This is a genomic window from Acinetobacter sp. YH16031, assembly GCF_013417335.1.
Classification (GTDB): domain Bacteria; phylum Pseudomonadota; class Gammaproteobacteria; order Pseudomonadales; family Moraxellaceae; genus Acinetobacter.
Map to the genome: position 1 here is coordinate 1 of NZ_VPED01000012.1, position 91,372 is coordinate 91,372.

The window sequence follows — 91,372 nt, forward strand, 5'->3', positions numbered from 1 at the left end:
GCCTGTTGCCATTAAAAGCCAAAAGACACTGTAAATTGGATCCTGAATTGAAAATCTATAATCAAGAAATCAATAAAAGAAGAATCGGAATTGAGCATGTATTTGGCAGCCTGAAAACCTTCAAAATTCTTGCTGAGCGTTATCGAAATAGAGGTAAAAGGCTTGGTTTGAGATTCAATTTAATCGCTGGAATCTACAACTTGGAACTGAGCAAAAAATGATTTATGAAAGAGGTCTAATAGAAGCTTTCTGAAAGGTTAAACGCACAATCATCCAACCTATATAAAAGGCGTATAAATGATTATATAACGTTTTTTGATTTTAAAAGTGCTAATGGATAGTTGTAGTAATTCAAGATAGATAAATAGGGTTATGGGGGTATATATTTAAATGAGTATTTATTTTTAAGCAAATAGAATAGTTTTATCTTTAGGTTTATTTTTTAAAATATAAATATAATCAAAAACTTACTATATTAAAAGATTTTATTAAAAATAATTTATATATTTTATAGCCTGATTTATTTTTCAAATATATTTTTAATTTTTTAAACATCCTTATTTTGGGAGGTTTTTATTTTAAATGGTAATATTGAAATTCGATTTAATAATTTTTTAGTCAATAAAATAAAAGCTTAAGTTTAGAGATATAGCTAAATTTAGCTTATTTTTATTTAACTCTTATATTTTATTTTCAAATTTTATAGGTATGCCAATTCTATCATTTTTATAAAAAAGTGGAGAAAGCTTGGAATGACTATATGTCCTCTATGAGGGAGCAACTTATAGACAAGAGAGATTGAATAGTTCAGAAATTGAATTCACTAATCAATAGAAAGAGAAATAAAGAATCTACTAAGGATGAGTGGGGAAATAAGTGAGAAGATAACCACTTTCTTAAATGGGATAAAAAATAAGAATGGTTTTAAGTAATGTGAAGGGATTTAAGGCAGGAATCATTGTCTTGGCTATAGGATTTAGCGTTCAGGCAAATGCAGATGAAACAAAGGGATATTATATTAAGGCTGCTATTGATCAGTCATTCAAGCCGCTCATGCAACAATATGATGTATTGGGAATGGCAGTCGGGGTGATTTATCAGGGAAAAAATCATGAATACTATTATGGCCTGCAATCTCATATCGACCATAAAGCTGTAAATCGGCAAACAATTTTTGAATTAGGTTCTGTAAGTAAAATCTTTACGGGCATTGCAGGGGGCTATGCCAAGAGTCAGGGCAAGCTTTCTTTTAATGATCATCCAGCTAAATATTGGCCTGATTTAAAGAATTCAGAAATCAACAAAGTCAGTTTGCTGGAATTAGCGACTTATACGAGTGGAAACTTACCTTTGCAATTTCCGGATCAGGTTAAGACTGATCAGCAAGTTTTAGAGTATTTCCAAAATTGGCAGGTTAAACATCCGCCTGGCCAATATCGGCAATATTCAAATCCAAGTATTGGCTTATTTGGTGAGTTAAGTGCAAGATCAATGAATGTTCCTTTTAGCGTATTGCTGGAACAGACGATTTTTCCAAAACTCAATTTAAAGAATACCTATCTCAATGTTCCGAAAGCACAAAGGGTTCATTATGCTTTTGGTTATGATCAGAACAATCATCCGGTGCGGGTAAACCCGGGAGCTCTGGATGCTCAGGCTTATGGGGTGAAATCTACACTTCCCGATATGCTGAAATTATTAGATACCAATCTGAATCTGAAAAAGAACAAGCCTGATATTAAACAAGCACTTCTGGAAACTCATCATGGATATTTTAAGCTTGGGAAAATGACCCAAGCACTCGGTTGGGAGACTTTTTCATATCCGACGACGCTCGATATTTTGCTGGAAAGTAATTCTGAAAAAGTCGTGATGCAAGCAAATCCAATAGTCAAAAATACTATTCAGGAAAAATCACAAGTCTTTCATAAAACCGGTTCAACCAATGGCTTTGGCACCTATGTGCTGTTTGTTCCGGAAGAAAATTTTGGACTGGTGATGATGATGAATAAAAAAATTCCCAATGCAGAGCGAATCAAGGCAGCCTATCAAGTCTTTCAGTCCATAAAAAACAGTTAAGTTTATTAAGCCTGAATAGAAGGAAATGTCTCATGATTTTTGAGCTAGGGTGTTTCCTTCTTTTGAAAAGAGGTTGAGTCTTAAACTCTAACTGAAGTAAAAGCCTCCTAATTTCGGAGGTTTTTATTTTGTATCGATAAGAGTGGTAGATTTTATTGGTTGAGAAAAATTCATTCTATAAATTTTAAAATGAAATTTAATAATATTAAAGTTCAAAATAGGGTAAGCTTATTTAATTAAGATTGAATCAGATTAAATAGGTTTCAGGGCATTCATGTTAGAACTTCGTCATTTAAAAACCTTAGTCGCGTTACGAGAACATGGCTCACTGGTTGCAGCAGCAGGAGATCTTTGTCTTACGCCTTCAGCTTTGTCCCATCAGCTTCGTGAATTGGATCAATGGTTCGGAGTCGAAATCGTCAATCGCCGTAGTCGCCCGGTCAGTTTTTCCAATGTCGGGCAGCGCTTACTGAAGCTGGCAGATGATATTTTGCCTCAAGTCCATGTTGCACAGAGTGATATCATTCGCATTGTGCATGGGCAGACAGGACGGATCATTTTTTCTTCCGAATGCCATAGCTGTTTCGACTGGTTGATGCCTTTACTGAATCAATATCGTATTCAATATCCAGATGTAGATTTGGATTTCGCTTCTGGCTTTGAGGCCAATCCGCATGAATTATTACAAACAGGGGAATTCGATCTGCTTATTACCGCCGATCCGATTGAACTGAAGGGTATAGAGTATTTCCCGATTTTTGAGTATGAGTCGCGCTTGGTACTGTCGAATACTCATCCTTTAGTGCGTGCCCAAAGTATTAGCGTCCAAGAATTGGCGGAAGAAACACTGATTACTTATCCAGTGGACAAGCACCGTCTGGACATCATGTCACACCTGTTTATTCCAACGAATATTTTACCTAAACAAATTCGGACCACCGACTTGACTCAAATGCTGATTCAACTGGTTGCCAGTGGTCGGGGAATTGCAGCCTTGCCAGATTGGGTAGTGAATGAATATGAGCAAAAAGGCTGGGTGACTTCACGCCGTTTGAATTGTATAGCCCCGAATGGACTGCGCCGGACTTTATATGCAGGTTATCGAACTGAAGAAAAGCAGAAAGATTATTTCGAAGGATTTTTAAAGCAGCTTGACCGATTCTCTAAAAAGAGAATCACATATTATGATTAAGTGGTGATAAAGGTTTCCTCTCGACTTTTTAAAACTATTCTTTTTGATGACGCTTTCAGCCAATTAGATCAATAAATATACAATTCTAAAACAGGCTTACTCTCGTTTTAGGTGAAAGATGGGAAGAGTAGGACTCAACTAATAGATGAGATATTTAAGAGTTCTTAAGTAGTCTAAAACCTATTCTGAAAGAAGAGGTGAGATCATGAATATCGCAAAGAATACCATCTGTCTTTGGTACGATCATGATGCTGAAGAAGCTGTACGATTTTATGCAGAAACTTTTCCAAATTCATCTGTAGGTGCCGTCGTTCTTGCACCTGGAGATTATCCCTCTGGTAAAGCAGGTGATGTCATCACAGTAGACTTTACCGTACTGGGTATTCCATGTATTGGTTTAAACGGAGGACCTGTATTTCAACATAATGAATCTTTCTCATTTCAAGTCGCCACAGAAGATCAGGAAGAAACTGACCGCTATTGGAATGCGATCGTCAATAATGGTGGTCAGGAAAGTGAATGCGGATGGTGTAAGGATAAATGGGGAGTATCTTGGCAAATCATCCCTAAAGCTTTACTTGAAGCATCATACAGTTCAGACCATGGTGTTGCTAAAAGAGCCTTTGATGCCATGATGACCATGAAGAAAATTGATGTCGCTGCAATTGAAGCTGCCATCCGAGGCTAAGGCATGGTCTTGATATCAGTGATTAATGCCATGTATTTAGTTTAAGCGTTTGGCCTTATTACTTATATAAAGTGAGAGGTCATTGTTAATAATCAGAAGTTCATCCTTTAAGGTATAGCCAGTGAGTTGCTTATGGCGGCCGCTGGCTAAAATTCATTTAAGCTTTCTCTATAAATAATTTTTATTTTTTAAAAATAAGTAAATAAAACTCGAAGATATCTCTGAAAGTGAAGATTCATATTTGAAATATTTAGCTTAAAGTAAGATGATAAAATAGTAAGTGGCTAAAATTTAAAATCTTATTTCATCAGCTAGAAGAACGAGAAAGACATGCCTCATTCCCATCATCATGAAAAACACTATATACAACGTTCTGGCTGGTTGCGTGCCGCAGTGCTTGGTGCCAATGATGGAATTATTTCCGTGACCAGTCTGGTTGTCGGGATGGCAGCCAGTGGTGCTTCGTCACAAACACTTTTAATTGCTTGTGTTGCTGGCCTGATTTCTGGTGCAGCCTCGATGGCAGCTGGGGAATATATCTCGGTCAAGTCGCAACAGGATATTGAAAAAAATGATCTCGCCATGGAAGAGCGGGAATTAAATCTGCATCCCGTACATGAATTAAGAGAGCTAAAAAATATTTATATCAAGCGAGGTTTAGAAGCTGATCTGGCCGAAGAAGTGGCAAAACAGCTTACTGCACATAATGCCTTGGATGCGCATGCGCGTGATGAAATTGGAATTCTGGAACAGACAGCTGCCCGGCCCTTTACGGCGGCATTTTCTTCAGCATCAGCATTTACGGTAGGTTCTTTATTTCCATTGGTATCCATTTTGGTTTTGCCTTCACATTTGCTAGATCAGGGCGTCATGCTGGTGGGAGTGCTTAGTCTGGGAATGATGGGAGCATTAGCCAGTTATGCGGGTGGTGGCAGCATGTGGAAAGGCGCACTGCGTGTCATGATTTGGGGCATCGTTGCCATGCTATTCAGTTTCTGGATTGGCTCTCTATTTAATGTTGCTACCACGTAATCATTTAAAAAATATGGAATAAATTTACATTGTTTTCTATATGTCCAAAATTCAAGTGAAGTACATAATCTTGAATTAAAATTTTTCAAATCTAATTGTATTAGACATATCTAGATTCTTAAGTAGCTAACTCATTTAAAAAATTTAAGATTTAACTACAAGTTTTTCTTTAATTAAAAATATCTAGTTTGATTATGTTCTTCCTTGCACTAAAGCTGTGCCAAAAGGTGCATTGAAGTGGCAATTTTAAAATCCAGATATAAATATGCTGAGAAAAATAAGAGAGAGCTTGGTTCGAAGTCACTATATTTTAGAAAAAATATAAAAGTACCTCTAGATAATTAATATAAATACAAATACTTATTCATAGAATTATTTTATTGGCACGCTTTGTGCTTGATAGAATTTGAGTCAAAGACGACTCTAAAGAAATTTGTAAGACGGCCAATGACGTCCGTTCTGATCGCATCTGGTGTGCAGCAATTCGCATAGTAGATAAGCCTATACGTTCAGTTCTGGAAGGAGATGGTGATGTCTTCAAATTTATATGAAAAGAAAGCAACAAAAATAAGTCTTTTGAATTTCAGCAGCGCAGCAATGAGAGCCTTCCATATGAGTTGGCTCGCGTTTTTTGTCTGTTTCTTTGCCTGGTTCGCCTGCGCACCGCTGATGCCTGTGATCGCAGGTGAATTCAGCTTAACCAAAGATCAAATCGCCAATATCAATATTGCAGCAGTCGCGATCACCATTCTGGTTCGACTGATTGTCGGTCCGCTATGTGACAAATATGGTCCACGGAAAACCTATACCGCATTACTGGTGCTTGGCAGTATCCCGGTCTTTGGTGTTGCCTCTGCGAATAGCTATGAATCCTTTCTGTTTTTCCGCTTACTGATTGGCGCCATTGGTGCCAGTTTCGTCATTACCCAATATCACACCAGCATCATGTTTGCGCCGAATGTAGTGGGTACTGCCAATGCGGCATCTGCAGGTTGGGGAAATGCAGGTGGTGGTGCAACTCAAGCCTTGATGCCCTTACTTCTGGCTGCGCCGGTAATGTTCGGTGTTGAACAGGCGATGGGCTGGAGAATTGCCTTAATTGTTCCGGGCCTGATGATGCTGATCGTCGGTGCATTGTACTGGAAATTCACTCAGGACTGTCCACAAGGCAACTTTAAAGAACTGCGCGCAGCAGGAATTCAGGTAGGTAGCGAGAAAAAAGGTGGCATGGCAATTCTGATGCATGCTGCACGTAACTACCGTGTCTGGATTCTATTTGGCGCTTATGCGGCCTGTTTCGGTATCGAAATCTTCATTCATAACATCGTAGCCATGTACTATGTAGAAAACTTCAGCTTTGATTTAAAAGAAGCAGGTATGACGGCCGGGATCTTCGGTCTGCTAGCACTGTTTGCCCGTGCACTGGGTGGCATTGTTTCAGATAAAGTCGCCATCAAAAAAGGCCTGGACGGACGTACCAAAGTGCTGTTTGCCATGATCTTGATGGAAGGCTTATTCCTGATTTTATTCTCGCAAATGAACAGTGCCATGCTGGCCATCATCACAATGACTGTCTTCGCATTATTTACCCACATGGCATGTGGTGCAACGTATGCGCTGGTGCCATTTATTGACCGGGATGCTTTAGGGGGTGTGGCTGGCATTATCGGTGCAGGCGGTAACGTGGGTGCGGTCGCAGCAGGATTCTTACTTAAAGGCATGCTGGATATTCAAACCTGTCTGATGGCACTTGGCGGCCTGGTCGTGATTGCAGCAAGTTTTGTTCTGATGATTCGCTTCTCGGTTGAGCATAAAGCCAAAGAGCAAAAGCTGTATGAAGAAGCTGTCCTTGAACGAAACAACCTGGCTTAAAACACAAGATACAAGATTTAGAAAATTTAGGAGAAGGAATATGAAACTGGTAATGATTGGCCATGGCATGGTAGGACACAAATTTATTGAATCTGTGCTTGAGCATGCGGGTGATGAGGTTGAAATCACGATTCTGGCAGAAGAGCCGCGTCTGGCTTATGACCGTGTACATTTAACTGAATATTTCAGTGGAAAATCTGCAAAAGATTTAACTTTATGTCGCTCTGACTTTGCAGATGCGTATGGTATTGACCTGCGTTTAGGTACTAAAGCGGTTTCCATCAATCAGGTAACACGTACAGTAACCACCCAGCATGGCGAGGAACTGACCTATGACAAGCTGATTCTGGCAACGGGTTCTTATGCTTTTGTGCCGCCAATTCCGGGTAATGACCGTGAAAATTGCTTTGTTTACCGTACTATTGAAGATCTGGATGCCATTCGTGCAGCGAGCTTAAATGCCAAAACGGGTGTAGTCATTGGTGGCGGCCTGTTAGGTCTGGAAGCGGCAAAAGCGCTGCGTGACCTGAATCTGGAAACGCATGTGGTCGAATTCGCACCACGCCTGATGGCAGTTCAGATTGATGATCTTGGGGGTAAAGTATTACGCAGCAAAATCGAAGATCTAGGCGTTAAAGTCCATACCCAAAAAGCAACCTCGTCTATTGAAGAGGGCGTAAATGCCAAACACGTGATGAAGTTTGGTGATGGTGCCGAGCTAGAAACCGACATCATCCTGTTCTCTGCGGGGATCCGTCCACGTGATGAGCTAGCACGTCAAAGCGGCTTGGCAATCGGTGAGCGCGGCGGGATCATGATCAATGATTATTGCCAAACTTCCAATCCAGACATTTACGCGATTGGTGAATGTGCGCTGTGGAATAACAAGATTTTTGGTCTGGTTGCGCCAGGTTACGACATGGCACGTATTGCTGCGAAACATGTACTGCAAGAAGAATGTGCAGCATTTGCTGGCGCAGACATGAGCACCAAGTTGAAACTGATGGGTGTTGATGTTGCCTCAGTTGGCGATGCACATGCCATGACACCAGGTTCACTGAGCTACTTCTATGCCGATGAAGCGGCACAGATCTACAAGAAAATTGTGGTCAATGCAGAAAAAACCAAACTGCTGGGTGCAGTGTTGGTCGGTTGTGCCAAAGAATATAACGACCTGCTGCAAATGATGCTGAATGGTCTGGAAATCCCGGAAAATCCAGAAAGCCTGATCATGCCAGGCTTTGATCAGGCAGCAGCGAAAACTGGCGGCAGCGGGGTAGACTTACTTCCTGACAGCGCAACTATCTGTTCATGTAACAACGTTTCTAAAGCAGATATCTGTTCTGCGATTGCCGATGGTTCTACTTCGCTTGGCGCACTGAAAAAATGCACCAAAGCCGCAACAGCTTGCGGTGGCTGTGCACCGCTGGTGACGCAAGTTCTGAAATCTGAGTTACAACGTCAAGGCGTTACCGTAAACAATCATCTCTGCGAACACTTTGCTTATTCACGTCAAGAGCTGTATCACTTGGTTCGTGTTAATGAAATCAAGACCTTTGATGACCTGATCCAGCAACATGGTCATGGTCTGGGCTGCGATATCTGTAAGCCAACAGTGGCAAACATCCTGGCATCTTGCTGGAACGACTTTGTCCTGAAACCAAGCCATGCCGGCCTGCAAGACAGTAACGACTACTACCTCGGTAACATTCAAAAAGATGGTACTTACTCTGTCGTTCCTCGTATGGCAGGTGGTGAAGTCACTCCAGATGGTCTGATCGTCATTGGTCAGATTGCTAAAGAATATGGTCTGTATACCAAACTGACTGGGGGCCAGCGTGTCGATATGTTTGGTGCGCAACTCCATCAATTACCAGAAATCTGGGAAAAACTGATCAATGCCGGTTTTGAATCGGGGCATGCTTACGGTAAATCACTACGTACTGTTAAATCTTGTGTTGGCAGCACCTGGTGCCGTTATGGTGTAGACGATTCTGTGGGCTTGGCGATCTATCTGGAAAACCGCTACAAGGGTCTGCGTTCTCCGCACAAGTTGAAAATGGCGGTATCTGGCTGTACTCGTGAATGTGCCGAAGCACAAAGCAAAGACGTCGGTGTGATTGCCACTGAAAAAGGCTGGAACCTGTATGTCTGTGGTAACGGCGGTATGAAACCGCGTCATGCTGAACTACTGGCATCAGATCTGGATACACAAACTTTAGTCCGCTATATCGACCGTTTCTTCATGTTCTATATCCAGACGGCTGATCGTCTGCAACGTACTTCAGTATGGCGCGACAACCTCGAAGGCGGCTTAGATTATCTGAAAGATGTCATCGTCAATGACTCACTGGGTCTGGCAGCAGAACTCGAGCGTCGTATGGAGCATGTAGTGGGCACTTATCAGGATGAATGGCGTACTGCAGTTGAAGATCCTGAAGTCCGTAAACGTTTCAAAACCTTTATTAATGCCAAGGCTGAACAGCAAAACGATCCGCACGTTCAATTTACTGAAGTGCGCGGTCAGATCCGTCCAAAAACTGAAGCTGAACGCAATGCCAGCCGTATTCCGGTAGTCGAAGCCTGATTCAAAGAATAAAGGAGCAAGAATATGACAATTTTAAAAGATATGAATGAACTGAATTGGGTTGAAGTGTGTGCACTGGATGACATTACCCCAAATACTGGCGTAGCGGCATTGGTGGAAGATCAGCAAATTGCGATATTCCGTGTGGGCTCAGAAAAACGTGTTTATGCACTCAGTAACCAAGATCCATTTAGTAAAGCATTTGTGATGTCACGCGGTATCATTGGTGACCTGCAAGGCGAGCGTGTAGTCGCTTCACCAATTTACAAGCAGCATTTTAGTTTGGCGACTGGCCGCTGCCTGGAAGATAAAGATCAAAAACTGCTGGTTTTTCCAAACAAAATTGAAAATGGCAAGGTGTTCATTAGCCCCGTGCCACAAAAAACCTATATCACCAACAACGGTGTTTCACCGGAAAAAATGAAACTGGTACTGGTCGGTAATGGTCTGGCAGGCATGCGTTGTCTGGAAGATCTGCTGGATATGGCACCAGAACGTTATGAAATTACTGTGATTGGTGAAGAGCCTTGGGGCAACTACAACCGCATCATGCTGTCGCCAGTGCTTTCTGGCGAGAAAACCATTGATGACATCATGCTGCATCCACATGCCTGGTATGCCGACAAAGGTATCCGTCTGATTGCTGGTGATCCAGCAGTACGTATTGATCGTCCGCGTAAGCAGGTGTATACCGAAAAAGGCGAAATGATCAGTTATGACCGTTTGATTCTGGCGACGGGTTCCAAGCCATTTGTTCCGCCAATTCCAGGTAGCGACTTAAAGGGCGTACTTAGCTTCCGCGACATTTATGACGTGAACAACATGCTGGACTACTGCAAAACCAAACAAAATGCGGTCGTCATCGGCGGTGGCTTACTGGGCCTGGAAGCTGCTTATGGCCTGAAACAGCAAGGCATGAATGTCACAGTATTGCATCTGATGGATCGCATCATGGACCGTCAGTTGGACAGTAAAGCCAGCCAGATGCTGAAAACTGCGATTGAACAGAAAGGCATCACCATTCTGACTGAAGCGAATACCGAATGCCTGATTGGTGAAGAAGGTCATGTGACCCAAGTGAAACTCAAAGATGGGACTGTAATGGAAGCTGATTTGGTGGTCTTTGCAGTTGGTATTCGTCCAAATATCGCATTGGCGCAAAGTGCTGGTCTGCGTTGTAATCGCGGTGTGCTGGTAAATGACACCATGCAGACTTTTGACCCAAGTATTTATGCGGTGGGTGAATGTATCGAGCACCGTGGTCAAACCTTTGGTCTGGTTGAACCACTTTGGGGCCAGGCGTTCATTTGTGCATCACATCTGGCCGAGCATGGCAGCTTGACCTTTAAAGCGCCGACGGTTCCGACTCAGCTGAAAGTGAGTGGTTGTGATGTGTTCTCTGCAGGTGACTTCGAACCAAAAGATGATTTTGAAGATATCGTACTGAATGACGAGAAACGTCAAATCTATAAACGCATTATTATTCAAAAGGATAAAGTCATTGGTGCGGTGCTGTTTGGTGATACGGAAGACGGTGCCTGGTATGCCGAACTGATTGCAGATCAAACCCCAATTGCAACGATTCGTAACAAGCTGCTTTTTGGTCGGGATTTTGCATTAAAGAAAGCAGGGTAAAAAATCAATTTGTCATGGTGAAACCAAGATCCGCGGAAACGTCATCCGCAACTGTTTGAGCCAAGACAAAATATGAAAATGAATGTTTCTGCGACCTTTTTGATACATGCCAGATGAGGACGAGTTTTGCGGATGACAATGGTTTTGCCTACTTTTCCCGAAAGAAAAGTAGGTCGAACCGAAGGTTGATCCAAATAAATGAGTTGCATTGAAAAGACACCGTTGTAATGAACCTTTTTTGAAAAGAATTAAATTGTGTTTCAACTCCTAAGGAGCATCCATGAACAGTATTCCCGTTGTGGAAATTGAAAGCTCCACAGAATTAAAAACTAAAACCACACAGACCACGTGCCCATATTGTGGCGTGGGTTGTGGTGTGACTGCACATGTAACGCCGACCACATCAGGTCCGAAAGTGACTGTTGAAGGCGATGCCAATCATCCTTCTAATTACGGTAAGCTGTGTATTAAAGGCAGTAATTTGGCCGATACCCTAGGACTTGAAACTCGTTTACTACATCCAATGCTGGGTCGTAAAGATCAGCGTGAAGTCACGAGTTGGGATACTGCAGTTTCGTCCATTGCCAATAAATTCCAGCAATGCATCGACCAGTATGGTCGTGACAGTATTGCCTTTTATGTTTCCGGTCAGCTGCTGACCGAAGACTATTATATAGTGAATAAATTCGTCAAAGGCTATCTCGGTACTGCAAACATCGATACTAATTCACGTCTTTGCATGTCCTCTGCGGTTGCGGCACATAAACGTGCCTTTGGCGAAGATTTGGTTCCAGCCAGTTACGAAGATTTTGAACATACCGATATGGTGGTACTGGTCGGTTCCAATACCGCTTGGTGCCATCCAGTATTGTACCAACGCATTATGAACGCCAAAGAACAGCGCGACCTGTTTGTGATCGTGGTTGATCCACGCTTTACCAGCACCTGTGAAGCAGCAGATTTGCATTTGCCAATTCTGCCGGGTCAGGATGTGGCGCTATTTAATGGTTTATTACAGTACTTGCATCAGCATGGTTACGTTGATCAAGCATTTGTTGCGGCACATACCCAGGGGCTGGAACAGGCTTTAGCGAGCAGTTCTACTGAAGCTTCGATTGAGGATGTGGCTGCACGTACCGGTATTTCAGCAGTTAAACTCACTCAATTCTTTGAAAAGTTTGCCCAGACAGACAAAGTAATAACGTTGTTCTCCATGGGCGTAAACCAGTCATCACGTGGCGTCGATAAAGCCAACAGTATTATTAACTGTCATTTGCTCACCGGTAAAATCGGCAAACTCGGTGCAGCGCCATTTTCCATGACCGGTCAGCCAAATGCGATGGGCGGGCGTGAAGTCGGTGGTCTAGCCAATATGCTGGCTGCACATCTGGATTTAGAAAATCCGGGACATCAGCAGCTGGTACAAAATTTCTGGCAAAGCCCGTATATTGCTAAACAAGCAGGACTGAAAGCAGTCGATTTATTCCAGGCCGTTGAAAGCGGCAAGATCAAGGCGATCTGGATTATGGCCACCAATCCGGTGGTCAGCTTGCCAGATGCCGATCAGGTCAAACGCGCCCTGGACAAATGTGAATTCGTGGTAGTGTCTGATATCTGTCAGGATACGGATACCACACAATATGCTGATGTCTTGTTACCTGCTTTAGGTTGGGGGGAAAAAGATGGCACCGTGACCAATTCAGAACGTCGTATTTCCAGACAGCGTGCTTTTTTAGATGTACCGATGCAAGCCAAAGCTGACTGGTGGGCGATCAGTCAAGTGGCTCAGAAGATGGGTTTCACAGGTTTTGATTTTAATAATAGCCATGACATTTTTCTGGAGCATGCCCAATTATCTGCTGAGCAAAACTCTGATTTAAGTCAGCGATCTGAAACGCCATATTTCCGCTATTTTAATTTAAAAGGCCTAACCGATTTAAGCCTAGCTGAATATGATGAACTGAAACCGGTACAGTGGCCAGTATGGAGAAAAGATCAGGCAGAAGATTCAGTAGCTCGACTCTATAGCGAAGGCCAGTATAGCCATGCAGATGGCAAAGCCAAATTCATTGCAATTTCAGCGGTCAATCCGGTTCATCAAACCTCTAGTGAATATCCTTTAATTTTGAATACTGGCCGGATTCGTGACCAATGGCATACCATGAGCCGTACCGGTTTATCGGCGAATTTGAGTACGCACCGTGCCGAACCTTACTGTGAAATTCACCCGAATGATGCACTAAAATACGGGATTCAGGATGGTGAATTGGTTGAGGTGAAATCGCAGTGGGGCAATTGTGTCTTGCGTGCGACTATTAGTGACAATATCCGCCGTGGACAGGTCTTTGCCCCGATTCACTGGAATGATCAGGTCGCATCCGATGCCCGGATTGGCAAGGTGGTGAATTCGGTAGTGGATGCTATTTCGGGTGAGCCAGAATTCAAGCATACTCCGGTTATCATCCATCCATTTTATAGCCAGTGGCAAGGCGTATTTTATGTGCGTCAAGGCTTTGAAAAAATCGTACAGCCGTCGATTGAAGCTACCGTGTGGTGGACTAAAATCACTACCAGCAAGGCAATACGTTATGAACTGGCAGACCGGAAGAAATTTAGCTATACCACTGAGCATTTAAAAGAATTATTGCCATTTCAGGATGAAAGTTTTGAATGGCTGAATCTTGAAGATCAGACCGCCCATATCAGTCATAGTGTGATACTTCAGGATGGTCATGTGATTGCCAGCCTATATATTGCACCGAAGGCCTTATTGCCGGACCGCGACTGGGTGGCAAGTCTGTTTAAACGTGAACGTTTAAGTGCTATGCACCGTAAGGCTCTACTTGCCGGACAGCCGATGTCGATGGCAAATAATGAAGGTCCACTGGTGTGTAGCTGTTTTAAAGTCGGTAAAAACCGCATCATTGAAACCATTAAAACTAAAAATATTACGGATGAAAAACAGGTGACCGCATGTTTAAAAGCCGGAGGGAATTGTGGTTCGTGTTTACCTGAAATCCGTGGCCTGATTAAAACATGTCAATTGGAGACGGTAGAATGAAAAAAGGAGCCGAGAGAGAAAATAATAAAACAGCCTATCCGCGTACTGATCTGGTGATTCTTGCGGGTGGACAGGCAAGACGCATGAATGGCATCAATAAACTGTTGCAGAAATTCGATGACCAGATTCAGCTGATCAAGATTCACCAACAGCTGAAATCGAATGTTGCACAGGTCTGGATTAACAGCCATCGCGACTATTCCATTTACCAGAAACTTATTCCTAGTGTTCATTATTATCTAGATGATGAGCCAGGATTCCAGGGGCCGTTAATGGGCATGAAAAGTGCCTGGTCGCATGTACAGTCGGATTATGTGCTGTTTGTTCCTTGTGACCTAACTTATATTCCTTCCAGAGTATTGCTCAAGTTGCATCAGGCTCTAGCCAAAAACAGTCTGGCTGAAGTGGCTTATGTGGAAATTAACGGTAAGCCACTTTATCCATTTTGTCTGGTCAAACGCAGCAGTCTGGCAACCCTGAACTTACATCTTGAACAGGAACAGCGCAGTCTTAAACACTGTTTTGCTGATTTGCACGCACAAGTGGCACGTTTTAAAAATCGTGCGCTATTTTTTCACAGTATTAACTCGCTGGATGAACTGCAACAGTATCAACAGCTCAAATTTCTGCACTAAAAACTGAATATTTTGCTTTTGGCACAAAGTTGGAACACTTATTGCAATTCTAATTATTACAAGATTGGGCGATTTGAGTTTCGCGCACCGCATGTGTGCAACAACCCACCCAATGCCTGAAGATGGATGTTCAACATGAATATGATGACACAGCTTAAAAATGATGCCTTGTTTGTCGATCAGTTCGGTCGTGGCAAGCGCAAACTAAGGATTTCAGTGACCGATCGCTGCAATTTCAAATGTGTTTATTGTATGCCTGAACATCCGGAATGGATGAAAAAACACGATCTGCTCAGTTTTGAAGAGCTGTATCAATTTTGCGATTTTATGGTGCGTCATGGCATCCAGTATATCCGCATTACCGGTGGTGAGCCTTTAATGCGTCAGGGCGTGGTGCATTTTGTTGAACAACTGCAAGCGCTGAAAAAGCTGGGACTACAACGCATTTCCATAACCACCAATGCGCATTACTTAAAACGATATGCACAGGCCTTAAAGCAGGCGGGACTGGATGACCTGAATATTAGTTTGGACAGTCTGGATGCTGATCAGTTTAAACAGCTGACTCAAAAAGATTTAGCACCTGTGCTGGAAGGAATTCAGGCAGCACAAGTTGCTGGATTACCGATTAAGATCAATACCGTATTGATGCAGGGTATCAATGATGATCAGATCCTGCCATTGGCGCGCTGGTCAGTTCAGCAAAACATTGTCCTGCGCTTTATCGAATTTATGCCACTTGATGGTGATCACAATTGGTCTACTGAGCATGTAGTCAGTGAACAATACATTTTAGAAACTTTGGCGACTGAATTTACGCTCACTCAAAAAACTAATAATTCTGCCCAATCAGCTTCGGAACCCGCACGCCAGTATCTGATTGATGGCCATCCGATTGGAATTATTTCAACCATTACCAATTCATTTTGTGGCAGCTGCGACCGCTTGCGATTGACTGCACAAGGTGAATTTTATAACTGCCTGTTTGCACCTCAAGGTTTGAATCTTAGAAAGGAAATCAAATCACTAAATGCATCTGTAGCTCTAAGTGAGTTGAATTTGTATGGTGCTTTATCCCGATATATCTGGAACAAAGAACAGGGCTTTCATGCCATAGAGCAGCGTTTAAAAAATCAAAGTATGAATCAAAACAGCCGCAAAATTAGTATGCACATGATAGGAGGCTAAGATGTCACAGATCAGAATCAGAATTGAAGCCTTCGGTGCGGTAGAGCGACAGTTACCGCAAGATCTCGAAATTATCTGCAAATCTCAAAGTACCGTATCTGAAGTTTTGAATCAGGTGGGACAAGATTATCCTGATGCATTTGGCATGATTGAACGCTGTGCCTGTGCCATCGGTGAAGATATCATTTCACGTCAGACACCTCTTCATGCTGACAGTACTTTGGTGCTGTTGTCACCTGTCGCAGGAGGCTGAAATGAGCAAATTCAAACAGATTTCCCGGATCCAAGATACTGCTTTAGATCTGGAAAGTTTTGATCCGATCCAGTCTTTTCCTGAATGTGGTGGAGTCGGCGTATTTATCGGAACGGTACGTAATCACCATGAAGGTAAAGCAGTCAAGGCACTGAAATATACGGCCTATACACCTGTTGCAGAAAAAATGATTCGCCAGATTGAACAGGAAATCCGGGCCAAATACGGCGTGTCCTATGTGCGGGTGATTCATCGAATTGGGGCATTAGATATTGGTGAAAAAGCCATTATCGCGATTGCTTATGCTGCACATCGACGTGAAGCTTTTACCGCTTGTGAGGAAGCAGTGGAGCGGGTTAAACATGAAGTGCCAGTCTGGAAAGAAGAATTTTATATGGATGGCAGCAGTCAATATGTTGAGGGGTGTTGTATCCGTAAAGATGTAGAAACTGCTCACACGCATCGTCATTCAGAACATTCAGATGAGACAAATCAACATTGCCATCATGCCAAAGAGAATACGCCATTCATCTATCAATGGCCGATATAAGTCAGAACAGACACACGTTTTAAGAAGAAATGAACTATAGGAACATGCAATGAAAAATGTCGGGATGAAAGCAGAAAGTTATCGGACTGCAGTGGCTACAGGGATTCTGCATGCACCGCCACATTGCATTGAGTTATTACGGAATGGCAATACGGAAAAGGGTGATGCACTAAAGACAGCTCGCATCGCCGGGATTTTAGGGGCTAAACGAACCGATGAACTGATTCCACTTTGTCATCCCTTACCAATTTATCGTGCAGATGTGGAATATGAACTGTTTGATGCACATGTCGAAATTATTGCCACAGTAGAGACTATTGGTCCAACTGGTGTGGAAATGGAAGCCTTGACTGCCGTTAGTCTGGCTGGATTAACCCTCTATGACATGCTCAAACCACATTGTGAACCGGAAGACTTATGTCTGGATCAATGTAAATTGCAAAAGAAAAAAGGCGGTAAATCGCATTTTACCCGTGTCTTAAAAGAAGCCTTGTCAGCATCCATCATTGTGCTTTCAGATACAGTCGCTGCCGGTAAAAAACCGGATACAGCAGGGCAAAATGTCCTAGAAATATTACAAGAAGCCAATTTTGAAAATATTGCCTATCAGGTAATTCCAGATGATCCTGAACAATTATTGGCCTTGGTTCATCAACAGAAAAATGACTATTCATTGATTTTAACTGTGGGTGGAACAGGCCTAGGCCCTAAAGATTTAACAGTTGAAACTTTACAGCCTTTACTTAAACGGGAAATTCCTGGACTCATGGAAGCTTCACGCAGTTTCGGGCAGAAACGCACGCCGTATGCTGCTTTGAGTCGTGGCGTTGCCGGTTATATTGATAACAGTTTGGTAATGACTTTACCGGGCAGCCGACAGGGCGCCAAAGAATCTTTAATTGCTGTACTACCAGCGTTAGTACATTTATTTGATGTGCAAAAAAATATTCCACATCAAGGTGGTTATCAATAATGTCTGGATGCGGAGCAGAACATGGCCTGATTACAGTAGATCAGGCTTTAGAATTGATTTTGCAGCATACTCAAGTGTTAGTAACTGAACGACTGAAGTTGAATCAGGCCTTAAATCGTTATCTGGCAGAAGATATTTATTCTGGGATTAATCTACCGTTATTTTCGCAAAGTGCCGTAGATGGTTATGCACTGTGTACCCAATCTGCAATTGAACCAGAACGCGAATTCCAACTGATTGGTGAAATTCGGGCGGGACAACAGGGTGAACTGCAACTTCAGGATGGTCAGGCCGTCAGGATTTTTACTGGCGCTAAAATTCCGCTTGGGACTACTACGGTCGCACGTCAGGAAATTGTTCAAGCGATCGATTTATCCAGAATCAAAATTACGGAACAGCTTAAAGTTCATGCCGATATTCGCGATGTGGGCGAAGAAATTTCAGTCGGGCAATTATTGGCCAATAAAGGTCAACAGCTGTCAGTCGGTGCAATTGCCTCTTTAAGCATGGCGGGAATCAATACTGTTGAGGTTTTTCAATATCCTAAAGTGGCTGTGGTCATTACAGGTGATGAAGTTGCTGAAAGTATAGAAGACTTTGAAGCGGGTAAAATCTTTGATGCCAATGGCCCCTTGGTTGAAGCCTGGTTTCAGCAAGCCGGGCAGCAGGTTGAAATTTTTCATGTTGCAGATACTGAGGCCGCAGTACGGGATCTCATTCAAGAATTATCAGCAAGCCATGACCTGATTTTAACCACAGGCGGTGTATCCGTCGGAGATTATGATTTCATTCGGCCTGTAGCACTAAATTTAGGCTTTGAACAGATATTCTGGAAAGTAAAACAGAAGCCGGGCAAGCCGATGTTCTTTGCCCAGTTACAGCGCAATGATAGTTCACATTGTTATCTGCTGGGTTTGCCAGGCAATCCCGCAGCAATGTATGTGGGCATGCAGATCTACACCGCAACTTTATTAAATGCTTTACAAGGACACAAATCTCAGCCGAACTGGTTTAATGCTGTACTCACCCATGATCTGAAAATAGATGCTAGAGAACGTTTTTTAAGAATGTCTGCCAGCTTTGAGCAATCGGTTTTACGAGTTAAAAGTCTGTCCAAACAGCAATCACATATGCTGAGCAATCTCATGCAGGCCAATTGTCTGGTTCGTATTCCGGCAGGAAAAAGCTTGAAAGAAGGGGATCTTGTTCAAGGTTTATTTATTCACTGATGGGGAAGATGCACATGAAAAAAGCTCTGTTTTTATTCATGTGCATGGCCATGATGTTTACTTCAGCCCATGCAGGAACAGTGAGGATCTACGCGGCAGCGAGTCTAAATAATGCTGTGACCGAAATTTCCAGAATTTACCAAGCTCGACATCCGCAAACTAAGATTATTTCCGTATTTGGTGCATCTTCTGCTTTAGCCAAACAGATCGAAGCAGGAGCCAGCAGCGATCTATACTTTTCAGCTGATCAGGACTGGATGAATTATCTGGTACGAAAGAAACTCATAAATTCCAGTTCAGTTCATCCCATCCTGTTAAACCAATTAGTGACGATCAGCCCGAAACATCTGAATATTCATTTTAAACCCCAATCTAATTTTAATTTTGCCCAATCTTTTAAAGGTTATGTATGTACCGGGCAAATGGAGTCAGTGCCTGCCGGGAAATATGCCAAGCAAAGTCTGACCCAACTGAACTGGTTAAATGGCTTGAAAGGACGAATTGTTGGAACGGATGATGTACGCTCGGCTTTGGCTTTCGTCGAACGCGGTGAATGTGAAGTGGGGATTGTCTATAAAACTGATGCCCTGATCAGTCGAAAAGTGAAAATCATCGGTACTTTCCCAGCAAGTTCACATAGTCCGATTGTTTATCCTTTAGCTTTGACACGGCAAGGTGTGCAGAATAAAGAAGCAGTGCAATTTGAACAATTTATACAAAAAAGCGTGCAGGCCAAAGCCATCTTTAAAAAATATGGATTTAGGCTGAACCCCTAATGGCTGGAGAAATAACTGCAAGATGTTAAGTCCAGAAGAACTCAGTGCACTCTACCTGTCTGCCAAAGTGGCTAGCTTTGCAACCTTATTCTGCTTACCTTTTGCAGTAGTATTGGCTTGGGTTTTGGCCAGATATGAATTTCGGCTTAAATTTGTGGTCGAAGCATGTTTGCAATTGCCAATGGTATTACCGCCTGTGGTTTTAGGTTACTTACTTTTGGTGCTGTTTGGTAATCAAGGCATGATTGGCCAATATCTCAATACACTCGGGCTGCAACTGGCATTTAACTGGAAAGGGGCGGTATTGGCCTCGATGATTGTGGCATTTCCGCTGATGGTGCAACCGATCCGTTTGTCATTTCAGCTCATGAATCAGCAACTCGAACATATCGCAGGTTCATTGGGCGCAGCACCGTGGAAAGTGTTTTGGAGTATCAATTTACCTCTGGCGATTCCCGGTATGCTGATTGGCAGCATCTTATGTTTTAGCCGCAGTCTGGGTGAATTTGGCGCCACCATTACTTTTGTGGGAAATATTCCGGATGAAACCCGCACTATTCCCATCGCAATTTATTCCTTACTGCAACAACCGAATGGTGAAGAAATGGCGATGCGTCTGGTGGTTTTATCTATTTTTTTGGCATTTACTGCCTTAATTGCCAATTATTTTATTTTGCAAAACTATCAACGGAAATTGGGAGGCTGAAATGTTGAAATGTGATTTTCAATATCAACAAGCCGATTTCAGATTAAATATTAAACTGGAAATGTCGCAGCAACTGTTAGGGATCGTGGGTGCATCTGGAAGCGGAAAAAGTACTTTACTCAAAAATATTGTTGGACTATTAAAACCTGATCAAGGATATATTCAGTTTAAACATCAGGATTTAGTCAATACAAAAGAGAAAATTAATATTCCAATGCATCAGCGCAAAATTGCATTAGTTTTCCAGAATGCTTTGCTGTTTCCACATATGAATGTGCAGCAGAACCTATGTTATGCAGAAAAACTGGTATCTAGAGCAGATCGAAAATTCCAGTTTGAAGACATCGTAGAATTATTAGAATTAAAGCCTCTAATTTATCGCAAAGCCCATCAGCTATCAGGTGGAGAAGCGCAGCGCGTTTCTATTGGTCGGGCATTATTGTCTTCACCAAATTTGTTGCTACTAGATGAACCTTTAACGGGACTGGATCAACAGTTAAAACAGCAGATTTTACCTTTCCTAAAACGGATTAAAGATGAGCTGAATTTACCGATGATTTATGTGACCCATCATTTAGAAGAGTTAGCTTACTTAGAAGCTGAAACTGTACTGCTCAAACAGGGAACATTAATCAGGAACTGATTAACTCTAGCTGATTGAGCTGGGCAGGTTTTGCATAGTAAAAACCTTGCAGATAATCACAATGATGTGATTTTAAACACTCAGCCTGTTCAGGATTCTCAATTCCTTCCGCAACGACTTCCAGATCCAGCTTATGCGCTAGGGTAATTATGGCTTCAATAATTGCCTCATCTCGTGGATTGCCGGGTAAATGCTGTACAAAGCTACGATCCAGTTTGATCTCATCGATCGGTAAGCTACGTAAATAACTTAAACTCGAATAACCAGTGCCAAAGTCATCCACCGAAACTTTAATCCCCAAAGCCCGGACATTTTTTAAGATCTCAATCGACTTATCACCGCTGGCAATCAGCATACTTTCAGTCACTTCCAGTTTAAGCAGCTCATGCGGGAATTCAATTTCCGACAAGAGTTGCTGCAGATCGCTCAGGAATCCACTTCTTTTAAACTGTAAGGGAGACAGATTGACGGCAACCGAAATTTGAGTCTCATGCTGCATATTCCAGGCTTTGACTTCCTCACAAGCCTGTCTGAGCACCCATTCGCCAATCGAGACAATTTGACCAGTTCTTTCTGCAAAAGGAATAAAATCGACAGGAGAAATAAAGCCTTTTTCTGGGTGTTGCCAGCGAATCAAGGCTTCCAGACATTTGACCTTGCCCGTTTCACTGTCCAGAATTGGCTGATAAAACAGTTTAAACTGCTGTTCATGCAGAGCGACCATCAGTTCATGACGAAGCTGTACATAATCTACCTTCGGTAAAGGCTCTTTCGTGAAATTATACCAGTGCCAGGTATTACCCCCTTCGGCATTGGCGTCACGCATGGCATCCTTGGCTGCATTGATAAACTGCTTAACGCATTTGATGTCGGGATCAGCATCAGCGACACCGATACTTGCACTCAGGTGAATGTCATAACCATCTACGTGAAAAGGCTGAGATAATCCGGCGATGATTTCTTCGGCACGTACAGCAACTTGCTTGAGATCATTCATTTGAGTTAATAAAATTGCAAACTCATCTCCTGAAAATCTGGAAATTACATCTTCCGGCTCCAGGTTTTGGCTCAGACGATTGCCCACTAGTTTTAAAATTTTATCGCCAATATCATGACCGAGGCTTTGATTCAAAGGTTCAAAATCATCCAGATCCAGATATAAAAGCACTAGATTTGCAGAACCACTCTGCGCTAGATGCAGTTTTTCCTGAACCACTTCTTCAAACAGCTTATTGTTGATAAAGCCGGTTAAATGGTCATGTGATTCCTGATAAGCGATTAGTTCTTGCTGGGCAACATGCTGACTCACATCCTGTTGAATGGCAATGAAATGAGTGCACTTATGATTTTCATCAAAGACTGGACCTAGGTTTAGCTTGTTCCAGAACCAGTGTCCATCCTTACGATAATTTTTCAGGACAATCTTGATTTCAGATTTATTCTGAATGGCTTCGCTGATTTGCTGGACGCTTTCCGCGGAAGTATCAGGTCCCTGCAAGATGCGGCAATTTTTTCCTTTGAGTTCTTCCAGGCTATAACCGGTAATCTGCTCAAAGGCCGGATTAACATATTCAATAGGCTGGTCATTTTCTGCCGAAGTTAAAATAATGCCATGCGGATTTGCATCGACACTACGTTTCATTAATCTCAGCATTTCATTGTTTTGATAGCGTTCAGTTATATCGCGTGCCACGCTAAAAATACCGACAATTTCACCATTCATTTTAATTGGCAAAAAAGTTAAATCGAGCCAGTATTTCTGTCCTGCCGAGTTATGTGCCTGAACTTCAAGGTGTCCAGTCAGACCATGCTTGGCCTGCTCAAAGGCTTCTAAGGCAAGAGGGCGATGTTCAGGTTCAATAAAATGGTCAATTTTAGTTCCGATATGCGATTTAACACCAACTTCGTTAAAAAATTTGGTGGCCAGATTGGCATCTACAATATTGCCGTCCAGATTATGCTCAAAAATTGCATCGGGATGAAAAGAGAAAAATGACTGATATTTATCTTTGAGATGATTTCGTTTTTTGCGTTCTTCATACAACTCAAAGGTTAAGGCGATCAGCGAAGCCGCATATTGCAGAAGGTCAATTTCATTTGGAGTAGGGGACTTGATCGAACGATAATAAGTACCAAAAGAGCCAAAAAGTTTGCCACTCCCGTTGGCAATTGGTACCGACCAGCAGGCTCTTAAACCATTTTGTTTAACCAGATGTTTATATGCGACCCAGTTCGGATCATTGAGTAAATCCTCACAGACCACTAAACGACGATGATATGCAGCTGCACCACACGCGCCTACATTCGGGCCGATTTTTAGATCTTTTAAAGCTTCTACATATTCTCTGGAAAAATAGGCTGGTTCTTTTATTAAATTAAGCGTTTGTTCCTGTTCCGAATACAACATGACAGATACCAGTGCATCCGGGATTTTGTCCCCTAACCATAAGGTAATCGCATCTATGATATCCTCTAAGGCAGCAGCTTGACCAATCAGATTAAAAATCTCTTGGCTGGTGCCTCCATTATAAAAAGAAGTCATATTGTATCCTTAAGTATAAACCTCTATATAAACCTAGAAGTATTAGAGAAATTATACTGTTTTTTTGAATAAAAGATCTAAACCCTATAACACAATAACAAAATAATATATTTAAATTATCTACTTAATAACTGTATAAAAATATTATAACTGAGCACTTTTTTCACCTGTCACCACACGATTTCTCCCTAAATGTTTGGCTTGATATAAATTCGTATCTGCTTGTTTTAAAACTTCTTTGATATCAGACGAAGTTAAAGGCCAGTGTGCAATACCGAGTGAAGCAGTGACTATTCCTACTTCAAGTAAATAAGTCGATGCCAGTTTATGTCTTAATCTTTCAGCGATTTTAGTTGCATGTGAAATCTCTTTGACTGGCGCAAGAATAATAAATTCTTCACCACCAACGCGACAGCAAATATCCTGTTCACGAAAACTTTCCCGAATAAATCCGGCAACTTTGGTTAATACCACATCACCCATATCATGCCCATGACGATCATTAATTTTCTTGAAATAGTCAATATCCAAAACCACCACAGCAAAATAAGTTTTATTGCTAATTAAATCATTTAAAAATAGTTCAAAGCCACGACGATTATAAAAGCCGGTTAAAGGATCGGTTAAAGTATCCTGTTTAAGTTCTTCAATCTCCTGATTAAAAACGTTTACACTAGATAATAGGGACTTCTTGAATTTAAAAACTTCAAAATACCAAGGCTTAATATGATTAATCTTTTCAGTGATACCTGGATCATTCAAATGACTTGCCATTTTGGCAAGATCATTTAATGGAGAGGTAATAAATTTCGAAATACGCCAGATGATTAAAAAGATAATAATATAGATAATAAAAATTGTACCAATCACTTTATAGGCAAGAAGACGGGCTTGAGCGAATAAATCTTCTGTAGGCTGCTGAAATACCACAGTCCAGTTAGTCGTAGGAATTTTTGCAAAACCTGCTAGTTCACTAACTCCCATATCATTGTTTAATTTTATTTTTCCTGAGCTATGTGACTCCATATAAGCTAAACCGGTATTGTGTTGGAATGTTTTTCCAATTCTCTCTCTTTCTGGATGATAGATAATTTTATCTTCTTTATCAAAAACATATAAGTAGCTATTTTTATAACCATAATTTTCGCTTAAAAGTGTCTTTAATAAGGATTCTTCATGTAAATAGATAAACCCTGCAATAAAGCCTTGGTATTTATTATTCTGATCAAAGATTGGAAAACTAACCAAGACGACCAGATTACCTTTTAATGAATAATAGGGTGAGGAAATATAAGGCTTCTTTGATTCGAGTGATTTACTAAAGCCCAAAGACCGAATAATCGCAACTTTATCTAATTTCAAGATTTCAGGCGCATATTCGATGACATGGCCATCTGCATCGCTGATCAAAACACTGCTAAAAGAATTAGATTGTTGCATCAATCTATTTAATTCAGATTTCAATAACTGTTCATTATGAAAATCACTTTTAATAATATTGGCACTGAGATTTAAATCATTAAATATATTTTTAAAATATAAATCAGAAATAGAAGCAACTTTAGCTGCATACTCATAATTAGTTGCAAGAGAATTATTAATCAGTTGTTGTCGGTGAATTACATTGCTTACAATCAATGTAATTGAAAAAAGAATCACCAGACTTACAAGTAAAAGGATTAAAATCAATTTACGTAAATTAAGTTTGAGTGAAATGAGTAACTTTTGAACACTCATAACTTAATCCCCTGAATCTTTCAGAAATACAAAATGTATACAATATATTTCAATAATTATATTGTGTGATATAGTTCTCTATTTTAGATGAATAATATTCAGTTTGTAAGCATTTTTGAAGCTTAATCTATTGCTTATTTTGTAAGCAGAAATGGTTTGGTCCATTTGTTGAATATATTTAAAAGATATGGGGAAAGAGACTGAGCTCAAAAACATGATTAAATACTGATTTAGTAAAAATTATATTTTTATAATATAAGAAATTTTTATTTAAAAACCAAATTTTCTGTCTAGCCTAATATAATTAAATAGATAATAAATAAAGGTTTATTTATTAAAAAATAATCTGTTAAAAGGTAAATATTTATTTTTCAAAGCCTTGACTATAGGGTGGAAGGTGAGATAAATAAGTGCTCAAAAGGATATGAATTAAATTTGAGCACTTATTTATTCTAGAAAAATCTAACTTTATGATTTTAAAATTGTTTTCTCACTGAGAAAAATTAATTACTCTAAAGTACTTCTTAACATCCAGGCTGTTTTTTCATGCACATCAAGACGTTGCGTGATTAAATCTGCAGTCGGCTGATCGTTGACTTCATCAACAACTTCAAAAAGATTGCGTGCGGTACGAGCTACCGTTTCATGAGCATTTACTAATAAACGCAGCATTTCTTGGGCATCTGGTACACCTTCCACTTCTTTAATAGCAGTTAGCTTAACAAATTGCTGGTAAGTGCCTGGTGCAGCAAAGCCTAAGGCCCGGATACGTTCTGCAATCAGATCAAGTGCATTCCACTGTTCAGTATATTGGGTCATAAACATGCTGTGCAAGCTATTGAACTGTGGTCCGGTGACATTCCAGTGAAAATTATGGGTCATTAAATAGAGGGTATAGCTGTCTGCCAATAATTTAGATAGACCTTCGACGATTTTGGCACGGTCTTCGTAAGAAATACCAATATCAATTTTCATAGCCTTAGCATTTTTTTCTGAAGAGCCCATGTTTTACTCCTTAACAATTTTGTAGAGAGATATCTTTTAAAAAAGTTTAATAGTCATGGCTGAGAAGATACAAAATCTTGGTAGCATGAACTTTATGAAATAGCTTTTTGTGACTATTTATAGGTGGAAATAATTTAAGTACTTCTGAGTTATATAGTTTATAGGACGGGCAAAGATATAAGTTTAGGCGTTCTGTATAGCCTGGTGACAGGATTGTAACTGTATAAAGAAATTAATTTTGCCTTATAAAACTCAAATGTCTGGATCAGTTTTTTAAAAACTTGTTTTCATTTTTAGATGATTAAGCCTTTATTTCATGATTTTATCTTTTAGTAAAAACTATCAGCTTTAAATTTTTCAAACTTTGTGATAGTTACTCGGTAAAAAAAAACTGTGTAGTTAAGAAAAATAACAGAACTGTGCCTTTATTAAACAAGCCACTACAAAGACTCAGCAATGTATTCGTCAAATCTCGTTATGTTAGGGATACAGACGAAATCAATAAAAAGATTTTCATACTCAGCAACAACTCACCGCATGCAGATAAAAGTGGAACTTTATTTTTCTGTAAAAACGTCAAGATGTTGAATAAAACTCAAGCGAATTTGAGATAGGCAAAAAAAGACTTCACTAAACTCAAGATCAGCAAGGAAAATGTCATGAAAATTAAGGCGAATAGTCCAGCCACAGGTAAAAATGGTTTAGATAAGCAAAATACCAATAAAAAAAGTGAGCAGCTTGATGCATACCGTAGCGACTCAACCGAACAGACACTGACTACCAACCAAGGTGTCAAGATTTCGGATAACCAGAACAGTCTAAAAGCGGGCGTTCGTGGTGCGACTTTAATGGAAGATTTTATTCTCCGTGAAAAGATTACCCATTTTGACCATGAGCGTATTCCAGAGCGAATTGTGCATGCACGCGGTGTTGGAGCACATGGTTTTTTTGAAGCTTATCCAGGCAATGAAAAATGGACTAAAGCCGGGTTTCTAACCAATACCGGTGCCCAGACTCCAGTCTTTGTTCGATTCTCTACAGTACAAGGTCCTCGCGGTTCAGCAGATACGGTACGTGATATTCGTGGTTTTGCGACCAAGTTTTATACGGATGAAGGTAACTTTGACCTGGTGGCCAATGATGCGCCAGTGTTCTTTATTCAGGATGGCATCAAGTTCCCTGATTTTGTCCATGCGCTGAAACCTGAACCACAAACCGAGATTCCATCAGGTGCGTCAGCACATGATACTTTCTGGGACTTTGTCTCTCTTGTACCTGAATCTGCACATGCGGTGATGTGGGCAATGTCGGATCGTGCTATTCCACGTAATTTACGCTCGATTCAAGGTTTTGGGGTGCATACCTTCCGTTTGATCAATGCCGAAAATAAAGCTGTCTTTGTGAAGTTCCACTGGACGCCTAAACAAGGTTTGACACAGCTGGTATGGGATGAAGCGCAAAAACTGGCAGGTAAGGATCCGGATTTCCATCGTCGTGACCTGTATGAAGCGATTGCTTCCGGTAATTACCCGGAATGGGAATTAGGCGTACAGATTGTTCCTGAAGAAGATGAGATGAAATTTGATTTTGACTTGCTGGATGCAACCAAAATCATTCCGGAAGAACTGGTTCCAGTGACTCCAATTGGCCGTATGGTGTTGAACCGTAATGTTGATTATTTCTTCGGTGAAACTGAGCAGGTTGCTTTCTGTCCAGGTCACGTGGTTCCTGGTATTGACTTTACCAACGACCCGCTACTACAGGCACGACTGTTCTCTTATACAGATACTCAACTAAGCCGCTTGGGTGGTCCAAACTTCCATCAGATTCCAATTAATAAGCCGGTGTGCCCATTCCATAACAATCAGCGTGATGGTCTGCATCAACGTCTTATTCACACGGGACAGGCCAACTACGAACCAAACTCGATTGATGATAACTGGCCGGCTGAAGCGCCAGGTGCGACTCAGGCAGGTGGTTTCGAAAGCTATCAGGAACGTATTGACGGTCATAAAATCCGCCAGCGTAGTGAGTCTTTTAATGATCACTTCACTCATGCCCGCTTATTCTATCAAAGCCAGGCACCGCATGAGCAGAAGCATATTATTGATGCCTATGTCTTCGAACTAAGTAAAGTACAGCGCCAAAATATCCGTGAACGTGAAGTTCTCGAAGTGCTGTGCAATATTGACTTGACGCTGGCTCAACAGGTCGCGGATCAATTGGGTATTGAAATCCCAGCTGAGAAAAAAGCCGCAAAACTGCCTGATGTTCTGGTTTCTAAGCGTCTGTCTTTTGAAGCGTTTAAACCTGCCGATATTAAGGCACGTAAAATCGCGATTCTCGCACATGACAAAGCCAATGAAGCCAGTATTAAAGCTGTACAGGCTTGGGCTGAATCAGAGAGTGCTGTGGCTGATGTTTTAACACCTCGTCCAGGACCAGTTCTGAGCCAGCAAGGTACAGTGATCCCATCTGATGGTATGCAGAAAGCTGAACCGTCGATTGCCTATGATGCTGTAGTTATTGTCGATGGCGATAACTATGACATGGTGCTGAAAGATGGTATCGCGACTCACTATCTGCTTGAGGCTTATAAGCATCTGAAACCGATTGTCTTCCTGGGAGATAAAGGTCAGCTAATTGAAGATCTAAAACTGATCAGTGATGAAGGTACTTTAGCAAATTCTCAATTCGATACTGTGCAAGATAGCTTCAAGACCTTGATCATGAATCACCGTGTTTGGGCGCGTGAATTGATCTCAGAAACTATTCCTGCATAAATACCATGAGAATAGAAGCTTCGGCTTCTATTCTCTATTTCAAGGAATAAAACTTTTATGGCGAGACCAGATCCTAAAAAATTACTGGCACAGATGCAAAATGCGCAATGGAGCAGGGAGCAGGATATTTATCTGATCGAACATAACCATCTACCTATGAGTCAACTTAGAGAACAATTGCCTTTTAGTGAAGAAGAAATTATGGCACGCCGTAAGGTACTAGGACTAATGACCCGTTTAAAACAGATGAAAAGACTTTTTCCTTAGCTGGCTTTCATCAAATGACCACAATATCGATATTTTTGAGGAAGCACTTTTATGGACCTCAGTTCAATATTAGAAAGATTTAAAAATTCATCATTAGAACCTAAAGAAAATATTCAAATGACTTTGAAGGAACTGGTGCAACTTTCGGATCAGGTTCCTTTTCCTGCATCAGGGGAAACTTTAAAACGCTGGCAAATTTTAAGCCAGATCTCGGCAACCAATTTAAGTCTGGGTAAAATATTTGAGTCGCATCTGGATGCACTCGCAATTCTGCATGAATTAAATATTCCGGCAAATCCTCATCAGCTCTGGGCAGTCTGGGCAGCAGAAGGAGGGCCTCAACCATTGCAGCTGGATGAAGGCAAGCTGACTGGCATCAAAACCTGGTGTTCCGCTTCGAGCTGGGTAGAGTCAGGTTTACTGACGTATCGGGATGAACAAAATCGCTCTCAATTGCTAATTGTAGATATGCAGCAGCCTGGTATTCAGCATGACCATACTGTCTGGCAAGCTTTGGGAATGCAGCATACGTCCACGGCTCAACTGGAATTTAATCAGGTCCCTGTCAAAAAAGTTGCCGATCCACATGCTTATCTGGATCGGGTGGGATTCTGGCATGGAGCAGCAGGCGTTGCCGCTTGCTGGTATGGTGCGACAGTAGCTCTTGCTGAATATCTGCAGCAGGAACAGTTAAGAAAACCACATATGTATAAAGCCATGTATCTGGGTGAAATCAGCCGTGATCTTTTAGCTACTCAGGCTTTGTTCTATCGGGTTGCAGAATTGATAGACAAGCAACCTAAATTTCCTCATCAACTTCAGATTCAGGCTTTGCGCGCGCAGGTTGAAGCTACTGCATTAAATGTACTCAACCAGGTTGGAAAAGCGCTTGGCGCAGCGCCTTATTGTACCAATTCTTATTTTGCCCAGCTCGCAGCAGATCTGCCGGTATTTATCCGTCAAAGCCATGCTGCTTTTGATCTTGAGCGTATTGGAGAACTAAGCGCACAGGAGGAAGAACTATGGGCACTTTAAAACATGAGGTTGTCGAAGATCGTGTGATCCATGGGGAGGGGACACGGGTGGAAGAATGGCGTAACTGCGAAATACTGCAACAGATGTCAGAATTTGATATTTCCAGTGTAATTCCTGCAGATGCCAGAGTCTGTATTGTGGCACCGCATCCGGATGATGAAATTCTGGGATGTGGCGGAATGATGCAACGTCTGGATAAACTCGGCTATAAGATTGTACTGTTTGCAGTGACTAATGGTACGGCCAGTCATCCCGGTTCGAGTCTGTATACGCCAGAAGAATTGAACCAGATTCGTCCAGCAGAAACGCGTCAGGCTCTGGAAGAATTGTCCCTAGTACAGCCAGTTCTTCGGATTGCTTTGGATATTCAGGATGGGAAAGTGGCTGAGCAGCGAAATTTGCTCAAACAGCAATTGCATTCATATTTACAGCCTAATGATGTATTGGTCACGACTTTTGTTCATGATGGGCATCCAGACCATGAAATAACCGGGCAGGTCGTCCAACAACTCGCGACTGAGTTACAGTTACCTTATATTCAGGTTTTAATCTGGGCGTGGCACTGGGCCACACCAAGAGATACCCGAATTCCGTGGACGGTTGCGCACAAACTCAGTCTGACAGATGAAGAATTAAAATGTAAAGCCCGAGCTGCACGATGTTTCAAAAGTCAGATTGAGAATGACCCGACGACAGAACAGGCACCGATTGTCCCTGAACATGCATTGGAGCGTGTTTTACAGCCATGGGAGGTTTATCTGTATGAACAGTAAATCAACCTATGATCATGCCTATTTTGATGCTCTGTATGCCCTGAACCAGGGAGATCCATGGCATTATGAACAGCGCTGGTATGAACAACGTAAACGTCAAATTTGTAAAGCGCTCTTGACCAAACTGCATTTTGAATCTGCCATAGAAATCGGTTGCAGTAATGGCATGTTAAGTCAGGAACTAGCTCTTCATACCGGAGAACTCATCTGTCTGGATGCCAATACGACAGCGATCCGGCTGGCACAACAACGCCTGCAAGATTATTCTCATGTCAGTTTTGTCCAAGGCGTTGTTCCGGAAGACTTGCCAGAGCGTAAATTCCAGCTAATTGTGCTGAGTGAAGTCTTATATTATCTGGATCAGGCCGCTTTAGAGAAATTGACCCACTGGCTGCAGCACGCCCTTGATGCAGAAGGCTGTATTCTGGCTTGTCACTGGCGAGCACCGATTTCTGGTTTTAGCTTTACTGGTGATGATATTCATGAGTATCTAAATACTCATCTGCCTTATAAAAAATGTTCACAACTTCAGGAACCTGATTTTCTAATTGATGTCTGGATAAATAGCCCACAGTCTGTGGCAGAGCAAGAGGGCCTTAAATGAATAAAATTGGCGTGGTCATTCCTGCCTGTAATGAAGAAGCCTATATAGAACGCTGCCTGCTGGCCTTAAAAAAAGCACAATTTGAATTTTATCAATACCTTGGTTCATCAGGAAATATTCCCGAGATTAAGATTTTAGTTGTCTTAGACAGTTGTACCGATCAAACCGCGATCAAGGCCAGACAATTAGGTATAGAAACCATCAGTTGTAACTTTCGTTCGGTGGGTAAGACTCGTCATTTAGGAATTCAAAAAGTAATTGAACAAGGATGCGACTGGATCTGTTGTACCGATGCAGATTCATGTGTCCAGGAAGACTGGTTCAAGGTCATGTGGCAGCACCAACCCACTGAAGTAATTTGTGGGGTCGTTGATGTCGATGAATGGAAAAATTTAAGTCTGGAAGCCCGACTGAAATATTTAGGCCACTATCAGGATAAAATGGATCATCGACATATTCATGGTGCAAATTTATGTTTTAAAACAAGTATATATAATGATTTTAATGGGTTTCGCCAGCTAGATTGTCATGAAGATGTCGACTTTGTTCGCCGTTTACAACAGGCAGGAGTCGACATTACCTGGTCCAATCAATTGAGGGTAGCGACCAGTAGTCGACTACAATCAAAAGTTGCTGAAGGTTTCGCCTGTTTTTTACAAAATCTTGAGTTACAGGAAGCAATGAAAAAACCGATTAGCGTATACAAATAAAACTATAAAATTATAAATTTTATACAATCAATTACTTGTAAAAAATTTAAAAATTCATTTCTAAAAGCTATTTCATTTAGAAAAATTCTGTTTATAATTCACACAAATTAAGCCCTGCTACTTATATTTTTCAGCTATAAGTTCGCGGGGTTTTTCTATGGATGATCGGTAATGGATGCCTGAGCTCTTTCTTTTGGAATGACAATGTTAAATTCACAGCTAATTTCTCGTCTTCAGTCTCCATCACCGTATCTCTGGCAGAAAATCGCCACTGCACTGTGCTTTTTTAGTCTAGGTTTTAGTACAGCTGCCTGGGCGCCATTAATTCCTTATGCACAGCAGCGCTTATTGCTGAACCATGCTGACTTTGGTTTACTTTTGCTATGTGCTGGAGTTGGCTCAATGCTGGCCATGCCATTGGCAGGTCGTATGGCGAGCAAGTTTGGTTGCCGTACAGTACTGGCTGTTATTTTGGCTGCATTTCTGTTCATCTTGCCAGCACTAGCGATTAGTCCTACCAGCTTGATGATGGCAATTACCTTGTTTTTCTTTGGTGCCAGTGCAGGCGCTTTGGGTGTAACCGTAAATATTCAGGCTGCCCAGATCGAAAAACTTATGGATAAAAGCTTGATGTCTGGTTTCCATGGCGTATGTAGCTTGGGTGGTCTGGTTGGTGTATTGGGCATGACCACGTTAATGGGATTTGGTCTGGCACCTTTAACTGGCGCACTGGTCGTAAGTGTGATGTTGCTTGCGATTGCGATGCTGGCAATTCCATTCTGCTTAGGTAGTCAGTCATCAACTACAGAAGAAACTAATACAGCTACAGCAAAACCTGCGAAAAAAGCGCTACCAACATTCGCAATTTTAGGTATTGGCCTGATCTGTTTTGTATCCTTCTTGTCTGAAGGTGCAGCAATGGACTGGAGCGGTATTTATCTGGCAACCCAGTTTAATGTACCTGCAGCGCATACCGGTTTGGCTTATAGTTTCTTTGCTGGCTTGATGGTACTTGGACGTTTTAGCGGTCATCTCATTATTCAAAGTTTGGGTGAAAAAACCACTATTTTATTAAGTGCTTTACTGGCTGCAGCAGGCTTATTCATGGTGATCTTTGCACCAGTATGGCAAGTCGTTTTAACTGGTTATGCGATCTTGGGTCTAGGTAGTGCCAACATCGTTCCGTTAATGTTTTCTCGTGCAGGCCGCCAAAAATCTATGGCTTCTCATGTAGCATTATCTTATGTATCGGTATTTGCTTATACCGGTTCATTGATCGGACCAGCCCTGGTAGGTTTCGGTAGTGAAATTATTGGCTTACGTTTAGTGTTTACTGTCATCGCAGTTGCTTTAATGAGCATTGTAATCCTGAACCATCTGACTGCCGGTCACAAAGAATCAGAAAAAGCAGAAGGTCTTATTGCTGGCCTAGACCACAAAACACCAGCATAAAGCTGGTGTTTTTTTATGGGCTTTCAGACTTTAAGCATGCATATTGAACTGGGTCGAAATGCCTTTGGCCACTGGTCGATAAATTCGCAGGCTTTGTGATTTTTTCAGGTCACACAGGAACTGATCACGCCAGCGAATGATATCGAAATTCTTCAAGCCTTGTTGTAAATAGCGGTAACGTTCCAAACGTTCCGACTTAGGCATACGCAAGGCTCTTTTCAAGGCTTTGGCCATACTGTCCTGATCATAAGGATCGACTAGTAAGGCTTCTTTCATTTGCTCGGCAGCCCCGGCATATTTAGACAGAATCAGTACGCCTGGATCTAATGGATCTTGCGCAGCAATATATTCCTTAGCCACCAGATTCATCCCGTCACGGATTGAATTCACCCAGCAAATATCTGCCTTACGGTAGAGCTGCATCAGGGCTTCATGCCCCAAAGTGTCATAGCTACAGTCAAAAGGCAGCCAGTTTGCATTGCCATGCTGATGGTTTAAATTCTGCACTGCGGCCTGGAACTGTTCATAGAGTTTTTTATAGCTGTTCACATCTAGTCGACATGGGCAGGCAATCTGTAACTGCTGGAACTGATTTTTAAATTCAGGCTGTTCATCCAGCAACTCCTGGAATGCATGAATTTTCTCCAGCAGCCCTTTACTGTAATCAATCCGGTCAACAGAAATGATGGTCTTATGGGCATGTGCTTTATCCAGATCAAAGGGCAGGTCAGTGACTTGGCTCTCAGCAGCCTGCTTCTGAATCTGCGCCGGGTGTACACCGATTGGATAAGCTTTCACATAAATCCGTTTAGACTGATAACTCAGGATTTCATCATTGCGATGCTGGATATTTAATACCTGTTCCAAGAAGTCAATACAGTTGGCCTGATCGCGTGGAGTTTGCAGACCGATGACATCAAAATCTCCCAGATGTCTGGCCAGTTCCTGATAAGGAGGCAGCGTTTGCCAAAGTTTCAGTTCTGGGAAAGGAATATGCAGGAAGAACCCAATCCGGTTGCGCATACCTAATTTACGACAGTAATGCGCAACACTCAGAAAATGATAATCATGAATCCAGATGATGTCATGCGGTGAAGCCACCTGTTTCAGGTGTTTGGCAAAACGCAAATTGACATCTTTATAGGTTTTAAAATCCTGCGGTTGATATTCGACACGTTGATGCTGGTCATGCATTAACGGCCATAAGGCATTATTAGAAAAGCCGCAATAATAACCCTGGTACTGGGCTTCGCTCAGTGCACTGGTATGATATTCCACATTCTGATGTTTCAGAATCTGAAATTTCTGTTCCTTGTTCTGGTCAACTCTGGAGCCATTCCATCCAACCCAGATACCGCCTATATCTTGCAATGCGTCCTGCAATGCAACAGCCAATCCACCAGCCTTCATACTTTCTGGGTTAGGTAGATTCACACGGTTTGATAACACAATGAGTTTAGACATGTGATTTCTCCAATCGTTGTTGTTCTTGTACTTCAATTACATTTAAAAATTCTTTCAGGAAGGCCTGAACTTGAGAGACATTTTCCAGTCTGTACCGTGCCAGGGTCTGGCCAGGGCCTACTTTGATTGAGCAGCCGTGAAGGGTATTGATGACCTTGAATCCGGCTTCATCGGTCAGGTCATCACCGATAAACATGGGATAATGATCAGTGAGATGGTATTGCTGAATAATCTGTTGAATCGCTGAACCTTTATTGGCACCTTTGGGCACCAGCTCAAAAACATACTTGCCAGCTTTTAACTCAAAGTCTGAAAACTGGTTGAGACACTCCAGCGCAAAGGCATGCACATGATTTTCGAGTTGAGGATGTTCACGAAAATGTAGCGCAACAGAATAATCTTTGACTTCTATCCGAAAATCAGAGATTTGAACTGCCTGTTCCTGAATATATTGTTTTAGGGCTTGTAGCTGTGGCTTATTTAAAGAGATTAATGTCTTTAAATCAGCTTGATAGATTAATTCCAGACCATGTGATCCAGCGATATTCCATTGCAGAGGATGAATAAGTTTTTGAGCTTGTAAAATAGAACGACCAGTAACTAATATCAGCTGAATATATTGTTGTAAATTTTCCAATATATTTATAATTTCAGGTTGAATTATACTTTTATCTGGATCTGGGTGAAATTCAGAGATTGTTCCGTCAATATCAAGAAATAAAACAACCTGGTCTGAGTCCATATTCAGGTTGCAATCATTTAAAATCATCTTTGGCGATATATAAAAAGATGAGCTAGATGAATCTTCTAAATCTTGTTCCCTATGTATGCCTGACATAAATCCACCTAAGTACATGATATAAAATAGATTAAAATTTAGAGTTAAACTGTGTGATTTTTAATCTAATTAGTTTTATAACATATTCTATTTTTTAAAATGGCTTTAGGCGCAGAAAAGAAACACTTTTGACATGTAAAGTTACTTTGTAAAATTTGGAAATATTCAGTAGGAAAGGTTGATATTCTTTGTATATTTGTAAAATAATTTTTCAGTGATTTTTAATATATTAATAATGATATGTAAGGTATTGCATATTAAGTAATTCAGTAAGTTTAATTGCTATAAATAAGATTCTTTTGATTATTTAATGTAAAAAATGGTTTTGATTTATATTTCTAAAAATTAATTTATTTGCTTCCTATTAAATAATAGGCATTAAATTAGAAATATTAAAAAACACATTTAATATAAAATAGAAATATAGCGCAGCCTATTAATTTTTTATTAGGGCCAATTTTGAAAGGAAGGATAAATTATAAAATCTTGGTGCTACAAAGAAGAGAGAGGGTTATATCGTTGAGAGACTAGGTAGACATAACCCTATGAAGAAGAAGGCCGAGTGCTTATAGCTCTCTCCAGACATCGTTCTCATCTTTCAATGGAATAGTAAAGTTAAAGTCATCATCATTACTGACCAAAAGACTGGTAGGGGTTTGCATCACAACTTTTAAAACAGTACCAGCTTCAAAAATAATCGGGTGACAGTTTTCCTTTTCCAAGGTCACTGGCTTAAGTAATTCAATCACTGAACTTTCCATATTTTTATTCCCAAATATTGATACTTCGCTGTTTTTTAATCTTAACATGATTTTTGCAAATTTAACTAATTTTTGAAAAACCGAGACATAAGTCAACAAGTCGGTCAATTTTTCTTAAAAAGCGCTTAAGCCAGTAAATTAAAGGAGTAGAGATTAAGATTTAATTTTCAAACGATTTGTATTTCTTAAACTCGAACATTTTTAATCTATTTACCGACGAAAAGAAGAGAAAGAGACAAACGGCGCCAAATAGTAAATCTAGCGCAATATCTGCTTGTCACTTTTTGACAGGCCAGTCATGATCTTCTCCATTATATTGCGTAAGTTATGCGCTAATATTAAAGCAAGAATCATATAATCTGATATCAATTTGGCTTTAGCGATTTTGTGTTTGTATGTAATTTTTTACATTGAATTGCAAATTTATGCTGCAGTTCGTTGAAAGTCTGAAAATAAGAATAAACTGTGCGTCATTTGGATGACCCGTACATCTATAAGGAGAATTAAGCCCCAATGTTTAAGTCATTTTTTCCACAACCAGTGTGGTTTTTTAGTAGTCTGGTGCTGTGGTTTCTGATCAATCTTGGCCTTTGGCATAGTGGTGGATCAGGCTGGGGTGTCTATTTAGGTATGACTGAAGGTTATCATGATCTTAAAATGCCGATAGGAATCAGCCGTTTCTGGACGCCAAAATTTCTCTGGTTCTATCTCTGGTTTTTTGCGAGTACTACGATATTCGCTACCTTCTGGTATTTCAAAGCGAAACATCCTTGGCAGCGCTGGTCCGTGTGGGGCTCGGCCTTTATCCTGTTCAATATCTGGTTTGGGGTGCAGGTTAATGTCGTCTTAAATGAATGGTATAGCCCGTTCTATGACCAGATCCAGAATATGCTCACCCAAGGGGGCGGAGATGTCAGTCTCTTATATCAAGGTGCATTGACCTTTATTTATATTGCCATGGTCTATGTCACGCTGGCGGTGTTTAACCTGTTCTTTGTTAGTCATTATGTATTTCGCTGGCGTACGGCAATGAATGACTACTATACGGCGCATTGGGAAAAGCTGCGTCATATTGAAGGGGCGTCACAGCGTATTCAGGAAGATACCATGCGCTTTGCCAAGACTACGGAACAGCTCAGTGTTTCGCTCATTGAATCTCTGATGCTATTAATGGCATTCCTGCCAATTCTGTATGAGTTATCGAGTCATGTAAAAGTACTGCCGATTGTCGGTGAAATACCGCATGCATTAATGTGGGCGTCGATCGGATGGGCAGTTCTGGGTACCGTGATTTTAATGATTGTCGGGATGAAACTACCTGGGCTGGAGTTCAATAATCAGAAAGTAGAAGCGGCTTATCGTAAAGAACTGGTTTATGGTGAAGATTATGCCGATCGTGCTCACCCGCTCACCTTGCAAGAACTGTTTAGCCGGGTCCGTAAGAATTATTTCCGCCTATATTTCCACTATGCCTATTTCAATATGGTCCGCATCTGGTATCTGCAATTGGATAATATTTACGGATTATTTATTTTGTTTCCAAGTATTGCCGCGGGTGCGATTACACTGGGTTTAATGATGCAGATCCTGAATGTTTTTGGTAAGGTTCGTGAATCGTTCCAGTACCTGATTTTATCTTGGCCTACAATTATTGAACTGCTCTCTATCTATAAACGTTTGAAAGCATTTGAATCCCATCTCGATTAATTTTTTCTTATATTTATCGACAATTTTAAAAGCCAGACCATCATAGGTCTGGCTTTTTTATTGATTAATTTTTATTCAAAATCAAATTGAAAATTACGATCTGTAGAGGTGCGAAAAAAATAGGATGAGTGGTACCCAAACATCCCAATATTAGGGTATTCAAGCTATTTTTTCTTGTCTAGAATTTTAAAAGCCAGCCAGGGTGGTGTTTAATTTCTAACAATATGGCGTATAAAAACAATTAGTGTACGTAAAGGAAATTATTCAAACTATAATCTCATTCAGTCAGCGATAGAGAGCATAATTGCCGTTATCATCCATGATAATAATATCTCTAATTTTTGTTGAATGAGTAACCGGAGAACTGATCTGTTTCTTCGGTTTTTTTATATCTTTTTTTCTACTGCTCTATCTTCTAATTGGCGAATAATCCAGCGTATTTACTGGCTTGGAGAATGTTAATTCGATCAATTTATCCGGCTATAAGCTAGATGGATTAGGCATTCTATTTCCTATTTTTAGTGATAGGTCTCGCTATATTTTTATATTTATCAATCTGTTGAGATTGTTGTTTTAGCACATTTGCTATATGTTATAGAGGCCTGGGGGAGATAAGCAGTGAAGCTAAAATTAATAATTCCAACAATATGTGTAGCAAGTCTGGCTGGATGTAACAGTATTCAGCAAATGAAATCAGATATGCAGCATCCTTATGCAAGTCCTCAAGAACTGATCGTTAAAAGAAACCTGAATCAGGCTGACGGTTCGGCAAAAGAATATGTTTATTCATGGGAAAAATCCAAGCAGCATTTAGAGCCACAATCCCTCTATCCACGAACCACTTTAAGCCAGTACTGTCATGAACGGGGCGGCAAGTTTTCTCTGTTATACAAAAGCCAGTTGGCTTCAGTAAAAGATTCTGCCCAGAAAAACCGTCTAAGCAAAAACCGTTATGTCACCCAAGGCATTGGTGCTTATCAATGTACGATGCCTCAAGGGCAAAACTGGATTGTTTCTATTGAGCCGATTTCTGAACGTCAGCCAGAAAAAAATAATACTACCCGTGTAGTCCGGATCCTGAGCAAACTTCAAAGCTCGGCTGAAGCGCGTCATTTCTATCAGGGCCATAAGGCTACGGCTAAGTCTAATAAAATTGCTGAAAAGAATGCGGCCAAAACCTCAGTCAAAGATGAGAAAAAGGAGGTAGATAAAAAAGAAGCCGATAAGAAAGAGATAAAAATCCCTGCTGTTGAACCGGCAGTGATTGCTGTTCCCGCTGCTCGTACAAGTAGTATCGAAACGCCACAACAGCAGCAGATGAAACTGTATGTAGCTGCACGCCGTGATATCAATAGCGGTAAGAACCTGAACAATGCCTGTAATAATGCCCAGCGTGCCTATAACTATGGCAAATTACAGGGTACAGAAGGAACACGTGTCTATACTGAATCGGGCATGTTAGTGGCACGCTGTTTAAGCAGTATTCCAGTCTATGCCAACCGTATTCCAAATTCCAAGGTTCAGGCCAAACGAGTACTGCAGAATCTGGCCACCAACTATAACCATACTGGGGCAAAGAATCAGTTGCGGCAGTTAAAATAAGTCTATTGTTTTCACATTCAGTTTGATCATTTATTTGGCAAAGTAGATGCACATGAAAAGTCATCTACTTTAAGTATTGGTGATATTTAAAAAAGTATTTCTTAAGCATAGCAGAACTTAAAAATAATATTTTTCTTTTGAAGATCAATGATAAAAGATAAATAGTTATTCTGTTGATAGGAATAAAAATTAATTATTATTAGGTTGCAAATTGAACCTTATTTCAGAGTGAATCTCCCATCGCCATCTCAGATTTTCTCTTCTATCTCTCTTGTTAAATACAAGCCCATTCAACGGCATATTCTAGAAATTATTGGTATATCTTTTGCTTAAAAATTATCAGTTTTGTGCTTATGGACTGAGCAAGAAAAACTAATTGATTTTTAACATACACAATAATGAGATTTATCGCTTGAGAAAACATATTTTAAGTCATTTGATTCTTGTGGGTGCATTTCTACATTCGTCTGTGAGTTATGCAGTGAGTACAACTTCATTAAAATCGGCAATTGATCTGAATGCGATTGATCGGACGGTTGATCCAAAGCAGGATTTTTATCAATTCGTGAATGGAAACTGGCTGAAAACCGCAAAGATTCCAGAAGATCAGGCATTGTCGGGTGCATTTGCTGAAGTGAGTATGAAATCAACCCAGCAGTTATTTGACATTTTTAATGAGCTGGCTAAAAAACAGTATCCGCAAGGTAGCAATGAACAAAAGGTCGCAGATCTCTATGCCAGTTATATGGATACCGATCGGCTGGAACAACTTGGGCTTGAGGCATTGCAACAAGACCTGCAGCGGATTGAAAGTATCAAGACCAAAAAAGATCTGGCAGAGTTTTTTGCCTATGCGGAAAAAATCAATCTGAATTTGCCATTCTCTACCCGTTTTTATCAGGACCGTAAAGCTTCTTCCAAGGCGATGATGTATGTAGGGCAAGGTGGTTTGGGAATGCCTGATCGTGATTTTTACCTGAGTGAGCAGCCTCGACAACAGGAAATTCGCAATACTTATCTGCTTTATATCGCCAATACCCTGAATTTTGCCGGTCAGCCTAAGCCGATTGAAGATGCTCGCACTATCCTGGCTTTGGAAAAGGCACTGGCAAAAATTAGCTGGTCCGCTGTGGAGCTGCGCAATGATGAGGTGAGAACCTATCTCATTGAAATTAAAAATATTATTAAATATATGCCTTCTTTTGACTGGATGAATTATTTCTCAGAACTGGGTTTAAAAGGTGCAAGAAAAGAGGTTGCGATCTCGCAGATTAATTATTTGCGTCAGCTGGATCAGTTATGGAAGGTTGTTCCAATTGAAACCTGGCAAACCTATTTGAAATTCAACCTGATCAATAGTTATTCGCCATTTTTAACAGAAGTTTTTCAAAATCATCATTTTGAATTTTATGACAAAACACTAGAGGGTGTACAAGCACGTTCTCCACGGAATGAGTCTGCCTTGAAGCTAACTAACGGTATTTTAGGCAATGTGCTTGGCAAGCTCTATGTAGAAAAGCACTTTAATGAAAGCCAGCGCCCAGCGATGCTGGAAATGGTAGAAAACGTCCGTAAAGCCTTTCATCTGAAACTGGATCAGGCAGACTGGATGGGTTCGGATACCAAAAAACAAGTGCGGCATAAACTGGATAGCATCAATATCAAAATAGGCTATCCGAAAACATGGCGAGATTATTCAGCCCTAGAGATTCGTAAGGATGATCTGATTGGGAATATCCAGCGGACCCGGCTGTTCAATTACCAGCGTGAACTGGATAAGGTGGGAGAACCGATCGATCCAGAAGCCTGGCACATGTCGCCACAAACAGCCAATGCTTACTATAACGTCAAGCTGAATGAAATCGTATTACCTGCGGCCATCTGGCAGGCACCATTTTATTATGATGATAGTCATGATCCTGCAGTGAATTATGGTGCCATCGGGGCTGTTATCGCACATGAAATTAGCCACGGTTTTGACGATAGAGGAAGCCGCTTTGATGCCAAAGGCAAGGGTGAAGAAACCTGGAACGAGCGCGACCGAAAGAAGTTCAATGAACGCACCAAAGCCTTAGTCGAGCAATATAAACAATATGAAGCTCTGCCAGGGCATAAGGTGAATGCGGAATTAAATAAAAGTGAAAATATCTCTGACAACCTAGGCTTAGGGATCGCTCATATGGCCTACAAGTTATCACTCAAGGGTCAGCCAGCACCCGTCATTGATGGCTTTAGTGGAGATCAGCGTTTTTATATGGGTTGGGCACAAGTCTGGCGTAGCAAAAGTAATCCTGAATATCTGTTAAATAGCCTAAACCTTGCCAACCATGCACCCGGTCATGTACGTGGCAATGGCGCTGTCCGTAATCAGCAAAGTTTCTATGAAGCTTTTGGGATTAAAGAAGGGGACAAGATGTATTTATCACCTGAAAAACGAATCTCCATCTGGTAACAAGTTTTAAAAAACAGGTCTGTTTATCTGAAAAGAGACAGGCCTATTTTTTTATCTAAACGACCAGCAGGCAGAGCCAAGACCAGTTTAAAAATTGGCATATATGCTGCTTATAAAGATTTAAGTGTTTGATTATCAGGTCAACACGTATTGATAAATTCAACTGCGCAGTGAAGCGCGAGGATAGCAAGCTTTGAAAATTTTTCTAAAAACCGCATTGGTAAGTGCTTTATTAGCCGTTTCCTCTGCAAATTATGCTTCAGATCAAACCGCTATTGCAGCACTTGGCTCGGGGATTCATCTTCAACATTTTGATAAAACAATCGCACCACAACAGGACTTCTATCAGCATGTAAATGGGCACTGGTTAGAGCATGAGGAAATCCCGGCTGATATGCCAAACTGGGGCGCATTCACGATTTTGCGTGAAAACTCGACCCAGCAATTACATGACATTGTAGAAGAGCTGGCGAAAACCAAATCGGATTATGGCAGCAATGAGCAGAAAGTGGGGAGCTTATATGCCAGCTTTATGGATACGGAAACTTTAAATGCAAAAGGTATCCAGCCGCTAAAAGCAGATATCGCCAAAATTGATGCCATGAAAAGCAAAAAAGATTTCACTTTGTTGCTTGCAGACTATGCAAAAAACCGTGTCAGTACACCTTTTGAATTTGGCGTGATTCCTGACTTGAAAAAGTCTGATCAAATGGCGGTGTTTTTGGGTCAAAGTGGTTTAGGTTTACCGGATCGTGACTACTATTTAAAAGACGATGAAAAACTGAAAAGTGCCCGTGAAACTTATGTTAAACATATTGCTAAGCTGTTGACGCTCTCGGGTGAAACAGAAGCAGATGCGGCTGCACATGCACAATCTATCCTGAACTTAGAAACTGAAATTGCCAAAATTCAGTGGGATAATGTGCAGAACCGTAATCTCGAAAAAATGTATAACGTCTATACATTAAAAGACGTCAAAAGCCTGGTGCCAGAATTTGACTGGAAAACCTATTTTAAAGCGACGGGTTTAGATAAAAAAACCAAAACTGTGATTGTGGCGCAAAAAAGTTATTTTGAAGATTTAAACAAGATTTTAAGCAGCACACCCCTCGATGTATGGCAAACCTATTTCAAATTCCATCTGATTGATGGCGCTGCACCTTACTTAAGCCAGGAATTTGCTGATGCAAACTTTGAAATGTACAGCAAAACCTTACGCGGTGTGACCGAGCAACGGGTACGCTGGAAACGTGGGGTTGATATGACTAATGCCGTACTCGGTGAAAGTCTGGCACAAGTCTATGTCGCAAAACATTTCCAGCCTGAACAGAAACAGCGTATGGAAAAACTGGTAGAAAACCTGTTGCTGGCATTTGAACAGAATCTGGAAAAACTGGACTGGATGGGTGCAGAAACCAAAGCACAGGCACACCGTAAGCTGAAAAGCTTTAGAGTAAAAATTGGCTATCCAAATAAATGGCGTGACTATAGCAAGCTGGAAATTAAAGATGGCGACCTGATTGGTAATCTGCGTCGTACCAACAGTTTCAATTATGACATTGCGCTGGATAAGTTGGGGAAACCGGTTGATCGTGAAGAATGGCATATGCTGCCGCAAACGGTAAATGCTTATTACAACCCGATGGGCAATGAAATTGTTTTCCCTGCTGCTATTTTACAGCCGCCATTCTTCGATATGAATGCTGATGATGCCGTGAACTATGGCGCAATCGGGGCAGTGATCGGGCATGAAATCAGTCATGGTTTTGATGATCAGGGTAGCCGCTTTGATGCAGATGGCAACATGAAAAACTGGTGGACCGAAGAAGACGATAAAAAATTCAAGGAAAAAACCAAAGCTCTGGTTGAGCAATATAATGCTTATGAAGCGATACCGGGCTATCACGTCAATGGCGAACTGACCTTAGGTGAAAATATTGCGGATAACTCAGGTCTGGCGATTGCCTATGAGGCTTATAAACTTTCACTGAATGGCAAGTCTGCACCGGTGATTGATGGATATACCGGAGATCAGCGTTTCTATATTGGTTGGACACAGGCATGGCGTGCCAAAGTTCGTCCGGAACTGGCATTGCAGCTGTTAAAAACAGACCCGCATTCACCAGCAGCCATTCGTGGCCGAGCCACTTTACTTAACCAGAAACCTTTCTATGAAGCTTTTAGCGTCAAGCAAGAAGATCCAATGTATCTGGAAGAAGATAAACGGGTAAAAATCTGGTAAGTCTGATTTCCTCATTTGATTCCAAAAATCCTGACTGATGTCGGGACTTTTTTTTATCTCTCAGGTTACAGAGTTCTACAGGTTTTCTAATCTTTTACATGCTACAAAGAAACTGCATTGTTCAAGCAGTTTGAACGGGTGAAAAAGGAAAGGAATATGGGATTCAAAGCTTTATCGGGTCTTCGGGCAGTCTTTATGACTACAGCATTGCTGGGTGCAACTCAAGTTGCGACAGCCGGCCCAACAGTTGATCAGCTCAGTGACTGTTTAATGAAATCCACGACGGCCACCGATAAAGCCACAGTCTTGCAATGGACCTTTGTGGCATTGGGTAATCATCCCGATCTAAAAGCTTTTAGCAATGTTACTGCAACTCAAAAGGAAACACTCGACAGAAATTTAGCGACAGTTTTACAGCGGATTCTGGTTGAGCAATGTCCAACCCAAACCAAAGCGGTGATTCAGGCTGAAGGAGTACAAGCAGTGGGTGAAAGTTTCCAGGAGCTTGGGCAGGTCACAGGTCAGGAAATACTGAAAAATCCGGAAATCAAAAGTCAGCTGAATGGTGTACTCAAATATATCGATATGAGCAAACTGGTCACGACGTTTTTGACCCCTGACGTGTGGAATAAACTAGGCATCACCCGTTAATGGATTGCAGATGCAGCCAAACTTAAACCGCAAAAATGTGGTTTAAGTTTTATAGAGCTTGCCTGGAAACAGTCGGTCCCGAATTTCATCCCAGTTGGTCGACAGCCAGCAAATAAATGAACCTAAGGTAACCATCATCGTACCGATCCAAAAGGTGTGGGATAGACTGGTATTCAGTACCCACATCGAAATGATAGACGAAAAGATCGGGCTAAAATATGATAACGCGACCAGCATCGCGATATTGCCCTGGTTAATCCCGATATTCCAGGCTGCATAACCCAAGCCAGTTACGACCGAAACCAGCAACATATACAGCATAATATTCAAGTCAATATTAAGAAGTTGTGGCAGTTGTTCGTGATCTAACAGCAGCGTCTTGCTCCAGAGAACCACACTTACCATCGCGAAAAAGAACACGATCGGGTTATGTCCTTGGCTGTATTTTTTGGTAAATACACAATACATTGACCATAAACTCGCTCCAATAAATGCCAATATGTAACTGGTTGGATTGGCTTGCATGTTATGAATGACGGTTGCTAAATGAATATCGCCGTTACCCGTCTGGATATAAAAAATACCTGCCAGACTAATACTGAGCCCCACCACCACCAAGCTGTGAAATTTTAGTTCATGAAATAAAATCAGCATGGCGATGGTCATACTCGGCCACAGATAATTCACTAAACTAATTTCAATGGCTTGCTGTGCAGTTTGTGCAAGTGCTACGGCATAGGCAAAGCAGATTTCATACACCAGAAATAATGCAGCTGCACTGAGCAGATAGAACTTGGGTATGGTTTTGAGTTTGGGAACGCCAAAAACAGCCAGTAAGAGCAGGGTGCTTAAGCTATACATCATAAGTACAGCCAGATCAGGTCCAATACTAAAACTGATTTTTTTGAGTAATCCCACGATAGATGACCACTGTAAAATGGCACTTAAGCCAATCAGCGTAGCGAGGTTTTTCGACATGGTAAGGGCGGGATGGGAGAATGTGCAGATTGTATTCCTGTTGAGTGATTTTCAATATGGGACAGACACGATTTTATGATCAAATTCAAAAAAATCGTTAACAACAGCTTTATGATTTGAATATCCCGATCATGAGTTTAATGATCCAGAAAATGGGTGTGAAAATTAGCTCGATACCATCGGAAAGATTGGCAAATTTGCTTTCTCTGGCTGTGAGTGTACGTGATTTGATAGATTTATGTCTTCTTGACTGATATGTGCCAATGATAAACACAAGAATGATCAGGATAATACTAAGCAAAATAATATAATTTGGCATGTTTTTATTTTTCTTCGGTTTGTTTTTGATTTTATAGCATGAATTTAACCTTTCTCTAAGCCTCTCTAGTGCTTCATTTTAGAAATACCTCTCCCTAACCCTCTCCTAAAAGGAGAGGGGATTATTCACTATTAAATTAATGCAGTCATGAAATTATTTGATACTCCCTCTCCCTTAGGGAGAGGGTTGGGGTGAGGGAGAATTACAAAAAATCAGGATAAAACTTCTCAAACTCACTATTCACCGCTTCACCACGTAATAAATAGCCTTTAGGTTGGATATAACTATAAATTTCCCGAGTAGGTTGTTCATGCCAACCGATGTTGAAAGCACATAGTTTTGGGAAAAATTGCAGATGGTTATAGTTCAAATGGTTATGAATCCAATAAGCAAGTTGTTTCCAATTGCTTTGGTCTTTCTCATAAAGTTCTAAAATTGATGGAATGACGATATACGTCGTTGCTCCATAACCTTTTGCATCGGGATAGTCCCAAATATGACTGGCAAAATTTTTCTCATTGCTTGCGCAGTTATGTCCTTTTTCATTTCCAAGTTGATTGACACTCGGTGAGCGATAAGCCGAGCGAATGGTGATCCGTCCGAATTTTTCTTGTAATGGTTCGAGCAGTTGCTCACACAGTTGTGTGCCTGTGTAGATGGCTTTTTCAGGATGGTCTGGAAAGTTGGGGACACCGTACCAGTTGGTGATTTCGCTACACATGAAGTCGCGCATAAAGAAGGACTTTGAAAGTAGAACACGTCCTAAGTCTTCGAGTTTGGCGATGGAGGATAATTTTTTGATGGTCATGTTTTGATATTGCGACTTATTTTAGGAAAAATTTGCTGAGCATTGGTTTGACTAATAAAATTAAAATATCCTTCTTCTTCTTGTGTCATAAAATTTAGATCTAAAGGTGTATGTTGAAAATGTCTTGAAAAGACTTCCTTCAATTTTTTTATATCTTCGTACGTTCTATAAACTATAAGAAAATCAAGGTCAGCCCACTTGCTACTCTTCAAGTAGGAGCCGAATAAATAGATATCACAATCAATCTCTAATATTTGAAGTTCATTAATTAAATTTGAAATTTCGAGCACTTATGACTTTGGATTTGCTAAAAATGAAAAAAGAGCAGCCCACAATCCAATTTTTACTTCTTGACCACGGTAGGTGTAGTCTTTCCAATGGGCGTTTGGATTTGCTGCAAGAACAAAGTCAAATGGTGCATAAAGCTCATAAATTTCATTTATTCTTTCTTGTGTAATAGCATATTCATTAATAAATACAAAGGTAATATCTCGACCATCATGACGTTTAACGGAAACTTTTCGGTTGGAAGTGAGTTGATAGCTTTTAACATTAAAATTTGTTCCTAAATTCTTCATGACGTATTCAGAATCTTTGTTAATGAAATTTGGATAAGCAGTTTCTGTATCATTCAACAACCTAAATAAATCACCACCTGTACCAAAACTAATATTATTTTGTTTTAATAATCGAATAGCCTCCTCATCTAGGAAAAAATTTTTCTTATTGCACAGTAAAAAATCAAACTTATAAGTTTTTAAGAGGGTTTGAAGCATTTTGCCCGTTAATTTCTCATTAAAGTTTGAAAGAGATAAAAGTTCAGGTCGATTATCTTTCGTAGTTATTTTAATGAGATTACCTTCTTTATTAACGGTTTCAACATTATCATGAGCTTTTAAGCTGTCTAACCAATTCATAATTTAATCCTTAAATATTGTGACTATATCTTGGGGGAATCTTCTATTGGGTAAATAACCTGATTCATGACACGATTTAAAATCGGTGACATGATCTTCATATTGATGATATAAGTCACGTTCCTCTTGCGTCATTAGCAATAGATTTTCAGAGCATATATCCCTAATTTTTTGATGATTAGGCAACATTATTTCTTTAACTTTTTTTCGCCATTCTTCTGTTGCATTATCCTCTAAATCATAGAAAGCATCATTGTTTTCATGAGGACCATAATCAATAAAGATCTGATAGTTCCGATCCCAGTAAGGTTTAAGCTTTTTATAAAGGCGGCTTCTTTGGGCACTTTTCCTGTTTTTGAATTTTTTGTAACCCCATCCTAAAATAGAAAGAACAATGAGAATTAAACTAACAGTCCAACCACTAAAACCAACATTTTGAAGATGTTCTGAAGATAATATCTTGTCCATAAAAAAACCCCGCATTAAGCGAGGTTTTTATCTCATGAAAACAACTGATTAGTCAATTCTCAACCAATCAATTTCTTCATCAACTCATTCACTTGTGCTGGGTTAGCTTTACCCTTAGACGCTTTCATCACTTGACCAACTAGACCGTTGAAAGCTTTCTCTTTACCAGATTTATACTCTTCAACCATCTTCTCGTTAGCAGCAAGCACTTCCTTAATAATCGCTTCAATCGCGCCTGTATCAGTTTCCTGTTTCAAGCCTTTTTCCGCAATAATCTCGTCCGCAGTTTTGCCTTCTTCCCACATAAAGCCGAACACTTGTTTCGCGATCTTACCGCTGATGGTATTGTCCACAATACGTGCGATCATGCCACCCAGTTTCTCACTCGACACAGGAGAATCAGCAAGGTCTAGGCCAGCTTTGTTTAGAGCACCTGAGAATTCACCCATTACCCAGTTTGCCGCAATCTTACCTTGTGCAGCACCGCCAGCAGCTTTCACCACATCTTCGTAAAACTCTGACATTTCACGAGTCAGTGTCAGTACGTGAGCATCATACTCAGTCACACCGAAGTCAGCCACGAAACGCGCACGACGTGCCGCAGGTAGCTCAGGCATTTGCGCTTTAATCGCTTCGATTTGCGCATCTGGAATCACCACAGGCAACAGATCTGGATCAGGGAAGTAGCGGTAATCGTTCGCTTCTTCCTTAGAACGCATTGAACGGGTTTCCATCTTCACAGGATCGAACAGACGAGTTTCCTGATCAATGGTGCCGTCCCATTCCAGAATTTCCATTTGACGTTCAATTTCAACATTGATCGCTTGTTCAATGAAACGGAATGAGTTCAGGTTTTTCAATTCACAACGTGTACCAAACGGTTGACCCGGACGACGTAAAGACACGTTACAGTCACAACGGAATGAACCTTCTGCCATGTTACCGTCAGAAATACCTAACCAGCGAACCAGCGTATGAATTGCTTTGATGTAGGCAACCGCTTCTTCAACTGAACGCATATCTGGTTCAGATACAATTTCTAGAAGAGGCGTTCCTGCACGGTTTAAGTCGATGCCTGACATACCTTCAAACTGGTCATGGATTGATTTACCCGCATCTTCTTCAAGGTGCGCACGAGTCACGCCAATGCGTTTAACTGTGCCATCTTCAAGCTGGATGTCGATATGACCTAAGCCCACGATCGGGTTATCCATCTGGCTGATCTGGTAGCCTTTTGGAGAATCCGGGTAGAAGTAGTTTTTACGTGCAAATACAGAAGCCTGATCGATATAAGCATCGATCCCCAAACCAAAGCGAATCGCAAGATCAACCACTTCTTTGTTTAATACTGGCAATACGCCCGGCATGGCCAAATCTACAAGGCTCGCCTGAGTGTTTGGATCATTACCAAATTCAGTTGATGAACCAGAGAAGATTTTAGATTTAGTCGCAAGCTGAGTGTGAATCTCGATACCAATAACGACTTCCCAACCGTCAATCAGGTTAGATTTTGGTTTAGCAGCGTTTTTAGCCATTATGCATTCTCCTCAGCAATTGCAGCGCGTTTAGTATGCCAATCTGTTGCTTGTTGATACTGGTGTACCACAGACAACAATTGAGATTCTGACCAGTAGTTACCAATCAACTGTAAGCCAACTGGTAAGTTGTCTTTGTCAAAACCAACAGGCGCGTTAATCGCAGGAAGACCTGCAAGGTTTACCGCGATGGTGTAGATGTCACCTAAGTACATTTCAACCGGAGACAGGTTTGCACCGATACGATATGCAGTAGTCGGTGCAGAAGGCGCAGCGATGACGTCTACAGATTCAAATGCTTTCAAGAAATCTTGTTGAATTAAACGACGTACTTTTTGTGCTTTCACATAATAAGCATCGTAATAACCAGCAGACAGGGCATAAGTACCAATCAGGATACGACGTTGAACTTCAGCACCAAAGCCTTCTGAACGAGAGCGTTTGTAAAGATCTAAAAGATCTTTTGGCTCTTCACAACGGTAGCCATAACGTACGCCGTCATAACGAGACAGGTTAGAAGATGCTTCAGCCGGTGCGATCAGATAGTAAGTTGGAACATAAGCTTCTGTCATGTTGAGATCAATCTCAACCAGAGTTGCACCCATTTCTTCCAGTTTTTTCAGTGATTCTTCAACACGTGCTTTCACGTCTGCATCCAGACCTTCAACATTGAAGTACTGTTTTGGAATACCAATGCGCAGACCTTTTACAGAAGTCCCGTTCAGGTTGGCAACGTAGTCATCAACGTCTTTGTCCATTGAGGTTGAGTCTTTGGCATCATGACCGGCCATCACATTCATCAGGTAAGCACAGTCTTCAGCTGAACGTGCCATTGGGCCGCCTTGGTCCAAAGATGATGCATACGCGATCATACCGAAACGTGATACACGGCCATAAGTCGGTTTCAGACCAGTCAGACCACAAAAAGATGCAGGCTGACGGATTGAACCACCGGTATCCGTACCGGTTGCAAAAGGTGCTAGATCAGCAGCCACAACCGCAGCAGAACCACCTGAAGAACCGCCTGGAACGTGATCTAGTGCCCAAGGGTTTTTGGTCGCGCCAAAATAAGAAGACTCGGAAGTAGAACCCATGGCGAATTCGTCCATGTTCACTTTACCAAGTGTGACTAAGCCCGCAGCTTTACCTTTCGCTACAACGGTCGCGTCGTAAGGAGAGATAAAATTGTCCAGCATTTTAGAACCGGCAGTGGTTTTAATGCCTTGGGTACAGAAAATATCTTTATGTGCAATGGGCACACCAGTCAGGGCGGTGGCGTTGCCTGCTTTGATTGCAGCATCGGCAGCATCAGCTTGAGCCAATGCCTGTTCAGCAGTCACGGTCACATAAGCCTTGACCTGTGCATCAATTTTTTCGATGCGTTTTAAATAGTGTTGAGTCAATTCGCGGGATGAAAATTGAGCATTTGCCAAACCTTCAGTCAGTTCACGAATGGATAAGCGGTGTAAATCTGTCATGAGAAATAATTCTTTACGTTTAATTTAATAAAAAGAATGAACTGGGTAGTAATTACTCAATCACGCGTGGGACGAGATACAAACCGTCCTGTACAGCAGGTGCAACTGCTTGGTATTCCTCACGATGATTGCTTTCCGACACGACATCTTCACGTAAAGGCTGTGGGTGGTCGAAAGGGCTTTTCAGTGGTTCAACACCGTCAGTATCGATGCCTTTCAGGGTTTCCATCATGCCTAAAATTTTATTTAAACTTTGAGCATATTCAGCAGATTGCGTATCATTAAGAGATAACCTTGCGAGGTTGGCAATAGCTGAAACTGTTTCTGCATTTAAATCTGCAGAAGACTGTGCATCCGATGTAGACATAATATTACCTAATCAGTATTAAAAAAATTCAAATTATCATGCGTTATGATAAGCGATTGACTTGTCCAAATCATCACATTTAGTTAAAGTGGCCACCTTGCGTCCATATAAAGTTTAACTGAGAACGTCCCCGTGATTCTAAAACGACTAATAGGCTTGTTTTCGCCAGATCTCGCTATTGATTTAGGTACTGCAAATACACTTATTTATGCGCCAGGACGAGGCATTATATTAAATGAACCGACGGTTGTAGCCATCCGTCACAGTGGTTCACATAAAATTGTTGCTGCCGTAGGTCTTGACGCGAAACAAATGCTTGGTCGTACCCCAGCAAATATTTCTGCAATCCGTCCGATGAAAGACGGCGTGATTGCGGATTTCGAAGTGACCGAAACCATGTTAAATCAGTTCATTGGTAAGGTACACGAAAAACGTTTATTCCCGCCAGCGCCACGCGTGGTGGTTTGCGTGCCATGTAAATCGACACTGGTTGAACGCCGTGCGATCCGTGAAGCAGTTTATAATGCGGGTGCGCGTGAAGTACGTCTGATTGAAGAGCCGATGGCAGCTGCAATTGGTGCAGGCATGCCGGTTGAGCAGGCGTGTGGTTCGATGGTTGTTGATGTGGGCGGCGGTACAACTGAGATTGCAGTCATTTCATTACAGGGCTGTGTATATGCAGACTCGCTGCGTATTGGCGGTGATGTATTTGATGAACAGATCATCAACTACGTACGTAAGGCACATGGTTGCGTGATCGGTGAAACCACAGCTGAAGTGATCAAAAAAGAAGTTGGCATGGCACTTCCAGATGAAGGTGCAAAACCGCTGGAAATTGAAGTCCGTGGCCGTAACTTGGCTGAAGGTGTGCCTCGCGCGATTGTGGTGAACTCAGATGAAGTCACTCAAGCGATCTCTGATCCACTACAAAACATCGTGTCTGCGGTGAAATCTGCATTGGAACAAACACCGCCTGAACTGTCTTCTGACATCGCTGAACGCGGGATCGTGTTGACAGGTGGTGGTGCATTGCTGCGTAACCTGGACAAGCTGCTTGCAAAAGAAACAGGTCTGCCTGTTGTGGTTGCTGAAGATCCACTGTCTTGCGTGACTCGTGGTGGTGGTAAGGTACTCGAATTCTTCGACAATCCAAATCATGACATGTTATTTGTAGGCTAAGACAAGGATTCGGCGGGTGCAAGCACATCTGTTTTCTCGACAACCGCCATCTTTTCGCTCTTTTATCATTGCACTGATAACATGTCTGGTGGTGCTATTCTTTGACTGGCGCATGCCACATGTTGTTCAACCTGCAAGGGATGTCTTGTACGCGGCCTATAATCCCATTTATGCCGTGGCTAGCTATCCGGTACTGTCGCGAGAATGGCTGAATCAACAAACCAAATCTGAAGCACAACTGCGTCGTGAGAACACCGCGATGCGGGCTGAGCTATTGCAGGCGCAAGTTCGCCTACAAAAAATTGCAGAGCTTTCTGCAGAAAATACCCGTTTGCGCGGTCTTTTAGATACCCCTCTGATTCTTGATGGGCGTATGGAAATTGCTGAGGTCATTGGTACCGATGCTGATCCGCTACGCCATATCATCGTGATCAACCGTGGTTCCAATAACAAGCTGAAAGTCGGTCAGACCGTGCTGGATGATATGGGGATTATGGGGCAGATTATTGATGTCTATCCGCATAGTAGCCGGGTCATGCTGCTCTCTGATAAAGAACACTCCTTGTCGGTACGTCTGGAACATACCGGTATGCGAGCCATTGTCTCGGGAACCGGGGATCTGGGACGCCTGAAAATGGAATATGTACCGACCAGCGCCAATATCAAAGTCGGTGAAAAAGTTTACAGTTCAGGCCTGGGACAGCATTTTCCAGCGGGTTATCTGGTGGGAACAGTCTCTAACGTGAAACGGCATAATTCAGGAGAATTTGCCCAGATTGATGTTACTCCAGCGGCACAGTTAGCCGGTGGTCATCATGTCGTCGTGCTGTTCTCTGACTCATTAGCGATGGAGCAACCGCATGTCAATCGCTAAGATGCGACCTAAAACACATCGTGATCCTTTATTTGCTATTGTCATTTCAGTGATTGTGGCTTCCGTTCTCTCAGTCTATCCACTGTCTTACGAGACTTCGGGATGGCGTCCATTATTTATGTTAATGGTCATGCTGTTCTGGGTATTGTGTCAGCCGACCTGGTGCGGGATCTGGTTTGCATTTGCTACCGGGATCTTCATTGATTTACTGCTTGACGCGCCCTTAGGTCTCAATGCACTCAGCTTTATCATCATTGCTTTTGTGGCACGCTTCCTGACCCGTGAGCGCCGTATTCTGACCTTTGCTAATTTATGGGTCATCACGACAATTGCGATTCTGGCACATTTGATGATTATCTTTTTTGCCCAGATTTCGACCGGCGTACAATTCTCATTTGCACGACATTGGATTCCCATGCTGACTAGTGTCATCATATGGCCAGTGCTTTATTACTTTTTGAGAAAATGGCGCATTTAATCCTCGCTTCCAGTTCCCCTCGACGCCGTGAACTTTTGCAGCAACTCGGGCTGAGCTTTGAGATCTGTAGCCCAGATGTAGACGAATCTGTACTGGAAAATGAATCCATTGCAGCCTATGTCGAACGTCTGGCGCAAGTCAAAGCGGAAGCGGTAGCCAAGCTGTATCCGGATGCTATTATTATTGCTGCGGATACCAGTTTAGGTGTGAATAATGAGATTTTGGGGAAACCTGAATCCAAACAGCATGCCTTTGAAATGTGGGAAAAAATTTCAGGAAGATGGCATGATGTGTATACTGGGGTGTGCGTCCGCACAAAAGAAGAAAAATACAGTATAGTAGTCCGTACACAGGTTGAATTTCAGCCACTAAATAGCCATGATATGGAAAGTTACTGGGCAACAGGTGAGCCGCTTGGGAAAGCAGGTGCCTATGCAATACAGGGAATTGCAGCGCGTTATATTCCAAGAATAGAAGGTAGTTATTCTAATGTAGTGGGATTGCCACTATATGAAACAGTACAGTTATTGCAGACGGTTAAGGCACTAAATTAACTGCTGAAAAAGAATTCTTATAATGTTTTGAGTGTTGTTATGTCTGACGAGTTGTTGATTAACGTCACACCGATGGAATGTCGTGTGGCGTTGATTGAAAACGGCACGGTGAATGAACTGTTTGTCGAGCGTACGGCCAAGCGCGGATTGGTCGGGAATATCTATAAAGGAAAAGTGGTCCGGGTCTTGCCGGGCATGCAGGCCGCTTTTGTCGATATTGGCCTGTCCAGAACGGCATTTTTGCATATCAATGACATGGTCTGGCCACGTAGCCAGCCAACGCCGAATGTATTTGAGCTGTTGCAGCCAGGTCTGATTCTTACCGTTCAGGTGATGAAAGATATGCTTGGCACCAAGGGCGCTCGTCTATCTACTGATCTTTCTATTCCTTCACGTTATTTGGTCCTGATGCCATATGGCAATCATATTGGCGTATCGCAGCGGATTGAATCCGAAGATGAACGCAATCGTTTACGCTCGATCATTGAGCGTATTCAGGCAGAACACAAGTTGCCTGGCTCCGTGATTGTCCGTACTGCTGCGGATGGCATTGAAGAAGAGGCGATTGCCCAAGATATGGCTTACTTAGCCAAACTGTGGGAATACATCCAGCGCAAACAAAAAGTTATTGCAGTGCCTTCATTGATCTTTGAAGAGCTGCCTTTGCCACAGCGTGTCATTCGTGACCTGGCCAATGAAGAAACCGAAAAGATCTATATCGATTCACGCGAAATCCACGGCAAGCTGAAAGAGTTTGTGGATGAGTTCGTGCCGAATATGAAAGACCGTTTACTGCATTATCCGGGCGAGCGACCAATTTTCGATTTGTACAATGTCGAAGAAGATCTGCAAAAGGCTTTACAAACCCGTGTCGCACTAAAGTCTGGCGGTTATCTGATGATTGACCAGACTGAAGCCATGACCACCATTGATGTTAATACCGGTTCTTATGTGGGCGGTCGCTCGCTGGAAGATACGGTGTTTAAAACCAATATGGAAGCCACACAGGTCATTGCACGTCAGCTGCGTCTGCGTAATCTGGGCGGTATTATCATCATTGACTTCATTGACATGCAGGAAGCCCAGCACCGTGAAGAAGTGATGAACCAGTTTGTGAAAATGCTGGAACGTGATCATGCCAAAACCAAGATCACCCAGGTGTCTGAACTGGGGCTGGTGGAGATGACGCGTAAGCGTACCCGTGAGTCTTTGGAACACTTGTTATGCGAGTCCTGTCCGACCTGTCAGGGACGTGGATATGTGAAAACAGCAGAATCAGTGTGTTACGAAATCTTTCGGGAAATCCTGCGCTATGCTCGCGCTTATGAATCACAAAGTGGCTTTACTGTGGTTGCCCATCCGGCAGTGATTGATCGGCTGTTGACTGCAGAAGCCCCGGCTGTGGCGGATCTGGAACACTTTATTAATCGTGTAATTAAATTCCAGGTCGAAAATTTATACACGCAAGAGCAATACGATATCATTCTCAGCTGAAATTGTAACAGAATATCGTTAAACACTTGTTACATCTGAAATTTTACAACTCTACTGATATTTACAATACTAGAAACATCAAATTAGCCAAAGCCTTTCTCCCAGTTCTAGGCTTAGCAAAAGGAGTCTATGATGAGTATGAGTAAAGTTGTAATCAATAAAAGCTTGAAACACGTATTAGAACCAAAGGCTGTGCATGCAGGATATATTGTGGATGAACGCGGGAATGAAGTTCAGATTACAGCTTCTATGATTCGCTCTGTTTGCCATCAGTTATTGAAACAATGTCGTACTATTAAAAGTTAATTAAACCAAAATAGATTGCGGTTGTATGAATTTCATTCAAACTGTAAAAAGAATAAAATCAAGGGGCTTAAATTGCCCCTTTATTTTTTACTAAATAATTGGCAAAAGTGCTCACACACTTTTTGCAGTCCATTGCCAGATTTTATTCGTCCGCGGCTAACTGACCGCTTTCAACTTTGGGACGGGTTCACCATCCACAATTCGTTCGAAACGCTGAATTTCTTCTTCAAGATGAGTCAGCAGGTTCTGCATTTTGGGTAGAGCATTACGGCAAGCGGTAAGACCTACTTCAAGCTTGTCCATATAACTGGTCATGGTGATATTCAGTGCTTGTCCATCCAGTACAATCGAAGCCGGATATAAGGCTTCCAAGCGTGCACCATTCCAGTACAGAGGTTCCTGAGGACCAGGGACATTGGAAATGATCACGTTAAATGCCTGACGTTTTGGCATTAAGCCAGATGCAATATTGAATCCTGCAAGACCGTAGACAAAGGCACTATAGTTCAGAATCTGATTAGCATTCATGCGCTTAAAGCGTTCTTTGGCACTGAGTACACTGCGACGTACCGTTTTTAAGCGCTCCAAAGGATCGTCCTTATGCGTGCCTAGATTTGCCAGAATCATGGTAATACGGTTAGAAACATCGGAGTCATCGCTACGTACAGAAGCGGGCACCATCGCAATCAATGGTTTTTTCGGCAAAGCATTTTGTGTGAGTAAATATTCGCGTAAGGCACCGGAACAGATTGCTAGTACAATATCGTTGATCGTCACGCCCAGCGCTTTAGAAATATGACGAAGACGCGAGAACTCAAAAGATTGGGCTGCGAAACGACGTGAGGCACTAACACGCTGATTTAAAATAGAACTTGGTGCCTGAAAGCTGGACACATAATCCGGGTTACGCCCCATATCTTTTAGTACGGTTTGCGATAATTCATAAGCCACTCGTGGTGTACATTCCAGCTGGCCTTTAATCGCCTGTAACACATTCTTCATGCGGCTGACTTTCGGCGCTTTCAGACGTTTTGCTCGTGGGCCTTCTACACACCAAGGTGGCACAATACTTTTCGCATGTGGATCGTGAGAAAGTGATTTTTCTACCAGACGCATGCCTGCAATACCATCTACCATCGCATGGTGAATCTTGAAGTACATGGCAAAACGGTTGCCTTCAATGCCTTCAATAATATGACAGGTCCATAGAGGTTTAGCGCGGTCAATCAGTGCACTGTGTTCTTGGGAAATATAAGTCAGCAGCTCGCGGATACGCCCAGGTTTCGGTAAGGCAATATGACGAAAATGATGATCTAAATCAAACTCTTCATCTTCATCCCAAAATAAACCGTTTAAATAGTTATTAAATGGAGGAATCGGTGAGGATTTGGAATTACGAATATCAGTCACCAGATCCTGGATAAAAGAGGCTGGTGCATTGTCAGGAATTTGAAACAAAAATAACCCGCCTACATGCATAGGCTGCTGCCGTTTCTCTAAAGACAAAAAAATAAAGTCAATCGGATGTAATGGACGCATAGCGTAGATTGCCTCACTGCATTTTCTTCAGCTGCTCATGTATAAGCAACCTTGTTAGAATTATTGGTATCACATTACAAAGTATAGCGATTTTGTCGCATAAAGGTACTGATTTTTCTGTAGCCGATTGGTTCACAAAAAAACCACCCGACGAACGGATGGTTTTTTAAGATTATTTTTTCAAGTTCCCGGCATGCAAGCCACATTCTTTATGGGTGGCTTCTTCCCACCACCAGCGTCCTTCACGTTCATGCTGATTTGGTAGCACAGGACGGGTACAAGGTTCACAGCCAATGGAAATAAAACCTTTTTCATGCAATGAATTGTATGGAATTTCCATCATACGGATATAATTCCACACATCTGCACTAGACCAGTTAGCAAGGGGATTATATTTAATCAGCTGTTTGCCTGGGCCAGAAAAACCTTCATCAGATTGAACCACTGGAATGTCATTACGTGTTCCCGGACTTTGGTCTTTACGCTGACCGGTAATCCAGCCATCTAAAGTTGCCAGTTTTTTGCGTAAAGGTTGCACCTTGCGGATTCCGCAACATTCCTGATGGCCGTCACGGTAGAAACTGAACAGTCCTTTTTCAGTCGTCAGTTGTTGAATCGCATCTGTTTCTGGGAAACAGATCTCGATATCAATATTATAGTGCTGGCGAACTTTTTCAATAAATTGATAAGTCTCAGCATGCAGACGCCCTGTATCCAGGCTAAATACCCGGAAAGGTTTACCTAAATGCGATGCCATATCAATCAGTACAACATCTTCTGCACCAGAAAATGAAATTGCAATTTCGCCTTCCTGGTCGAGAGCAAGCGCTAAAATTTCACTTGGTGATTTATCTGCATATTCAGATGCGAGCGCATCTACCATAGTAATAGTGGGGATTTTGGTCATATGAGTCCTGGCGACATAGGCTTGGAAATGACGTGGCCTATATGAATTTATTTCAGATTTATTCTATTTTAATAGAAATGCCCAAAGCTACTTATCACTAAAAAATAAATACTTATGAAAAAAACAGATTTAAAAAAGAACAGTGCAAAATCTTTTTCTTCAGCTATGATAGGGCAAAATTTTTTCAATACAACTGAGGGGATGCTTCATGGAAGTCGTATGTCTAGATCTAGAGGGCGTTTTGGTTCCAGAAATCTGGATCAATTTTGCTAAAAAAACAGGTATTAAAGAGCTCGAAGCAACGACACGTGATATTCCTGACTATGATGTGTTGATGACCCAGCGTTTGAATATTTTAAAACAGCATGGTTTGGGTCTAAATGATATCCAGGCTGTGATTGCGGATATGGGGCCATTTGAAGGCGCCAAGGAATTTGTAGAATGGGTAAGTACTCATTTTCAGCTGATTATTCTGTCTGACACTTTCTATGAATTTGCTCATCCTCTAATGAAGCAACTAGGCTGGCCAACGATTTTCTGTCATAAGCTGGAAACTGATGAAGAGGGCATGATCACTGCTTATAAACTTCGCCAGCCAGATCAGAAGCGTCAGGCAGTGAAAGCATTACACGGTCTGAATTTCCGTGTGATTGCAGCCGGTGATTCATATAACGATACCACAATGCTGGGTGAAGCAGATCATGGCTTCCTATTTGATGCGCCTGAAAATGTGATTGCTGAATTCCCGCAATTCCCGCCAATTCGTGGTTATGATGCGTTAAAAGAAGCGATTCGTAATGCATCGGTACGTGATATTCCAGCTTAATATTTAAGTGTATATAATAAAAGAAAGGGCGCTTATAGCGCCCTTTCTTGTTGAATACTAATTTTTTAACGCAATTAGAAACGGTAACCGATTTTCATACCATAGCCGATTGCATGGTTGTCTTCAAAATCACCTACAATAGTACCGCCAGTTTGTGCTTGGGCATCGCCTAACCAGAAATATTTTACGCCAGCCTGAATAAAGTAATTCTCAGCAGGGCTATATTGAGCACCTAAGCCTACATTCCAGTAACCTTCAGTCGGACCTAAAGTCGTTACAGGGTTGCCTGCACCTGAGTCATAACCTACAGAAGCTGAACCTGACCATTTATTATTGAATTTGCGACCTACACCGACTGTTGCTGACCATTGATCATTAGAGTAATCGATCAGATTTTGTGCTTTTCCTTTTGCCAAGGCTGACGCTTGAGCGAGTAAAGATGGTGTCACAGCAAATTGGTCCCAATGAACCCAACGAAGATTTGCAAAAGCAATAGTATTTTGAGCGATACCTGACTGTAGATCAATATTTACCGACTGAGGTGTAACCGCCTCAACAGTGCTTTCTCTTTCACCTAAAGTCGCCAATAATGGTTTTGCTGGACTTAAAGGATGACCTGCATCAGGAAGTTGTTGTCCTAAAAGAGCTAAATCAGACTGTTCAGAAGATTTTGCTTTATGCTTAATTTCTGAACGATAGGTAACAGAAGCTTTTAATGCAATTTCAGGAATTTGATAAGCAAATCCAGCAAGCCATCCAAAGGCTTCTTCTTGTTTAAGCTGAATGTTATAGCCACTTAATAAAGAATAAGCACCCCCCCGTAATTTAATATCAGCCTCAACAGTTTGCCACACTGGACCAGCATAGAAATTCCAGTTTTCTGTAGGTTGATAACCAATGAGGGCAGTTAAATTATGTGTGTCAACATCAACTGATGTACCTTCTACACCATTACCAAAAGAACCAGCAGTTTCAGCGTATGTTGCATCTGCTCCAAAAGGTTGATCATAGATCAAGCCTAAAGAAATTTTGTCTGTTGCTTGAACTTTAATTGCAGCAGAGGGGAAATAGTAATCTTCCCCCATGTCGTTAATTTTTTCACCTTCAAAAGCAGATACTTTAGATGTCCCTTTCACAGTTGGATCAAGAACAGAAATTCCTGCTTCTGCATAGTTACCAGGTTGTAAAAAAGCCTGAATAGACTGGCCTGAACGGTCTAAACCGGCAGCGAACACGAGAGAAGTAGGCAGGCTAGAAAGAAGAATAGCGATAGAGATTGGCTTAAGCTTCATGGCTCATCCTTGACAATGTTGCATAAATATTAATAAAAGTTGTGGAAAAGTAACACAAATTTAAAAAGAGTAAATGCTCCACTTCGTCCAAGAAATGAACTATGGCGGTTATAAAAAATGATTGCTTAGAGTATTTATACTATATTTTTTTGATTAACTTAATGAAAATAAACAAATAATAATTTTTATCAAAATATATTAAAAACAAAATTTAGGCAAAATTTGATTGGTGATAAAAGCATCGAATAGTATACGGGTGTATAAAAATATAAATGAGACAATAAAAACCACCCGAAGGTGGTTTTTATTAACTAACAGGAATTAGAAGCGATAGCCCATTTTTAAGCCATAACCTAAAGCATGGTTATCTTCAAATTGTGCCACAGAGTTTCCTGTACCAAACATTGATGCAGGTTGAGCTTTAGCATCACCTAACCAGAAGTACTTCACACCACCAGCGATAAAGTAGTTTGCAGCAGGTGAGAATTGTAGACCTAGGCCAACGTTCCAGTAACCTTCAGTTGGACCTAAAGTTGAAACAGGGTTGCCTGCACCTGAATCCCAACCTACAGAGACATTACCTGCCCATTTTTCATTAAATTTACGGCCTACACCTACAGTAGCTGACCATTGATCATCTGTATAACCCACTAAGTCAAAACCATTTGGATTATCTGGGGTTAAGCCTGCGGCACCTAAAGCTTCTGAAACTGTACCAAACTGTTCAGGACGAATTGAAAAATCTTCCCAGTTTACCCAGCGCACATTAGCAAAAGCGACTGTGTCAGCCATGATACCAGTTTGGAAATCAAGGTTTACAGATTGTGGAGTTGTAATTTTGGTAGTAGTGTTTTCGTTATATACCGCACCTGGTCCAGGAACTAAACCAGTTAAAATTAAGCTTGTACCATATTCATTCGTTGCTGCTTCGTGATCAATTTCAGAGCGATACGTTAAAGATGCTTTTAATGCGATTTCAGGAATTTGGTAAGCTAAACCTGCAATCCAGCCTACTGCAGAATCTTCCTTCATATCTGCATTATATTGGCCTAATGCAATAGTAGAACCGTATGCGGTACCACGTAGTTGAACATTCCCTTTAACGGTCTGGTATACCGCACCACCATATAGATTCCAGTTTTCAGTTGGTTGGAAACCTAATAGGAACGTTAAATTTTCGGTTGTAACTTCTACTTCAGTTGCTTCTTGGCCATCATGGAATAAGCCCTGTCCAGCAAATAATGCAGCTGGAAGCCCCAAGCCTGCTAATGCTGGGTTTGCTCCAGCATCACCAACTGAATAGGCTGCATCAGCACCAAAAGGTTGATCGTATAAAAGACCCACTGATAATTTATCAGCTACTTGAAACTTTAATGCTGCACTTGGGAAGTAATAATCTTCGCCCATGTCTGATAGAGAGGTATTCTCAAGACCAGCTAAAGCTGCAGGAATAGCAGCGTTAGGTGTATAACCTGCATTAGCTTTACCAGATACAGATGGATCTAAAACAGAAATACCTGCTTCAAAATAGTTACCAGGTTGTAGGAAGGCTGCAATAGATTGGCCTGAACGATCTAGTGCTGCTGCAAATGCGCCTGTCATAGGCACAGTTGCAAGAATCATTGCAGTAGTTAATGTTTTTAATTTCATTTACGTCTTTCCTTGAGGTACAAATTTATATCTAGCGTTGTTGTTTGCACTTATTAAATTCTTGGAGATTTCGGGTATTTATCCGCAATCATTTGTTACTCCATGTGACAAAAATAGCACAATTAAAATAAGAGTAAATGCTCTAGAAAAAACTAATTAGTCTAAAAAAGCACCAAAATAGAGTTTTTGCACCAAAAAATAGCTGTATTTTGAAATAAGTATTTGAAAGTAAAAGAAATAAAATAATGGAGAAAAAATGATTTTTTGTATAAAAAATATTCTAAAAATATGAAGATTAACGCTGATTCTTTGAAGTATAGATCACATTTTGAAAAGATGGTGCGCCCTGCGGGACTCGAACCCACGTCGGTCGCTTAGGAGGCAACTGCTCTATCCAGTTAAGCTAAGGGCGCGAAAAGAAAGCTATTATACTGTAAAAAATGCAAAAAAAAGTTATTGCTGAAGCAATAACTTTAAAAATCATCGATTAAAAGATTTTTTGATTAATTCTTAGGGCGTAGTGCCTTAAACAGAATAAACATGATCACTACCCAGATCGGAAGCATCAGTACTGATTCTTTAAAGCCTTGTGTCCACATGATGTAAAGAATGGTCGCAATGAAAGCTAAAACCAGAATATTACTTGCAGGTGACCACAATGCAGGGAAACTGGTCTTTTGTCCTAACTGCTTCATGCTTTGCATAAACTTCAAGTGGGTCAAGCTAATCATGGCCCAGTTCAGTACCAGTGCACCTACCACCACATAAATCAGGTGACTTAAGGCATCTTCAGGAACAAAGTAGTTTAGGAGTACACAGCCGAAAATCAGCAGGGCAGAGAACAGAACTGCAGGAATTGGCACCCCTTGCTTGTTCACAGTCTTGAAGATTTTAGGGGCATTACCTTGCTGTGCCAGACCATAAAGCATACGGCTATTGGCATACATACCACTGTTATAAACAGAGAGTGCCGCTGTCAGGATGATGAAGTTCAGCAGATGTGCTGCCCAGTCAATCCCCAGCTGGCTGAAGATCATCACAAACGGGCTTTTATCCAGACCGCCAAGCTCTAACTGGTTCCAAGGCACTAAAGACAACAGGATTGTCAATGCACCTACATAGAATACCAGAATACGGAACACGACCTGATTAATCGCTTTTGGAATAGTTTTTTCTGGATTTTCAGCTTCTGCTGCCGCCATCCCGATCAGTTCAATCCCACCGAAGGCAAACATCAGGAAGGCCAGCATATAGAATAAGCCTTCAAAACCATTCGGGAAGAAACCGCCTGCTGTCCAAAGGTTGCTGAAAGAAGCTCCTGAAGATGCATCAGCAGTCAGGATCAGATAGAGACCAAAGACAATCATAGAAACGACCGCAGTCACTTTCACAATAGACAGCCAGAATTCTGATTCACCGTAGAATTTCACATTGCCGAGATTGACCAGCGTAATTACGATGAAGAAAAACAGGACTGAGGTCCAAGCAGGAATATGAGGCCACCAGTAATTAATATATTTTGCAACGGCGGTGAGCTCGGTCATAGCCACCAGGATATATAAGATCCAGTAGTTCCAACCCGCAAGGAAACCAGGGAATTTGCCCCAGTATTTATAAGCAAAATGGCTGAATGAACCTGCTACAGGTTCATGAACAATCATCTCACCCAATTGACGCATGATTAAGAATGCAATTAAGCCACCAATGGCATAGCCAAGAATAATAGAAGGACCCGCAGATTGGATCACCTGTGCGGAACCTAAGAATAAGCCTGTGCCAATTGCACCGCCCATGGCGATCAACTGAATATGACGGTTCTTTAAGCCACGCTGAAGTTGTGAAGACTCGTTATTCAAAGTGTTCAGCCCGACAATGTAAGAAATAGGTATAAAGATTGTAATGGAACAAAGATAAGAAGCCTAGAGCACCCGTCTGGATGAAATATTATTATCGTATTTATAAAAAAAAATTATAAAAATAAATAGAATAAAAGATATGTGAATCAATATATTAATTTTATTGAAAATGTAACTGATGAGTTTGCTGTTTTTTTAACTCGACACAAATGCTGTTTTTTTATACTTAGGTCGGGCAAGGCAGCTACTTGGCTTTAAACCGATTATACTCGTCTCAGAAATATTCAATAATTTTGATCAGAATAAAGACAAGCCAGAGGAAGAAAGTATTCATGAGTTTCGCTGCCCAAATCAAAATCCCGGCCACTTATATGCGCGGAGGCACCAGTAAAGGGGTGTTCTTTAAACTGGACGATTTACCTGCTGCTGCACAACAGGCAGGCCGAATTCGGGACCAGTTATTATTAAGAGTGATCGGCAGCCCGGATCCATATGGTAAGCAGATTGATGGGATGGGCGGTGCCAGTTCAAGTACCAGCAAAACTGTGATTCTGTCTAAAAGTCAGCAAGAAAATCATGATGTGGATTATCTGTTTGGTCAGGTATCGATTGATCGCCCTTTTGTGGACTGGAGTGGTAATTGTGGCAATCTGACTGCAGCAGTTGGGGCATTTGCGATTTCCAATGGCCTGGTCGATCCTGCACGTATTCCTGAAAATGGGCTGTGTACGGTGCGAATCTGGCAGGCGAATATTCAGAAAACCATTATCGCCCATGTACCGATGCAGAATGGTCAGGTTCAGGAATTAGGTGATTTTGAGCTGGATGGCGTAACTTTCCCAGCAGCCGAAGTACAGATTGAATTTCTGGATCCTGCCGATGATGATGCCGAGGGCGGTTCAATGTTTCCGACCGGAAATTTAACCGATACGCTAGAAGTACCGAATATTGGCAGCTTTGAAGTAACGATGATTAATGCCGGGATCCCGACAGTTTTCTTAAAGGCAGAAGATCTGGGCTATAACGGTACCGAGTTACAGGACCATATCAATAATGATGCAGCTGCCTTGGTGAAGTTTGAAACCATCCGAGCCTATGCTGCTCAACAGATGGGTCTGATTCAGGACATTAGTGAAGCTGTTACACGTCAGCATACGCCAAAGATCGCTTTTGTGGCTCCGCCAAAGACTTATACGTCCTCTAGTGGTAAGGAAGTCACTGAAACAGATAGCGATATTCTGGTCCGTGCCTTATCGATGGGTAAGTTGCATCATGCCATGATGGGAACAGCCGCTGTAGCGATTGGAACAGCGGCAGCGATTCCGGGAACCTTGGTTAATCGTGTTGCAGGTGGCGGTGAACGTGAATCAGTCCGCTTTGGTCATCCTTCCGGTACCTTAAGAGTGGGTGCGCAAGCAGTGCAGGAAAATGGAGAATGGAAAGTGAAAAAAGCCATTATGAGCCGTAGTGCTCGTGTGCTAATGGAAGGTTGGGTGCGTGTTCCTGAAGATGCTCTTTCTTAAAATTATTTCTTGAGAAAATTAGCCTAAGTAAAACCATCAGTTCTCTGATGGTTTTTTTATTAAAAAAGATATTTCTGATTTGATTATTTTTAGTCTCAATACAGAATTATGAAACAACATTTGGATTTAAGACTGAAAATTCAAAGCAATTCTAGGTACAATGCCTGATAACAGACAGGCACTTATAAACTGTCATTTTATTATTCTGGCTACGTATTCGAGGCGAATGTGTCATCTATCACTGACGTATCAACCCATGCACTAACTCAAGCACAACAACGGATTCAACACGATTTAATGACTGCTTTGGAAGCCTTTTCCATTCCGGAACCGTTAAAGTCGGCAGTACATCATGCCGTAATGCTAGGAGGAAAGCGGGTACGTCCAGCACTCTGTTATGCCACTGCCGCTTTAAAACCGAATCAGAATAGTGCTGCGGTACGCCGTGCCGCAGTTGCGATCGAGTTTATTCATTGCTATTCACTGGCACATGATGATCTGCCATGTATGGACAATGACTTGTTACGTCGTGGTCAGCCAACCTGTCATGCTGCTTTTGGTGAAGATACGGCTCTTTTGGCGGGTGATATTTTGCAATCTATGGCGTTTGAAATTCTGGGTAGTCGTCTGTTTGATCAGGGGCCTGCAGTAGAACCTGCGATTGTCTTGAAGCAGATGCAGATTCTGGCGACTGCTTCCTCGAAAATGGTCAATGGTCAGGTACTGGATTTACAGGCCGAAGGCAAAAAAATTGATCAGGAAGCACTGGAGGCGATTCACCGAAATAAAACCGGTGCCTTGATCAGTGCAGCGATTATGATGGCAGCGGTGACCATCTTTGAAGGGACGGATTTGGCGATTCCAAAACTGCGTGAATTCGGGCAAGCCATTGGTCTGGCTTTCCAGGTGCAGGACGATATTCTGGATATTATTTCGGATACTGAAGTGCTCGGTAAAACGGCGGGCAAGGATGAACAGGTGGAGAAGTCAACTTATCCGGCATTAATGGGTTTAGAGAAAGCCCAAGCCTATGCACAGCAATTACATGATCAGGCCATGACTGCACTGAATCATTTTGAAAGTCAAGCCGATGACCTGATGCAGATTACCCAGTTCTTGCTGACACGTAAAAGCTGATTTTAATAAACTAATCTTCCTGAAATCAGCTTAAAACAAGCATAAAAAAGAGGACTTAAAGTCCTCTTTTCTTTTATATTGAATTACTTGCTTTCGTTATACAGACGTTCTGCCTGTTCAAAGCGTGTTGTAATTTCAGCTGTTGGTGCTTTGCCTAAGAGACTTACAACTACAATCGCAATCCAAGAACAGATAAAGCCTGGAATAATTTCATAGATGCCGGCTGGAATAAAACCAAGACCTGTTCCACCAACAGTATTCTTCCACAGAATCACCATACATGCGCCAACGATCATGCCTGCCAAGGCACCATTCAAGGTCATACGTTTCCAGAACAAAGACAGAATAATCAGTGGACCAAAAGCAGCGCCAAAACCTGCCCAAGCATACGCCACCAGACCCAAGACTTTAGATTCAGGATTACCAGCCATCCAGATTGCCAATAAAGCAATGAGAAGCACCATCAAACGACCGACCCAAACCAGTTCTTTTTGTGAGGCATTTTTACGTAGGAATGATTTATAGAAGTCTTCAGTCAGGGTACTTGAACAAACCAGTAACTGACAGCTAAGCGTACTCATCACCGCGGCCAAAATTGCCGCCAGAACCACACCGGCAATCCATGGATTGAACAGGATTTTAGTCAGTTCCATAAACACGGTTTCAGGATTGGCATTCACCACAGCAGCGAGTTCCGGATGTTGCTGGAAATAGGCAATACCAAAGAAACCTGCGGCCACTGCACCACCCAAACAAAGCGTCATCCAGGTCATCCCGATACGGCGTGCATTTGGAATCGACTTCACTGAATCGGCGGCCATGAAACGCACTAAAATATGCGGCTGACCAAAATAACCCAAACCCCATGCCATTAATGACAGGATCGCGATGGTACTCAGATCACCGACCAAGTTCATGGCCTGTGGACGTGCGGCTTCCAAAGCGAGCGTAACTTGCGACATATCTGAAAAAGTCAGGATGGTTACGATTGGCGTAAGAAGCAGGGCGAAGATCATCAGGGTTGCCTGAATGGTATCCGTCCAGCTGACTGCCAGGAAACCGCCAATAAACACATAACTGATCGTTGCAATCGCACTGATCCAGAGCGCTGTACTATAAGACATGTCGAACATACTTTCGAACAGCCGCGCACCTGCCACCATGCCTGAAGCACAGTAAATTGCAAAGAAAATCAGAATGACAAATGCAGAAACCACACGCAGTACTTTTTTCTGATCGTTAAAACGGTTCGAGAAATAGTCCGGTAGGGTCAGGGCATTATGCTGGACTTCGGTATGGACCCGTAAACGACCCGCAACCAGCAGCCAGTTCAGCCAGGCACCGATAATCAGACCAATCGCAATCCACATTTCAGACAGGCCTGAAAGATAAATTGCACCCGGCAAGCCCATCAGCAGCCAGCCACTCATGTCGGAAGCCCCTGCAGAAAGTGCAGTTACGAAACTACCTAAACGTCGGCCCCCTAAGATGTAATCAGAAAAGTTGTTTGTCGCGCGGTATGCCATCAGGCCAATTACGACCATGCCGACAATATAAAAAAGAAAGGTAATTAAGGTTGGATTTAGGGAGCTCATACGGTATCCATTTTTAAGTTGGACAGTAGATCGAAACAAGGATTATGACAGATGCGAAAGACTTTAACCCGAAAGCCAGGCAACATCGAATCCAGAGGATTTCAAAAATAAACGCGAAATTTAACCATAAATTCACAATCTTTGCTGAGATTTTCTTATTTTGAAAGAAAATAGGCAACCAATTGGCTGCCTATTGTGAAGTATCTCTGAAATTTAGTGACGTCCCATCACACCGCGAATGGTATTCAGCACATCGGCAGGCAAGACCACAGTCTTGGCATTTGGAGACTTGGCCATATCCTGCATGGCTTTGACATATTGTTCACCCAGCAGATAAGCCACAGGAATTTCCTTATCGCCAATTGCCTGACTCACCATATCAATCGCACGCTGTGAAGATTCTGCCAGTACGACTTGCGCTTCTGCATCACGACGTGACGCTTCCAGACGACCATCAGCTTCCAGAATGGCGGCCTGTTTTTCACCATCCGCTTTAGTCACGGTTGCACGACGTTGACGCTCTGCCGCTGCCTGTTCTTCCATTGCAGTCTGCATGGTCACAGAAGGTTTGATATCCTGGATTTCAACCGTCTTTAAGGTGATACCCCAGTCTGAAATATCATCAGAAATACTAGACTTTAAACGCGCCTTGATATGATCGCGTGAAGATAAGGCATCATCCAGATCCATTTCACCCACGATTGAACGTAGCGAAGTTTGTACCAGGTTCTGAATTGCCCATGAGTAGTTCTCAATCCCGTATACCGCTTTTTCAGGAGTTGTTAGGTTGATATAAGCCACCGCATTCATCAGCAAGACGGCGTTATCACGGGTAATTACTTCCTGAGAAGGAATATCCAGAACAATATCTTTGGTAGTGACTTTATAAGCCACTTCATCTACATAAGGAATGACAAAATTCAGGCCAGGATTGAGTGTGGTGTGGTATTTACCCAGACGTTGCACGATCCACTTATAGCCTTGTGGAACAATTCGTACACCTTTAAAAATGGTAATCGCAACAAAGGCCAAGAACGCAATAACAATGATAGTGCCAGCAGACATAATTTATTCACCTTTTTCGTTTTGATATTGAGTGCTGTGGGGCTGTACAACTAGGTCATTTCCCAGAATATCGACAACACGGACACGATCTCCGACCTGAACTTTATCCAGAGCGCGGCAATCCCATTCATCCGAGCCTAAAACAGGCAGCGGAAACCGGACCCGGATCTGATCCTGTTCAAGATCGGTCTGGATCACCATGCCAATTTGGCCAATGGTTGCTTCACGCGACAAGCCGGCTTTGGTCTTGTCGATAGAAAGTGGCTTGATAAACTTGAACCAGAGCAAGGTACAAAGAACAGACAGGATGATCCAGGTCAGGATCTGGGTGGTCAGTCCCATCATCGGGAACATCCAGTACAGAATGCCAACCATAATGGCACCAATCCCGAACCAGAGGGCAGCAAAAGCGGGCAGGAGTAATTCTGAAAGAATAAGAAGTATTCCCAATACAAACCAGTGCCAAGGTTCAAGAACTAATTCCATATCGTGACCTATATTGCTAAGTATTTAATTAATCATCATCTTTATATGATTTACTTCCAATGTAGCAGATGCAGCAGCAGATGAATATAAAAAACTCTGATTAAAATTTTGCCGGTCGTACAGGCTTAAATGCAGCCGGAGACTGCTTAAAATCACTGATGGCTTTTTCAATTGAACGGATTTTCAGTTGCGCGGCTTTTTCACCTTCGAGAATGGTTTCATTGCTGGCTTTTAAATCCAATGTGCCGATATGACCTACTTTAGGCTGGATTACAATATTGGCTTGGCTGAGTTCTTCATTGATGCTTTGCTGACCCATGATATTAATCGTCTGGTCCAGTACGCCCCACATGTTGAGCGCTTTATTGCTGTCCGGACGGGCAGAAATATCTACGGCAATAACAATATCAGCTCCCATATCTTTGGCCGTTTTTACCGGAATCGGGCTAACCAGACCGCCATCGACATATTTTGTACCGCCAATTACAGCGGGTACAAAGACATTCGGAATGCTGCAAGAGGCACGAACAGCTTGTCCGGCATTTCCTTTGATAAAGTCGGCTTTACGGCCATTGTCCAGGCGGGTTGCCACTGCCGCGAAGCGAATCGGGAACTGTTCAATCGGTTTATTCGCCACATTTTTATTGACGAAATCCTGCAGTTTCTGTCCAGCAATAATCCCTTGACGGTTCAAGGTTAAATCACGGATATCGGATTCCTTAAAATTTAAGGCGATTTGCTGCAACTGATAAGGGGATTTGCCACTGGCATATAGACTGCCCACGAAGCTTCCGGCACTAGTTCCAGTAACAATCTTCGGTTTGATGCCATGCGATTCGAGGACTTTGATTACCCCGATATGGGCAAAGCCTTTGGCACCGCCACCACCGAGTGCAATAGCCACCACAGGTTCACGAGCCTGAAGAGGAGTAGAGGTTGTTGGGGTTTTAGTAGCTTTATCACATGCTGCAAGGCTTAAACCCAAGCAGCCAATCATTGCATAACGAATTAATTTCATTCTAAAAATAGAGGATTAAATAAGCAAATTACGGTTATCAGAGCAAAAAAAAGACATTTTGCCTAGCGTTTTTTCACCAGTTTTTGTAAAGGCTTGGCAATCCAGTCCGGATTTTTTGCCGAGATCTTGCCTTCATAATGGCCATAGATCTGCTCCAGATCATATTCATAATCACCGGTTAAATGGTATACGCCCAGGATATGAATGGTTTTAATGTCATAGTCAAAAGAAAACATCACAATCGGCAGATTGGCAGCTTTGGCAATATGATAAAAACCGCTACGGATTTTTTCCGGTGCCTTACGCGAACCTTCAGGTGCCATACCTACCCAGATCCGATCAGTCTTGTTAATGACATCAACAATTTGTCGGGTGTGACCTTGCGGTGTATCGCGTACTACAGGAACTACACCGATCCATTCCAGAATGGGTTTAAGCGGAGTACGAAACAGGCTGTCTTTACCAAAAATCGTAATCTGAATACCCAGACCGAGTAGAGCATTAAAGCCTAACCAGGCATCGATATTCGAGGTATGTGGGGAAATAATTGCCACTGCTTTAGGCAGGTTAGGGAACTCGCCTTTGAGCTGCCAGCCCTGAGCCAAAAATAGCTGTTTAAACAGGGTTTGGCTCAGTTTACCTCCGCGGGAGGGAACCAATGGAGGGAGTTTGGGAAAGCGTGTTGTACTCATCGATGTCTCATCCTGAAACGTATTTTTCTTTATTTTTGATCATATTAGACTGTTGTAAAATCTGGATCATTGGCAAAATGTATAGCGATGATGGATGCTTTTAGCATTTTTACCTTAAGGACCTGCGCTGAATATGCGGAATACTTATATTTTATTGTTTTCCCTATATTGGGCACAGGGGCTCCCGGTCGGGTTTATGACCCATGCCTTGCCGGTCATTCTGCGAGCTGACGGCGTATCTCTGGCACATATTGGTGGCTTTGGCCTGCTCATGCTGCCATGGTCGATAAAAATCTTCTGGGCACCTTTAGTTGATCGACATGGATCAAGATCCAGAGGTCATTATCGAAGCTGGATTATTCCTTTGCAATGGCTTTCTGTCGCTGTACTGATTGGGCTGTCCTTCTTGCCGATCCAAGCCTTAAACCAGCCGCTGTACCTGCTGATCTTTTTTATCACGTTGTTAGTGATGAATGGGATCGGTGCTACTCAGGATATTGCCACGGATGGACTGGCAGTCAATATTCTAAAAAATGAACAACAGCACTGGGGCAATACCTTTCAGGTGATTGGTTCTCGTCTGGGATTCATTGTCGGAGGCGGGGCCATATTATGGCTGCTCGATCTGCTGCAATGGCAAAGTACCTTTCTGTTACTGGCTGCGCTGGTTTTTCTTAATACTTTACCCATTTTACTTTTTAGAGAACCTCAGCATTCAAAAATTATCACGCCAGCTGATAAAGGACCTGCACTCAGCAATATAAAAACCTATTTTCAATACTTCTGGTCAGATTTAACCTTGGCGAGGTGGCTTCTGGTTTTACTGACCTTTAAAATCGCCGATGGTTTATCCGGGCCTTTATTAAAACCGTTAATGGTAGATCTCGGACTGAGCTTTAGCCAGATTGGCCTTTATGTCACCATGCTTGGTGCATTTGCGGCACTGATTGGAGCAGGATTGGCTGGCTGGTGTCTGAAATACTGGTCGCGCAGCCGGAGTTTACTGATTTTCTCTGTCCTGAAAATCATGACTTTAATGGCTTATGCCTGGCTGGCTGGCCAGTATGAAATCCAAAATAAAGTAGAAAACTGGATCATTTATCTGATTAATGCTGCAGAAGATATGATCTCTGCCATGCTTTTGGTAGTCATGCTGACCTTGGTCATGCAATACAGTCGCAAGCATCTGGCGGGTACTGATTTTACCTTTCAGGTGGCGTTGATGGCCACAGTGAGTGGGGGGTTGTATAATCTGAGTGGGATATTGGGGGATTATTGGGGGTATGCACAGTATTTAACATATATTGTATGGATCAGCGTGTTTTTATTATGGCCTATTGTATTTTGGGGTAGAACACAGCAAGACTCCTGATCATTGCAACGCATCAATTAAAGCCGTATTAAAAACAATCAAATTATTTTAAAAGTGTCGTTAATACATATTTTAGCTAAAAGTATGAGATAAAAATGATTTCAAACTGAGTCTAAAATTGTTAAATTTCTGATGTTTTTATACGGCTTATTATGTAGGTATAGTTAAAAAACATAAATCCAGTAAAATCATGTAACATGATAAGGATGGTTTCTAACTATGCACATTGTTCGTGAGTGATCTCGCGAGATAATAAAATAAGTCAATTTATAATTATAGATATTCCACACGCTTTAGATTTTAGTGGGAATCAGTGAGCTTTCAAAGCCAATGAACGTTTGTTCAATATGGAGAATTTAATGAATCAAGTTTTAACACGAAAGCTTTTAGCTAAGGGATTAGCAGTTGCCGTAACAACCTTGATGATGGGGACGGTTGCACATGCTGAAACACAAGAGCAAAAAGAAATTAAGCAGCTGCGTCAAGAAATTGAAGCACTAAAAGCATTAGTAACACAGCAGCAACAAGTTCAGCATAATCAAGCCGTGCAGATTGAACAAGTTAAAGCAGCACCACAACCATCAGCAGCTGCACCGAAAGCACTAAGTACAAAATCAGATACTGAAGTGAAGCTATATGGTTTCGTTCGTGGCGATGCGAACTATATCATTGAAGGTTCAGCAGGTGACTTCTCTGACGTTGCTAAAACCAATGGTCAAACCAGAGACAAGTTAGTCGCAACAGCAAAAACAACACGATTGGGTTTAGATTTTAAAACCAGTGTTAACGGTGCAGAGGTTGGCGGTAAACTTGAAAGTGATTTCGCAGGTACTAACGATTCATTCCGTATACGTCAAGCATATTTAACCTATGAAAATTGGTTGATTGGTCAAACCCAATCTAACTTCTTGTCAAATCATGCACCGTTTATGATTGACTTTAGCACCAACGTTGGTGGTGGTACTACCCGTCTACCAATGGTTCGTTATGGTTTTGATTTGACACCAGCAACGCAATTGTTCTTGGCGGCAGAAAAGCCAAACTCAAGTGCTGCACAGACTGAATTAAATGCCCAAGGCGAAAGAGTAAGTGTTGAACATATCAAATCAAGTGTACCAACATTGACTGCTAAATTGGCACACAACTTTGATGACAAAAAAGGTAATGCGTCTGCGCGTGCTTTAGTTGAAGTTTATAAAGATGAAGACACTAATAAACGTAAAGCAGGTTGGGGTCTAGCAGCAGGTACAACGTATCAAGTACTTGATCCTTTAAAAGCGACGCTGGATGTCAGCTATACCAAAGGTGTAAACGGTATTTTGTATGGTACCAATGCCAATGCTGCATTCGTAGATGATGAAGGTAACCGTAATATTGAACAAAATGAAATTTGGGCGGTACAAACGGGCTTAACGTACAGCATTTTATCTAACTTAAAAACATCACTTGGTTATGGTGCATTGTTTGCCGATAAAGACTCAGACTATGCAGACCTCAATCCTACTGCAAACAAAGAGGTACAACAAGCTTGGTTAAACTTGGTGTATTCACCAGTTAAACCGCTTGAGTTTGGTGTTGAGTATGTCAACGGTGAGCGTAAAACCTTTAATAATGGAAAATTCAAAGATAACCGTATTGGTTTAATGAGCAAATATAGCTTCTAATTGATGATGTGAAGCTAAATAAAAAATCCCACCACTTGGTGGGATTTTTTATATCAATACTTTAGGAGAAAGGTTATTTTTAATAAAGCATAGGGATTTTTGTACAGGCTTAAAATACAAATCCTAATTGAGATTTTTATTTTCCTATCAAAAAGCGGTGCTTCGGCATCGCTTTTTTTATGCCTAAAACAACAAAACTTAGCAATTTTAGATCTAATCCTGAAAGTTCCCAGCTGTTACCATGACAGAAAACCTTCTATTCCTTTTTAAATTATGACCATTCAAGCAGTTTTATTCGATCTCGACAATACCTTGACGCATCGTGACCTGACGACACAGGCCTATAGCCGTTATCTGGCAGAATATTATGCTTCAGCATTTGCACAGGTTGAGCTTGAGAAAATTATCGAAATTGTACGACGCATTGATAATGGCGGTTATCCGAAAAAGGAATTGCTGACTCATGGCAGTATTGGCGCTTCAGCTGCATATGCATTGTTGCAGGAATTATCCTGGTTAACTCCACCAGATCTAGAGGAGCTAGCGCAGTTCTGGTTCAGCGAGTTTGGACGTTTCGCCGTAGAGATGCCGCAAGCAGGGCAAGTATTAAAACAGCTTAAAACTGAAGGTTATCGCTTGGCCATTGTATCCAATGGCGGACATGAGACCCGATTAAATACCATTCGCGGTTTAGGTATTGCAGAGTATTTTGATGAGATTGTCAGTTCAGGATTGGTCGGCTTTAATAAACCGCAACCGGAAATTTTCCAGATTACCGCAGAGCGTTTAGGCGTGCAGCCAGAACAATGTCTTTATATTGGTGATCATCCTGTTAATGATGTTCAAGGCGCAACAGCCGCAGGTATGCATGCTTTGTGGATGCAAGGTTTCCATCCGGATGCTGGACATATTCAATACAAGATTCAGCAACTACCACAAATCTTTGACCATTTGCAACGACTTAAGCAGCTTTAAGTAATCCGGTGGCTATTCATGGCTTTTGCCCATTGGTGAGAGTGACAGCGCGGACACGTCTGTTCCGCTTCTTTTAAATACTGGACTTGACCGCAATAGATACAGGCATAAAGCTCTTCTGGCCTGACTTCTTTGACAATGCAGCAGGATTTAGGGAAAAGCGGGAGCCCATGCCGAACATCATCTGGATGGAAATACAAAATACTAAATTTACCGTCAGTTTCCAGTAAACCCAAGCGTACCTGACCCAAATGTTCAATGCCTTGCTGACGCATCTCAGCAAAGAATTCATCGTGGGACATTTTGCCTTTTTTAATTTCATCAATGACCAGTAAACCATCTTCCACAATATGAATCGGTTTGCCTTCGAGCAGGTCTTCAAACCATTGAAATTTCATCATGAGCCAGGTGGTCAGACGATACAGGAAAATGATCACCGACATGATCAGTGCTGCCTGAATCAGGGGAAGATCTTCTGTAAACATCGGATCGCCGGCAATGGAACCTAAGGCAAGAATGATGGTGACTTCAAAGATCGAAAGTTGTCGTACTCCGCGTTTACCTGTCAGCCGCAGAAACAGGATAATCATCGCGTACATGACTACACAACGCAGCAAAATCTCTGTGGCAAATTCCCAGGTCGTATCATTTATAAATATGGTGGCCCAGTCCATTGTCATTATTCCAGCTCACTCTTTGTTTCGAGTCTAGCAATCTCGGCTGTTAGTTTGCTGCTGTAATTGTGTAAGATTTTGAATAAAAATAAATTATGTTTTTTGAATGTGATTGCTGTGAGTAAAAGATATAAGGACTTTAAGAAAATAAGATAGATATTTCGTGTAAATATTGATTGATTATTCAACAGATTAAATTTGAACCAGTTCACATTTTACTCTGTGTAATTTTTAATCAGTACAAATAATATCCTGCTGAAATATATCAAGATAAAATCTGAGCAATTTCCTGGGAATAATGAGAACTATTTAATGATTTGTAATCAAATAACTTGGTACTTATAAATTTATGTATGTTGTGCCCTGAAAAATATAGCGATTAGATCAAGCTAAAAATCTGTTTTTTAAATTAAAAATATTGATTTTGACTTCCAAGAAAGGATGTATTGTGAAAAATATATTCACGCTTTTAACGGTTATGGGCTTAAGTACAGCGGTATTTGCAGATGCAGACTGGAATTATACTCAGCCTGAACAATGGTCGACTCTAAACCAGAAATATTCAGCCTGCAATGGACTGAACCAGTCACCAATCAATATCGAACGAACTGTCAAAGCCGAACTGGAACCGCTCAAATTTAGCTATAACACCATGATTCACGCGATTGAAAATAAAGGTCATACCGTTCAGGTAGACTTTGCTCAAGGTGGAGAATTGCAGCTGGATGGTGAAACTTTTGTGCTGAAACAGTTTCATCTGCATAGCCCAAGTGAGAACCTGATTAAAGGCAAGAGCTATCCTCTAGAGATTCATTTTGTCCATGCCAATACTCAAGGGGAACTTGCTGTAGTGGCGATGATGTTTGAGCAGGGTACAGAAAATCCGATGCTTAAACGTATGTGGAACCGCTTTCCGAAAAAGCAAGGTGAAAAAGTCGTCTTAAAGACTCCGCAACCTGTAAATGAGATGTTGCCTAAGAATCTGGATTATTACCGCTTTAGTGGTTCACTGACCACGCCCCCATGTTCTGAAGGTGTGCGCTGGTTGATTCTGAAAGAGATCCAGCAGGCTTCTGCGACACAGATTTCAGAATTTTCCAAGCTAATGGGACATCCAAATAACCGTCCGGTACAGTCCTTAAATGGCCGTGTGGTGCTGGAATAACAAAAATCTGGATGAAAAAGCAGACTAAGTTCTGCTTTTTTTAATTCTGATACAAATTTCAATAGCCTAAGGTGAAAAGAACTTTGTGGCGAATGCTGAAAGAATTAATATAGATAAGATTTCCTTGGGTCTTTCTGCTGCCATGCTCTTTGACTTAAAAACCATGATCCAGCCATTCACAGCGCTTTCGCCACAGCAGAAGAAGCTGGATCGTCTGATTGATAAAATCGAACAGCAGAAGTTGGAGTTAAAACAATGGCAACAGGCTGAAGAAGATCTACAGCAATATACGCATAAAACCTTCATGCCGGTCTATCATGAATTGCATGGTGTTCTGTTTGAGCAGCTCGAACAGCTCTGGACGCATTTACAGGAAACAGATTTTACCAAGGCCGAGTTGATAGTGCTGGATGAGAAGATTCAATACCTGGCAGATTATCTGCAAGATTCTCAGGCAATGTCAGCGCAAGAAGCCAATAAGGTCAATGAAATCTTCACTTATTATCAGCAACGCACTGAACATGCCCAATTCAGAAAAAGCCAAAAAAAGACCAATGAACTGGAAAGATTCTTTAAGAATGAAAATATCTCAGATCCGGCAGATGCTGAGGGATTTGAAGAATGGGCTTCTGATCATTTTCAGCAAATCCGCGAGCAGGCCAAACTAAAACGCCAGCAGGAAAAGCAGAAACAGGCTGCTGCGATGGCAGAGCAGTCAGTGAAATCGGTATATTTGAAGATTGCTGCGGCGATTCATCCGGATCGTGAAGCAAATGATGTAAAAAAGATTAAAAAAACTGAATTGTTGCAACGTGCCAATGAGGCCTATGCAGAACAAGATTTGTTTGCTTTACTGAAAATGCAGCTTCAGATTGAGCAAGACCGAGATCCTTCGCAAAAGAGTTTAAGTGCAGAGCAAGTCAAGCTGTATCAACTGGCTTTGGATGCGCAGAGCCAGAAGTTACAAGAGAAGATCGATGCATTGATCAATCGACTGGTCTGGTCATCGAAAACCAGAATTGCAGTAAAAAAGGCAAAGAGTAACGTCCAAATTGTTGATCTGTACAAGCAGATTGATGAAGACACTTCAGCCATAAAACAGCAGATTAAGGTCGAAAAAGAACGCCTGATGTATATCAAAAAGGTAAGTGGATTAGAGATGTTTTTAAGGCGTGGGATGCTTTAAGGTTTTTCTACCTCTTCCTTGGGGAGAGGTTATAAAATCTGCTAATCTCACAAAAAATAAAAAATACCATGAACAAAAAGCTTGATCCTCAACTTTTAATTTTCGCCAAATTCATGCGCCACACTGCCACCGATGCTGAGCACCTCATGTGGCAAATCCTTCGTGCCAAACGTTTTATGAATCTTAAATTTCGTCGTCAGCATGTGATTGAGCCTTATATTGTGGATTTTTACTGTCATGAAATTGGTTTGGTGATTGAGTTGGATGGCAGTCAGCATGGAACGGATGATGCTATGGAATATGATGCTGAAAGAACCAAGTCTTTAGAGTCTTTAGGTTTCACTGTTGTACGGTACTGGAATCATGATGTGTTGGGGCGGACGGATGGGGTGTTGGAGGATTTGTGGGATGTGTGTCTTGAGCTGAAAGTAAATCAATAATAGAAGCTCCTTCTCCCTTTGGGAGAAGGCGGGGGGTGAGGGTTTTACATGGAATCCATAATTTTTTGAACCAATGCCTTTTTTTGGTCTTTAGTAAGAGTGTTTAAATCACGTTCTAAAAAATCGTCTAAGCATTCTACTTGTTTCCCTTTAAGATCTGGAAAACCAGCAAATTCTTGAGTAAAACGATCTAAATAGCACATTCTTACAGTAGCTTTTCCTTTCGCTGTACGAGCTTGTAAGAAGTAATGGTCTGGATAATCACAATGTTGTGCTGGTATTCGTGTTATATGATCTTCATAGGCATCAAATAAAGGATGAATAATTTTAAAGCGTCCACTTGTGCTTGGATATGTGCGTTGTGAGCATGCTCGATCTCCATTTACATGGGGATTTTGATTTCCTTTTTCTCTATTACATCGAAGACAAATTACTATCAAATTTTTAGGTTCAAAAAGAAATTGAGGGAATAAAGACTTCGGAAGGATATGTTCAACTTGCCAATGATGTCCATCAGTAGAAAATACATACTGTTTACAATAATAACAACTAAGTCTTTGTTTTGATAAATAATGATTCCTGATTAGATAACGAAAATTTGCAACATCATCGTTATTTTGATCGTCCCATAAGTGATAATTTTTTTGATCATAGTTATTAATAAAATTTTGAAGCTCGAGAGGAATTTGAAAGACTACCATTTCAAACTCCGTAGCTTTTAATCAAATTAAATATAATACTAGCTTTATCATCTTTATCAATTTTATTATTTTCGATGAGCTTTTTTACATGATTTAATAGATTGAAATTTTCATCATCTAAATATAAATCCTCTTCATTATTTATTTTGTTTAATATAACTATTAGCTTTCTGATTAAATACTCATTATTGTTGCCAGGAAAATTGAAAGCTTCTGATAATTGAAAATCAGATGATTTATACTTAAATTTAGAAATATGATTTGTTCTATTTCTTGATAAATCTAAAATAAAAGTATTATTTGAATTTGCTCCAGAGATTATTTGAGGAGAATGTGTAGCAATGAAAAAATGACATCCTGAATAATTATTAGATACTATTTCTATTAATTGGATTATTTTTTCTTGCCACTCTGGGTGTAAATTAAGCTCAGGTTCATCTATACAAATAACTGAATCATTTTGTATTGTCGAAGCTAGACTTAATATAAGACTTAAAATTGCAAGTTCTCCAGAACTTAAATCATTATAGTTTAATAAGTTCTTGTTTTTTGAAAAAGTGACTTTACGAGTTTTTATCAAACCATTTTTTATCAAAAAACTTAAACTTCTGAGTTGATCTTTATCTAAATTGAGTAGAGAGAAATTTCTTAATTCTCGATAGCTTAAAATACTCTCTTTTAGGAGTAATAAATTGTTTAAGTCTGTATATTCAATATTATCTTCAGACTCTAAATACTCTTCAATTTTTTTATTTATTTCTTGAAAACTTTTGGTTAAGCCTATGTGTGATACTTCACATCTGATAAAGTCATCCATAGACAGGAAGTTTAATATTTTTAAAAGGGTTAGTTTAATTTCATAATTTTCTGAAAGTTGTTCAATAAAAAAGTCAATGCATTCTAAAAAATTTAAATTAGTACTAGTTGTCTTAAACAAGAATCTAATATTTTCTTGATAAAGAAAATTATGAATAAAAGAATCATAAGGTAGAGTAATATTATTTCTTCGATAATACTCTGAAGAGTATCTTATTGGAGAGGGGCGAGCTTCAAAAGCTAAACGTTTGTATTTGTATGTATTTGAAAATCTATTATTTGATATATCTCTATAGGATGGAAATTTGTGGTATTGGGTATTTGAAATAGCGATAATATTATTAAAAAGATCACTTTGTAAGCAATCTATGATTATACTTCTTAGTAATCTGCTTTTTCCTACTGAATTTTTACCAGTAATTATAGTAGTAGTATTCTGATCATATGAAACTTCGCTGCTTGTGAAGTTCAAGATTTCTTTATTTTGATGTAATTGATATAAAATTGGCATTAAAAAATCCCCTCAAATTTGAAGGGATTTTATCTTAAAAATTAATGAAAACAAGTGCTAAAGCGCTGCAATCTGCTCCATATTCGCTTTAATCTTCGCTAACTGGTCAGCAAACTCAGCCAATTTCGCTTTTTCACCTTCAACCACAGCCGCAGGTGCTTTTGCCACAAAACCTTCATTGCTAAGTTTAGTGGCAATTTGGTCATGCTGCTTTTGAACCTTGTCTAAGTCTTTTTGTAGACGCCCCAATTCCGCTTTAGGATCAATTAAACCCTTCATTGGAACGAATACAGATACGTGACCCACGACTGAAGATGAAGACAATGGTGGTTGCTCGCTGTCGCCTAAGAAGGTGATGCTTTCAACTTTCGCCAATGCCTTAAACAAGGCTTCAATACGTGTGATCTGTGCTTTTTCAGCTTCAGTCGTGTTCTGAAGAAGAACTGGTAACAAGCGAGCATTACCCAAGCCCATTTCACCACGGATGTTACGCACCGCACCAATCAAACCTTGCAGCCATTGCATATCTGCTTCAGCTTGTTCGTTGATCTTCGCTTCATCTGCAACAGGGTATTGAGCCAGCATGATAGTTTCGCCAGAGATCCCCAGTTTAGGTGCAAGCGTTTGCCAGATTTCTTCAGTCAGGTACGGCATGATTGGGTGAGCAAGACGTAAAGACGCTTCCATCACAGCCAATAACACACGGCGAACTTCAGCTTTACGCTCTTCAGACACGTTTTCATCATTCAGAACTGGTTTGGTCAGCTCAACATACCAGTCACAGTATTCATTCCAGATGAACTCGTAGATCGCTTGCGCAGCAAGATCCAGACGGTAAGTCGCAAATGCTTGCTGAACTGCTTGTTCCGCTTTTTGCAGACGGCTCACGATCCACTGTTCAGGCAGTTCCCAAAGGTCTTGACGTGCTTCTGAACCAATCGTTTGACCTTCGACATTCATCATCACGAAACGCGTTGCGTTCCAGATTTTGTTGGCAAAGTTACGGTAACCTTCAACACGTTTCATGTCGAACTTAATGTCACGACCAGTATTGGCAAGCGCACAGAATGTGAAACGAACCGCATCCGTACCGTAAGATTGAATCCCTTCAGGGAATTCCTTACGGGTTGATTTTTCAATCTTCGCAGCCTGTTTAGGATTCATCAGACCGAAAGTACGTTTTTGTACCAAGGTTTCCAGATCAACACCATCAATCAAGTCTAATGGGTCAAGCACGTTACCCTTAGATTTAGACATCTTCTGACCTTCGCCATCACGTACCAAACCGTGTACATACACAGTTTTGAATGGTACTTGTGGTGTGCCATCTTCATTTTTCATGAAGTGCATCGTAAGCATGATCATCCGGGCAACCCAGAAGAAGATGATGTCGAAACCAGTCACAAGCACATCAGTTGGGTGGAAAGTATTCAAGAAATAGTTTTCTTTATCTTTCGCTTCGTCGCCAGTCCAGCCTAATGTTGAGAATGTCCACAAACCAGAAGAGAACCAGGTATCCAGTACATCTTCGTCCTGTTTCAATTCAACTTCAGGTGCAATACCGTGTTTCGCACGAACTTCTTCTTCATTGCGACCTACAAATACATTGCCTTCAGCATCGTACCAAGCCGGAATACGGTGACCCCACCACAATTGACGCGAGATACACCAGTCCTGAATGTTATTCATCCATGACATGTACATGTTGCTGTACTGCTCAGGAACGAACTTGATACGGCCATCTTGAACCGCTTCAATCGCAGGTTCAGCCAGTGGCGCGATTTTTACATACCACTGGTCAGTCAGTAATGGCTCAACGATCACGCCTGAACGGTCACCGCGAGGTGGTTTCAAAGTGTATGGTTGGATCTGGTCTAACCAGCCTTCGGCTTCCGCTTGCTCAACCAGTTTTTTACGCGCTTCAAAACGTTCTAAACCGATGTAGTCTGCAGGTGCAGGGATGGTTTTAGAAATCTGTTCACCGGCTTTTTCGATGTATTCAAACTCAGCCAGAACTTCGGCATTTTTGTTGAAGATGTTGATTAGTGCCAGACCACAGCGTTTACCCACTTCATAGTCATTGAAGTCGTGCGCAGGCGTAATTTTCACACAGCCTGTACCGAATTCTTTTTCTACATATTCGTCAGCAACAATGGCAACGGTACGACCAGTAATTGGCAACACAATATTTTTGCCGACAAGATGTGCATAACGCTCATCTTCGGGATTGACCGCAACCGCAGTATCACCGAGTAATGTTTCTGGACGAGTGGTTGCAACGACAATATGGTCTTTGCCATCTTGAGTGCGAAGCGATTTATCTTCAAAGAAATATTTGAAGTGCCACAATGAGCTTTGTTCTTCTTTATCAGACTCTACTTCAAGGTCAGACAGGGCAGTTTGCAGTTTAGGATCCCAGTTCACCAGACGTTTGCCGCGGTAAATCAGGCCTTCTTCATGCAGTTTTACGAACACTTCTTTAACGGCATTAGATAAACCTTCATCCATGGTGAAGCGTTCACGTGACCAGTCTACTGAAGAACCCAAACGACGGATTTGACGGGTAATGTTACCGCCAGACTGTTCTTTCCATTCCCAGACTTTTTCGATGAACTTTTCACGGCCCAGGTCATGACGGCTTACGCCTTGAGCACCTAACTGACGCTCAACAACCATCTGGGTTGCGATCCCTGCATGGTCAGTACCTGGCTGCCATAAGGTATTTTTGCCTGACATACGGTTATAACGAGTCAAGGCATCCATGATGGCATTGTTAAAACCATGACCCATGTGCAAGCTACCAGTGACGTTTGGCGGCGGAATCATGATACAGAATGATTCACCTTTTTGAGACGGCTTGAAGTAACCGCGCTCTTCCCAGGTTTGGTACCATTTTTTCTCGATCTCGGTCGGATCGTAGGTCGTAGCAATATTTTGCGCTGAATCAGTCATAGTCTAAACAGATCAAAAGTGGATAAAAAATTGCATCTATTGTAGCAAAAAAATCAAGGCATGCGGCAGCTTAACCAAAAGCAAACTTTCGCCAATTGGCAGTTGCCTGAACTCAACGTATGATAGATTGATAAAACGCGACTCATCGCAGACGATTAAAAAAAGGATAACAAGATGAGCTATAGCATTTCTCTCAAGATTCACCCCGATACCCATCAACGCTTTAAAGACCTGCATTCCCGATTTAATGCTGGCGAACAGGAAAGTCTGGCCAAATTGCTCGGTGAAAATCTGGCCGATATTGCCTGTGAAATTATTGACCAGATTTTTGGTCGTGTGGTGCAGCTCTCTAGCTCCCCAGATCAGGAATCTGAAAAAGTCATTCAACAGATTTTAGAAACGACTCGCAAATATATGCCATGGTCGGTTTCTTTCTTTGGTAATGATCGGCTGATTCCTATGGTGAACTATCTGTATAAGATGACCCATGAAAATGAAAATGGATACTTTGTTCGCTATCCGGTAGAACGCATGCTGATCACGGAACTGCTGGGCTGTGTAGAGCAAATGAAAGGTGGCAATAACCAGTATGTTTCACCGGCGTTGAAAGCTTTTATTCAGGTGGTGGATCAGGGTGTGACGCATCTGGTCCGTGAACCGAAAAAAATGCTGAAATTTAATGTGGTAGTCGATAAAACATTGAATGGTGTGATTCACCTGACCACACAACTGGGTTATAAACGTTTTGATAAACTTGGTAGCCTCTATGATGCGGATACCATGAGTTATTATTTTGAGCAGTTGCTGGCATTTCTGGAAGATGAAATGCTGCCAGGCACATATTTATATAAAGAGGGTGACAGGATTTAATGGCAAAACTAGAAAATTTACAGGGAAAAGTAGTCTGGATTACCGGAGCATCTTCAGGAATTGGTAAGGCGCTGGCTGAAGAATGTGCTGCACAAGGTGCACAGATAGTATTGACCGCGCGACGTTTGGAAGAACTGGAAAAAGTCCGTTTGGGACTGGTAAATCCTGATCAGCATATTTCAGTGGTAGCTGATATTACTGATGAAAGTCAGGTACGCACGGCTTATGAACAGGTGCTAAGTGAGAAGGGACGTATCGACTGGCTAATCAATAATGCTGGACTCAGTCAGCGTGCCCTGATTCAGGAAACCACTATGCAGACTGAACGCGCCATTATGGAAGTCGATTATTTCTCTCAGGTGTTTTTGACCAAAACAGTTTTACCAACGTTTTTAAAACAGAAATCTGGCCGGATTGCCTTTATTTCCAGTGTGGCCGGCCTGCTTGGAACTCAATATCGGGCGTCTTATTCAGCAGCCAAAGGTGCGATTCATATGTGGGCGAACAGCCTGCGCGCTGAAATGGCAGATCAGGGTATTCAGGTATCCGTGATTTTCCCGGGCTTTATTAAAACCAATGTGTCTTTTAATGCCTTAAATGGGGAAGGTAAACCTCAGGCCAAGCAGGATGAAGCGATTGAAAATGGTCTGGAACCGGCTGATTTTGCCCGTCAGACTGTAGAAGCGTTGAAACGTGGTGAAGAATATATCGTGGTGGGTGGCTCTAAAGAAAAACTGGGTGTTTTAGTTTCACGTCTATCGCCAAAGGTGTTGTATAAGATGATTCGCAAAACTAAGGTGAAATAATCTGCTTGAAAGATCAAGCTGGTTGTCATCGGTTACAGGTTTATTACTCCATAGAAATAGACCTGTAATCTGAAAATAATTGCTCATCTTTATCATTTCTCTTTTTTAAGATTTCTTATCTTGTCCAATGAATTCATTTATTTTTTCTATCTCTTTTGCTCATATCCCATTTTCACAACATAAAACTGCATAAAAGTAGCAAAACCATCTTCAGTATTCAGTTTTAATAAAAATGATATAAAAGATTGAGATAGGGGCATTTGCCATGAAAACGCCGGTACCGGATTATTTGAATCATGTGCTTTCTGCTTGCCATGATAATAAAAAAGGCGCGCTGGCAGATTACATTCCTGAACTTGCTGCGGTTGATCCTGACAAGCTCGGACTTGCACTATCGACAGTAGATGGAACCATCTATTCTGCCGGGGATGATGACGTTGAATTTACCATGCAGTCTCTTTCCAAGCCTTTTGCCTATGCGCTAGCAATCAAGGAACTAGGGCTAAAACAGGTACTGGAAAAAGTGGGTGTAGAACCTTCGGGAGAGGCCTTTAACCAGATTTCGTTGGAAAAAGAACGCAATATTCCCAAAAACCCGATGATTAATTCCGGTGCGATTACCACGCATTCTCTGATTCCTGCCAAAAAAACGGTATCTCGTGCTGAACAGTTACGCCGTTTTCTTAGTGGGCTGGCTGGACGTGAATTGTCCTTTGATGAGCAGGTGTATAACTCTGAGATTAAAACGGCTTTTCGGAATATGTCGATTGGCTACATGTTACGTACTGTTGGGGTGCTGGACGAAGATCCTAAAGAAATCGTGCATGGCTATATCAAGCAGTGTGCGATTAAGGTCACCGTCAAAGATCTAGCCGTGATTACCAGTATATTGGCCAATGGTGGTGTGCATCCCAAGACAGGGAAGCGCATGCTGGATCGGGCTTTAGTCCGGCAATTACTCAGTGTCATGCTGACCTGCGGTATGTACGATGCTGCCGGTGACTGGTTGACTACAGTTGGTATTCCAGCCAAGAGTGGCGTGGCAGGTGGCATTATTGGAGTGCTGCCAGGGCAAGTGGGAATTGCGGTATTTTCCCCAAAAATTGATGAGCATGGTAACAGTGTGCGTGGTGTCAGAATCTTTGAAAATCTGTCACACGATATGGGATTGCATCTCATGGAAGGTACGCCGTCAGCACAAACCATTCTGCAAAGCCGTTATACGGTGGGCAAAAAGAATAACGTCGTGGTTTATGAATTGCGTGGCGTATTGCAATTTACCGAGTCTGAAATGCTGCTACGCATCTTGCAAGATGAACCGGAAGGTAAAAGCACCATTATTCTCGATTTAACCAATCTTACTCTGATGCATGATGTTGGTGCCCGGATGCTGTTTGAAGGCGTGGATCGCTTAAAACAGGATGGGCATAAAGTATTGGTTATAGACTCAGAAGGTCTGCTGGATAAAGATCAGTTGAAGGGTAGAAAAAGGGTGGTAGTGACGGAGGCGTTGGAGAAGTTTTTGGAAAGGTTCAAATGAGACCCCTCCCTTGCGCAGCAGTGCTGCTCATCTCCTAAAAGGAGAGGGAATTTCACTGTGAAATCTAACCCTCTATTTAATTAAATGAGACACCCTCTCCCTGTGGGAGAGGGATGGGGTGAGGGATAAGTCAAAAAATTACTTAATATGCTCAGCAATATCAGTAAAGATCACACCTAAACCATATGCACCAGCATCTGGATAACCCAGACTACGATCACCTACGGTCCCGGCACGGCCCATACGCGCTACGATCTCTTTAGTTGATTCCGCACCTTGAATTGCTGCTTGAGCACCTAGAGAAAAGTTTTCTTTAAAGGTCTTGTCAGTATTCGCTGACCAAGAATCTGCACATGGAACTAGAGCATCAATCAGGGTTTTGTCACCAACCACGGCACCACGACCAAATGAACGCTCACCAGTCGTTTGAATGCCTTTTACCGCTGCTTGCAGCATTTCGGCAAAATCCGCCACGGTTAATGTAGTTTTACCTTTAATGGCTTTACTTGCCGCGCGGAAAGCAGAACCCCAGATTGGACCTGAGGCACCGCCACAATGTTCCATGATAATCATAGAACAGTTCAGCAGGAAGTCATCCATCTGTTCAGCCTGAACCAGTTCATGCCACTGATGTTTCAGCTGTTTAAAACCTTTGGCTACGCTCATACCAAAATCACCGTCGCCGGCATGGGCATCCAGTTCACAGAAAGGTACTTCATTTTTAATGATGCAGGCACTCATCACATCGACCACATAGCGCATGTTTTCAATGGTGAATTGTTCATTGGCAATCACAGCATGTTCAGGATGTGTTTCAACATCTGTATTTACTGTGCGTACAGCAGCTTCGTCTTTGGCTGCAAACTCAAATGGCAGTGCAGGTGGACCATCCATTTTAAATGCGGGAGTATTGGCTTCCGCATCCAGATAAGTTTTCAGTTCGTCATCCACTGCCAACAAAGAAACCGATGCACCTGCCATATCGATACTGGTCATGTAGTTGCCGACAAAGGTACGGTAGATCTTGATGCCTTTGCTGGCCAGATGTTCACATACATCGTTATTGAATACATACAGTTCTTGCAATGGCGTTGTGCCAAAACCATTAACTAATACTGCAACTTCAGTTAGATCAGGACGATCCAGGAACAGGTCATCGACAATACGTTGCGCCAGTTCTTTAGAAGGCAGAATCTTTTCACGACGGATGCCCGGTTCACCGTGGATACCGACGCCGTATTCCATTTCATCATCAGCTAAAGTGAACGTTGGTGTGCCTTTGGCTGGAACGGTACAAGAGGTATAGGCAAAACCAAGGCTAATCACATTATCCGCAGCTTTTTGTGCCAGTTCTTTAACACGTGCAAGTTCATAACCTTTAGAAGCAGCAGCACCGGCAATCTTATGCACGAAGATCGTACCGGCAACACCACGACGACCAACTGTATATAGGCTGTCTTTTACTGCGATGTCATCAGCGACTTTGACGTAATCGACTTTGATGCCATCTTCAGTTGCTAATGTAGCGCCATTCTGGAAATTCATCATATCGCCAGAATAGTTTTTAATGATCATTAGGACGCCTTTGTCAGCCGCGACTTGCTGCAAGGCTTTATAGACCTGAATTTGTGAAGGTGAGGCGAACACGTCACCACATACGGCAGCATCCAGTATGCCTTGACCAACAAAGCCGGCATGTGCAGGTTCATGACCGCTACCACCACCACTGATCAGGGCGACATTTTGGTGTTTTTCTTTTCGGGAAATGATTTTATAAGATTCATTAAATGCCAGTTCTGGATGTGCCAGGACAAAGCCTTTGCACATTTCGACAACGATGTTTTCAGCACCGTTCATAAGTTTCTTCATTGGAACACCAATAGTCATTGATTTAGGAGATAAATTTATTGGTCTATTATTCATGAAAGTGATGATTTTTGCAGACTTAAAAGTGTAAAAACGAACAGTCGAGGATTGATGGGTGAGAAAAGGGGCGGTTTTTAATGTATATCTTCTTTAGAAGAATCCCCCTAAATCCCCCTTTTACAAAGGGGGACTTCACGCGAATTTGATGGCAGTTTTGGATTCGTGACACTCCTCCCTTTCTTAAAGGGAGGTTAGGAGGGATTAATAAAAACCAATTAGTAGAATAAAAATGAAACCCTATAATAAAAACTTAAAACAAGCCTCGCGTGACTTACGTAACAACCTGACCGATGCTGAAAAGTTATTATGGTCACGACTTCGGAATAAGCAAATTTTAGGTTTGCAGTTTTATAGACAGAAGCCAATTTTAAATTACATCGTGGATTTTTACTGTCCCGCTGCTAATTTGATTATTGAGTGTGATGGCAGCCAGCACTTTACGGATGAAGGATTGGAAGCAGATCGAATTCGAGATGAAGCTTTGGCTCAATTTGGGTTGAAAGTATTGAGGTTTGATAATGGGCAGGTGATGGGGCGGATTGATGATGTAGCAAATGTAATTTAACCCGAATCGCGGATAAAAAATTGACTTGAAAAATAAGAGGACTAGAGCCATCAGTTGAGTTACCACACCAAACTCACAACTCTAGTCCTGATGTTCAATAGTACCGAATTATTCTGCGTAATTGATGATTTTTTTCTTAAATTT

At 41.7% G+C, this 91,372-nt stretch carries 78 protein-coding genes and 1 tRNA gene; 49 read left to right on the top strand and 30 right to left on the bottom strand.

What is annotated here, in order from left to right; translation table 11 throughout:
- The 18 genes from FTV31_RS07455 to FTV31_RS07540 all read left to right on the top strand — a co-directional run.
- Positions 1 to 221 (top strand): transposase family protein (locus FTV31_RS07455; protein WP_180013620.1); only part of this gene is annotated, 221 nt, incomplete at its 5' end.
- Positions 222 to 918: 697 nt separating this feature from the next.
- Positions 919 to 2,079: a class C beta-lactamase gene (ampC, locus tag FTV31_RS07460; protein WP_180013984.1), complete on the top strand. Its 1,161-nt coding sequence runs from the start codon at positions 919 to 921 to the stop codon at positions 2,077 to 2,079.
- A 274-nt stretch (positions 2,080 to 2,353) separates the two neighbouring features.
- Positions 2,354 to 3,271, top strand: coding sequence for a LysR family transcriptional regulator (locus FTV31_RS07465; RefSeq protein ID WP_180013986.1), 918 nt, complete (start codon positions 2,354 to 2,356; stop codon positions 3,269 to 3,271).
- Between the two features lie 205 nt (positions 3,272 to 3,476).
- Positions 3,477 to 3,959: a VOC family protein gene (locus tag FTV31_RS07470; protein WP_180013987.1), complete on the top strand. Its 483-nt coding sequence runs from the start codon at positions 3,477 to 3,479 to the stop codon at positions 3,957 to 3,959.
- A gap of 330 nt (positions 3,960 to 4,289) precedes the next feature.
- Positions 4,290 to 4,991 carry a VIT family protein gene (locus tag FTV31_RS07475; RefSeq protein WP_004783164.1) on the top strand — a complete coding sequence of 234 codons (702 nt, stop codon included), beginning with the start codon at positions 4,290 to 4,292 and terminating at the stop codon, positions 4,989 to 4,991.
- Positions 4,992 to 5,522: 531 nt separating this feature from the next.
- Positions 5,523 to 6,863, top strand: coding sequence for an MFS transporter (locus tag FTV31_RS07480; protein ID WP_180013989.1), 1,341 nt, complete (start codon positions 5,523 to 5,525; stop codon positions 6,861 to 6,863).
- Between the two features lie 40 nt (positions 6,864 to 6,903).
- Positions 6,904 to 9,450, top strand: coding sequence for a nitrite reductase large subunit NirB (gene nirB / locus FTV31_RS07485; RefSeq protein WP_218948692.1), 2,547 nt, complete (start codon positions 6,904 to 6,906; stop codon positions 9,448 to 9,450).
- Between the two features lie 24 nt (positions 9,451 to 9,474).
- Positions 9,475 to 11,085, top strand: coding sequence for a nitrite reductase small subunit NirD (gene nirD / locus FTV31_RS07490; protein WP_180013991.1), 1,611 nt, complete (start codon positions 9,475 to 9,477; stop codon positions 11,083 to 11,085).
- Between the two features lie 280 nt (positions 11,086 to 11,365).
- Positions 11,366 to 14,146, top strand: coding sequence for a nitrate reductase (locus FTV31_RS07495; RefSeq protein ID WP_180013994.1), 2,781 nt, complete (start codon positions 11,366 to 11,368; stop codon positions 14,144 to 14,146).
- Entirely contained in the window at positions 14,143 to 14,781 is a 639-nt protein-coding gene (locus FTV31_RS07500) for a molybdenum cofactor guanylyltransferase (protein ID WP_180013996.1), read from the top strand. Before FTV31_RS07495 ends, FTV31_RS07500 begins: the two co-directional genes overlap by 4 nt.
- A gap of 135 nt (positions 14,782 to 14,916) precedes the next feature.
- Positions 14,917 to 15,969 carry a GTP 3',8-cyclase MoaA gene (gene moaA / locus FTV31_RS07505; protein ID WP_180013998.1) on the top strand — a complete coding sequence of 351 codons (1,053 nt, stop codon included), beginning with the start codon at positions 14,917 to 14,919 and terminating at the stop codon, positions 15,967 to 15,969.
- A gap of 1 nt (position 15,970) precedes the next feature.
- Entirely contained in the window at positions 15,971 to 16,222 is a 252-nt protein-coding gene (locus FTV31_RS07510) for a MoaD/ThiS family protein (RefSeq protein WP_034170381.1), read from the top strand.
- Position 16,223: 1 nt separating this feature from the next.
- Positions 16,224 to 16,772 carry a molybdenum cofactor biosynthesis protein MoaE gene (locus FTV31_RS07515; RefSeq protein ID WP_180014000.1) on the top strand — a complete coding sequence of 183 codons (549 nt, stop codon included), beginning with the start codon at positions 16,224 to 16,226 and terminating at the stop codon, positions 16,770 to 16,772.
- A 49-nt stretch (positions 16,773 to 16,821) separates the two neighbouring features.
- Positions 16,822 to 17,745 (top strand): bifunctional molybdenum cofactor biosynthesis protein MoaC/MoaB, encoded by a 924-nt coding sequence (moaCB, locus tag FTV31_RS07520; RefSeq protein WP_180014002.1) that lies wholly within the window; start codon positions 16,822 to 16,824, stop codon positions 17,743 to 17,745.
- A complete protein-coding gene (locus FTV31_RS07525) occupies positions 17,745 to 18,974 on the top strand; it encodes a molybdopterin molybdotransferase MoeA (RefSeq protein ID WP_180014005.1) in 1,230 nt (409 codons plus the stop codon). The genes moaCB and FTV31_RS07525 overlap by 1 nt, the downstream gene beginning before the upstream one ends.
- Positions 18,975 to 18,988: 14 nt before the next feature.
- Positions 18,989 to 19,750, top strand: coding sequence for a molybdate ABC transporter substrate-binding protein (modA, locus tag FTV31_RS07530; RefSeq protein ID WP_180014007.1), 762 nt, complete (start codon positions 18,989 to 18,991; stop codon positions 19,748 to 19,750).
- A 22-nt stretch (positions 19,751 to 19,772) separates the two neighbouring features.
- A complete protein-coding gene (gene modB, locus FTV31_RS07535; RefSeq protein ID WP_180014009.1) occupies positions 19,773 to 20,456 on the top strand; it encodes a molybdate ABC transporter permease subunit in 684 nt (227 codons plus the stop codon).
- A gap of 1 nt (position 20,457) precedes the next feature.
- Entirely contained in the window at positions 20,458 to 21,099 is a 642-nt protein-coding gene (locus FTV31_RS07540; protein WP_180014011.1) for an ATP-binding cassette domain-containing protein, read from the top strand.
- On the opposite strand, the gene FTV31_RS07545 is transcribed toward FTV31_RS07540, so the two are convergent.
- The 3 genes from FTV31_RS07545 to FTV31_RS07555 all read right to left on the bottom strand — a co-directional run bounded on the left by FTV31_RS07545 (position 21,089) and on the right by FTV31_RS07555 (position 26,383).
- Positions 21,089 to 23,641: an EAL domain-containing protein gene (locus FTV31_RS07545; RefSeq protein WP_180014013.1), complete on the bottom strand. Its 2,553-nt coding sequence runs from the start codon at positions 23,639 to 23,641 to the stop codon at positions 21,089 to 21,091. The genes FTV31_RS07540 and FTV31_RS07545 overlap by 11 nt on opposite strands.
- A 144-nt stretch (positions 23,642 to 23,785) precedes the next feature.
- Entirely contained in the window at positions 23,786 to 25,378 is a 1,593-nt protein-coding gene (locus FTV31_RS07550; RefSeq protein WP_180014015.1) for a sensor domain-containing diguanylate cyclase, read from the bottom strand.
- Between the two features lie 507 nt (positions 25,379 to 25,885).
- On the bottom strand, positions 25,886 to 26,383 hold the full coding sequence (locus FTV31_RS07555; protein WP_004783133.1) for a Dps family protein: 498 nt from the start codon (positions 26,381 to 26,383) through the stop codon (positions 25,886 to 25,888).
- Between the two features lie 659 nt (positions 26,384 to 27,042).
- On the opposite strand from FTV31_RS07555, the gene katE reads away from it, so the two are divergent.
- The 7 genes from katE to FTV31_RS07590 all read left to right on the top strand — a co-directional run bounded on the left by katE (position 27,043) and on the right by FTV31_RS07590 (position 34,007).
- Positions 27,043 to 29,166 carry a catalase HPII gene (gene katE, locus FTV31_RS07560; RefSeq protein WP_180014017.1) on the top strand — a complete coding sequence of 708 codons (2,124 nt, stop codon included), beginning with the start codon at positions 27,043 to 27,045 and terminating at the stop codon, positions 29,164 to 29,166.
- Positions 29,167 to 29,223: 57 nt separating this feature from the next.
- On the top strand, positions 29,224 to 29,433 hold the full coding sequence (locus FTV31_RS07565) for a hypothetical protein (RefSeq protein WP_034705508.1): 210 nt from the start codon (positions 29,224 to 29,226) through the stop codon (positions 29,431 to 29,433).
- A 51-nt stretch (positions 29,434 to 29,484) separates the two neighbouring features.
- A complete protein-coding gene (locus tag FTV31_RS07570; protein WP_180014019.1) occupies positions 29,485 to 30,468 on the top strand; it encodes an acyl-CoA dehydrogenase in 984 nt (327 codons plus the stop codon).
- Complete coding sequence (locus FTV31_RS07575; protein WP_180014021.1) at positions 30,456 to 31,241, top strand: PIG-L deacetylase family protein; 786 nt, start codon at positions 30,456 to 30,458, stop codon at positions 31,239 to 31,241. The genes FTV31_RS07570 and FTV31_RS07575 overlap by 13 nt, the downstream gene beginning before the upstream one ends.
- Positions 31,231 to 31,845, top strand: coding sequence for an SAM-dependent methyltransferase (locus FTV31_RS07580; RefSeq protein WP_180014023.1), 615 nt, complete (start codon positions 31,231 to 31,233; stop codon positions 31,843 to 31,845). The genes FTV31_RS07575 and FTV31_RS07580 overlap by 11 nt, the downstream gene beginning before the upstream one ends.
- Positions 31,842 to 32,555, top strand: a complete 714-nt coding sequence (locus FTV31_RS07585; protein ID WP_180014025.1) for a glycosyltransferase family 2 protein — start codon at positions 31,842 to 31,844, stop codon at positions 32,553 to 32,555. Before FTV31_RS07580 ends, FTV31_RS07585 begins: the two co-directional genes overlap by 4 nt.
- A 204-nt stretch (positions 32,556 to 32,759) precedes the next feature.
- Positions 32,760 to 34,007, top strand: a complete 1,248-nt coding sequence (locus FTV31_RS07590) for an MFS transporter (RefSeq protein WP_180014028.1) — start codon at positions 32,760 to 32,762, stop codon at positions 34,005 to 34,007.
- Positions 34,008 to 34,037: 30 nt separating this feature from the next.
- On the opposite strand, the gene FTV31_RS07595 is transcribed toward FTV31_RS07590, so the two are convergent.
- The 3 genes from FTV31_RS07595 to FTV31_RS07605 form a co-directional block, all read right to left on the bottom strand.
- A complete protein-coding gene (locus tag FTV31_RS07595; protein WP_180014030.1) occupies positions 34,038 to 35,471 on the bottom strand; it encodes a trehalose-6-phosphate synthase in 1,434 nt (477 codons plus the stop codon).
- Positions 35,464 to 36,309: a trehalose-phosphatase gene (gene otsB, locus FTV31_RS07600; protein WP_180014098.1), complete on the bottom strand. Its 846-nt coding sequence runs from the start codon at positions 36,307 to 36,309 to the stop codon at positions 35,464 to 35,466. Before otsB ends, FTV31_RS07595 begins: the two co-directional genes overlap by 8 nt.
- Before the next feature lie 566 nt (positions 36,310 to 36,875).
- Positions 36,876 to 37,070 (bottom strand): hypothetical protein, encoded by a 195-nt coding sequence (locus tag FTV31_RS07605; RefSeq protein WP_004783113.1) that lies wholly within the window; start codon positions 37,068 to 37,070, stop codon positions 36,876 to 36,878.
- A gap of 513 nt (positions 37,071 to 37,583) precedes the next feature.
- On the opposite strand from FTV31_RS07605, the gene sbmA reads away from it, so the two are divergent.
- From sbmA to FTV31_RS07630, 5 genes are all read left to right on the top strand, one after another.
- Positions 37,584 to 38,777: a peptide antibiotic transporter SbmA gene (gene sbmA / locus FTV31_RS07610; protein ID WP_180014032.1), complete on the top strand. Its 1,194-nt coding sequence runs from the start codon at positions 37,584 to 37,586 to the stop codon at positions 38,775 to 38,777.
- A 618-nt stretch (positions 38,778 to 39,395) separates the two neighbouring features.
- Positions 39,396 to 40,379, top strand: coding sequence for a hypothetical protein (locus tag FTV31_RS07615; protein ID WP_180014034.1), 984 nt, complete (start codon positions 39,396 to 39,398; stop codon positions 40,377 to 40,379).
- Between the two features lie 481 nt (positions 40,380 to 40,860).
- Entirely contained in the window at positions 40,861 to 42,831 is a 1,971-nt protein-coding gene (locus tag FTV31_RS07620; RefSeq protein WP_373686980.1) for a M13 family metallopeptidase, read from the top strand.
- Between the two features lie 193 nt (positions 42,832 to 43,024).
- Positions 43,025 to 45,073: a M13 family metallopeptidase gene (locus FTV31_RS07625; RefSeq protein WP_180014038.1), complete on the top strand. Its 2,049-nt coding sequence runs from the start codon at positions 43,025 to 43,027 to the stop codon at positions 45,071 to 45,073.
- Between the two features lie 156 nt (positions 45,074 to 45,229).
- Positions 45,230 to 45,724, top strand: coding sequence for a hypothetical protein (locus FTV31_RS07630; RefSeq protein ID WP_180014040.1), 495 nt, complete (start codon positions 45,230 to 45,232; stop codon positions 45,722 to 45,724).
- Between the two features lie 42 nt (positions 45,725 to 45,766).
- Here FTV31_RS07630 and yddG read toward each other — a convergent pair whose 3' ends face one another.
- The 8 genes from yddG to gatC form a co-directional block, all read right to left on the bottom strand.
- Positions 45,767 to 46,702, bottom strand: coding sequence for an aromatic amino acid DMT transporter YddG (gene yddG, locus FTV31_RS07635; protein ID WP_180014042.1), 936 nt, complete (start codon positions 46,700 to 46,702; stop codon positions 45,767 to 45,769).
- Positions 46,703 to 47,223: 521 nt separating this feature from the next.
- Positions 47,224 to 47,829: a hypothetical protein gene (locus FTV31_RS07640; RefSeq protein WP_180014044.1), complete on the bottom strand. Its 606-nt coding sequence runs from the start codon at positions 47,827 to 47,829 to the stop codon at positions 47,224 to 47,226.
- Positions 47,826 to 48,119 (bottom strand): nucleotidyltransferase domain-containing protein, encoded by a 294-nt coding sequence (locus FTV31_RS17570; RefSeq protein ID WP_180014046.1) that lies wholly within the window; start codon positions 48,117 to 48,119, stop codon positions 47,826 to 47,828. Before FTV31_RS17570 ends, FTV31_RS07640 begins: the two co-directional genes overlap by 4 nt.
- Complete coding sequence (locus FTV31_RS07650) at positions 48,120 to 48,746, bottom strand: hypothetical protein (RefSeq protein WP_180014048.1); 627 nt, start codon at positions 48,744 to 48,746, stop codon at positions 48,120 to 48,122. It lies immediately after the preceding gene.
- Between the two features lie 3 nt (positions 48,747 to 48,749).
- Positions 48,750 to 49,214 (bottom strand): hypothetical protein, encoded by a 465-nt coding sequence (locus tag FTV31_RS07655; RefSeq protein ID WP_180014049.1) that lies wholly within the window; start codon positions 49,212 to 49,214, stop codon positions 48,750 to 48,752.
- A gap of 59 nt (positions 49,215 to 49,273) precedes the next feature.
- Positions 49,274 to 50,749, bottom strand: a complete 1,476-nt coding sequence (gene gatB / locus FTV31_RS07660; RefSeq protein WP_180014051.1) for an Asp-tRNA(Asn)/Glu-tRNA(Gln) amidotransferase subunit GatB — start codon at positions 50,747 to 50,749, stop codon at positions 49,274 to 49,276.
- The gene (gene gatA, locus FTV31_RS07665; RefSeq protein ID WP_004783101.1) at positions 50,749 to 52,227 is read right to left on the bottom strand and encodes an Asp-tRNA(Asn)/Glu-tRNA(Gln) amidotransferase subunit GatA; all 1,479 of its coding nucleotides are present in this window, start codon (positions 52,225 to 52,227) and stop codon (positions 50,749 to 50,751) included. Before gatA ends, gatB begins: the two co-directional genes overlap by 1 nt.
- A gap of 52 nt (positions 52,228 to 52,279) precedes the next feature.
- Positions 52,280 to 52,594 (bottom strand): Asp-tRNA(Asn)/Glu-tRNA(Gln) amidotransferase subunit GatC, encoded by a 315-nt coding sequence (gene gatC / locus FTV31_RS07670; RefSeq protein WP_005234479.1) that lies wholly within the window; start codon positions 52,592 to 52,594, stop codon positions 52,280 to 52,282.
- 132 nt (positions 52,595 to 52,726) lie between these two features.
- Between gatC and FTV31_RS07675 the strand changes: the two genes are divergently transcribed.
- The 6 genes from FTV31_RS07675 to FTV31_RS07700 all read left to right on the top strand — a co-directional run bounded on the left by FTV31_RS07675 (position 52,727) and on the right by FTV31_RS07700 (position 57,479).
- Positions 52,727 to 53,773, top strand: a complete 1,047-nt coding sequence (locus tag FTV31_RS07675) for a rod shape-determining protein (RefSeq protein WP_005234480.1) — start codon at positions 52,727 to 52,729, stop codon at positions 53,771 to 53,773.
- Between the two features lie 16 nt (positions 53,774 to 53,789).
- Positions 53,790 to 54,647 (top strand): rod shape-determining protein MreC, encoded by an 858-nt coding sequence (gene mreC / locus FTV31_RS07680; RefSeq protein WP_004783097.1) that lies wholly within the window; start codon positions 53,790 to 53,792, stop codon positions 54,645 to 54,647.
- Entirely contained in the window at positions 54,634 to 55,125 is a 492-nt protein-coding gene (mreD, locus tag FTV31_RS07685) for a rod shape-determining protein MreD (RefSeq protein ID WP_004783095.1), read from the top strand. The genes mreC and mreD overlap by 14 nt, the downstream gene beginning before the upstream one ends.
- Positions 55,113 to 55,679 carry a Maf family nucleotide pyrophosphatase gene (locus FTV31_RS07690; RefSeq protein ID WP_180002471.1) on the top strand — a complete coding sequence of 189 codons (567 nt, stop codon included), beginning with the start codon at positions 55,113 to 55,115 and terminating at the stop codon, positions 55,677 to 55,679. Before mreD ends, FTV31_RS07690 begins: the two co-directional genes overlap by 13 nt.
- 39 nt (positions 55,680 to 55,718) lie before the next feature.
- Positions 55,719 to 57,173, top strand: a complete 1,455-nt coding sequence (gene rng, locus FTV31_RS07695; RefSeq protein ID WP_034703386.1) for a ribonuclease G — start codon at positions 55,719 to 55,721, stop codon at positions 57,171 to 57,173.
- A 132-nt stretch (positions 57,174 to 57,305) separates the two neighbouring features.
- The gene (locus FTV31_RS07700) at positions 57,306 to 57,479 is read left to right on the top strand and encodes a PA1571 family protein (RefSeq protein WP_004783090.1); all 174 of its coding nucleotides are present in this window, start codon (positions 57,306 to 57,308) and stop codon (positions 57,477 to 57,479) included.
- Positions 57,480 to 57,635: 156 nt separating this feature from the next.
- On the opposite strand, the gene FTV31_RS07705 is transcribed toward FTV31_RS07700, so the two are convergent.
- Positions 57,636 to 59,018, bottom strand: coding sequence for a wax ester/triacylglycerol synthase family O-acyltransferase (locus FTV31_RS07705; RefSeq protein ID WP_180014052.1), 1,383 nt, complete (start codon positions 59,016 to 59,018; stop codon positions 57,636 to 57,638).
- Between the two features lie 172 nt (positions 59,019 to 59,190).
- Positions 59,191 to 59,925 (bottom strand): phosphoadenylyl-sulfate reductase, encoded by a 735-nt coding sequence (locus FTV31_RS07710; RefSeq protein ID WP_180014054.1) that lies wholly within the window; start codon positions 59,923 to 59,925, stop codon positions 59,191 to 59,193.
- Between the two features lie 208 nt (positions 59,926 to 60,133).
- On the opposite strand from FTV31_RS07710, the gene thrH reads away from it, so the two are divergent.
- Entirely contained in the window at positions 60,134 to 60,751 is a 618-nt protein-coding gene (gene thrH, locus FTV31_RS07715) for a bifunctional phosphoserine phosphatase/homoserine phosphotransferase ThrH (protein ID WP_179993412.1), read from the top strand.
- A gap of 74 nt (positions 60,752 to 60,825) precedes the next feature.
- On the opposite strand, the gene FTV31_RS07720 is transcribed toward thrH, so the two are convergent.
- The 4 genes from FTV31_RS07720 to FTV31_RS07735 form a co-directional block, all read right to left on the bottom strand.
- Positions 60,826 to 62,043, bottom strand: coding sequence for an OmpP1/FadL family transporter (locus tag FTV31_RS07720; protein ID WP_180014056.1), 1,218 nt, complete (start codon positions 62,041 to 62,043; stop codon positions 60,826 to 60,828).
- 321 nt (positions 62,044 to 62,364) lie between these two features.
- On the bottom strand, positions 62,365 to 63,693 hold the full coding sequence (locus FTV31_RS07725) for an OmpP1/FadL family transporter (RefSeq protein WP_180014058.1): 1,329 nt from the start codon (positions 63,691 to 63,693) through the stop codon (positions 62,365 to 62,367).
- A 337-nt stretch (positions 63,694 to 64,030) separates the two neighbouring features.
- Positions 64,031 to 64,106, bottom strand: a tRNA-Arg gene (locus tag FTV31_RS07730).
- Positions 64,107 to 64,196: 90 nt separating this feature from the next.
- Positions 64,197 to 65,549 (bottom strand): amino acid permease, encoded by a 1,353-nt coding sequence (locus FTV31_RS07735; RefSeq protein WP_180014060.1) that lies wholly within the window; start codon positions 65,547 to 65,549, stop codon positions 64,197 to 64,199.
- Between the two features lie 332 nt (positions 65,550 to 65,881).
- Here FTV31_RS07735 and prpF point away from each other — a divergent pair, with 332 nt between their 5' ends.
- Entirely contained in the window at positions 65,882 to 67,072 is a 1,191-nt protein-coding gene (prpF, locus tag FTV31_RS07740; RefSeq protein WP_180014062.1) for a 2-methylaconitate cis-trans isomerase PrpF, read from the top strand.
- A gap of 228 nt (positions 67,073 to 67,300) precedes the next feature.
- A complete protein-coding gene (locus FTV31_RS07745) occupies positions 67,301 to 68,209 on the top strand; it encodes a farnesyl diphosphate synthase (RefSeq protein ID WP_180014064.1) in 909 nt (302 codons plus the stop codon).
- An 83-nt stretch (positions 68,210 to 68,292) separates the two neighbouring features.
- Here FTV31_RS07745 and putP read toward each other — a convergent pair whose 3' ends face one another.
- The 5 genes from putP to FTV31_RS07770 all read right to left on the bottom strand — a co-directional run bounded on the left by putP (position 68,293) and on the right by FTV31_RS07770 (position 73,065).
- Positions 68,293 to 69,804: a sodium/proline symporter PutP gene (putP, locus tag FTV31_RS07750; protein WP_159122845.1), complete on the bottom strand. Its 1,512-nt coding sequence runs from the start codon at positions 69,802 to 69,804 to the stop codon at positions 68,293 to 68,295.
- Between the two features lie 213 nt (positions 69,805 to 70,017).
- Positions 70,018 to 70,869 (bottom strand): SPFH domain-containing protein, encoded by an 852-nt coding sequence (locus FTV31_RS07755; RefSeq protein ID WP_005234507.1) that lies wholly within the window; start codon positions 70,867 to 70,869, stop codon positions 70,018 to 70,020.
- 3 nt (positions 70,870 to 70,872) lie between these two features.
- Positions 70,873 to 71,355, bottom strand: a complete 483-nt coding sequence (locus FTV31_RS07760; protein WP_004783073.1) for an NfeD family protein — start codon at positions 71,353 to 71,355, stop codon at positions 70,873 to 70,875.
- Between the two features lie 100 nt (positions 71,356 to 71,455).
- Positions 71,456 to 72,373 carry a patatin-like phospholipase family protein gene (locus tag FTV31_RS07765; RefSeq protein ID WP_180014066.1) on the bottom strand — a complete coding sequence of 306 codons (918 nt, stop codon included), beginning with the start codon at positions 72,371 to 72,373 and terminating at the stop codon, positions 71,456 to 71,458.
- 62 nt (positions 72,374 to 72,435) lie between these two features.
- Complete coding sequence (locus FTV31_RS07770) at positions 72,436 to 73,065, bottom strand: 1-acyl-sn-glycerol-3-phosphate acyltransferase (RefSeq protein ID WP_180014068.1); 630 nt, start codon at positions 73,063 to 73,065, stop codon at positions 72,436 to 72,438.
- A gap of 133 nt (positions 73,066 to 73,198) precedes the next feature.
- Between FTV31_RS07770 and FTV31_RS07775 the strand changes: the two genes are divergently transcribed.
- From FTV31_RS07775 to FTV31_RS07785, 3 genes are all read left to right on the top strand, one after another.
- Positions 73,199 to 74,437: an MFS transporter gene (locus FTV31_RS07775; protein WP_180014070.1), complete on the top strand. Its 1,239-nt coding sequence runs from the start codon at positions 73,199 to 73,201 to the stop codon at positions 74,435 to 74,437.
- A 359-nt stretch (positions 74,438 to 74,796) separates the two neighbouring features.
- Positions 74,797 to 76,101, top strand: coding sequence for a DcaP family trimeric outer membrane transporter (locus FTV31_RS07780; RefSeq protein WP_180014072.1), 1,305 nt, complete (start codon positions 74,797 to 74,799; stop codon positions 76,099 to 76,101).
- A gap of 273 nt (positions 76,102 to 76,374) precedes the next feature.
- Positions 76,375 to 77,076, top strand: coding sequence for an HAD family hydrolase (locus FTV31_RS07785; protein ID WP_180014074.1), 702 nt, complete (start codon positions 76,375 to 76,377; stop codon positions 77,074 to 77,076).
- Here FTV31_RS07785 and FTV31_RS07790 read toward each other — a convergent pair.
- A complete protein-coding gene (locus FTV31_RS07790) occupies positions 77,073 to 77,750 on the bottom strand; it encodes a DUF421 domain-containing protein (RefSeq protein WP_004783062.1) in 678 nt (225 codons plus the stop codon). The two genes, FTV31_RS07785 and FTV31_RS07790, sit on opposite strands and share 4 nt — an antisense overlap.
- 478 nt (positions 77,751 to 78,228) lie before the next feature.
- Between FTV31_RS07790 and FTV31_RS07795 the strand changes: the two genes are divergently transcribed.
- The 3 genes from FTV31_RS07795 (at position 78,229) to FTV31_RS07805 (ending at position 80,541) form a co-directional block, all read left to right on the top strand.
- Positions 78,229 to 78,915 (top strand): carbonic anhydrase, encoded by a 687-nt coding sequence (locus tag FTV31_RS07795; protein ID WP_180014100.1) that lies wholly within the window; start codon positions 78,229 to 78,231, stop codon positions 78,913 to 78,915.
- 142 nt (positions 78,916 to 79,057) lie between these two features.
- Positions 79,058 to 80,101, top strand: a complete 1,044-nt coding sequence (locus tag FTV31_RS07800; RefSeq protein ID WP_180014102.1) for a molecular chaperone DnaJ — start codon at positions 79,058 to 79,060, stop codon at positions 80,099 to 80,101.
- A 68-nt stretch (positions 80,102 to 80,169) separates the two neighbouring features.
- Positions 80,170 to 80,541: an endonuclease domain-containing protein gene (locus tag FTV31_RS07805; protein ID WP_180014076.1), complete on the top strand. Its 372-nt coding sequence runs from the start codon at positions 80,170 to 80,172 to the stop codon at positions 80,539 to 80,541.
- 44 nt (positions 80,542 to 80,585) lie between these two features.
- Here FTV31_RS07805 and FTV31_RS07810 read toward each other — a convergent pair whose 3' ends face one another.
- Genes FTV31_RS07810 through FTV31_RS07820 form a run of 3 tightly spaced genes read right to left on the bottom strand, consistent with a single transcriptional unit; the run spans position 80,586 to position 85,521 of the window.
- Entirely contained in the window at positions 80,586 to 81,242 is a 657-nt protein-coding gene (locus FTV31_RS07810; RefSeq protein ID WP_180014078.1) for an HNH endonuclease, read from the bottom strand.
- 1 nt (position 81,243) lies between these two features.
- A complete protein-coding gene (locus FTV31_RS07815; RefSeq protein WP_180014080.1) occupies positions 81,244 to 82,569 on the bottom strand; it encodes an AAA family ATPase in 1,326 nt (441 codons plus the stop codon).
- 57 nt (positions 82,570 to 82,626) lie between these two features.
- The gene (locus tag FTV31_RS07820; RefSeq protein ID WP_180014082.1) at positions 82,627 to 85,521 is read right to left on the bottom strand and encodes a valine--tRNA ligase; all 2,895 of its coding nucleotides are present in this window, start codon (positions 85,519 to 85,521) and stop codon (positions 82,627 to 82,629) included.
- Between the two features lie 174 nt (positions 85,522 to 85,695).
- On the opposite strand from FTV31_RS07820, the gene FTV31_RS07825 reads away from it, so the two are divergent.
- The 3 genes from FTV31_RS07825 to FTV31_RS07835 all read left to right on the top strand — a co-directional run bounded on the left by FTV31_RS07825 (position 85,696) and on the right by FTV31_RS07835 (position 88,737).
- Complete coding sequence (locus FTV31_RS07825) at positions 85,696 to 86,391, top strand: hypothetical protein (RefSeq protein WP_180014085.1); 696 nt, start codon at positions 85,696 to 85,698, stop codon at positions 86,389 to 86,391.
- Positions 86,391 to 87,197, top strand: coding sequence for an SDR family oxidoreductase (locus tag FTV31_RS07830; protein WP_180014087.1), 807 nt, complete (start codon positions 86,391 to 86,393; stop codon positions 87,195 to 87,197). Before FTV31_RS07825 ends, FTV31_RS07830 begins: the two co-directional genes overlap by 1 nt.
- A 265-nt stretch (positions 87,198 to 87,462) precedes the next feature.
- Positions 87,463 to 88,737, top strand: coding sequence for a glutaminase (locus FTV31_RS07835; RefSeq protein ID WP_180014090.1), 1,275 nt, complete (start codon positions 87,463 to 87,465; stop codon positions 88,735 to 88,737).
- Between the two features lie 138 nt (positions 88,738 to 88,875).
- Here the strand turns inward: FTV31_RS07835 and dhaK are convergent, their stop codons facing one another.
- Positions 88,876 to 90,606, bottom strand: a complete 1,731-nt coding sequence (dhaK, locus tag FTV31_RS07840; RefSeq protein ID WP_180014092.1) for a dihydroxyacetone kinase subunit DhaK — start codon at positions 90,604 to 90,606, stop codon at positions 88,876 to 88,878.
- A 286-nt stretch (positions 90,607 to 90,892) separates the two neighbouring features.
- Between dhaK and FTV31_RS07845 the strand changes: the two genes are divergently transcribed.
- Complete coding sequence (locus FTV31_RS07845; protein ID WP_180014094.1) at positions 90,893 to 91,228, top strand: endonuclease domain-containing protein; 336 nt, start codon at positions 90,893 to 90,895, stop codon at positions 91,226 to 91,228.
- Positions 91,229 to 91,372: the final 144 nt, after the last annotated feature.

Coding starts and splice junctions, on each gene's coding strand:
- katE (WP_180014017.1), top strand. CDS start 27,043: ATGAAAATTAAGGCGAATAGTCCAGCCACAGGTAAAAATGGTTTAGAT.
- FTV31_RS07495 (WP_180013994.1), top strand. CDS start 11,366: ATGAACAGTATTCCCGTTGTGGAAATTGAAAGCTCCACAGAATTAAAA.
- FTV31_RS07835 (WP_180014090.1), top strand. CDS start 87,463: ATGAAAACGCCGGTACCGGATTATTTGAATCATGTGCTTTCTGCTTGC.
- FTV31_RS07475 (WP_004783164.1), top strand. CDS start 4,290: ATGCCTCATTCCCATCATCATGAAAAACACTATATACAACGTTCTGGC.
- FTV31_RS07725 (WP_180014058.1), bottom strand. CDS start 63,693: ATGAAATTAAAAACATTAACTACTGCAATGATTCTTGCAACTGTGCCT.
- FTV31_RS07820 (WP_180014082.1), bottom strand. CDS start 85,521: ATGACTGATTCAGCGCAAAATATTGCTACGACCTACGATCCGACCGAG.
- moaCB (WP_180014002.1), top strand. CDS start 16,822: ATGAAAAATGTCGGGATGAAAGCAGAAAGTTATCGGACTGCAGTGGCT.
- FTV31_RS07785 (WP_180014074.1), top strand. CDS start 76,375: ATGACCATTCAAGCAGTTTTATTCGATCTCGACAATACCTTGACGCAT.
- FTV31_RS07825 (WP_180014085.1), top strand. CDS start 85,696: ATGAGCTATAGCATTTCTCTCAAGATTCACCCCGATACCCATCAACGC.
- FTV31_RS07800 (WP_180014102.1), top strand. CDS start 79,058: ATGCTCTTTGACTTAAAAACCATGATCCAGCCATTCACAGCGCTTTCG.
- FTV31_RS07700 (WP_004783090.1), top strand. CDS start 57,306: ATGAGTATGAGTAAAGTTGTAATCAATAAAAGCTTGAAACACGTATTA.
- FTV31_RS07805 (WP_180014076.1), top strand. CDS start 80,170: ATGAACAAAAAGCTTGATCCTCAACTTTTAATTTTCGCCAAATTCATG.
- FTV31_RS07770 (WP_180014068.1), bottom strand. CDS start 73,065: ATGAGTACAACACGCTTTCCCAAACTCCCTCCATTGGTTCCCTCCCGC.
- sbmA (WP_180014032.1), top strand. CDS start 37,584: ATGTTTAAGTCATTTTTTCCACAACCAGTGTGGTTTTTTAGTAGTCTG.
- FTV31_RS07815 (WP_180014080.1), bottom strand. CDS start 82,569: ATGCCAATTTTATATCAATTACATCAAAATAAAGAAATCTTGAACTTC.
- nirB (WP_218948692.1), top strand. CDS start 6,904: ATGAAACTGGTAATGATTGGCCATGGCATGGTAGGACACAAATTTATT.
- FTV31_RS07550 (WP_180014015.1), bottom strand. CDS start 25,378: ATGAGTGTTCAAAAGTTACTCATTTCACTCAAACTTAATTTACGTAAA.
- FTV31_RS07640 (WP_180014044.1), bottom strand. CDS start 47,829: ATGACCATCAAAAAATTATCCTCCATCGCCAAACTCGAAGACTTAGGA.
- FTV31_RS07570 (WP_180014019.1), top strand. CDS start 29,485: ATGGACCTCAGTTCAATATTAGAAAGATTTAAAAATTCATCATTAGAA.
- yddG (WP_180014042.1), bottom strand. CDS start 46,702: ATGTCGAAAAACCTCGCTACGCTGATTGGCTTAAGTGCCATTTTACAG.
- FTV31_RS07810 (WP_180014078.1), bottom strand. CDS start 81,242: ATGGTAGTCTTTCAAATTCCTCTCGAGCTTCAAAATTTTATTAATAAC.
- FTV31_RS07720 (WP_180014056.1), bottom strand. CDS start 62,043: ATGAAGCTTAAGCCAATCTCTATCGCTATTCTTCTTTCTAGCCTGCCT.
- FTV31_RS07515 (WP_180014000.1), top strand. CDS start 16,224: ATGAGCAAATTCAAACAGATTTCCCGGATCCAAGATACTGCTTTAGAT.
- FTV31_RS07710 (WP_180014054.1), bottom strand. CDS start 59,925: ATGACCAAAATCCCCACTATTACTATGGTAGATGCGCTCGCATCTGAA.
- modA (WP_180014007.1), top strand. CDS start 18,989: ATGAAAAAAGCTCTGTTTTTATTCATGTGCATGGCCATGATGTTTACT.
- FTV31_RS07780 (WP_180014072.1), top strand. CDS start 74,797: ATGAATCAAGTTTTAACACGAAAGCTTTTAGCTAAGGGATTAGCAGTT.
- FTV31_RS07540 (WP_180014011.1), top strand. CDS start 20,458: ATGTTGAAATGTGATTTTCAATATCAACAAGCCGATTTCAGATTAAAT.
- FTV31_RS07705 (WP_180014052.1), bottom strand. CDS start 59,018: ATGCGTCCATTACATCCGATTGACTTTATTTTTTTGTCTTTAGAGAAA.
- FTV31_RS07470 (WP_180013987.1), top strand. CDS start 3,477: ATGAATATCGCAAAGAATACCATCTGTCTTTGGTACGATCATGATGCT.
- FTV31_RS07565 (WP_034705508.1), top strand. CDS start 29,224: ATGGCGAGACCAGATCCTAAAAAATTACTGGCACAGATGCAAAATGCG.
- FTV31_RS07525 (WP_180014005.1), top strand. CDS start 17,745: ATGTCTGGATGCGGAGCAGAACATGGCCTGATTACAGTAGATCAGGCT.
- gatA (WP_004783101.1), bottom strand. CDS start 52,227: ATGACAGATTTACACCGCTTATCCATTCGTGAACTGACTGAAGGTTTG.
- FTV31_RS07555 (WP_004783133.1), bottom strand. CDS start 26,383: ATGGGCTCTTCAGAAAAAAATGCTAAGGCTATGAAAATTGATATTGGT.
- FTV31_RS07655 (WP_180014049.1), bottom strand. CDS start 49,214: ATGGACAAGATATTATCTTCAGAACATCTTCAAAATGTTGGTTTTAGT.
- FTV31_RS07765 (WP_180014066.1), bottom strand. CDS start 72,373: ATGAAATTAATTCGTTATGCAATGATTGGCTGCTTGGGTTTAAGCCTT.
- FTV31_RS07845 (WP_180014094.1), top strand. CDS start 90,893: ATGAAACCCTATAATAAAAACTTAAAACAAGCCTCGCGTGACTTACGT.
- FTV31_RS07605 (WP_004783113.1), bottom strand. CDS start 37,070: ATGGAAAGTTCAGTGATTGAATTACTTAAGCCAGTGACCTTGGAAAAG.
- FTV31_RS07595 (WP_180014030.1), bottom strand. CDS start 35,471: ATGTCTAAACTCATTGTGTTATCAAACCGTGTGAATCTACCTAACCCA.
- FTV31_RS07830 (WP_180014087.1), top strand. CDS start 86,391: ATGGCAAAACTAGAAAATTTACAGGGAAAAGTAGTCTGGATTACCGGA.
- prpF (WP_180014062.1), top strand. CDS start 65,882: ATGAGTTTCGCTGCCCAAATCAAAATCCCGGCCACTTATATGCGCGGA.
- mreD (WP_004783095.1), top strand. CDS start 54,634: ATGTCAATCGCTAAGATGCGACCTAAAACACATCGTGATCCTTTATTT.
- FTV31_RS07755 (WP_005234507.1), bottom strand. CDS start 70,869: ATGTCTGCTGGCACTATCATTGTTATTGCGTTCTTGGCCTTTGTTGCG.
- otsB (WP_180014098.1), bottom strand. CDS start 36,309: ATGTCAGGCATACATAGGGAACAAGATTTAGAAGATTCATCTAGCTCA.
- FTV31_RS07760 (WP_004783073.1), bottom strand. CDS start 71,355: ATGGAATTAGTTCTTGAACCTTGGCACTGGTTTGTATTGGGAATACTT.
- thrH (WP_179993412.1), top strand. CDS start 60,134: ATGGAAGTCGTATGTCTAGATCTAGAGGGCGTTTTGGTTCCAGAAATC.
- ampC (WP_180013984.1), top strand. CDS start 919: ATGGTTTTAAGTAATGTGAAGGGATTTAAGGCAGGAATCATTGTCTTG.
- FTV31_RS07790 (WP_004783062.1), bottom strand. CDS start 77,750: ATGGACTGGGCCACCATATTTATAAATGATACGACCTGGGAATTTGCC.
- FTV31_RS07510 (WP_034170381.1), top strand. CDS start 15,971: ATGTCACAGATCAGAATCAGAATTGAAGCCTTCGGTGCGGTAGAGCGA.
- FTV31_RS07795 (WP_180014100.1), top strand. CDS start 78,229: ATGGGCTTAAGTACAGCGGTATTTGCAGATGCAGACTGGAATTATACT.
- moaA (WP_180013998.1), top strand. CDS start 14,917: ATGAATATGATGACACAGCTTAAAAATGATGCCTTGTTTGTCGATCAG.
- FTV31_RS07580 (WP_180014023.1), top strand. CDS start 31,231: ATGAACAGTAAATCAACCTATGATCATGCCTATTTTGATGCTCTGTAT.
- rng (WP_034703386.1), top strand. CDS start 55,719: ATGTCTGACGAGTTGTTGATTAACGTCACACCGATGGAATGTCGTGTG.
- gatC (WP_005234479.1), bottom strand. CDS start 52,594: ATGTCTACATCGGATGCACAGTCTTCTGCAGATTTAAATGCAGAAACA.
- FTV31_RS07500 (WP_180013996.1), top strand. CDS start 14,143: ATGAAAAAAGGAGCCGAGAGAGAAAATAATAAAACAGCCTATCCGCGT.
- modB (WP_180014009.1), top strand. CDS start 19,773: ATGTTAAGTCCAGAAGAACTCAGTGCACTCTACCTGTCTGCCAAAGTG.
- FTV31_RS07650 (WP_180014048.1), bottom strand. CDS start 48,746: ATGAATTGGTTAGACAGCTTAAAAGCTCATGATAATGTTGAAACCGTT.
- FTV31_RS07585 (WP_180014025.1), top strand. CDS start 31,842: ATGAATAAAATTGGCGTGGTCATTCCTGCCTGTAATGAAGAAGCCTAT.
- FTV31_RS07630 (WP_180014040.1), top strand. CDS start 45,230: ATGGGATTCAAAGCTTTATCGGGTCTTCGGGCAGTCTTTATGACTACA.
- FTV31_RS07480 (WP_180013989.1), top strand. CDS start 5,523: ATGTCTTCAAATTTATATGAAAAGAAAGCAACAAAAATAAGTCTTTTG.
- FTV31_RS07590 (WP_180014028.1), top strand. CDS start 32,760: ATGTTAAATTCACAGCTAATTTCTCGTCTTCAGTCTCCATCACCGTAT.
- FTV31_RS07465 (WP_180013986.1), top strand. CDS start 2,354: ATGTTAGAACTTCGTCATTTAAAAACCTTAGTCGCGTTACGAGAACAT.
- FTV31_RS07545 (WP_180014013.1), bottom strand. CDS start 23,641: ATGACTTCTTTTTATAATGGAGGCACCAGCCAAGAGATTTTTAATCTG.
- nirD (WP_180013991.1), top strand. CDS start 9,475: ATGACAATTTTAAAAGATATGAATGAACTGAATTGGGTTGAAGTGTGT.
- putP (WP_159122845.1), bottom strand. CDS start 69,804: ATGAGCTCCCTAAATCCAACCTTAATTACCTTTCTTTTTTATATTGTC.
- FTV31_RS07690 (WP_180002471.1), top strand. CDS start 55,113: ATGGCGCATTTAATCCTCGCTTCCAGTTCCCCTCGACGCCGTGAACTT.
- gatB (WP_180014051.1), bottom strand. CDS start 50,749: ATGGCTAAAAACGCTGCTAAACCAAAATCTAACCTGATTGACGGTTGG.
- dhaK (WP_180014092.1), bottom strand. CDS start 90,606: ATGAAGAAACTTATGAACGGTGCTGAAAACATCGTTGTCGAAATGTGC.
- FTV31_RS07575 (WP_180014021.1), top strand. CDS start 30,456: ATGGGCACTTTAAAACATGAGGTTGTCGAAGATCGTGTGATCCATGGG.
- FTV31_RS07775 (WP_180014070.1), top strand. CDS start 73,199: ATGCGGAATACTTATATTTTATTGTTTTCCCTATATTGGGCACAGGGG.